At 74.5% G+C, this 112,735-nt stretch carries 98 protein-coding genes, 3 tRNA genes and 2 pseudogenes (2 of these 103 running past the window's edge); 62 read left to right on the forward strand and 41 right to left on the reverse strand.

What is annotated here, in order from left to right:
- Window positions 1-245: the 5' portion of a YihY/virulence factor BrkB family protein gene (locus tag OVA32_RS03980; RefSeq protein ID WP_163720998.1), read on the reverse strand. The gene continues 937 nt to the left of window position 1, outside the view; 245 of the gene's 1,182 nt are visible here — the first part of the coding sequence; its start codon is at window positions 243-245; the stop codon falls past the left edge of the window.
- 146 nt (window positions 246-391) lie between these two features.
- Between OVA32_RS03980 and clpB the strand changes: the two genes are divergently transcribed.
- On the forward strand, window positions 392-2,986 hold the full coding sequence (clpB, locus tag OVA32_RS03985; RefSeq protein ID WP_163720995.1) for an ATP-dependent chaperone ClpB: 2,595 nt from the start codon (window positions 392-394) through the stop codon (window positions 2,984-2,986).
- A 127-nt stretch (window positions 2,987-3,113) separates the two neighbouring features.
- Here clpB and OVA32_RS03990 read toward each other — a convergent pair whose 3' ends face one another.
- Window positions 3,114-4,532 (reverse strand): M20/M25/M40 family metallo-hydrolase, encoded by a 1,419-nt coding sequence (locus OVA32_RS03990; protein WP_267715350.1) that lies wholly within the window; start codon window positions 4,530-4,532, stop codon window positions 3,114-3,116.
- A 294-nt stretch (window positions 4,533-4,826) separates the two neighbouring features.
- Between OVA32_RS03990 and OVA32_RS03995 the strand changes: the two genes are divergently transcribed.
- From OVA32_RS03995 to OVA32_RS04005, 3 genes are all read left to right on the forward strand, one after another.
- Window positions 4,827-5,033, forward strand: coding sequence for a DUF3073 domain-containing protein (locus OVA32_RS03995; RefSeq protein WP_036314242.1), 207 nt, complete (start codon window positions 4,827-4,829; stop codon window positions 5,031-5,033).
- Window positions 5,030-5,974: a Sir2 family NAD-dependent protein deacetylase gene (locus OVA32_RS04000; protein ID WP_044658859.1), complete on the forward strand. Its 945-nt coding sequence runs from the start codon at window positions 5,030-5,032 to the stop codon at window positions 5,972-5,974. The genes OVA32_RS03995 and OVA32_RS04000 overlap by 4 nt, the downstream gene beginning before the upstream one ends.
- 198 nt (window positions 5,975-6,172) lie before the next feature.
- Window positions 6,173-7,162, forward strand: a complete 990-nt coding sequence (locus OVA32_RS04005; RefSeq protein WP_060973675.1) for a type IV toxin-antitoxin system AbiEi family antitoxin domain-containing protein — start codon at window positions 6,173-6,175, stop codon at window positions 7,160-7,162.
- Between the two features lie 131 nt (window positions 7,163-7,293).
- Here OVA32_RS04005 and purM read toward each other — a convergent pair whose 3' ends face one another.
- From purM to OVA32_RS04040, 7 genes are all read right to left on the reverse strand, one after another.
- A complete protein-coding gene (gene purM / locus OVA32_RS04010) occupies window positions 7,294-8,451 on the reverse strand; it encodes a phosphoribosylformylglycinamidine cyclo-ligase (protein ID WP_069941138.1) in 1,158 nt (385 codons plus the stop codon).
- The gene (purF, locus tag OVA32_RS04015) at window positions 8,448-10,061 is read right to left on the reverse strand and encodes an amidophosphoribosyltransferase (protein ID WP_070709097.1); all 1,614 of its coding nucleotides are present in this window, start codon (window positions 10,059-10,061) and stop codon (window positions 8,448-8,450) included. Before purF ends, purM begins: the two co-directional genes overlap by 4 nt.
- Window positions 10,058-10,465: a hypothetical protein gene (locus tag OVA32_RS04020; RefSeq protein ID WP_044658862.1), complete on the reverse strand. Its 408-nt coding sequence runs from the start codon at window positions 10,463-10,465 to the stop codon at window positions 10,058-10,060. The genes purF and OVA32_RS04020 overlap by 4 nt, the downstream gene beginning before the upstream one ends.
- 141 nt (window positions 10,466-10,606) lie before the next feature.
- Window positions 10,607-11,008, reverse strand: coding sequence for a sterol carrier family protein (locus tag OVA32_RS04025; RefSeq protein WP_210079003.1), 402 nt, complete (start codon window positions 11,006-11,008; stop codon window positions 10,607-10,609).
- Entirely contained in the window at window positions 11,005-12,078 is a 1,074-nt protein-coding gene (locus OVA32_RS04030; protein ID WP_049146831.1) for an asparaginase, read from the reverse strand. The genes OVA32_RS04025 and OVA32_RS04030 overlap by 4 nt, the downstream gene beginning before the upstream one ends.
- Window positions 12,079-12,159: 81 nt before the next feature.
- Complete coding sequence (locus OVA32_RS04035; protein WP_267715359.1) at window positions 12,160-12,957, reverse strand: ABC transporter ATP-binding protein; 798 nt, start codon at window positions 12,955-12,957, stop codon at window positions 12,160-12,162.
- A gap of 79 nt (window positions 12,958-13,036) precedes the next feature.
- Window positions 13,037-14,188, reverse strand: coding sequence for an ABC transporter permease (locus tag OVA32_RS04040; protein WP_049146829.1), 1,152 nt, complete (start codon window positions 14,186-14,188; stop codon window positions 13,037-13,039).
- Between the two features lie 670 nt (window positions 14,189-14,858).
- Between OVA32_RS04040 and OVA32_RS11630 the strand changes: the two are divergent.
- A pseudogene (locus OVA32_RS11630) lies at window positions 14,859-15,689 on the forward strand (sensor histidine kinase); the annotation flags it as partial.
- 67 nt (window positions 15,690-15,756) lie between these two features.
- The gene (locus OVA32_RS04050) at window positions 15,757-16,386 is read left to right on the forward strand and encodes a response regulator (protein ID WP_020624423.1); all 630 of its coding nucleotides are present in this window, start codon (window positions 15,757-15,759) and stop codon (window positions 16,384-16,386) included.
- A gap of 42 nt (window positions 16,387-16,428) precedes the next feature.
- On the opposite strand, the gene OVA32_RS04055 is transcribed toward OVA32_RS04050, so the two are convergent.
- The gene (locus OVA32_RS04055) at window positions 16,429-16,698 is read right to left on the reverse strand and encodes a hypothetical protein (RefSeq protein WP_267715363.1); all 270 of its coding nucleotides are present in this window, start codon (window positions 16,696-16,698) and stop codon (window positions 16,429-16,431) included.
- Between the two features lie 62 nt (window positions 16,699-16,760).
- Here OVA32_RS04055 and purD point away from each other — a divergent pair, with 62 nt between their 5' ends.
- Together purD and OVA32_RS04065 are read left to right on the forward strand one after the other, a co-directional pair.
- Window positions 16,761-18,050 (forward strand): phosphoribosylamine--glycine ligase, encoded by a 1,290-nt coding sequence (gene purD / locus OVA32_RS04060; RefSeq protein ID WP_267715365.1) that lies wholly within the window; start codon window positions 16,761-16,763, stop codon window positions 18,048-18,050.
- Window positions 18,047-18,994 (forward strand): phosphoribosylaminoimidazolesuccinocarboxamide synthase, encoded by a 948-nt coding sequence (locus OVA32_RS04065; RefSeq protein ID WP_095353862.1) that lies wholly within the window; start codon window positions 18,047-18,049, stop codon window positions 18,992-18,994. Before purD ends, OVA32_RS04065 begins: the two co-directional genes overlap by 4 nt.
- Before the next feature lie 65 nt (window positions 18,995-19,059).
- On the opposite strand, the gene OVA32_RS04070 is transcribed toward OVA32_RS04065, so the two are convergent.
- From OVA32_RS04070 to OVA32_RS04085, 4 genes are read right to left on the reverse strand one after another with little or no spacing between them, the layout of a single operon-like run.
- Window positions 19,060-20,925: an ABC transporter ATP-binding protein gene (locus OVA32_RS04070; protein WP_036314267.1), complete on the reverse strand. Its 1,866-nt coding sequence runs from the start codon at window positions 20,923-20,925 to the stop codon at window positions 19,060-19,062.
- The gene (locus OVA32_RS04075) at window positions 20,922-22,760 is read right to left on the reverse strand and encodes an ABC transporter ATP-binding protein (RefSeq protein WP_036314269.1); all 1,839 of its coding nucleotides are present in this window, start codon (window positions 22,758-22,760) and stop codon (window positions 20,922-20,924) included. Before OVA32_RS04075 ends, OVA32_RS04070 begins: the two co-directional genes overlap by 4 nt.
- 41 nt (window positions 22,761-22,801) lie before the next feature.
- Window positions 22,802-23,770, reverse strand: a complete 969-nt coding sequence (locus OVA32_RS04080; protein WP_020628327.1) for a metallophosphoesterase — start codon at window positions 23,768-23,770, stop codon at window positions 22,802-22,804.
- Window positions 23,771-23,775: 5 nt separating this feature from the next.
- Window positions 23,776-25,959 carry a transglycosylase domain-containing protein gene (locus tag OVA32_RS04085; RefSeq protein WP_267715370.1) on the reverse strand — a complete coding sequence of 728 codons (2,184 nt, stop codon included), beginning with the start codon at window positions 25,957-25,959 and terminating at the stop codon, window positions 23,776-23,778.
- A gap of 68 nt (window positions 25,960-26,027) precedes the next feature.
- On the opposite strand from OVA32_RS04085, the gene OVA32_RS04090 reads away from it, so the two are divergent.
- Genes OVA32_RS04090 through OVA32_RS04100 form a run of 3 tightly spaced genes read left to right on the forward strand, consistent with a single transcriptional unit; the run spans window position 26,028 to window position 27,584 of the window.
- Complete coding sequence (locus tag OVA32_RS04090; RefSeq protein WP_010080276.1) at window positions 26,028-26,195, forward strand: DUF4177 domain-containing protein; 168 nt, start codon at window positions 26,028-26,030, stop codon at window positions 26,193-26,195.
- The gene (locus OVA32_RS04095) at window positions 26,192-26,692 is read left to right on the forward strand and encodes a RidA family protein (protein ID WP_020628330.1); all 501 of its coding nucleotides are present in this window, start codon (window positions 26,192-26,194) and stop codon (window positions 26,690-26,692) included. The genes OVA32_RS04090 and OVA32_RS04095 overlap by 4 nt, the downstream gene beginning before the upstream one ends.
- On the forward strand, window positions 26,682-27,584 hold the full coding sequence (locus OVA32_RS04100) for a hypothetical protein (RefSeq protein ID WP_061867653.1): 903 nt from the start codon (window positions 26,682-26,684) through the stop codon (window positions 27,582-27,584). The genes OVA32_RS04095 and OVA32_RS04100 overlap by 11 nt, the downstream gene beginning before the upstream one ends.
- Window positions 27,585-27,619: 35 nt before the next feature.
- On the opposite strand, the gene OVA32_RS04105 is transcribed toward OVA32_RS04100, so the two are convergent.
- Window positions 27,620-28,297 carry a Crp/Fnr family transcriptional regulator gene (locus OVA32_RS04105; protein ID WP_002854021.1) on the reverse strand — a complete coding sequence of 226 codons (678 nt, stop codon included), beginning with the start codon at window positions 28,295-28,297 and terminating at the stop codon, window positions 27,620-27,622.
- Window positions 28,298-28,471: 174 nt separating this feature from the next.
- On the opposite strand from OVA32_RS04105, the gene OVA32_RS04110 reads away from it, so the two are divergent.
- The 4 genes from OVA32_RS04110 (at window position 28,472) to OVA32_RS04125 (ending at window position 32,239) form a co-directional block, all read left to right on the forward strand.
- Entirely contained in the window at window positions 28,472-29,845 is a 1,374-nt protein-coding gene (locus OVA32_RS04110; RefSeq protein WP_267715374.1) for a CvpA family protein, read from the forward strand.
- Window positions 29,846-29,964: 119 nt separating this feature from the next.
- The gene (locus OVA32_RS04115; RefSeq protein WP_063189859.1) at window positions 29,965-31,608 is read left to right on the forward strand and encodes a sodium-dependent transporter; all 1,644 of its coding nucleotides are present in this window, start codon (window positions 29,965-29,967) and stop codon (window positions 31,606-31,608) included.
- A gap of 3 nt (window positions 31,609-31,611) precedes the next feature.
- Window positions 31,612-31,797 carry a methionine/alanine import family NSS transporter small subunit gene (locus OVA32_RS04120; protein WP_063189857.1) on the forward strand — a complete coding sequence of 62 codons (186 nt, stop codon included), beginning with the start codon at window positions 31,612-31,614 and terminating at the stop codon, window positions 31,795-31,797.
- Window positions 31,769-32,239 carry a GntR family transcriptional regulator gene (locus tag OVA32_RS04125; RefSeq protein WP_063189855.1) on the forward strand — a complete coding sequence of 157 codons (471 nt, stop codon included), beginning with the start codon at window positions 31,769-31,771 and terminating at the stop codon, window positions 32,237-32,239. Before OVA32_RS04120 ends, OVA32_RS04125 begins: the two co-directional genes overlap by 29 nt.
- 75 nt (window positions 32,240-32,314) lie before the next feature.
- On the opposite strand, the gene acs is transcribed toward OVA32_RS04125, so the two are convergent.
- Window positions 32,315-34,255 (reverse strand): acetate--CoA ligase, encoded by a 1,941-nt coding sequence (acs, locus tag OVA32_RS04130; protein WP_036314287.1) that lies wholly within the window; start codon window positions 34,253-34,255, stop codon window positions 32,315-32,317.
- A 234-nt stretch (window positions 34,256-34,489) separates the two neighbouring features.
- Here acs and nth point away from each other — a divergent pair, with 234 nt between their 5' ends.
- The gene (gene nth / locus OVA32_RS04135) at window positions 34,490-35,296 is read left to right on the forward strand and encodes an endonuclease III (protein WP_095353853.1); all 807 of its coding nucleotides are present in this window, start codon (window positions 34,490-34,492) and stop codon (window positions 35,294-35,296) included.
- A 17-nt stretch (window positions 35,297-35,313) separates the two neighbouring features.
- On the opposite strand, the gene OVA32_RS04140 is transcribed toward nth, so the two are convergent.
- Window positions 35,314-36,519, reverse strand: a complete 1,206-nt coding sequence (locus tag OVA32_RS04140; RefSeq protein WP_095347352.1) for an NAD(P)-binding domain-containing protein — start codon at window positions 36,517-36,519, stop codon at window positions 35,314-35,316.
- Between the two features lie 36 nt (window positions 36,520-36,555).
- On the opposite strand from OVA32_RS04140, the gene OVA32_RS04145 reads away from it, so the two are divergent.
- From OVA32_RS04145 to OVA32_RS04170, 6 genes are all read left to right on the forward strand, one after another.
- Window positions 36,556-37,365 carry an NUDIX hydrolase gene (locus OVA32_RS04145; protein ID WP_036382288.1) on the forward strand — a complete coding sequence of 270 codons (810 nt, stop codon included), beginning with the start codon at window positions 36,556-36,558 and terminating at the stop codon, window positions 37,363-37,365.
- A 158-nt stretch (window positions 37,366-37,523) separates the two neighbouring features.
- Window positions 37,524-38,849, forward strand: a complete 1,326-nt coding sequence (locus tag OVA32_RS04150) for a CpaF family protein (protein WP_144879409.1) — start codon at window positions 37,524-37,526, stop codon at window positions 38,847-38,849.
- 104 nt (window positions 38,850-38,953) lie between these two features.
- Window positions 38,954-39,973, forward strand: a complete 1,020-nt coding sequence (locus OVA32_RS04155) for a type II secretion system F family protein (RefSeq protein WP_144879411.1) — start codon at window positions 38,954-38,956, stop codon at window positions 39,971-39,973.
- 176 nt (window positions 39,974-40,149) lie between these two features.
- Window positions 40,150-40,383, forward strand: coding sequence for a DUF4244 domain-containing protein (locus OVA32_RS04160; protein ID WP_036336908.1), 234 nt, complete (start codon window positions 40,150-40,152; stop codon window positions 40,381-40,383).
- Window positions 40,376-40,828 (forward strand): TadE family type IV pilus minor pilin, encoded by a 453-nt coding sequence (locus OVA32_RS04165; RefSeq protein ID WP_036384896.1) that lies wholly within the window; start codon window positions 40,376-40,378, stop codon window positions 40,826-40,828. The genes OVA32_RS04160 and OVA32_RS04165 overlap by 8 nt, the downstream gene beginning before the upstream one ends.
- Window positions 40,825-41,268, forward strand: a complete 444-nt coding sequence (locus OVA32_RS04170) for an Rv3654c family TadE-like protein (protein ID WP_036336906.1) — start codon at window positions 40,825-40,827, stop codon at window positions 41,266-41,268. The genes OVA32_RS04165 and OVA32_RS04170 overlap by 4 nt, the downstream gene beginning before the upstream one ends.
- Here OVA32_RS04170 and OVA32_RS04175 read toward each other — a convergent pair.
- Together OVA32_RS04175 and OVA32_RS04180 are read right to left on the reverse strand one after the other, a co-directional pair.
- Window positions 41,184-43,784 (reverse strand): DEAD/DEAH box helicase, encoded by a 2,601-nt coding sequence (locus tag OVA32_RS04175; RefSeq protein WP_036384897.1) that lies wholly within the window; start codon window positions 43,782-43,784, stop codon window positions 41,184-41,186. The two genes, OVA32_RS04170 and OVA32_RS04175, sit on opposite strands and share 85 nt — an antisense overlap.
- Entirely contained in the window at window positions 43,781-44,554 is a 774-nt protein-coding gene (locus OVA32_RS04180) for a GNAT family N-acetyltransferase (RefSeq protein WP_036336902.1), read from the reverse strand. The genes OVA32_RS04175 and OVA32_RS04180 overlap by 4 nt, the downstream gene beginning before the upstream one ends.
- A gap of 92 nt (window positions 44,555-44,646) precedes the next feature.
- Here OVA32_RS04180 and OVA32_RS04185 point away from each other — a divergent pair, with 92 nt between their 5' ends.
- The 6 genes from OVA32_RS04185 to proC all read left to right on the forward strand — a co-directional run bounded on the left by OVA32_RS04185 (window position 44,647) and on the right by proC (window position 52,971).
- Window positions 44,647-45,576, forward strand: coding sequence for a rhodanese-related sulfurtransferase (locus tag OVA32_RS04185; protein WP_127445994.1), 930 nt, complete (start codon window positions 44,647-44,649; stop codon window positions 45,574-45,576).
- Window positions 45,573-47,249, forward strand: coding sequence for a DUF7059 domain-containing protein (locus OVA32_RS04190; protein WP_144818502.1), 1,677 nt, complete (start codon window positions 45,573-45,575; stop codon window positions 47,247-47,249). The genes OVA32_RS04185 and OVA32_RS04190 overlap by 4 nt, the downstream gene beginning before the upstream one ends.
- Before the next feature lie 142 nt (window positions 47,250-47,391).
- Window positions 47,392-50,226, forward strand: coding sequence for a type I DNA topoisomerase (topA, locus tag OVA32_RS04195; RefSeq protein ID WP_267715475.1), 2,835 nt, complete (start codon window positions 47,392-47,394; stop codon window positions 50,224-50,226).
- 5 nt (window positions 50,227-50,231) lie between these two features.
- Complete coding sequence (locus OVA32_RS04200; protein ID WP_036341216.1) at window positions 50,232-51,254, forward strand: exopolyphosphatase; 1,023 nt, start codon at window positions 50,232-50,234, stop codon at window positions 51,252-51,254.
- 2 nt (window positions 51,255-51,256) lie between these two features.
- Complete coding sequence (locus tag OVA32_RS04205; protein WP_036341218.1) at window positions 51,257-52,144, forward strand: sugar phosphate isomerase/epimerase family protein; 888 nt, start codon at window positions 51,257-51,259, stop codon at window positions 52,142-52,144.
- A complete protein-coding gene (gene proC / locus OVA32_RS04210; RefSeq protein WP_036317279.1) occupies window positions 52,141-52,971 on the forward strand; it encodes a pyrroline-5-carboxylate reductase in 831 nt (276 codons plus the stop codon). Before OVA32_RS04205 ends, proC begins: the two co-directional genes overlap by 4 nt.
- A gap of 15 nt (window positions 52,972-52,986) precedes the next feature.
- Here proC and OVA32_RS04215 read toward each other — a convergent pair whose 3' ends face one another.
- A complete protein-coding gene (locus tag OVA32_RS04215) occupies window positions 52,987-53,664 on the reverse strand; it encodes a potassium channel family protein (RefSeq protein ID WP_152743364.1) in 678 nt (225 codons plus the stop codon).
- Window positions 53,657-55,132, reverse strand: coding sequence for a TrkH family potassium uptake protein (locus OVA32_RS04220; RefSeq protein ID WP_036317276.1), 1,476 nt, complete (start codon window positions 55,130-55,132; stop codon window positions 53,657-53,659). The genes OVA32_RS04215 and OVA32_RS04220 overlap by 8 nt, the downstream gene beginning before the upstream one ends.
- Window positions 55,133-55,268: 136 nt before the next feature.
- Between OVA32_RS04220 and OVA32_RS04225 the strand changes: the two genes are divergently transcribed.
- From OVA32_RS04225 to OVA32_RS04235, 3 genes are all read left to right on the forward strand, one after another.
- Entirely contained in the window at window positions 55,269-56,522 is a 1,254-nt protein-coding gene (locus tag OVA32_RS04225; protein WP_036317274.1) for an acetoin utilization protein AcuC, read from the forward strand.
- A 163-nt stretch (window positions 56,523-56,685) separates the two neighbouring features.
- On the forward strand, window positions 56,686-56,784 hold the full coding sequence (locus OVA32_RS04230) for a 30S ribosomal protein bS22 (RefSeq protein WP_005504750.1): 99 nt from the start codon (window positions 56,686-56,688) through the stop codon (window positions 56,782-56,784).
- Between the two features lie 95 nt (window positions 56,785-56,879).
- Window positions 56,880-57,149, forward strand: coding sequence for a glutaredoxin family protein (locus OVA32_RS04235; RefSeq protein WP_036384316.1), 270 nt, complete (start codon window positions 56,880-56,882; stop codon window positions 57,147-57,149).
- Window positions 57,150-57,155: 6 nt separating this feature from the next.
- On the opposite strand, the gene OVA32_RS04240 is transcribed toward OVA32_RS04235, so the two are convergent.
- The gene (locus tag OVA32_RS04240; protein WP_036384318.1) at window positions 57,156-57,896 is read right to left on the reverse strand and encodes a hypothetical protein; all 741 of its coding nucleotides are present in this window, start codon (window positions 57,894-57,896) and stop codon (window positions 57,156-57,158) included.
- Between the two features lie 126 nt (window positions 57,897-58,022).
- Here OVA32_RS04240 and OVA32_RS04245 point away from each other — a divergent pair, with 126 nt between their 5' ends.
- The 5 genes from OVA32_RS04245 (at window position 58,023) to ccsB (ending at window position 63,050) form a co-directional block, all read left to right on the forward strand.
- Window positions 58,023-58,697: a histidine phosphatase family protein gene (locus OVA32_RS04245; protein WP_036384321.1), complete on the forward strand. Its 675-nt coding sequence runs from the start codon at window positions 58,023-58,025 to the stop codon at window positions 58,695-58,697.
- Between the two features lie 154 nt (window positions 58,698-58,851).
- The gene (locus OVA32_RS04250) at window positions 58,852-59,469 is read left to right on the forward strand and encodes a TlpA family protein disulfide reductase (protein ID WP_036317264.1); all 618 of its coding nucleotides are present in this window, start codon (window positions 58,852-58,854) and stop codon (window positions 59,467-59,469) included.
- A gap of 16 nt (window positions 59,470-59,485) precedes the next feature.
- Window positions 59,486-60,241 carry a cytochrome c biogenesis CcdA family protein gene (locus OVA32_RS04255; RefSeq protein ID WP_036336893.1) on the forward strand — a complete coding sequence of 252 codons (756 nt, stop codon included), beginning with the start codon at window positions 59,486-59,488 and terminating at the stop codon, window positions 60,239-60,241.
- Window positions 60,238-61,935 (forward strand): cytochrome c biogenesis protein ResB, encoded by a 1,698-nt coding sequence (gene resB / locus OVA32_RS04260; protein ID WP_049147931.1) that lies wholly within the window; start codon window positions 60,238-60,240, stop codon window positions 61,933-61,935. Before OVA32_RS04255 ends, resB begins: the two co-directional genes overlap by 4 nt.
- Window positions 61,936-61,937: 2 nt before the next feature.
- Complete coding sequence (ccsB, locus tag OVA32_RS04265; protein WP_267715489.1) at window positions 61,938-63,050, forward strand: c-type cytochrome biogenesis protein CcsB; 1,113 nt, start codon at window positions 61,938-61,940, stop codon at window positions 63,048-63,050.
- A gap of 15 nt (window positions 63,051-63,065) precedes the next feature.
- Here the strand turns inward: ccsB and OVA32_RS04270 are convergent, their stop codons facing one another.
- Complete coding sequence (locus tag OVA32_RS04270; RefSeq protein ID WP_036336899.1) at window positions 63,066-63,461, reverse strand: PLDc N-terminal domain-containing protein; 396 nt, start codon at window positions 63,459-63,461, stop codon at window positions 63,066-63,068.
- Window positions 63,462-63,526: 65 nt separating this feature from the next.
- Here OVA32_RS04270 and OVA32_RS04275 point away from each other — a divergent pair, with 65 nt between their 5' ends.
- Window positions 63,527-63,802: a DUF4229 domain-containing protein gene (locus tag OVA32_RS04275; RefSeq protein WP_010080315.1), complete on the forward strand. Its 276-nt coding sequence runs from the start codon at window positions 63,527-63,529 to the stop codon at window positions 63,800-63,802.
- A 57-nt stretch (window positions 63,803-63,859) separates the two neighbouring features.
- Here OVA32_RS04275 and OVA32_RS04280 read toward each other — a convergent pair whose 3' ends face one another.
- The 5 genes from OVA32_RS04280 to OVA32_RS04300 form a co-directional block, all read right to left on the reverse strand.
- Window positions 63,860-64,732, reverse strand: coding sequence for a 1,4-dihydroxy-2-naphthoate polyprenyltransferase (locus tag OVA32_RS04280; protein WP_127435633.1), 873 nt, complete (start codon window positions 64,730-64,732; stop codon window positions 63,860-63,862).
- Window positions 64,733-64,859: 127 nt separating this feature from the next.
- Entirely contained in the window at window positions 64,860-66,041 is a 1,182-nt protein-coding gene (locus OVA32_RS04285; protein ID WP_036337146.1) for an AMP-binding protein, read from the reverse strand.
- Between the two features lie 66 nt (window positions 66,042-66,107).
- On the reverse strand, window positions 66,108-67,673 hold the full coding sequence (locus OVA32_RS04290; RefSeq protein WP_041104044.1) for an aspartate:alanine exchanger family transporter: 1,566 nt from the start codon (window positions 67,671-67,673) through the stop codon (window positions 66,108-66,110).
- A 31-nt stretch (window positions 67,674-67,704) separates the two neighbouring features.
- On the reverse strand, window positions 67,705-68,676 hold the full coding sequence (locus OVA32_RS04295; protein WP_036337144.1) for a 1,4-dihydroxy-2-naphthoyl-CoA synthase: 972 nt from the start codon (window positions 68,674-68,676) through the stop codon (window positions 67,705-67,707).
- A gap of 190 nt (window positions 68,677-68,866) precedes the next feature.
- Window positions 68,867-70,267: a glucose-6-phosphate dehydrogenase gene (locus OVA32_RS04300; RefSeq protein WP_010080320.1), complete on the reverse strand. Its 1,401-nt coding sequence runs from the start codon at window positions 70,265-70,267 to the stop codon at window positions 68,867-68,869.
- A 162-nt stretch (window positions 70,268-70,429) separates the two neighbouring features.
- On the opposite strand from OVA32_RS04300, the gene OVA32_RS04305 reads away from it, so the two are divergent.
- Complete coding sequence (locus OVA32_RS04305) at window positions 70,430-72,313, forward strand: glycoside hydrolase family 15 protein (protein WP_095353663.1); 1,884 nt, start codon at window positions 70,430-70,432, stop codon at window positions 72,311-72,313.
- Window positions 72,314-72,325: 12 nt separating this feature from the next.
- Here the strand turns inward: OVA32_RS04305 and OVA32_RS04310 are convergent, their stop codons facing one another.
- Together OVA32_RS04310 and OVA32_RS04315 are read right to left on the reverse strand one after the other, a co-directional pair.
- A complete protein-coding gene (locus OVA32_RS04310; RefSeq protein WP_267715510.1) occupies window positions 72,326-74,572 on the reverse strand; it encodes a S9 family peptidase in 2,247 nt (748 codons plus the stop codon).
- A gap of 102 nt (window positions 74,573-74,674) precedes the next feature.
- On the reverse strand, window positions 74,675-76,165 hold the full coding sequence (locus OVA32_RS04315) for an NCS2 family permease (protein WP_267715512.1): 1,491 nt from the start codon (window positions 76,163-76,165) through the stop codon (window positions 74,675-74,677).
- Between the two features lie 65 nt (window positions 76,166-76,230).
- On the opposite strand from OVA32_RS04315, the gene OVA32_RS04320 reads away from it, so the two are divergent.
- Entirely contained in the window at window positions 76,231-77,529 is a 1,299-nt protein-coding gene (locus tag OVA32_RS04320; RefSeq protein ID WP_095353662.1) for an MFS transporter, read from the forward strand.
- 21 nt (window positions 77,530-77,550) lie between these two features.
- On the opposite strand, the gene OVA32_RS04325 is transcribed toward OVA32_RS04320, so the two are convergent.
- Window positions 77,551-78,024, reverse strand: a complete 474-nt coding sequence (locus OVA32_RS04325) for an Lrp/AsnC family transcriptional regulator (protein ID WP_036316705.1) — start codon at window positions 78,022-78,024, stop codon at window positions 77,551-77,553.
- A 189-nt stretch (window positions 78,025-78,213) separates the two neighbouring features.
- Here OVA32_RS04325 and OVA32_RS04330 point away from each other — a divergent pair, with 189 nt between their 5' ends.
- Genes OVA32_RS04330 through OVA32_RS04340 form a run of 3 tightly spaced genes read left to right on the forward strand, consistent with a single transcriptional unit; the run spans window position 78,214 to window position 81,955 of the window.
- Window positions 78,214-79,416: a thiamine pyrophosphate-dependent enzyme gene (locus tag OVA32_RS04330; RefSeq protein WP_095353661.1), complete on the forward strand. Its 1,203-nt coding sequence runs from the start codon at window positions 78,214-78,216 to the stop codon at window positions 79,414-79,416.
- Window positions 79,417-79,418: 2 nt separating this feature from the next.
- Window positions 79,419-80,468, forward strand: a complete 1,050-nt coding sequence (locus OVA32_RS04335) for an alpha-ketoacid dehydrogenase subunit beta (RefSeq protein WP_095353660.1) — start codon at window positions 79,419-79,421, stop codon at window positions 80,466-80,468.
- Window positions 80,465-81,955: a dihydrolipoamide acetyltransferase family protein gene (locus OVA32_RS04340; protein WP_095353659.1), complete on the forward strand. Its 1,491-nt coding sequence runs from the start codon at window positions 80,465-80,467 to the stop codon at window positions 81,953-81,955. The genes OVA32_RS04335 and OVA32_RS04340 overlap by 4 nt, the downstream gene beginning before the upstream one ends.
- Window positions 81,956-82,081: 126 nt before the next feature.
- Here the strand turns inward: OVA32_RS04340 and OVA32_RS04345 are convergent, their stop codons facing one another.
- The gene (locus OVA32_RS04345; RefSeq protein WP_225348635.1) at window positions 82,082-82,942 is read right to left on the reverse strand and encodes a phosphatase PAP2 family protein; all 861 of its coding nucleotides are present in this window, start codon (window positions 82,940-82,942) and stop codon (window positions 82,082-82,084) included.
- A 110-nt stretch (window positions 82,943-83,052) separates the two neighbouring features.
- Between OVA32_RS04345 and OVA32_RS04350 the strand changes: the two genes are divergently transcribed.
- The 6 genes from OVA32_RS04350 to OVA32_RS04375 all read left to right on the forward strand — a co-directional run bounded on the left by OVA32_RS04350 (window position 83,053) and on the right by OVA32_RS04375 (window position 91,786).
- Window positions 83,053-83,739: a hypothetical protein gene (locus OVA32_RS04350; RefSeq protein WP_135019807.1), complete on the forward strand. Its 687-nt coding sequence runs from the start codon at window positions 83,053-83,055 to the stop codon at window positions 83,737-83,739.
- An 81-nt stretch (window positions 83,740-83,820) separates the two neighbouring features.
- Entirely contained in the window at window positions 83,821-84,894 is a 1,074-nt protein-coding gene (locus tag OVA32_RS04355) for an o-succinylbenzoate synthase (RefSeq protein WP_267715521.1), read from the forward strand.
- 229 nt (window positions 84,895-85,123) lie between these two features.
- The gene (locus OVA32_RS04360; RefSeq protein WP_267715522.1) at window positions 85,124-87,271 is read left to right on the forward strand and encodes a PhoX family protein; all 2,148 of its coding nucleotides are present in this window, start codon (window positions 85,124-85,126) and stop codon (window positions 87,269-87,271) included.
- Window positions 87,272-87,387: 116 nt separating this feature from the next.
- Entirely contained in the window at window positions 87,388-89,328 is a 1,941-nt protein-coding gene (gene menD / locus OVA32_RS04365) for a 2-succinyl-5-enolpyruvyl-6-hydroxy-3-cyclohexene-1-carboxylic-acid synthase (RefSeq protein WP_267715524.1), read from the forward strand.
- Window positions 89,325-90,725, forward strand: a complete 1,401-nt coding sequence (locus tag OVA32_RS04370) for a geranylgeranyl reductase family protein (protein ID WP_206451414.1) — start codon at window positions 89,325-89,327, stop codon at window positions 90,723-90,725. Before menD ends, OVA32_RS04370 begins: the two co-directional genes overlap by 4 nt.
- Entirely contained in the window at window positions 90,722-91,786 is a 1,065-nt protein-coding gene (locus tag OVA32_RS04375) for a polyprenyl synthetase family protein (RefSeq protein ID WP_041104941.1), read from the forward strand. Before OVA32_RS04370 ends, OVA32_RS04375 begins: the two co-directional genes overlap by 4 nt.
- Window positions 91,787-91,829: 43 nt before the next feature.
- Here the strand turns inward: OVA32_RS04375 and OVA32_RS04380 are convergent, their stop codons facing one another.
- Genes OVA32_RS04380 through rarD form a run of 3 tightly spaced genes read right to left on the reverse strand, consistent with a single transcriptional unit; the run spans window position 91,830 to window position 93,847 of the window.
- Window positions 91,830-92,327: an HIT family protein gene (locus OVA32_RS04380; RefSeq protein WP_041104943.1), complete on the reverse strand. Its 498-nt coding sequence runs from the start codon at window positions 92,325-92,327 to the stop codon at window positions 91,830-91,832.
- A complete protein-coding gene (locus OVA32_RS04385; protein ID WP_041104945.1) occupies window positions 92,324-92,818 on the reverse strand; it encodes a hypothetical protein in 495 nt (164 codons plus the stop codon). Before OVA32_RS04385 ends, OVA32_RS04380 begins: the two co-directional genes overlap by 4 nt.
- A 9-nt stretch (window positions 92,819-92,827) precedes the next feature.
- The gene (rarD, locus tag OVA32_RS04390) at window positions 92,828-93,847 is read right to left on the reverse strand and encodes an EamA family transporter RarD (RefSeq protein ID WP_267715819.1); all 1,020 of its coding nucleotides are present in this window, start codon (window positions 93,845-93,847) and stop codon (window positions 92,828-92,830) included.
- Window positions 93,848-93,989: 142 nt separating this feature from the next.
- On the opposite strand from rarD, the gene OVA32_RS04395 reads away from it, so the two are divergent.
- Window positions 93,990-95,408, forward strand: coding sequence for an FAD-dependent oxidoreductase (locus OVA32_RS04395; RefSeq protein WP_267715531.1), 1,419 nt, complete (start codon window positions 93,990-93,992; stop codon window positions 95,406-95,408).
- Window positions 95,409-95,449: 41 nt separating this feature from the next.
- Window positions 95,450-96,743 (forward strand): annotated as a pseudogene (locus OVA32_RS04400) (MFS transporter).
- Window positions 96,744-96,935: 192 nt separating this feature from the next.
- Here the strand turns inward: OVA32_RS04400 and OVA32_RS04405 are convergent.
- Together OVA32_RS04405 and OVA32_RS04410 are read right to left on the reverse strand one after the other, a co-directional pair.
- The gene (locus tag OVA32_RS04405; RefSeq protein WP_144879422.1) at window positions 96,936-97,439 is read right to left on the reverse strand and encodes a hypothetical protein; all 504 of its coding nucleotides are present in this window, start codon (window positions 97,437-97,439) and stop codon (window positions 96,936-96,938) included.
- Window positions 97,440-97,479: 40 nt separating this feature from the next.
- A complete protein-coding gene (locus OVA32_RS04410; RefSeq protein WP_002856881.1) occupies window positions 97,480-97,968 on the reverse strand; it encodes a YajQ family cyclic di-GMP-binding protein in 489 nt (162 codons plus the stop codon).
- Between the two features lie 209 nt (window positions 97,969-98,177).
- On the opposite strand from OVA32_RS04410, the gene OVA32_RS04415 reads away from it, so the two are divergent.
- Together OVA32_RS04415 and OVA32_RS04420 are read left to right on the forward strand one after the other, a co-directional pair.
- Window positions 98,178-98,259: transfer RNA gene (locus OVA32_RS04415), tRNA-Tyr, on the forward strand.
- Between the two features lie 220 nt (window positions 98,260-98,479).
- Entirely contained in the window at window positions 98,480-100,240 is a 1,761-nt protein-coding gene (locus tag OVA32_RS04420; protein WP_061867140.1) for an AMP-binding protein, read from the forward strand.
- Between the two features lie 15 nt (window positions 100,241-100,255).
- On the opposite strand, the gene OVA32_RS04425 is transcribed toward OVA32_RS04420, so the two are convergent.
- Both OVA32_RS04425 and OVA32_RS04430 read right to left on the reverse strand, forming a co-directional pair.
- Window positions 100,256-100,720, reverse strand: a complete 465-nt coding sequence (locus OVA32_RS04425) for a hypothetical protein (protein WP_041103583.1) — start codon at window positions 100,718-100,720, stop codon at window positions 100,256-100,258.
- A gap of 205 nt (window positions 100,721-100,925) precedes the next feature.
- Entirely contained in the window at window positions 100,926-101,954 is a 1,029-nt protein-coding gene (locus tag OVA32_RS04430) for a DNA-3-methyladenine glycosylase family protein (protein ID WP_041103582.1), read from the reverse strand.
- Between the two features lie 162 nt (window positions 101,955-102,116).
- Here OVA32_RS04430 and OVA32_RS04435 point away from each other — a divergent pair, with 162 nt between their 5' ends.
- The 3 genes from OVA32_RS04435 to OVA32_RS04445 all read left to right on the forward strand — a co-directional run bounded on the left by OVA32_RS04435 (window position 102,117) and on the right by OVA32_RS04445 (window position 106,277).
- On the forward strand, window positions 102,117-103,682 hold the full coding sequence (locus OVA32_RS04435) for a pyridoxal-phosphate dependent enzyme (RefSeq protein ID WP_095694884.1): 1,566 nt from the start codon (window positions 102,117-102,119) through the stop codon (window positions 103,680-103,682).
- Window positions 103,683-103,847: 165 nt separating this feature from the next.
- The gene (locus OVA32_RS04440) at window positions 103,848-105,002 is read left to right on the forward strand and encodes a cystathionine gamma-synthase (protein WP_052520053.1); all 1,155 of its coding nucleotides are present in this window, start codon (window positions 103,848-103,850) and stop codon (window positions 105,000-105,002) included.
- A gap of 66 nt (window positions 105,003-105,068) precedes the next feature.
- Entirely contained in the window at window positions 105,069-106,277 is a 1,209-nt protein-coding gene (locus OVA32_RS04445; protein ID WP_098094549.1) for an amidohydrolase, read from the forward strand.
- Between the two features lie 40 nt (window positions 106,278-106,317).
- Here OVA32_RS04445 and OVA32_RS04450 read toward each other — a convergent pair whose 3' ends face one another.
- Entirely contained in the window at window positions 106,318-106,947 is a 630-nt protein-coding gene (locus OVA32_RS04450) for a hypothetical protein (protein WP_060974118.1), read from the reverse strand.
- Window positions 106,948-107,255: 308 nt separating this feature from the next.
- Between OVA32_RS04450 and OVA32_RS04455 the strand changes: the two genes are divergently transcribed.
- The 7 genes from OVA32_RS04455 to OVA32_RS04485 all read left to right on the forward strand — a co-directional run bounded on the left by OVA32_RS04455 (window position 107,256) and on the right by OVA32_RS04485 (window position 112,301).
- Window positions 107,256-109,448 (forward strand): DEAD/DEAH box helicase, encoded by a 2,193-nt coding sequence (locus OVA32_RS04455; protein ID WP_210078971.1) that lies wholly within the window; start codon window positions 107,256-107,258, stop codon window positions 109,446-109,448.
- An 87-nt stretch (window positions 109,449-109,535) separates the two neighbouring features.
- Window positions 109,536-109,607: transfer RNA gene (locus OVA32_RS04460), tRNA-Thr, on the forward strand.
- Window positions 109,608-109,667: 60 nt separating this feature from the next.
- Window positions 109,668-109,741: transfer RNA gene (locus tag OVA32_RS04465), tRNA-Met, on the forward strand.
- Between the two features lie 89 nt (window positions 109,742-109,830).
- Entirely contained in the window at window positions 109,831-110,124 is a 294-nt protein-coding gene (locus OVA32_RS04470; RefSeq protein ID WP_041103577.1) for a hypothetical protein, read from the forward strand.
- A gap of 40 nt (window positions 110,125-110,164) precedes the next feature.
- A complete protein-coding gene (locus OVA32_RS04475; RefSeq protein ID WP_210078970.1) occupies window positions 110,165-110,614 on the forward strand; it encodes an FAS1-like dehydratase domain-containing protein in 450 nt (149 codons plus the stop codon).
- On the forward strand, window positions 110,614-111,105 hold the full coding sequence (locus OVA32_RS04480; RefSeq protein WP_210078969.1) for a MaoC/PaaZ C-terminal domain-containing protein: 492 nt from the start codon (window positions 110,614-110,616) through the stop codon (window positions 111,103-111,105). The genes OVA32_RS04475 and OVA32_RS04480 overlap by 1 nt, the downstream gene beginning before the upstream one ends.
- On the forward strand, window positions 111,102-112,301 hold the full coding sequence (locus tag OVA32_RS04485; protein WP_044659548.1) for a UDP-N-acetylmuramate dehydrogenase: 1,200 nt from the start codon (window positions 111,102-111,104) through the stop codon (window positions 112,299-112,301). The genes OVA32_RS04480 and OVA32_RS04485 overlap by 4 nt, the downstream gene beginning before the upstream one ends.
- Before the next feature lie 204 nt (window positions 112,302-112,505).
- Here OVA32_RS04485 and asd read toward each other — a convergent pair whose 3' ends face one another.
- A protein-coding gene (gene asd / locus OVA32_RS04490; protein ID WP_210078967.1) for an aspartate-semialdehyde dehydrogenase crosses the window boundary here: on the reverse strand, window positions 112,506-112,735 show its 3' portion. It continues 943 nt past the right edge of the window; 230 of the gene's 1,173 nt are visible here — the last part of the coding sequence; its start codon lies off the right edge, out of view — the gene reads right to left on this strand; the stop codon is at window positions 112,506-112,508.

A 112,735-nucleotide genomic window follows, 5' to 3' on the forward strand; every position in this document is an offset into this window, starting at 1 on the left:
TCGGCGGCCAGGTGGGCCGCGGCGTCCACGGTCTCCTCCTCGACGCCCAGCAGCGAGACCACGGAGAGCAGGGCGATGACGGTGGGCAGCAGGGACAGCGCCCCGAAGAAGGTCATGGCGGCGGCCACATCCCAGACCTGCAGCTCGAAGAGCCGGTGCAGGGTGCGGCGCAGGACGTACAGCAGGGACACCCGCGGTCGGGTGTACGTGCGAAGGCGCCGGGGCGCCGCTGTGGAGCCGGCCATGGCACCAACGTACCGGCGCGCCGGGGAATAGCCCTGGTGCGTGGAGGGTTGAGCTATATAGACTCAACTTCGTCTGCGGCGGGAACGGCCCGCGGTCGACGGTTGTCCGACACCCCGGGACACGGGAGAGAAGGAGCCAGTAGTCCATGGATGCCAAGTTCACCACCAAGAGCCAGGAGGCGCTCTCGGCTGCGGCCATGAACGCCTCCACCGCCGGCAACCCCCAGGTCGAGCCGGCCCACCTGCTGAAGGCCCTGATGGACCAGCGGGAGTCCGTCGCCGTGGCCGTCCTGAAGGCCGCCGGGGCCGACCCCGACGCCGTCTCCACGGCGGCCTCCTCGGCCATCCGACGCCTGCCCTCCACCCAGGGCAGCACGGTGGCCCAGCCCCAGTTCTCGCGCGCCGCCCTGCAGGTCGTGCAGAACGCGCGCACCCAGGCCGAGCAGCGCTCGGACGAGTTCGTCTCCACCGAGCACCTGCTGCTCGGCGTGGCAGCGGACTCCGGCGAGGCCGGTGAGGCACTGCGCTCGAACGGGGCGAGCCTCGAGGCGCTCGCCGCCGCCCTGACCCTGGTGCGCGGCGACTCCCGCGTCACCACCCAGGACCCGGAGACCACCTTCCAGTCCCTGGAGAAGTACGGCACGGACCTCACCGAGATCGCCCGCTCCGGCAAGCTCGACCCGGTGATCGGCCGCGACGCCGAGATCCGCCGTGTGGTGCAGGTGCTCTCGCGCCGCACCAAGAACAACCCCGTGCTCATCGGCGAGCCCGGCGTCGGCAAGACCGCCGTCGTCGAGGGCCTGGCCCAGCGGATGGTGGCCGGGGACGTCCCCGAGTCCCTGCGCGGCAAGACGCTGATCAGCCTGGACCTGGGCGCCATGGTCGCCGGCGCCAAGTACCGCGGCGAGTTCGAGGAGCGCCTGAAGGCCGTCCTCGAGGAGATCAAGGCCGCCGAGGGGCAGGTCGTCACGTTCATCGACGAGATCCACACCGTCGTGGGCGCGGGCGCGTCCGAGGGCGCCATGGACGCCGGCAACATGCTCAAGCCCATGCTGGCCCGCGGCGAGCTGCGCCTGATCGGCGCGACCACCTTGGACGAGTACCGCGAGAACATCGAGAAGGACCCCGCCCTGGAGCGCCGCTTCCAGCAGGTCTTCGTGGGCGAGCCCAGCGTGGACGACACGATCGCCATCCTGCGCGGGCTCAAGGAGCGCTACGAGGCCCACCACAAGGTGGCCATCGCCGACTCCGCGCTCGTGGCCGCGGCCACGCTGTCCGACCGGTACATCACCGGCCGCCAGCTGCCGGACAAGGCCATCGACCTCGTGGACGAGGCCGCCTCGCGCCTGCGCATGGAGATCGACTCCGCCCCGGAGGAGATCGACGTCCTGCGCCGCCAGGTGGACCGCCTGACCATGGAGGAGCTCGCCCTCGAGGGCGAGACGGACCCCGCGTCCATCGAGCGGCTCGAGGCCCTGCGTGCCGAGAAGGCGGACCGCGAGGAGGAGCTCACCGCCCTCACCGCCCGCTGGGACGCGGAGAAGGCCACCCTCAACCAGGCCGGCGACCTGCGCGCCAAGGTGGACGAGCTGCGCTCGCTCGCCGAGAAGGCCCAGCGCGACGGCGACCTCGCCGAGGCCTCCCGCCTGCTGTACGGCGAGATCCCCGCGCTGGAGAAGCAGCTCGAGGAGGCGGACCGCACCGCCCGCGAGGCCGACCGCTCGGCCACCGAGCCGATGGTCTCCGAGGAGGTCACGGCGGACGACATCGCCGAGGTGGTCTCCGCCTGGACCGGCATCCCCGCCGGGCGCATGCTCACCGCCGAGTCCGAGAAGCTGCTCACCATGGAGGAGCACCTCGGCGAGCGGCTGATCGGGCAGCGGGACGCCGTCGTCGCCGTCGCGGACGCGGTGCGCCGTTCGCGGGCCGGCATTGCGGACCCGAACCGGCCCACGGGCTCGTTCCTGTTCCTGGGCCCCACGGGCGTGGGCAAGACCGAGCTCGCCAAGGCGCTCGCGGAGTTCCTCTTCGACGACGAGCGCGCCATGGTGCGGATCGACATGTCCGAGTACGCGGAGAAGCACTCCGTCTCCCGCCTGGTCGGCGCCCCTCCGGGCTACGTCGGCTACGACGAGGGCGGCCAGCTCACGGAGGCCGTGCGGCGTCGCCCATACTCGGTGGTGCTGCTGGACGAGGTGGAGAAGGCCCACCCCGAGGTCTTCGACATCCTGCTCCAGGTGCTCGACGACGGCCGCCTCACCGACGGCCAGGGCCGCACCGTGGACTTCCGCAACGTGATCCTGATCCTCACCTCGAACCTGGGCTCGCAGTTCCTCGTGGACCCGACCCTGGACGAGGCCGCCAAGCGCGAGTCCGTGATGTCCGTGGTGCGCGCGGCGTTCAAGCCCGAGTTCCTCAACCGCCTGGACGAGATCGTGCAGTTCGACGCGCTCACCGTGGCCGAGCTGACGCGGATCGTGGACCTGCAGGTCGCCTCCCTGCAGGCGCGCCTGACGGACCGCCGCCTCACCCTCGAGGTGTCCGACGCCGCCAAGGCGTGGCTCGCCGAGACCGGGTTCGACCCGGCCTACGGCGCCCGGCCCCTGCGCCGCCTGGTGCAGCGCGAGATCGGCGACCGCCTGGCCCGCGGCATCCTCGCCGGGGAGATCGCGGACGGGGACACCGTGGTCGTGGACCGCGTCGAGGGCGAGAACGGCCTCACCGTGACCCGGAAGGGCTGACGCCGGGACCGACGGCTCGTGTTCCTCCTCCCTCTGGCGCGTCGGGGGCGGTTTCGGGTGGTATCCGGCCTGGATACCACCCGAAACCGCCCCCGACGGCATCTGCGAGACGGGCGGACGCCTCGGGTCAGCGGGTGCCGAGGGCGTCGGCGTCCTGCTGGAGGGTGCCGATCAGGTTCGCCACCGCGCGGGCCGTGTGGGTCAGCGTGGTGATGGAGACGTTGTCGATGTCGTCCTGGGGCGTGTGGTAGTTGTCGTCGCGGATCGAGAGCAGGCCCGTCGAGGCGATGCCCGCGTCCACGAACGGCGCGTAGTCCGAGCGGCCGTTGCTGCCCTCGGGCTGGTGCGCGTGGCCGTCGCGGTCGAGCTGTGCGCCGAGCAGGGACTCAGCACCGATAGACCAGTCGGCCGTGAGCACGCCGAGCGTGTTCTGGTGGTCCAGCGGGGCCACCATGTCCAGGTTGGTGTAGAGGATGATGTCCTCGCGCTCCGCCGCGGTCAGGGTGTCCACGTAGTGGTGCGAGCCCAGCAGGCCGATCTCCTCGGCGCCCCACAGGGCGAAGCGGACCTTGCTCTCGGCCTTGTTGGCCTTGGCGGCCTGGCGCGCGACCTCGAGGGTCGCCGCGACGCCCGAGGCGTTGTCGTGGATGCCCGGGCCCTCCGGCACGCCGTCCAGGTGGGCGCCGAGCATCACGACGTCGTCGTCGCTGCCCGTGCGCGTCTCCGCCAGCACGTTCCAGGTGGGCCGCTGCTCCACAAGCTGCTCGAGGTCCAGGGTGACGGTGGCGCCGCCGGCGCGGGTCTGGGCCAGCAGATCGGCGCCCAGCTCGCGGGTCACGCCCACGGTCCCGACGACGTCGCCCGGCGCGGCGCCCAGGGTGCCGTTCAGCGCGCCCTCGGCGTTGTTGTAGATGATGACGGCCTCGGCACCGGAGGCGGCCGCGACCTGGGACTTCTGGGCGAAGGTGCAGTCGCCCCGGGAGACCAGGGCGACGCTGCCGGTCAGGTCCGCGTCGGCCCAGTCCGCGTCGGCGCAGCCGGTGGCGGCGCCGGCGGGGGCGGCGAGCGGGGCGTCGGCGACCTGCGCTGACGGCGAGGACGTGAAGACGGTGTGCTCGAGGTCGCGCTGGACGGGTCCGGTTTGCTGAAGCCGGTCCCGCAGGGTCTCGGTGTAGGTGATCTCGAACTCCTGGAGCTCGACGTCGTAGCCGGCCTCCTCGAGCTCGCCCACGGCGTAGTCGAGCGAGGCCTGGAAGCCCGGCGTGCCCGCGGCGCGGTTGCCGTGCTCGTCCGCGATGGCCGCGAACGCCTCGATGTCCTGGCGGAGGTGGTCCGAGGAGATGGATCGGACCAGCTTCTCCGGTGAGTTCGGGTTGCCGCCGGCACGGTTCTGGCCGGGGCCCAGGCCCCGGTCGGCGGTCTGCGCGGTGGCTGCGGTGGCCTTCGCCGGGGCGGCCGGGGAGGACGGGGCGGCGATCGAGACGGGGGCGGCGGCGAGCGTGGCGGCCAGGGTGGCGGCGGCCAGCAGGGTGGGGGTGCGGCGCATGGGCATCCTCATCGTCGGGGCGGATGTGACGTACGCAACCTAGCCGCTCGTCCAGCGTCCGTACAGGGTGCGTGTCACGCCCGTCCAGCCGGATGCCGCGCGTGTCGCGGCCGCCCGCGCCGCACCCGGCGCCACTGCACGCCCCGCCGGACCGGGCCGGTCGTCGTCGTCCACAGGCCGTCCGGCGGGTCATGTATCCTTGTCCGCACGAACCATATTGACCAGTGAAGACCTCGGCGGGCCCCTGTGCGCCACAGATCCGAGGCGGCGAGAGATGCGAAGGGGGTCACGCTCATGGGGCGCGGCCGTCAGAAGGCGAAGGCCACGAAGCAGGCACGGGAGATGAAGTACTTCTCTCCCGGAACAGACCTCTCGGCACTGGAGCGAGAGCTCACGGGCGGACGCACGCGCGGCCCGGAGCAGGACCAGGAGCCCGAGTACGAGGATCCGTACGCGGACCTCTACGCGGAGGACGAGGACGACGACGCGCGGGCGCGATGACGCCCGCACGGCATCCGGCCCTGGACGGGCATCAGGCCGCCCTGCGGTCGATCGCCAGGGTGGTGGATGAGACAGCACCGCTGCAGGACCCCGAGACGGCGTCTCGGGGTCTGCTGCGTCTGATGGAGGAGTCCCGCCCGCTCGTGATCACCGGGGCCGGCGTGTCCACCGACTCCGGCATCCCGGACTACCGGGGGCCGAACGGGTCCCTGCACCGCCACCGGCCGATGACGTACCAGGAGTTCCGGGACGACCCGGCCGCCCGCCACCGCTACTGGGCACGCTCGTTCGTGGGCTGGCGTCGCATGGACCAGGCCCGGCCGAACGAGGCGCACCGCATCCTCGCGCGCTGGGCGGCCGAAGGGCGGATCGCCGGCGTCCTGACCCAGAACGTGGACGGGCTGCACGCCGAGGCCGGACGCGCGGCGGGGATGCCGGAGGACCGGCTGATCGAGCTCCACGGGGACCTGGCGCGCGTGGCCTGCCTGAACTGCGGGGCCACCGAGTCCCGCCGTGACCTGGACCTGCGGCTCGAGGCCGCCAATCCGGGCTACCTCGAGCGCGTGGCGATCGACCCGGACGCCGTGAACCCCGACGGGGACGTCTCCCTCGACCAGCACTGGGTGGAGGAGTTCACGATGGTCGGCTGCCGGGTGTGCGGCTCCGTGAAGCTCAAGCCGGACGTCGTGTACTTCGGCGAGTCCGTGCCCGCGGCGCGGCGCGCGGCCGCGGAGGCGATGGCCGACGACGGCGGCACGGTGCTCGCCGTCGGCACCTCGCTGGCCGTGATGAGCGGCTACCGGTTCGTGCTGCGGGCCGAGCGGGCCGGGCATGAGACGGGGCTGATCAACCTCGGCCCCACCCGCGCCGACGCCAAGGCCCGCTGGCGCTGGCGCGCCCCGGTCGCCGACGCGCTGGCCTGGCTCGACGCCCGCCTCTGACCCCCACCCACGTTTTCGTGCGGGAAACGGCGGACGCCGGGGCGTTTTCGTGCGGGAAACGGCGGGCGCCGGGGGTGTGGACACCGGGTGGCCCGGGGCCACGCACGACTCCTGCACAGGTGGCGCCGCCGGTGTCGTCGTCCACGGTGGGTGCTCCTGAGCGGGCGGGATAGGCCGGGTTGAGCCATCGTCACGGGCATGGCCACGTCTTCCCTGCCCCTGCCGGACATCGTCGAGACCGGCCGGCCGTTCACCCGTGGCGACCTGCGCGCGGCCGGGGTCTCGGAGCGACTGGTCCGCGGCGGTGACGTGCGGCGCGTGACGCATGGGGTCCATCGGCTCCGGACTGACCACCTCGGCTCGTGGGCGGAGCTCGGCTACGCCGAGGCGCCCGCTCCCTTCGCGCCGGAGGAGACGGCCGCGGTCGTGGAGGCGAGCGGGGGAGTGGCCTCCCACCTCACGGCGCTGCTCCTGCACCGCGTGCCGCTGCCGCCGTTCCTGGCGGAGGACGGCACGGTGCACGTGTCCCGGCCACACCCGCGCGGGGCGAGCGTCCGCCCAGAGATCACCTCGCATGCCCGCCTCGTCCCGGCCGCGGATGTGACCGTCCTCCACGGGATCCGCCTGACGAGCCTGGAGCGATCCTGGGCGGATCTGGCCGCACTGCTCCGTCCAGGCATGCTCGTGCCCGTCGTGGCGGCCGGGGACGCTCTCGTCCACCGGCCGTGGTCGCCGGAGGGGCGCCGCTCACCACGGACCACGACGGCGGCCCTGCGGTCCGCGCTCCTGCGTGCCGGGCGGTTCAAGGGAGTGCGCACCGCCCGTGCCGCCCTCCAGCTGGTGCGGGTGGGCGCGGACTCCCCACAGGAGACAGCCCTGCGACTGGCCCTGCTCCACGCCGGCCTGCCCGAGCCGGAGCTCCAGCTGGTGCTGCACCCGGGCCGGGCGCGGTCGCCGGACGCGGATCTGGGGTGGCGGCAGTGGCGCATGGTGGTCCACTACGACGGCGGTCACCACCTCGACCCGGCACAGGTCGCCGTGGACGCGTGGCGAGACGAGGGCTGGGCGCGCGCGGGCTGGACGCAGATCTGGGCCACGGTGGACGACGCACGGGACGACTTCCGGCGCGTCGTCGCCGAGGTGCAGACGCACCGGGCCCGGCTCGGCGGGCGGGTGTTCGCGTCGTGAACCGCCGTTTCCCGAACGAAAACACCCCGGAGGCCGCCGTTTCCCGAACGAAAACGCTCCGGAGGCCGCCGTTTCCCGAACGAAAACACCCCGGAGGCCGCCGTTTCCCGAACGAAAACGCCCCCGGGGGGTCAGGCGGCGTACTGGCCGCGCATCAGCACGGCGCCGCCGTCGACGCCCTTGGCGCCCTGCACGAAGTCCAGGCCTGCGGCCGCCGCGTCGTCGGTGAGGGCGCCGATGGTGCCCATCTCCCACGCGTCGATGCCGGCGTCCACGAGCACGGAGATCGACTTCGCGGCCACCTCCGGGTCCACCACGGCCACCATGCCCACGCCGAGGTTGAGGGTGCGCTCGAGGTCGGACTGCGGAACGCGGCCGAGCTCGCCCACCAGGCGGAACACGGGCGGCAGGGACCAGGTGTCGCGCTCGACGGTCGCCATGAGGCCCTGCGGGAGCACGCGCGCCAGGTTCGCGGCCAGGCCGCCGCCGGTCACGTGGCTGAACGCGCGCACCGGCAGGTCCGAGCCGCCCTCGTGGCCGTTGAGGCGCTGCACCAGGTCGAGGCAGGCGCGGGAGTAGATGCGGGTCGGCACGAGCAGCTCCTCGCCGAGGGTGCAGCCGAGCTCGGTGACCTCGCGGTCGAGGGACCAACCCGCGGCGTTCACCACGCGGCGCACGAGCGAGTAGCCGTTCGAGTGGATGCCGGAGGAGGCCATGCCGATCACGACGTCGCCGGACTGCACCCGCTCCGCGCCCAGGACCATGTCCGCCTCGACCACGCCGGTGGCCGCGCCCGCCACGTCGTACTCGTCCACGGCCAGCAGGCCCGGGTGCTCGGCGGTCTCGCCGCCCACGAGCGCGGTGTCGGCCAGGCGGCAGCCCTCGGCCACGCCGCGCACGATGTCCGCGATGCGCTCGGGCACGACCTTGCCGCACGCGATGTAGTCGGTCATGAACAGGGGCTGGGCGCCGACCACCACGATGTCGTCCACGACCATGCCCACGAGGTCCTGGCCGATGGTGTCGTGCTTGTCCATCGCCTGCGCGATCGCCACCTTGGTGCCGACGCCGTCCGTGGACGTGGTCAGCAGCGGCTTGCGGTACTGCAGCAGCGCGGAGGCGTCCCACATGCCGGCGAAGCCGCCGATGCCGCCCATGACCTCGGGGGTGTGGGTGGCCTTCACGGCGTCCTTCATCAGCTCGACGGCGCGGTCGCCGGCCTCCACGTCGACGCCGGCCGAGGCGTAGGTGATCGGGGCGGCGGAGGAGGGGGTCTGGTTCGGGGTCACAGCGGGGTCCTGTCCGTCTCGGTGAGCAGCTTCTCGTCGTCGGCGTCCGGGCCGGGCTCGCAGCCCGTGGCGGTCACGGTGGTGGTCTCGCCGCCCTCGTCCAGCACCACGGTGGACGCGGGCGACACGGCGACCGGCTCCAGCAGGCCCTTGCCGCGCTCGCCCTCGTCGGCCAGCGGGATCGGGTAGTCGCCGGTGAAGCAGGCGGTGCACAGGCGCTCGCGCGGCTGCCCGGTGGCCTCGATCATGCCGTCCTCGCTGATGTAGGCCAGCGAGTCGGCGCCGATGGACGCGGCGATCTGGTCCACCGCGGCGCCGTTGGCGATGAGCTCGGCGCGGGTGGCGAAGTCGATGCCGTAGAAGCAGGGCCACTTCACGGGCGGGGAGGAGATCTTCACGTGCACCTCGGCGGCGCCGGCCTCCTTGAGCATCCGCACGACGGCGCGCTGGGTGTTGCCCCGCACGATCGAGTCGTCCACCACCACGACGCGCTTGCCGGCCACCACGGTGGACTCGACGTTGAGCTTGAGGCGGATGCCGAGCTGGCGCAGCGTCTGGGACGGCTGGATGAAGGTGCGGCCCACGTACGCGTTCTTCACGAACCCCTGGCGGAACGGCAGGCCCGAGGCGTCCGCGTAGCCCACGGCGGCGGGCGTGCCGGACTCGGGCACGGGGATCACGACGTCGGCCTCGACCGGCTGCTCGAGCGCGAGGCGGCGGCCCATCTCCACGCGGGACTCGTACACGGAGCGCCCGGCGATCGTGGCGTCCGGCCGGGCGAGGTAGACGTACTCGAACACGCAGCCGGCCGGCTTGGACTCGGCGAAGCGGGTGGAGCGGATGCCCTCCTCGTCGATCGCGATCATCTCGCCGGGCTCGACCTCCCGAATGAAGGAGGCGCCGACGGTGGCGAGGGCCGACTGCTCGGAGGCCACCACCCAGCCCCGCTCGAGGCGGCCGAGCACGAGCGGGCGCACGCCCTGCGGGTCGCGGGCGGCGTAGAGGGTGTGCTCGTCCATGAACACGAAGCAGTAGGCGCCGCGGATCTTCGGCAGCAGCTCGAGGGCGGTCTCCTCGAGGCGGTCCCCGGGGGTGCCGTGCAGCAGGGCCGTGACCAGGGCGGTGTCCGTGGTGTTGCCCTGCTTCATCTCACCGTGGGTGTGGCGTCCGTCCGCGGCGTGCACCATGCGCAGCAGCTCGGCGGAGTTCACGAGGTTGCCGTTGTGCGCCAGGGCGACCGTGCCGTCGTCGGCGGTGGCGCCCAGGGTGGGCTGGGCGTTGGCCCACTTGTTCACGCCGGTGGTGGAGTAGCGGCAGTGGCCGACGGCGATGTGGCCGCTCAGTGCGGTCAGGGTGGCCTCGTCGAACACCTGGGAGACCAGGCCGATGTCCTTGTAGACGGCGATGCGCCCGCCGTCCGAGACGGCGATGCCCGCGGACTCCTGGCCGCGGTGCTGGAGGGCGTACAGGCCGTAGTAGGCCAGTTTCGCGACCTCCTCGCCCGGCGCCCACACGCCGAACACGCCGCATTCGTCCTGCGGCCCCTGGTCCTGGGGGTCGAGGGCGGCGGTCAGGCGGCCGTCGCCTCGTCGGGTGCGCGGTGCGATCACTGCTCGGGGGTCCTTTCGGTGGGGGTGGTGCGGGCGGGCGGGGCACCCGCGTCCACACGGTCCAGGCGGACGTCCGCCACGGCCGGGTCGTCGGTGCGCTCGAGGACCACGGTGCGCGCGGTCGACCGGGAGCGGCGGTCCAGCAGCAGCCACACGAGCAGCCCGAGCACGCTCGTGCCGAGCATGCTCAGCAGCGATGCGAAGCCGAACGTCTCCGAGAAGGAGAGCGGGATGCCGGAGTACGGGTCCGCGGGCGGGGTGGGGGAGGCGTGGACCGCGGTGGTGATCACGAGTGCGATCAGCAGGCCGAGCGCGAGCGCCACCGCGAGCACCGCGGTCAGCCGCGGGGCGCGACGGACGGTGTAGGCGCGCTGATCGGGGGTCGGCTCGGGGGCGGAGGTCATGCGCGCCAGTCTATCGAGTCGGCCGCTGGGGCCAGTCGCGCGTGCCCGCGGCGGGATCGGCAGAGCTGCATCCCGCGACGAGGAACGGTGCCGACGTTCGAACGGTCGGTGTCGCCGAGAGGACTGCCGGACACCGCTCGCTCACGGCCGCACGAGCGGCAGATGCGCGCCGAGGTCGGCCCGCACGCCCGAGGCGCGCACGCCGCCGGCCGCCGTCGCCTCTTCCCAGGACGTCAGTCCCGTCGCCAGGGACAGCCATGTCACGGCGTCCATCTCCACGACGTTCGGCGGGGTGCCGCGGGTGTGCCGGGGCCCGGGGAGGCACTGGGCGACGCCGAAGGGCGGCACGCGCACCTCCACCGAGTTCCCGGGCACGCGGGTCGCCAGCTCCTCGAGCGCGAAGCGCACCGCCATGGCCCGCGTGGGGCGCGGCAGCGCGGCGGCCGCCGCGGGGTCCTCCTCGTGGGCGCGTGCCCACGCCAGCAGCGCCGCGTGGCCCTCGACGACAGGCACCCGGCGGCGGGGCACGGAGCCGGTGGTCACGCCCGCGCCTCGAAGGCCGGCAGGACGTCCCCCACGAGGTCCCGCACCGGCGCGGCCAGGCGGATCTCACCGACCGGCTCACCCCGGCCGAGCACCGGGGGCACGACGGCGGCCAGCACGCCCGGCAGCGTCGCCCGGTCCACGTGGTCCGGGGCGAACCGGGCCAGCAGCGCGAGCGCGACCAGGTCGCCGGCCCGCGTGCCGCCGTCGAGCGCCTTGACGGCCACGGCCGTGCCGTCCGGCGCGGCCATGACGAGGACGCCGTCCGCGCCCGCCTTGGCGAGCAGGCCGAGCTCGCGCATCACCACGGTGTTGGAGCTCGTCTCCCCGTGGACGGCCCACGGGTGCTCGAGCATCGCGGTGGCGACGGCGGCCGCGTGCGGGTCCGCGTCGGCGCGGCCGGGTGCCGCGGCGACCCGCCCGATGCCGCGGGCCAGGCCCGCCAGCGAGATGACGGCGGCGGGGGCGCCGCAGCCGTCCACACCGGTGTGGGCCACCGGCTCGCCGCAGTATTCGGCGATCACCGCGTCCACCTCGCGCTGCAGGGGGTGCGCCGGGTCGAGGTACGTGGCGACGTCGTGCCCGGATGCCGCGCAGGCCGCGAGGAAGCCGGCGTGCTTGCCGGAGCAGTTGAAGGCCAGCGGGGTCGCGGCGGCGGCCTCGCCGTCGCGGCGGACCTGGGCCACGACCTCGGAGGTGTCCGCGGGCCAGGCCGGCGGACACCGCAGGGCGGACGCGTCGAGGCCGGCGTCCGCGAGCATGCGCTCGGCCAGCGCCTGGTGCCGGAGCGTGCCCCGGTGCGAGCCGCACGCGATGGACAGGGCCTCACCTGCCAGCGCCGCCCCGTGGCGCAGCGACGCGATGGCCTGGAACGGCTTCAGCGTGGAGCGCGGGTAGATCAGCGCGTCTGCGGGGCCGAGCCCGGCCAGCACCCGCCCGTCGGGGCCGGTCACGACCGCGGCGCCCGCCGTGCGGGACTCGACGAAGCCGTTGCGGACGGTCTCCACGAGCTCGACGGCGTCGGACAGGGCGAAGGTCTCGCCCGCGGGGGCGACGGTGGCGTGGGTCATGCGGTCCAGGGTAGCGAGGGCCCCAGACGCGCCGGGCGTCCGGGGCCGGTGGGCCGGGTCAGGTCCGGCGGCATCACCGGCTCACTCCGCGGAGAGCCGCCCGTCCACCATGGTCAGGGTGCGGTCCGTGGCGGAGAGGAACTCGTGGTCGTGCGTGACCATGAGCGTCGCCACCTGCTCCTCGCGGGTCAGCGTGCCCAGCAGGTCCACGACGGCGGCCGAGCGCTCGCGGTCCAGCGCGGAGGTGGGCTCGTCCACGAGCAGCAGCGTCGGCGAGGCCATCAGCGCGCGCACGATGTTCACGCGCTGCCGCTGACCGCCCGAGAGCTGGTGCGGGCGCTTGCCGGCCTGGTCGGCCAGGTCCACACGCTCGAGCAGCTCCAGGGCCCGCGCCTTGGCGGCCCTGCGGTCGGCGCGGGTGGCGTCACGGTCCAGGTGCACGGTCAGCTCCAGCTGCCCGGCCGCCGTGAGGGACGGGATGAGGTTGGGCTGCTGGAAGATCATGCCGATCTCCTGGCCGCGCAGCGCGGTGCGCTCCTTCCGGGACAGCCCGGCCATCTCGCGGCCGGCCACGGACACGCAGCCGGAGGTGGGCGTCACCAGGCCCGCGGCCACCGCCAGCAGGGAGGACTTGCCCGAGCCGGACGGGCCGACCATCGCGGTGAACGTGCCGGGGAGCAGGTCCAGGCTCACCTCGTCCAGGGCGCGCAGCACGCCGCGCTCGCCGTCCGGGTACTCCAGCACGAGGTCGCGCACGGACAGCGCGGGGGTGGCGTCGGCCGCGGCGGCGGGGCGCTCGCCGGCGACGCGGTGGGCGGCCGCGGCGGCCGGGGTGCGGAGGGCGTCGAGGTCGGCCTGCGGGGCGGTGAGGGTGGTCATGGGGAGGTCCTTTCTCCAGGCGGGGGCGAGGCGGAGCCGAGGGGGACGACGGCGCCGGGCGGCGCCGTCGTCGGGGCGGTCAGTTGCCGCCGAGGGCGACCAGCGGGTCGATCCGGGTGACGCGGTAGACCGCGACGACGGCGGCGAGCATGCCGAGCACGAGGACCCCGGCGGCGGGCACCGCGGTGGTGGCCCACGAGAGCTCGAACGGGACGGCCCGCCCCGCGAACGCGCCGACCACGGCGGCCAGCCCGGTGCCCACGGCCACGCCCCCGACGAGCACGAACGCGGCCTGCGCGAGCGAGTCCTTCAGCACCCAGCCGTTCGAGCCGCCGAGGGCCTTGAGCACCGCGATGTCGCGGGTGCGCTGCACCGTCCAGATGGACAGGAACGCGATCACCACGAGCGCCGAGATGCCGTACAGGAAGCCCTGCATGGTCATCAGGGAGCCGTTCTCGGACCGGTAGCTGGGCAGGGCGGCGTAGGAGCCCTTCACGGTCTCGGCGACGGTGCCCGCGGCGTCGTCACCGGCGGCGGCCACGGCGTCGACGTCGGCGCCGGCGTCGAAGCGCACCAGGCCGGCGGTGCCGAGCACCGCGTCGTCGGCGGTGTGCGAGATGGCGTTCCAGTCCTCGAGCGCCAGCCACGTCACGGGGGAGTGGGAGTAGTACTCGGTCGGCACGACGTCGGCCACGGTGTAGACGAAGCCGGAGACCGCGACGGCGTCACCCTCCTGCGCGTGGAGGGAGTCGGCCACGTCCTGGCTGAGCACGATCTGCCCGGGCTCGACGCCGGCCGGCGCGTCGGAGCCGCCCGGGGTGAGACCGATGAACGCGGTGGTGGCCACGCCGGTGGTGGGCTCGCCGGACACGTCCGCGCGGCCCTGCGGGTCCGTGTCCACGGGGTGCTCGAGGCCGATGGCCCGGCCCTGGCTCACACCGAGCGGCTCGACGGAGGCCACGCCGTCCGTGGCCGCCCACGCGTCGCGCTGGGCCACGGTGAACTCGGACTGGGTGAACGACGCGGTGGGCTCCTGGCCCGCCGCGCCGCCGAAGACCAGACGCTGCACGCCCTGCTCGCCGAGGCGGTCGATCGCGGCGGTGTTCTGCCCGCCCAGGCCGGCCGTGAGGCCGGAGAGCATGACGAGCAGCAGGCTGATGAGGGCCACCACGGAGCCCATGAGGGCGAACCGTCCGGTGGCGAAGCGGAGGTCGCGGAGTGCGAGGAACACGGGGCGCGTCCTTTCCTGGAGAGGTCTGTCCTGAGGTTGCCTCCACGGTCTCGCGCGGGCAGGGGTCGCCACATCGCCCGCGGCGGCTGGACCCGGTCAACCGAATGGTTGATTCCGGCGACGGGGCGGCGCGGCCCCGGGGCGGCGCGGCCCCGGGGCCGCGGGCCGTCGTCGTGTCCGGGGTGCGCCCTAGGGTGGAGCCATGTCCGTCGCACCCCGCGCCGCCGCGCCCACCGAGACCGGCACCACTGCCGTGCTCGCCGGCCTGCGCGTGGCCCTGCACGTCACGTTCGCCGCGCTGCTCACCGTGGGGCTGGCGCGCGCGCTCGCGGACCGGTCCCCGGAGGCGTCCTCCGGTCCGTTCCCGGCCACCACCCTGGTGCTGCTGACCGCCGCGCTGGCGGGCGTCTACCTGGCCGGGACCGTGCTGGAGCGGCGCCGGTGGGCCCGGGGCGACGACGTCGGCCGCGGTCCGGCGGTCGCCTGGCTGGCCCTGGTGCTGCTGCTGTGGGGCCTGCTCGTGGCCCACCACAGCGACTTCGCGTGGGTCGCCTTCCCCCTCTTCTTCGTCGTCCTGCACGTGGTCGACCGGGTGGCCCGGCAGGCCTGGGTGCGCCACGTGGTCGGGCCCGCGCTGGTGGTGGCGATGGCCGTCGTCGTGGTGGCCGGGATGGCGGCGGGCGCCGGCGGCGTGCGGGTGCCGGCCGTCATTGGTCCGCTGGTGGGCGCCGCCGTGGCCGTGGTGCTCTCCGGGGCGTACCGCGCCCTGCACGCCGAGTCCGAGCGCCAGCGTGCCGTGGCCGAGCAGCTGCGCGCCGCGCAGGCCGAGCTCGCGCGCACCGAGCACCGGGCGGGGGTGAGCGCCGAGCGGGAGCGGCTCGCCCGCGAGATCCACGACACCCTCACCCAGGGGCTGGCCTCGATCGTGCTGGTCTCGCGCGCGGCCCAGGACGCGCTCGACGCCGCCGACCCCGCCCTCGCCCGGCAGCGCATGGAGACCGTACGCGCCACGGCCGCCGAGAACCTCGCCGAGTCCCGCCGCTTCGTCCGCGACCTGCGCGGCACCGGGGCACCGTCCCTCATCGAGGCGCTCGAACGCGCGGTCGCCGGGTTCGCCGACCGGCAGGCCGCCGCCGGGACGCCCGTGGCTGCGGACGTCGAGGTCGTGGGGGAGCCGGTCGCGGTCGCCGAGGCCGTGGAGACCGCGGTGCTGCGAGCCGTGCAGGCCTCCCTGGCGAACGTGGGCGCGCACGCGGGCGCTCGGCGCGCCCGGGTCACGCTGGGCTACCTCGGTGATGAGCTGACGGTGGACGTGGCCGACGACGGCGCGGGGTTCGACCCGGCCGTCGTCGCGGCCCGCCCCCGGGCCGGAGCCGCCGGTGCCGACCCGGGGGCGGGGACCGGCGTGGGGCTGGCGAGCGTGCGCGAGCGTCTCGCTGCGGTGGGCGGCGAGGCCACCGTCGAGTCGGCCCCCGGCGAGGGCACCGTGGTGGCGCTGCGGGTGCCGCTGGCCGCCGCCGGGGCCGGCCGGAGCGCTGATCCCGAGCAGACCGAGAGCGAGGGACCGCATGAGCGTGCGCGTGATGCTGGTGGACGACCACCCCGTGGTGCGGGCGGGGGTGCGGGCCGTCGTCGAGGCACACCCGGACCTGAGCGTGGTGGCCGAGGCCGCCGACGGGGCGGAGGCGATCGGCGTCCTGGAGGCGGGCGAGCCCGCGGTGGACGTCGTGCTGATGGACCTGCAGATGGGTGCGGGCATGGACGGCGTGACCGCCACCCGCGCGGTGCGGGAGCGGTGGCCGGGGGTGCAGGTGCTGATCCTGACGACCTTCGACACCGAGGCGGACATCCTGGCGGCCGTGAACGCGGGCGCCGCCGGCTACCTGCTCAAGGACGCCCCGAGCGAGGAGATCGCCTCGGCGGTGCGGCAGGCGGCGGCGGGACGCAAGGCGCTGGCCCCGCAGGTCGCGGCCACGCTGATGGGGCGCATGTCCGGCGGCTCCGAGGTGCTGTCCGAGCGGGAGATCCAGCTGCTCGAGCTGATCGCGCGGGGCGCCACGAACAAGGTGGCCGCGAAGGAGCTGTTCATCTCCGAGGCCACCGTGAAGACGCACCTGGTGCACATCTTCCAGAAGCTCGGCGTGGACAACCGCACCCGCGCCGTCGACGAGGCCCGGCGACGGCGCATCATCCGCTGACGGACAGGCCGGGGCGGCCGACCCTGGAGGGCCCAGCCCCGCTCAGCGGCGCCGCACGTACCGGGTGATCACCGCCGCGGCGACGGCCGCCAGCGCCAGCACGCCGAGCGCGGCGGGCAGGCTGAGGTCGCCGCGCTGGACGCCGAACCCCCGCAGCGTCCATAAGACGATCAGGGCGCACGTGAACATCACGCCGACGAACGTCCAGACCGACCGCAGCCCGGGTCCCAGCCCCGCACCGGGCCGGTGGCGGGGATCACGGGGGTCACCGTCGTCGCCGGGCTGACCGTGGTGGAGGGGAGGCATCGTCATGCGCTCCACCGTAGGGGCCACGGGCCGGGCCGGGCCAGGGCCACCGCGTAGGCTTGAGGCTCGTGAAGACCCTTGTGCTCGGCAACGGCGGCCGCGAACACGCGCTGCTCACCGCCCTCTCCCGTGATCCGCAGGTCGGCGCCCTCCACGCGGCGCCCGGCAACGCCGGCATGGCCGACCTGGCCACCCTCCACGCCGTCGAGGCCACCGACCCGGCCGCCGTCGTGGAGCTCGCGCGCGAGCTGGGGGCCGACCTCGTCGTCGTCGGTCCCGAGGCCCCGCTGGCCGCCGGCGTCTCCGACGCCCTGCGCGAGGCCGGGTTCGCCGTGTTCGGCCCCTCGCAGGCCGCCGCGCAGCTCGAGGCGTCCAAGGCCTTCGCCAAGGAGGTCATGGCCGCCGCGGGCGTGCCCACCGCCGGCTCCCGCGTGTGCACCACCGCCGCGGAGGCCGCCGCCGCCCTCGACGAGTTCGGCGCCCCCCACGTCGTCAAGGACGACGGCCTGGCCGCGGGCAAGGGCGTCGTGGTCACCTCCGACCGCGCCGAGGCCCTCGCCCACGCCGAGGCCTGCTTCGCCGTCGGCGGCACCGTGGTGGTCGAGGACTTCCTGGACGGCCCCGAGGTCTCCCTCTTCGTGATCTGCGACGGCGAGGACGCCGTCGCCCTCACCCCCGCGCAGGACTTCAAGCGCATCCACGACGGCGACGCCGGCCCCAACACCGGCGGCATGGGCGCGTACACGCCGCTGCCGTGGCTGCCCGAGGGCTTCACGGACGAGGTGATGGACCGCGTGGCCCGCCCCGTGCTCGCCGAGATGGCCCGCCGCGGCACCCCGTTCACGGGCGTGCTGTTCTGCGGCCTGGCCGTGACCGCCAAGGGCGTGGAGGTCATCGAGTTCAACGTGCGCTTCGGAGACCCCGAGACCCAGGCCGTGCTCGCCCGCCTCGAGACGCCCCTGGGCGGGCTGCTCGCCGACGCCGCGGCCGGCCGGCTCGGCGCGGACCGCCGGCTCGAGTGGAGCGACGACGTCGCCGTGGACGTGGTCATGGCCTCGGCCGGCTACCCGGCCTCCTCCTCGAGGGGCGACGTGATCACCGGGCTGGCCGACGCGGCCGCCCTCGAGGGCGTGCACGTGATCCACGCCGGCACCGCGGCGCAGGGCGAGGACGTGGTGACGGCGGGCGGCCGGGTGCTGGCCGTCGTCGGGCGCGGGACGGACCTGGCCCAGGCGCGCGAGCGCGCCTACGCGGGCGTCGAGCGGATCCGGTTCGACGGCGCCCAGTGGCGCACGGACATCGGACTCAAGGCCGAGCGCGGCGAGATCACCGTGCCCGGGACGGAGGGAGCGAAGTGAGCGGGGAGCGCGTGGGGTTCACGGGGGCCGAGGCCCTCGAGCTGCCGGGCTGGCGGCACGTCTACTCGGGCAAGGTGCGGGACCTGTACGAGCCCGCCGACGCCGAGCCGGGACGGTCCGCGACGCTGCTCGTGGTGGCCTCCGACCGGATCAGCGCCTACGACCACGTGCTGGAGCCGCCGATCCCGGACAAGGGCGCCATCCTCACCCGGCTGACCCTGTGGTGGTTCGAGAAGCTGGCCGAGGGCTACAACGGGGCCCACGCCGAGCCGGTCGAGCACCACGTGGTGAGCACGGACGTGCCCGCGGCCGTGGCCGGGCGGGCGATGATCGTCAAGCGCCTGGACATGTTCCCCGTGGAGTGCATCGCCCGCGGCTACCTGACCGGCTCCGGCCTGGCCGAGTACCGCGCGTCGGGCACGGTGGCCGGCCTGCCGCTGCCCGCCGGGCTCGTGGACGGCTCGCGGGTCGACCCGCCGATCTTCACGCCGTCCGCGAAGGCCGAGGTCGGCGAGCACGACGAGAACATCACGTTCGAGCAGATGGTCGAGCGCGTAGGCACCGAGGCCGCCGAGCGCCTGCGGTTCCTCACCCTGGACCTGTACGCCCGCGCCGAGGCGATCGCCCGCGAGGCCGGCATCATCCTGGCGGACACGAAGGTCGAGTTCGGTGTGGACCCGGCCACCGGCCAGGTGGTGCTGGGCGACGAGGTCCTCACCCCGGACTCCTCCCGGTTCTGGGACGCCGAGGACTACGAGCCCGGCCGCCCCCAGGCGAGCTTCGACAAGCAGTTCGTCCGCGACTGGCTCACGGGCCCCGACTCCGGCTGGGACAAGACCAGCGGGGAGGCCCCGCCGGAGCTGCCCGCCGACGTCGTGGCCAAGACCCGCGACCGCTACGTGGAGGCGTACGAGCGCCTGACGGGCCGCCCCTTCGACGCCTGACCCGGACTTTCGAACGTGAGATATGTCCTCTGTCACGTTCGAAAGCGCGTCGGGCGCGCCACCCATCAGGCGAGCGAGTCCTCCCAGGCCCGGTGCAGCGCCGCGAACCGCCCGTCGGCCGCCACCAGCTCGGCGGGGCTGCCGTCCTCGACGATCCGGCCGTCGTGCATCACGAGCACCCGGTCGGCGGTCTCGACGGTGCTGAGCCGGTGGGCGATGATCAGTGCCGTCCGGTTCCCCAACAGCCGCTCCAGCCCGGCCTGCACGAGTCGCTCGCTCGGCAGGTCCAGCGACGACGTCGCCTCGTCCAGGATCAGCACGGCGGGGTCCGCGAGGAACGCCCGCGCGAACGACACGAGCTGCCGCTGTCCCGCGCTCAGCCGCCCGCCGCGCTTGGCGACGTCGGTCGCGTAGCCCTCGGGCAGCCCCAGGATGAAGTCGTGCGCCCCCACCGCCCGGGCGGCCGCCTGGATCTCGGCCTCGGTGGCGTCGGGCCGGCCGAGGGCGATGTTCTCCGCGATCGACCCGGAGAACAGGAACGCCTCCTGGGTCACCATCACCACGTTGCGCCGCAGATCCGCCTGGCTGAGCTCGCGCAGCTCCACCCCGTCCAGCGTCAGCGAGCCGGCAGAGACGTCGTAGAACCGGGCGATGAGCTTGGCCAGCGTCGACTTGCCCGCACCCGTCTGGCCCACCACGGCCACGGTCTGCCCGGCCGGGATCACGAGGTCGAACTCCGGCAGCACCACCCGGTCCGGTCCGTAGCTGAACACCGCGTCCCGGAACTCCACCCGCCCGGACGCCACGCCCGTCCCCGGCGCGTCGGCCCCGGGCAGCGGCGTGGGCTCGGCGGCCTCCACCACGGTGGGCTCCTCCTCGAGCAGGCCGGAGACCTTCTCGAGCGCCGCCGTCGCGGACTGCAGCGACGAGTAGAACATCGCCACCATCTCCATGGGCTGGAACACGCGCCGTCCGGCCAGCAGGAGCGCCACGAGCACCCCCACCTCGAGGTCGCCGTCGAGGACGCGCAGGCCCCCGGTCACGAGCAGCGCCGCCACCGTCAGGTTGCCCGTCGCCACGAGCACCGGCTGCAGGATGCCGAACAGGTTGAGCGTGGCCACCATGTCGTCCCGGTAGGCCGTGGCCAAGTCGCGGTACCGCGCGTCGTTGTCCCGTTCCCGCCGGAAGGCCTGGACCGCGCGGATGCCGGTCATGGTCTCCACGAAGTGCACGATCGACCGCGCCGAGGACACCCGCGACCGCCGGTACGCCTCCTCGGACCGCACCTGGTACCAGCGCGTCACGATCGCCACCGGCACGGCCGCACCCAGCAGCACGAGGAACGACGGCGGGTCCAGCAGCAGGATGGACGCCGCGGTGAACGACATGAACATCAGCCCGGACACGAGCGAGGACACGCCCTGGTCCAGCAGCTCCCGCAGCGCCTCCAGGTCCGAGGTCTGCCGCGAGATCACCCGCCCGGACGTGTACCGCTCGTGGAAGCCGAGGCTCAGCCGCTGCGTGTGCCGGAACACGCGCAGCCGCAGGCTCAGCAGCATGGCCTGGCTCGCCCGCGCGGTGAGCCACGTGTACGCCCCCAGGAGGCCGCCGGAGATGAGGGCCGCCGCCACGTACGCCCCGCCCACGGGGACGAGGATGGGCCAGACGGATTCGTCGGCCCGCACGGCCTCGACGACGCGCGGCAGCTCCGCGTCGATCGCCCAGGCGATGATCAGCGGCCCGGCCGCCCGCGCCGCGTTGGACACGAGCACGAAGACCACGGTGAGCAGCAGCGTCCCCCGGACCGGCCGCGCGAGCTCGCCGAGCAGCCGGAAGGACCGGCGCCGGATGTGGCGGCGCTCCGCGCGGGTGTAGTCGAGGTCCTCTTCGGCCCCCACGCCGCGCACGCGGCTCACGTCGGCGGCGCTCATGCCTGCTCCTCCGGTCGGCTCGAGATGATGTGCCGGTACACGGCGCTGCGGGCCAGCAGTTCGGGGTGCGTCCCCACGTCCTCGATCCGCCCGTCCGCCAGCACCGCGACCCGGTCCGCCAGGGCCACGGTGGAGGGACGATGCGCCACGATCAGGGTGGTCGTCCCGTCGAGGACCTCGCGCAGGCGCGCGGTCACGGCCTCCTCGGTGCGCACGTCGAGGGCGGAGAGGGGGTCGTCCAGCACGAGCACGTCCGGGCGCGCCGCGATCGCGCGGGCGAGGGCGATCCGCTGGCGCTGTCCGCCGGAGAGGCTGAGGCCCTCCTCGCCGATCTCGGTCTCGACGCCGTCCGCCAGGTCCGCCACGAAGCCCGCCTGCGCGGTCTCGAGCGCGAGGTCGAGCAGGGCGTCCGCCGCGGGGGAGTGGAGGCCGTCCGCGAGCACGTCCGCCGGGGCGCCGAGCAGCACGTTCTGCCGGATGGTCGCGGAGAACAGCGTGGCGTCCTCGAACGCCACGGACACCCGCCGGCGCAGCTCCTCGAGCGGCATCCGGCGCACGTCCACCCCGTCCACGCAGACGGAGCCCGCCGTGACGTCGAGCAGCCGGGGGACCAGCTGCAGCAGCGTCGACTTGCCGGCGCCGGTCGCGCCGACCAGGGCCATCGTCTCGCCGGGCACCAGCTCGAGGTCGACGCCGTCGAGCAGGTCGCGCTCCCCGCGCCCCGGGTCCGCGTCCGGCCAGCGGAAGCGCACCCCGCGGAACGCGAGCGCGCCGGTGGCCGGGGGCACGACGGCGGCCTCCCCGGTGGGCGAGGCGATGTCCACGGGCGTGGCGAGGACGTCCACGTGGCGGTCGATCGCCGTGCGGGCCGAGAGCGTCATGCCCATCAGCTGGCCCACCGACTCGACCGGCCCGGCCAGCACGGCCGCGGTGGCGAAGTAGGCGGCGAGCGCGCCCACTGTCAGCTCCCCGGTCGCCACGAGCCACAGGCCCAGGGCGAGGCCCAGGCCCAGCACCGTCTCCGGCAGGGCCACGATGAGCGCGATGAACCGGGCCAGCACCGAGGCCTTGTGCACCTCGGTGCCCTGCAGCGTGCGGGCGCGCCCGCGGAAGCCGTCGAGGGCGTGCGCGCCGCGGCCGAACGCCTTGAGGACGCGGATGCCGTGCACCGACTCCTCGACGGACGTGGCGAGGTCCCCGGCCTGGTCCTGGGAGAGCCGGGACGCGGCGCGGAAGTCGTTGCGGAACCCGAACGACGCCCACATGATCGGCACGGCCGCGGCGAGGTAGAGCAGGGCCAGCTGCCAGGACAGCAGGAACAGCAGGACGAGGCCGACGGCGATGGTCACCACGTCCACCACGAGCATGACCGAGCCGAACGCGATCCACCGCCGCAGCAGCGAGAGGTCGCCCTGGGCCCGGGAGAGCAGCTGCCCCGAGGGCCACGCGTCGTGGAACGCCACCGGCAGGCGCTGGAGCCGTTCGAACAGGGCGATGCGCGCCCGGTTCTCCACCCCGGCGGCCGGCGGGAGGATGAAGTACCGGCGCAGGCCGATGAACGCGGCCTCGGCGAGGCCGAGCACGGTGAGCAGGCCGGCGGCCCGCCATACGTCCGCGCGGGAGTCGGGGGAGGAGGGCCCGGCGAGCACAGTCTGCGTGAACACGGTGTCCACGAGCAGGTGGATGACCTGCGGGATGGCCAGGGCCACGAGGCCCGCCGCCGTGGCCGAGGCGAGCCCGAGCACCCAGCGCGCCCGCACGCCCTCGAGGTACGGTGCGATCCCGCCCAGGGCGTCACGCAGGGACGAGGCGGCGGGAGAGGTGGCGCGGGTCACGGGGCTCCACTGTACCCGCGGCCGCGGACGGGACAGGCGGCTCAGCCCCGCGGGACCAGGTCCAGCACCACGGCCTCGGGCCGGCACGCGAACCGCACGGGCGCGGACGGCGCGGTCCCCAGGCCGGCCGACACCTCGAGGGGGACGGTCCGCCCCGCGGCCGTCCACGTCGAGACCCCGGAGGCCTGTCGGCGGGGCAGGTCGCAGTTGGTGACGAGCGCGCCGAGGAACGGCACGCACACCTGCCCGCCGTGGGTGTGGCCGGCGAGCAGCAGGTCGGCGCCGTCGGCGGTCATGGCGTCCAGCACGCGGCGGTACGGGGCGTGGGTGACGCCCAGCCGGAACCGCCCGTCGTCGCCGGGCCGCCCGGCGCCGTCGTCGGGCGCGGAGCCGGGGAAGCCAGCCCAGGCGTCCAGACCGAGGTGCGGGTCGTCGGTGCCGGCGGCGAGGACCTCGAGCGTGGTCCCGGCGCGGGTCGGCACGGCCAGAGCGGCGCCCCGGTTCGTCAGGTCGGCCCAGCCGGCGACGCGGAACGCGCCGAACAGGACGTCGGAGGGAAGCCGGGGCCGGTCCGCGTCCATGCGCGAGGGGCCCGCGAAGTACCGGAGGGGGTTGGCCGCCTTGGGCGCGTAGTAGTCGTTGGAGCCGGGCACGAACACGCCGGGCCGCGCCAGCAGCGGCCCGAGCGCGTCGAGCACGAGCGGCACCGACGCCGCGGCGGACACGTTGTCACCCGTGTTGACCACGAGGTCCGGCTCGAGTGCATCCAATCCGCGCAGCCACGCCCGCTTGGCCCGGTGCCGGGGCAGCAGGTGGATGTCCGAGAGGTGCAGCACCCGCAGCGGCGCCGACCCGGCCGGCAGCACGGCCAGTCGGTGCGTGCGCACCGTCCGGGCCTCGGCCTCGGCGAGGCCCCAGGCCAGGCCGAGGCCCGCCGTCGCGGCCAGCCCGGCGGCGGCAGGCGCTGCGGCGCGGAACATGCGCCGGGCGGGGGAGGCGGCGGGGCGCATCGCGGTCAGAAGCCCGGGACCGCCTGGGGCTGCGGCCCGCCCCGGTCCAGGTCGTCGATGGTGAACTGGCGTCCGTCCGGGTGCTCGCCGGCCTCGCCCGGGTCCTCCGACTGCGGGCCGTCCCACTCGGGCAGTTCACCCGGCGGGAACTTCTCCTTGGCCAACTGGTTGTACTCGAGCCAGGACGGGCCGTTGATGGAGGTCGAGTAGAACGGGTTGCGGACCTCGCCGTTGACGGTCTCGCCCGTCATGGACTTCAGGTTGTTGTAGCGGCCGGTCCACACGGCGGTGGCCAGCTCGCTGGTGAATCCGACGAACCACGTGGAGGACACGTTGTCGTTCGTGCCCGTCTTGCCGCCGAACTCGTAGCCGGCGCCCTCCTCGGCGATGTTGAAGCCGCCGATGTGGCGCAGGACCGGCATCAGCTCCCGGACGTGGTCCGGGTCGATGACCTGATCGCACTGCGGGTCGGCGACGTCGTACTGGTTGCCGGCGGTGTCCGTGACCTCCAGGATGGCGCGCGGCTCGCAGTACAGGCCGTTCGCGGCGATGGCGGCGTACGCGCCGGCCAGGGACAGCGGTGCCACCGAGTCCTTGCCGAGCAGGAAGGACGGGTCGTCCGGCTGCAGCGGGGAGCTGTCCAGGGCGCGGGTGATGCCCAGCTGGGTGGTGAGGCTCGTGATGTCGCACAGGTCCAGCTGGTACGCGGTGGCGACGGTCGGGGTGTTCACGGACCAGAAGAGGCCCTCGTCCACGCGCACCTGCCGCAGCATGTCGGGGATCACGTTCTTGAACTGCCAGGTGCCGCCGATCGTGGTGTAGCCGCCCGGGCGGCACGAGGCCGCGAAGCGCGTGCCCGTGGGGTAGACGTTCCGGGAGGCGTCCACGGAGTCGACCAGGCGGTTGCCGTTGCGCAGCCACGTCAGGGCCACGAAGGGCTTGAGCGTGGAGCCGGCCTGGAAGCCCTGGCCGCCGCCCCACTGCTTGTCCACATTGAAGTTCAGCGAGGTGTGGCCGAGTTCGTCCTGGATGGCGTACTCGGTGTTCTGGGCCATGGTGCGGATGTTGCCGGTGCCGGCCTCCACCGAGGTGAGCGCGTGGCCGGCGCCCAGCGACTCGTTGTTGGGCACGGAGGCGCGCAGGTTCTTCTCGGTCTCCTTCTGGAGCGTCGAGTCGATCGTCGTGCGGATGGTGAGTCCGCCGCGGTCCAGCAGGGCCTGGCGGGACTGGACGTCCGGGCCGAACGTGGGGTCGGCAAGGATCTGCCGCTCCACGTAGTCGCAGAAGTAGGCGCCGAACTTGGCGTAGAGGCAGCCCGAGGGGCGGGACTCCATCACCACCTCCATCGGCTGGGCGACGGCGTGGTCGTACTCCTCCTGGGAGAGGTAGCCGTTGTCCTTCATCGCGTTCAGCACGAGGTTGCGCCGCTCCGTGGCCTCCTCCGGATTGCGGGCCGGGTTGAACCGGGTGGGGGACTGGACCATGCCGGCCAGCGTGGCGGCCTCCCAGCTCTCCAGGTCGGCGGCGGACTTGCCGAACACGTACTGCGAGGCGGCCTCGACCCCGTAGGCGCGGCCGGAGAACAGCACGATGTTGAGGTAGCCCTCGAGGATCTCGTCCTTCGACATCTGCTCCTCGACGGCGACGGCGAGCTTGATCTCCTTGACCTTGTCCGCGATGTTCTTGGAGCCGGAGAGGGTGAGGCGGGAGTCGCCGCGGATCTGCTGCACGTTCACCAGCATGTTGTTCACGAACTGCTGGGTGAGGGTGGAGGCGCCCTGCGTGGAGTCGGAGGTGGCGTTGTTCACGGCAGCGCGGATGAGGCCGCGCGCGTCCACGCCGTCGTGATCGTAGAAGCGCTCGTCCTCGATGGCCACGATCGCGTGCTGCATGTGCTCCGAGATCTCGTCCAGCGGGACCGGGGTGCGGTTCTCCTCGTAGAAGACGGCGATCTCCTCACCGTCCTCCGAGAGGATGCGCGACGGCACGGAGACCGGCTCCGTGGGCAGCTCGTCCGGCAGCTCGTCCAGCATCTCCCGGCCCGACGCGGCGGCGACACCGGCCAGGCCCGCGACGGGCAGCAGGAGGGCCGCCACGAGCAGGCCGGCCACCGCCGAGAGGCCCACGAAGGCGAGGAGGCGGCCGAGGGCGCTCGAGGGCGCGGGGAAGCGGGTCGTGCGGGAGGCCATGGGCGCGAGTGTAGCGCGGGCACCTGGGACCTCTTCCGGGGTCCGCGCCGGTGGCTAGGGTGGGTCCCATGACTCAGCAGACGCAGTGGGAGTACGCCACGATCCCCCTCCTCATCCACGCGACCAAGCAGATCCTCGACCAGTGGGGCGAGGACGGCTGGGAGCTCGTCACGGTGATCCCGGGCCCCGAGGGGAACAACCCCGTGGCCTACCTCAAGCGTCCGAAGGCGGCGTGAACGTGACGGAGCAGTCCTCGGCCCCCACCTGGGGCGACGGCGCCGTCGCGGCCCGCCTCGCGGAGCTCGGCATCGACCGACCCGCCGTCGCGGCGCCGGTCGGCTCCTACGTCCCGGCGCTGCGGGACGGCGACCTCGTGCTGACCTCCGGCCAGCTCCCCTTCGTGGCCGGCGCCCTGCCCGCCACCGGCAAGGTGGGCGCGGAGGTCACCCCCGAACGCGCCCAGGAGCTCGCGCGGGCATGCGCCGTGAACGCGGTGGCCGCGGTGCACGAGCTGGTGGGCGACCTGGACCGGGTCGCCCAGGTCGTCAAGGTCGTCGGCTTCGTGGCCTCCGACCCCGCGTTCACCGGTCAGCCCGGCGTGGTGAACGGCGCCTCGGACGTGCTGGCCGAGATCTTCGGCGAGGCCGGCCGCCACGCGCGCTCCGCCGTCGGCGTGGCCGTGCTGCCCATGGACGCTCCCGTCGAGGTGGAGATCACCGTCCGTGTCCGCTGACCCGGCCGGCCTGCTGCTGCCGGTCCCGGGGCAGGAGGAAGACCTCACCCGCCAGTGGCTGGACCGGCGCTTCCGCCAGGTCCGCCCGTCCCGGCCCGCGTCGTCCGTCGTGCTCGTGCGCGACGGTGACGACGGCCCGGAGGTCTTCCTCCGTCACCGCGCGGGACGCACCCCGCTCGGCCGCGTGGGCCTGCCCGGCGGCGCGCTCCTCGAGTCCGACGCCGACTCCTGCCCGTGGTACGGGCCCGAGCCCTCCCAGTGGGCCCGCACGTTCGGGACCACAGACCGGCGGCGTGCGCGGCAGCACGTGGTGGCCGCCGTCCGCGAGCTCCACGACGAGGCCGGAGTGCTCCTCGCCGGTCGCTCCGACACGGACGTCGTGTCCACGGCGCGCATCGAGACCTGGGGCGGGGGCCGCAGCTCCCTCGAGGAGGGCTCGGAGAGTCTGCCCCATCTGCTGGCCGCGCGTGGCCTCGGGGTGCGCGCCGACCTGCTGCGCCCCGTCATGCGCTGGCGATCCGCGCCCCACGTCCACCGACGCTTCGACACGGCCGTGTTCGCCACGATGACCCCACCGCTGCAGTCCGCGCCGGCATCCGAGGAACCCGGTCCCGAACTTCAGGCGTGGGTGCCCGCGCGTCGCGCGCTCGCCGGCCCGCTGCGGCTGCCCGGACCCGCCGGGGCGGAGGGCACGGCACCCTTCGACCAGGTGGCGACCCCGCTGACGCAGGTGATCGTGCGTCGGGTCGCGGCGCACCGGACGGCCGCCGCCTTCCTGCTCTCCGTCACGCCCTGTGTCCGGCGTGGTCCCGTGCCGGAATACCATCTGGCCACCGAGGCCGGCGACGACGGCACCCCCCGGATGCGCGTGGAGCGGGCCACCCGGGACTGACCGGGGTGGCCCGCTCCACGGCAGGGCGGGGGGCGTCAGCGCGAACGCTGACGCAGACGCTGCAGGTCCAGGATGACCACGGCGCGGTTCTCCAGGCGGATCCAGCCGCGCTGGACGAACTCGGCCAGGGCCTTGTTCACGGTCTCGCGGGACGCGCCCACCAGCTGGGCGAGCTCCTCCTGCGTGAGGTCGTGCGCCACCAGCAGGCCGTCCGCGGCCGGCCGGCCGAAGCGGTCCGCGAGGTCCAGGAGCGCCTTGGCCACGCGGCCCGGCACGTCCGAGAACACCAGGTCCGCCAGGGACTCGTTGGTCTTGGACAGGCGCTGGGCCAGGGCCTGGAGCAGCTGGACCGACACATCCGGCGACGAGGCGATGGCGCGGCGCAGGTTCTCATGGCGCAGACCGGCCAGGCGCGTGGCGGACACCGCGGTGGCGGTGGCGTTGCGCGGGGCGGGGTTGAACAGGGCCATCTCGCCGAAGATCTCGCCGGGGCCGAGCACGGCCACGAGGTTCTCGCGGCCGTCCGAAGCGGTGCGGCCGAGCTTGATCTTGCCGGACATGATCACGTACAGCTGATCGCCCTGGTCGCCCTCGTGGAACGCGGACGCGCCGCGGGAGAGCTCCACCTCGGTCAGCTCCGAGGTGAGGATGGCGAACACCTCGTCGTCCAGGTTGGTGAACAGCGGAGCCTTCCGCAGAACCTCGAGATCCATGTGTGCGTGTCCTCTCTGTGGGCAGTTCCTCACACCGCGGCGGAGGAGCCGCCCGGTTCACTGGCGTCCATTGTGCCCCATACCCCCGTGCGGGCCGATACCCTGGATCCTCCACCGGGCGCGCGGGCGGTCCCCGTGCGTGGCCGGTGCCGTCGCATCCGAAGGAGGTCGCCCATGCCGCTGGGTCTGACGTGGCTGGACGTCCTGCTCATCGTCGCGCTCGCGATGCTCCTGGTCCAGGGCCACCGTCGCGGCCTGTGGGTGGTGCTGGGCAACCTCGTCGGCCTGGTCGGCGGTGCCGCGATCGCGTTCTACGCCCTGCCGGAGGTGGCGGAGTTCGTCACCGCGCCGCAGTGGCGGTGGGCCGCGCTGATCGCCACCCTCGTCCTGCTCGTGGCGGCGGGCCAGTACGTGGGCGCCGCCATCGGCGAGGCGATCCGGCTGCGCGTGAACCTGCCGGCCCTGCGACTCGTCGACCGCCTGCTCGGCGCGCTCGCCGCCGGTCTCGCGGGCGCCCTCGTCCTCTGGCTCGTGGCGTTCTCCATCGCGGCCTCCGGCTCCACCGCGGTCACCCGTGAGGTGAACCGCTCGCAGGTGATCACGGCGCTGGACACCGTGATGCCCGACTCGCTCCTGGCCTGGGCCGCCCGCTCGCGCTCCGCCGTCGCCGACCTGGACGTGCTGCCGGAGCTCGAGCTGCCCGCCCCCGTCCCGGAGACCGACGACGGCGTCCGCGCCGCTCCGGCCCCGGCCGCGACGCCGGGTCTGCCCTCGGCCGCCTCCTCCCCGTCCGCCCCGCCCGCGACGTCCGCCGCGGCGACCCCCGAGGAGCCCGACGACGCCGCCGCGGCCTCGTCGTCCACGTCCGCCGCGCCGTCGGCCACGACGACCGCCCCCGCCTCGTCGACGTCGACGGCCGCCCCCTCGACTCCCGCCGCCTCCTCGGCGTCGGCCGCCGTCGTCCGGCTGACCGGGACGGCCGCGCAGTGCAACCAGGTGCAGAGCGGCTCGGGCGTGGCCGTGGCCCCGGACCGCGTGCTCACGAACGCGCACGTGGTCCTCGGCGTGGACGCCCCCACCGTGACGGACCGCGCCCGCGGCGTGCACGCGGCGCGGATCGTCCACCTGGACACGGCGCACGACCTCGCCGTCCTGGCGGTCGACGACGCGGACCTGCCCGTCATGCCGGTCGGGGCCGAGCTGACGGGCGGCGCGTCGGCCTCCGTCCTGGGGTACCCCGACGGCGGCCCGTTCGCCTCCACCCCCGCGACCGTGCAGGCTGTCGGCGAGGTGCCGCTCGGCGACGTCCTGACCGGGGCCGCGAGCATGGTGGACGTCTACACCCTCGCGGCGGACATCCGCCACGGCTACTCGGGCGGCCCGGTGGTGGACGCCGCCGGGAACCTGGCCGGTCTGGTGTTCGCCCGGGCCCCGGGCTCGGACGCCGTCGGCTACGCCCTGACGGCGGACACCATCGCCCCCGTCGTCGCCGCGGCCCCGGGGATGACGGCCACGGTCCCCTCGGGGGACTGCGTCCCGGGCGGCTGAGCCGGCGCCGCGCCACGCGCCTGACGCCCGCATTCCGGACCGGACTGTCCGGTAACGGCCCGCGTCGACTATTGTGGCATCCGTCACACTCGAGTTTCCCCGACCCTCGGAGGTCCTGCATGTCCAGCACCGTCTCCGCGCCCGCCACGGCGCCGAAGCGCACCCGGGAGGAGTTCACCGGCCGGTGGGCCTTCATCCTGGCGGCCATCGGCTCCGCCGTGGGCCTCGGCAACATCTGGCGCTTCCCCTACGTCGCCTATGAGAACGGCGGTGGCGCGTTCGTCATCCCCTACCTGATCGCGCTGCTCACGGCGGGCATCCCGCTGCTGTTCTTCGACTACGCGATCGGCCACCGCTTCCGCGGCTCCGCGCCTCTGGCGTTCCGGCGCCTGTCCCGGTGGACCGAGACCGTCGGCTGGTGGCAGGTGCTCATCTGCGTCGTCATCGGGATCTACTACGCCGCGATCATCGGCTGGGCGATCATGTACACCTGGTTCTCCGTGGACCAGCGGTGGGGCGAGGACCCGGAGACCTTCCTCATGGGCGACTACCTGCGGGTCGCCGACGACCCGTCCCCGTCCTTCGACTTCGTCTCGGGCGTCTTCTGGCCCATGCTCGCCGTCTGGGTGATCACGCTGCTCATCATGGGCTTCGGCGTGCGCCGGGGCGTGGCCCTGGCCTCGATGGTCGGCATCCCGCTGCTCATCGTGATGTTCCTGATCCTCGTCGGCATCGCCCTCACCCTGCCGGGCGCCGCCCAGGGCCTGGACGCCCTGTTCACGCCGAACTGGGCCGCGCTCGCTGACCCCGGCGTCTGGATCGCCGCCTACGGCCAGATCTTCTTCTCGCTGTCCGTCGGTTTCGGCATCATGATCACCTACGCCTCCTACCTCAACCGCCGGACGAACCTTACCGGCTCCGGCCTGGTCGTCGGCTTCTCCAACTCGGGCTTCGAGATCCTAGCCGGCATCGGCGTGTTCTCCGCCCTGGGCTTCATGGCGCAGGCCTCCGGCGTGTCCGTGTCCGAGGTGGCCGGCAGCGGCATCGGCCTGGCGTTCATCGCCTTCCCCACCCTGATCTCGCAGGCCCCGCTCGGCGCCCTGATCGGCGTGCTGTTCTTCGGCTCGCTCGTGGTCGCCGGCTTCACCTCGCTGATCTCGATCCTCGAGGTCGTCATCTCCGCCGTGAAGGACAAGCTCGGCTGGGGCCGCTGGACGGCCACGATCGTCGTGATCGGCCTGTCCGGGGTGGTCTCCCTCGCCCTGTTCTCCACCACCACGGGCCTGCAGATGCTCGACACCATGGACGCGTTCGCCAACAACTTCGGCATCGTGGGCGCGGCGCTCCTGTCGGTGCTCCTGGTCACCGGCGCACTGGGCTCGGCCCGCCGCATCACGGCGCACCTCAACGCCGTCTCCTCCTTCAAGGTCGGCCGCGGGTACGTGCTGCTGATCGGCGTGCTCATGCCGATCGTGCTCGCCTACATCTGGCTCTCCTGGATCATGAAGGTGATCGCGGAGGGCTATGAGGGCTACCCGGGCGACTTCCTCGGCGTCTTCGGCTGGGGCATCGCGCTCGGCTCCGTCGCCCTGGCCGTCCTGCTCTCCCTGATCCCGTGGTCCCGCAAGTCCAACCTCTACGCGGAGGACCTGGACAGCGAGATCCACGGCGACCTCATCCCGCACAACGCCGTGCCCGAGGGCACCGTCCCCACCGGCGCCCTGCCGGTGGTGCCCGCGGCCACCACCCGGAAGGAGCTCTGACCGATGAGCACCGCAGCGATCGTCATGATGTCCCTGGCCATCCTCCTGGTGTGGGGCGGCCTCGCGGTCTCCGCCATCCACCTGCTCCGCCACCCGGACGACTCCTCGGGCGACCTCGCCATCGAGGACGAGCTGGCCCCCGCCGTGCGGGAGCGCGAGGATGGCCGTCTCGACGCGCGGCACCGGTGAGTCGATGAGGCTCCCCGGTCCGTTCGCGGCGGCCCCGGTCGCCGACGGGGCCGCGGGCGTGGTCTCCGCCTCCCTGCCGGTCGTGGCGGTGGACGCGAGCCTGCCGGCCCCGCCCTACCGGCAGATCGTGGACGCGGTCCTGGCCGGCGTCGCCTCCGGATCCCTGGCCCGCGGGGACCGACTGCCGCCCGTGCGCGTGCTCGCCGCCGAGCTCGGCGTGGCACCGGGCACCGTGGCCCGGGCCTACAAGGAGCTCGAGGCGCACGGCACCATCCGCACCCGGGGTCGCGCGGGCACGTTCGTGGCCGCCTCGGCGGACGCCCGCGCCGACGCCGCGCACCAGGCCGTGCGGCGCTGTCTGGACACCCTGCTCGAGCGCCTCGGGTACACGCCCGACGAGGCCGTGGAGCTGGTCCGCCGGGACGCGGCCGCCCGCGCCTGAGGCGGGCCCGCCCACCGACGACGCCGCCCCGGACCGCACGCAGCGTGCGGTCCGGGGCGGCGTCGTCGTGCCGGCTCAGGCCTTCGGGGCGAGCGTCTCCACGATGCGCTGCATGACCGTGGGGTCGGCCAGCGTGGTGGAGTCGCCCGGGTCGCGGCCCTCGGCCACGTCCTTGAGCAGACGGCGCATGATCTTGCCGGAGCGCGTCTTGGGCAGCTCGGGGACCACGAGCACGCGCTTGGGCTTGGCGATGGGGCCGATGTCCTTGCCCACGTGCTGCCGCAGCTCCTCCTCGACCTCGGCGACGTCGCGGTCGGCCGCGACGGCGACCGCGGTGAGCAGGACGAACGCGACGACCGCCTCACCCGTGGTCTCGTCCTTCGCACCGACCACCGCGGACTCGGCCACGGACGGGTGCGCCACGAGGGAGGACTCGATCTCGGTGGTGGACAGGCGGTGGCCGGAGACGTTCATGACGTCGTCCACGCGGCCCAGCAGCCAGATGTCGCCGTCCTCGTCGTAGCGGGCGCCGTCGCCGGCGAAGTACATGCCGGGGAAGCGGGACCAGTAGGTCTCCTTGAAGCGCTCCCGGTCGCCCCAGATGCCCCGCAGCATGGACGGCCACGGCTCGCGCACCACGAGGAAGCCCGCGCTCGTGTCCGTCATGGGTTCGCCGAGCTCGTCCACGACCTCCAGCACGACGCCGGGCACCGGCCTCTGGGCGGAACCGGGCTTGAGGGTGGTCACGCCGGGCAGCGGGGTGAGCATGTGGGCGCCCGTCTCGGTCTGCCACCAGGTGTCCACGATGGGGCAGCGGCCGGCGCCGATGACCTCGTGGTACCAGCGCCAGGCCTCCGGGTTGATGGCCTCGCCCACGGAGCCGAGCACGCGCAGGCTGGAGAGGTCGTACTCGTCCGGGATGTGCCGGCCCCACTTCATGAACGTGCGGATCGCCGTCGGCGCCGTGTAGAGGATGCTCACGCCGTACTTCTGCACGATCTCCCACCAGCGGCCCTGGTGCGGGGAGTCCGGGGTGCCCTCGTAGATCACCTGGGTGGCGCCGTTGACCAGCGGTGCGTAGGCGACGTAGGAGTGCCCGGTGACCCAGCCGACGTCGGCGGTGCACCAGAAGACGTCCGACTCCGGGTGCAGGTCGAAGGTGTCGTGGTGGGTGACCGCGGCCTGCACGAGGTAGCCGCCGGTGGTGTGCAGGATGCCCTTCGGCTTCCCGGTGGTGCCGGAGGTGTACAGGATGTAGAGCGGGTGCTCGGCGTCGTGCCACACGAGCTCGTGCTCGTCGGACTGGCCGTCCACGACGTCGTGCCACCACAGGTCGCGGCCCTCGGTCATCTCGACCTCGGCCTCGTTGCGGCGGACCACGAGCACGTGCTCGGCGGTGTGGCCGGGCGCGGAGAGGGCCTGGTCCACGGCGGGCTTGAGCATGGAGGGCTTGCCGCGGCGGAAGGAGCCGTCCGCCGTGACGACGAGCTTGGCCTCGGCGTCGTCCACGCGGGAGCGCAGGGCGTCGGAGGAGAAGCCGCCGAACACCACGGAGTGGACCGCGCCGATGCGCGCGCACGCGAGCATCGTGATGACGGCCTCGGGGATCATCGGCAGGTAGACGGCCACGCGGTCGCCCTTGGTCACGCCGAGGGACTCGAACGCGTTGGCGGCGCGCCGGACCTCGGCGGCCAGGTCGGCGTAGGTGTAGGTCCGGGTGTCGCCGGGCTCGCCCTCGAAGTGGATGGCCACGCGGTCGCCGTGGCCGGCCTCGACGTGGCGGTCCAGGGCGTTGTACGCGGCGTTGGTGGTGCCGCCGACGAACCACTTCGCGAAGGGTGCGTCGGACCAGTCCAGGACGTCGGTGAAGTCCTGCTCCCAGTGCAGGACCTCGCGGGCGCGGCGGGCCCAGTAGGCCAGGCGGTCCTCGGCGGCCTCCTCGTACAGGTCGGCTCCGGCCACCGCCTGGGCGGCGAACTCGGCCGGGGGCGGGAACGTGGGGATCTGCTCGTCCATCGACGGGGTCCTTTCGGGGTGGTGCGGTCAGTGCGCAGCGCGGATGTGACGCGCCCCACACTAGTCTCCCGCCTCAGCATGCCGCGCGCGGCGTCGTCGCCACAAATCCTCGGGTCCTGTGTGTCGCATCGTGCCCGGAAGCGGGGGCCGGACGCGGTGCGGACGTCGGCACGCGCCCCGCTCCCTAGGATGGTCGGACCTGAGCGGATCGCACGAGGGCGGGAGGACGCGCGGATGGAGACGGAGTCGACGGGCACGCCGACCGGGGAGACCCGGCTGGCCCTGGTGCGCCGGGCGCGGCGGATCGACCGGATCCTGGCCGAGACGTACCCGTACGCCGTCGGCGAGCTGGACTTCGAGACGCCGTTCGAGCTGCTCGTGGCCACGGTGCTGTCCGCCCAGACCACCGACGTGCGCGTCAACGCGGCCACGCCGGCGCTGTTCGCCCGCTTCCCGGATGCCCACGCGATGGCGGCGGCCACCGAGCCCGAGCTGCAGGAGCTCGTGCGCTCCACGGGGTTCTACCGGAACAAGGCCTCGGCGATCCTGCGGCTGTCCCAGGAGCTCGTGGCCCGGCACGACGGCGAGGTCCCCGCCCGTCTCGAGGACCTCGTGGCGCTGCCCGGGGTGGGGCGCAAGACCGCGTTCGTGGTGCTCGGCAACGCCTTCGGCCAGCCCGGGATCACGGTGGACACGCACGTCGGCCGGCTGGCCCGACGCCTGGGGTTCACGGACGAGACCGACCCGGTGAAGGTCGAGCACGCCGTGGGCGCCCTGTTCCCGCGCCGGGACTGGACGATGCTCTCCCACCGGCTGATCTTCCACGGCCGCCGCGTGTGCCACGCGCGCCGCCCGGCGTGCGGGGCGTGCCCGATCGCCCGCTGGTGCCCGTCCTACGGCGAGGGGGAGACCGACCCCGAGCGGGCGCGCGCCCTGCTGGCCTACGAGCTCAAGCCCGGCCGGGAGGAGCTGCTCGAGCTCCTGCGCGCGGGGCGGACGCGCCGGGAGCTGCGCGCCCTCGGCCACGGGCTGGAGGCCTGAGCGCCCGGCCTGCCCGCTCAGCCTTCGGTGAGACCCGCGAGGATCGCGGCGACCGCCCGGCGCGCGTGAGCCCCCACGCCCGCGAGCGTGGCCGAGGCGGCCCCGCACCAGTCGTCGTAGCCGAGCAGGTGCAGCCCCGGCACGTCCACCGAGGCGGTCGGCAGTGCACGCTCCGTCGCCGGCGCCCCGGAGGGGTGGCGGGTCAGCTCGAGGCCCCGCAGATGGCGCAGGTCCGCCCGGAAGCCCGTGCACCAGACGATGTCGTCCACCGGGTGCTCGGCGCCGCGCACCCGGGCCGCGGCGCGGTTGGCGGCGGGCCAGCCGTGGCTCGCGCCGGCGTCGTGGTCCCAGCGGACGCCGTCCGGCGTGAGCGCGGTGGGCGCGGGGACCGCGTGGAGCCCGGCCCCGTCGCGGGCGCGGATCACCGAGGGCACCATGACGATGTCCCCGAGGTCGCCCACGCGCGCCTCGGAGCGGCCCAGCACGCGCGCCGAGGCCCGATCGAAGAGCACCCGCCCGTCCACGTCGTCCGGCATGAACCGGGGCGGACGCCGGGTGGCCCACGTGGTGGCGACACCCGCCAGCAGCAGGTCCGCCGCGATCTGGGCGCCCGAGTTGCCGCCGCCCACCACGAGGACGTGCCGCCCGGTGAACGCGTCGGGGGAGCGGTACGCGGCGGAGTGCCGCTGCGTGCCGCCGAAGTGGTCGACGCCCGGGAGGGCCGGCAAGAACGGGCGGGTGAACGAGCCGGTGGCGGAGACCACCGCGCGGGCGCTCAGGGCCGTGCCGTCCTCGAGCCGCAGGGTGAACGGAGGGGACGCGGCGGCGTCGTGCGTCACCTCCGCGACACGCACGCCCCGGCGCACCGGCAGCCCGTAGCGGTCCTCGTAGTCGGCCAGGTAGGCGACGACGTGCCCGGCGTCCGGGGTGCCGGGGCCGGGCGACGGCGGCATGGGTCGGCCCGGCAGGGAGGAGTGCTCGGCGGGGGAGAACAGGCGCAGGGAGTCCCAGTGGTGCGGCCACGCGCCGCCGGGCTGGGCGGAGGCGTCGAGCAGGACGAACGACGGCGGCGGGCCCGGCCGGCGCCCGCGGCCGACGTCCCGCGCGGCCCGCGCCAGGAAGTAGCCGGCCGCCAGTCCGGCCTGGCCGACGCCGATCACCGCGACGTCCACCGGATCCGAGGACGCGGTGGCCGCTGGGGGCGAGGTCAGGGGAGCCGTCATGCCCCGAGGCTACGACCGGCGGCTAGCGTGGGGGCCATGCCTGAGACCCCCGCGAGCCCCCGCCCGACCTCCCGCGACGCCGCCGGGACGTCCGAGGCGTCGCTGACGGGTGCGCGGGACCAGCTGGCGGACCTCGTGGCCCGGTGGGGCACGGCCCCTGCGGACGCGTCCGGTCACCACGACCCGGCCTCGCTCACCACAATCCCGCCCGAGGCCGTGCCGATGTGGGGCTTCGACTGGCCCCGGTCCGGCGATCCGCGCCCCTCCGCCGTGCTGATCCTGTTCGGCGCCCTCGACGACGTCCCCGCCCGTCACGACGCCGAGCGCGTGCACCCGCACGTGGACGTGCTGCTGACCCAGCGCGCCGCCACCCTGCGCCAGCACGCCGGGCAGATCGCGTTCCCCGGCGGTCGCGTCGACCCCGAGGACGCCGACGTCGTGGCCACGGCCCTGCGCGAGGCGCAGGAGGAGACCGGCTTGGACCCGGCCGGCGTGGAGGTCCTGGGCGTGCTGCCGGCGGTGCCGGTGGTGGTCTCGGGGCACGTGGTGCACCCGGTGCTCGGGTGGTGGCGGGACCCCAGTCGCGTGGCGGTGGTCGACCAGGCCGAGGCCGCGGCCGTGTTCCGGATGCCGGTCGCGGACCTGGTGGACCCCGCGAACCGGTGCCGCGTGGCCCGGCCCGGCGGCCGCCGCGGCGAGACGCCGGGCTTCCTCGTGGGCGAGCGCCTGGTGTGGGGGTTCACGGCGGCGCTGCTGGACCGTGTGCTGGCACTGCTGGGCTGGGACGTGCCGTGGGACGACTCCCGCGTGCGTGACGCGCGGACCCACCGGATCCTGCGCGGCTGACGGCTGCGCGCCGCCGCCCGCTCCTGCACAGGCGCCGGTGGGCGGGCCCGTGTCCCCAGCGGCGGGGCCGGGGGCGCAGGCGCCCGGGCGGGACGGTGGACTGGACGGGCCGGCGGCCGCGGACCGCGGCCGCCGCCCCGACCCGCAGGAGGCCCGCCATGCGCCCGTTCGTCCCCGCCGCCCCGGCCCGCCCGCCCCGGGGCCGCCGCCGCCGCCCCGCCCCGCCCGAGGGCAGCCGACGGTTCCCGTGGCCCCGCACTGACCCGGCCGAGCCGGAACGCACGCAGGTCGCCGCGCCGCCGCTGGCCGCACCCGCAGCGGGCCCCGGCGGGCTGGACGCCGCCGTCGTGCGCCTGCGCGTGGCCGAGGCCCGTGCGTCGGCCGCAGACGGGGCGGAGCCGCCGCTGGCCCCGCTGATCGCCGAGGCCCTCGACGCGCCGATCGACGACCCGCGCGTGGCGGCGCTGGTCGATGAGCTCGACGGCTTCGGCCCGCTCGCACCCTGGGTGCGCACCCCGGGCGTGACCGACGTGCTCGTGGACGGCGCGGGCGCGGTGTGGACCGACGGGGACGAGGGCCTCGTCCGCCGCCCCGGTCGGCTCGACCCCGAGACCGCCCGGGCGCTCGCGGTGCGGCTGCTGCACCGGGCCGGCCGCCGCCTCGACGCGGCGGTGCCGCTGGCCGACGCCCGCGTGGGCGGCGTGCGCGTCCACGCGGTCCTGCCCCCGGTCAGTGGCGATGGCACCCTGCTGAGCCTGCGGATCCCGGCCGCGACGACGCCGTCGCTGACCGCGCTGGCCGACGGCTGGCCGGACGGCGCCCTCTGGGCCGACGCCCTCGAGGCGCTCGTGCGCGACCGTGCCACCGTCCTGGTCAGCGGCGCGACCGGGGCGGGCAAGACCACGCTGCTCTCCGCGGCCCTCGGCCGGGTGCCGGGGGACGAACGGATCGTCGTCGTGGAGGACACGGCCGAGGCCGCGCCCGATCACCCGCACGTGGTCGCACTGCAGTGCCGCGCCGCCAACGCGGAGGGCGCCGGCGAGGTCGGACTGGCCGAGCTCGTCCGCCACGCGCTGCGGATGCGGCCGGACCGGCTCGTGGTCGGCGAGTGCCGCGGCGCCGAGGTGGCCGACGTCCTCACCGCCCTGAACACGGGACATCAGGGTGCGTGGGGCACCCTGCACGCCAACGCCGCCGCCGAGGTGCCCGCCCGGCTGACGGCCATGGCCTCCCTGGCCGGCTGGCGGCCCGAGACGGTGGCCGCGCAGGCCCGCGCCGGCGTGGACGCCGTGCTGCACATCGCCCGCGACGGCCACGGGCGGCATCCAGTCGAACTCGCCGTCTCGGACCCGCGCGCCGACGGGTTCGCCCTGCTGCCCGCCCTCACGTGGCGGCCCGGAACGGAGGCGGCGGGTGGGCGGACCGTCGAGGGACCCGGCGTGCCCGCGCTCGCGGCCCGGCTGGCGGGGCGGTGCGGCCGGTGAGCACGACGACGGCGGCCGGGCAGGCACGACGGTCGCGCGCTGGGCGTGCCGTGGCGCTGCTGCCCTGGCGGGCGGGGCGGGCGAGGCCGGAGGAGGAGACGGAGGTGCTTGTCGGCGTGCTGCGCCGCTGGGCCGCCCTCGTCGCGGCCGGCCTGACCGAGGAGCAGGCCTGGCGGGAGACCGCGTGCACCCTGCCCGCCTGCGGGTCGGAGCCGGGTGAGGCGGGGGCCGCGTGCTGCGCCCATCACCACGCCCGACGCCGGGCCGAGGCGCTGGCCTGGGATGTGCCGGCGTCGCATGCGGCGACCGGGGAGGCGGCGCGCCGCGGTGGGACCCTGCCCTGGCGGACCCCCGCACGGGACCCGGGCTGGGCGCTGGTCGATGCGGCGCTCGCGGCCGGGGCCCGGGCGGGTGCCGCTCCCGCAGCCGTGGCCCGGCAGCTGGCCCATAGCCTCGAGGCGGACGTGGACGCGGCCCGAGCCCGCCGCTCGGCCGCGGCGGGGCCGGGCGCGACGTCCCGGCTGCTGCAGTGGCTGCCCCTGGGCGGCCTCGGCCTCGCGTGGCTGCTCGGCACCTCCCCGGGGGACCTGGTCCGCTCGCCCTTCGGTGCCGTGGTCGCCGCGGTGGGTCTGCTGTTCTGGCTGGCCGGGCGGTCCTGGACGCGCCTGCTGCTGCGTGCGGCCGCGCGCGAGCCGGCGGCGGTGGGGGCCGCCGTCGTGCTGGACGTGCTGGCGGCGCTGCTCAGCGCCGGCCGATCCCTGCCCGCCGCGCTGGACGACCTCGGCCGGACCCTGCCGGGCGCCCGCGGCCTGCGGGCCACGGCGGCGCTGCTGCTCTGGGGTCGGGACTGGGACGAGGCATGGGTGGGCCTCGATACGGACCCGGTGTGGGCCGAGACCGCCGCCCGACTGCGTCCGCTGCACCGGTCCGGAATGGCCGGCGCCCGCACGCTGGCCGAGACCGCCGCCGCCGTCCGTCAGCAGACCCGGCGGGCGGACGAACGGGCGGCCGAGGAGCTCGCAGTGCGCCTGGTGATGCCGCTGGGGCTGTGCCTGCTGCCCGCCTTCGTGTGCTGGGGCGTGGTGCCCGTCGTCATGGCCCTGCTCGGGGCGGGACCGGGCTGAGGCCGTGGCGACGCCAGGGCGTCCGGTCCTGCACAGGGCCCCGATCGCCCCGGCCCATCCCCGGATCCGCATCGCCCCCGGCGCGCGGGCCCCGGAGCGGGCCAGCCTGGGACCAGCGGCCCGGCCGGGCCGTCACCACCGCCCCGCACCGCGGGGCCCACTCCAGGAGGACCACCATGACCCACCGCTCCCACTCCGCCCAGCCCGCCGTCACCCGCCCGAGCGAGCGCGACCGCCTCGCCCGCGTCGTCGACGCCGCGGGCGAGGAGACCGGCGCGATCACGGCCGAGTACGGCATCCTCACGCTCGCCGCCGTGGGCTTCGCGGGCGTGCTGGCCGTCGTGCTCACCAGCCCGGACGTGCAGTCGCTGCTCGTGGACCTCGTCACCGGGGCGCTCCAGCGTGACTGAGCACCCGACCTCCGCCCCGCCGTCCGCGCGCCGTACGGGCGCCCGGACGGCGGGGCGGCCCCGGGGGCTCCGGGGCGGCGAGACCGGGGCCGTCACGGCCGAGTACGCGGTGCTGCTGCCCGTGATCGCGTTCGTGCTCGTGTCCGTCCTGCTGGCCGGCGCCGCCGCGGTGCAGCAGGTGCGGGGTCAGGACGCGGCGGCGTCGGCCGCCCGCATCCTCGCCCGGGGCGACGACGAGGCGGCGGCCCGCGACGCGGTGGCGCGCATGGCCGGCGACGACGCCTCGCTCTCGCACACCGTCGAGGGCGGCTGGGTGACCGTCGAGGTCGTCCAGCCCGGCCCCGGGCCGCTCGCCTGGGCCGAGGCCCTCACCCTCACCGCGCACGCCGCCGCCCCCGAGCAGCGGCCCGGAACGCCCGCCGCTTCGCCGGAGGACCGGTCATGACCCGCGGGAGGGCGCCCGTGCGGGGCGAACGCGGTTCGGGCACCGTGTCCGTCCTGGGCACGGCCGCCCTGGGGGCGGGGCTGCTGCTGGCCGTCGCGGCGCTGGGGCAGGCCTCGGTCACCGGCGCCCGGGCGGCCGGGGCCGCCGACCTGGCGGCGCTCGCCGCCTCCGACGCCCGGCGCGGGCTCTCCGACCACGAGCCGTGCGTCCTGGCCGGGCGGACCGCCGAACGCAACGGGGCCGCCGTCGTGGCGTGCGAGGTGCGCGAGGACGGGACGGTGCGCGTCGCGGTCGAACTCGCTCGCGCCCCGCTGCCGGCGGCCACGGCCGATGCCGTCGCGGGTCCGCCGCGGTCTCAGGCCCCGGGCGCCGCGTCCGCGGACCCGCCGGAGGCGCCGCCGCCCGAGCCGTCGGTCGAGGCGTCCGCCGGGACGAGGTGATCGGCGTGGTCCATCAGGAACCGCAGGACGGTCAGCGCGCCGGCCTTGTCCAGGGGGCTGTTGCGGTTGCCGCACTTGGGGGACTGCACGCAGGACGGGCAGCCCTCCGCGCACTCGCAGGCCGCGATGGCCCCCGCCGTCGCCTCGACCCAGCGTCGCGCCTGCTCGAAGCCGCGTTCGGCGAAGCCCGCCCCGCCGGGCCGGCCGTCGTAGACGAACACGGCGGGGGAGCCGGTGTCCGGGTGCAGGACCATCGAGACGCCGCCGATGTCCCAGCGGTCGTTCGAGGCGACGAGCGGCATCATGCCGATCATCGCGTGCTCGGCCGCGTGCAGGGCGCCGGGCAGGCGATCCGTGGTCAGTCCCGCGGCGATGAGCTCGTCCGAGGCCGCCTGGAACCACACCGCGGAGGTGAACAGGTCCCGCGCCGGCAGGTCGAGGGGCTCCTCGCCGAGCACCTCCCCGGAGACCAGGGCCTTGCGCTGGAAGGACACCACCTGGGTGCGGACCTGCACGTCCCCGAGGCACCAGCGCAGGGTGCCCTCCCGCGCGTCCAGGCGGCGGTGCACCGCCACGATCTCGATCTCCGTGACGTCCCGGGCCTGCGTGGTGAAGTCCGGCCAGGCGCGCGTGACGACCACCGCGTGCGCGTCCTCGTCCAGCTCCTCCACGAGGTACGTGCGGTCCTGGTGCACGTACACCGCGCCGGGATGCGCCTGGTAGTGGGTCTGGGGCGAGTCCATCGTGCCCAGCAGGGCGCCGGACTCGGCGTCGATGATGTCCATGGGCCCGCCGCCGTCGTCCCGCAGGGAGACCATGCCGGCGGCGTGCTCGGGGTGCGTCCAGAACCAGCCGGCCGGCCGACGGCGCAGCAGCCCCTGCTCGACCAGCACGTCCAGCAGGGCGCGCACCCGCTCCGGCTCCCCGAACCAGCCGAACGCCTCGGGCGTGATCGGCAGCTCGGCGGCGGCCGCGCACAGCTGCGGGCCGAGCAGGTGCGGGTTCTCCGGGTCCACCACGGTGTCCTCCACGCCCAGGTCGAACACGGCCTCCGGGTGGTCCACCACGAACGTGTCCAGGGGGTCGTCCGATGCCACGAAGAACGCGAGCGCGTCCTGGCCGCCGCGCCCGGCGCGGCCGATCTGCTGGAAGAACGACGCGCGGGTGCCCGGCCAGCCGGCCACCACCACGGCGTCCAGCCCCGCGACGTCGATGCCCATCTCCAGCGCCGGCGTCGAGGCCATGCCCAGCAGCCGACCCGAGCGCAGGTCCGCCTCCAGCTCCCGCCGCTCCTCGGGCAGGTAGCCCGAGCGGTAGGCCGCGACCCGGGCGCCGAGCCCCGGCTCGACCTCCTCGAGCTGCCGCTTGGCCGCGCTCGCGATGGCCTCGGCACCGCGCCGAGAGCGGATGAACGCCAGCGTGCGCACCTGCTGCAGGGCCAGGTCCGTGACCAGGTCGGCGGCGGCGGCCATCGCCGAGCGGCGGACGGGCGCGCCGTTCTCGCCCCGGCGGTCCGTCAGCTCCGGCTCCCAGAACGCCACCGTGACCGCCCCGTGCGGGGACGCGTCCTCGGTGACGGCTGTGGCCGGCGCCCCGATCAGTCGGGCGAAGTGCCCGGCCGGATCCGCCGACGTCGCCGACGCCCCGATGAACACGGTCTCCGGACGGTCCCCGCGGTAGTGGGTGGCGATGCGCCGCAGTCGACGCAGCAGGATCCCCACCTGCGAGCCGAAGACGCCCCGGTACGTGTGCGACTCGTCCACCACCACGAACGTCAGATTCCGGAAGAACGCGGCCCACCGCTCGTGGTGCGGCAGGATCCCCACGTGGAGCATGTCCGGGTTGGTCATGAGCACGGTGGCGTGCTCGCGGGCCCAGATCCGATCCTGCGGTGCGGTGTCGCCGTCGTAGGGGGCCGCGCGCAGCCCCGGGGCACCGTCCCGCTCGAGGGCGCGCCAGGAGGTCAGCTGGTCCGCCGCGAGGGCCTTGGTGGGGGCGAGGTAGAGCGCGGTGGCCCGGGGGTCGGCGGCCAGCCGGGTGCCGACCGCCAGCTGGTAGCCCAGCGACTTGCCCGACGCCGTGCCCGTGGCGAGCACGGTGTGCGTCCCCGCGCCGGCCAGGGCCGCCGCCCGTACCTGGTGCAGCCACGGCCGCTCGACGCCGCGCGCCGCGAAGGCCCTGACTAGGCCCTCCGGAGCGTCCGCGGGCCAGTCCGTGTGCCGGGCCTGCCGTGCGGGCAGCTCGGTGACGTGGCGGATCTGCTCGGGCAGCCCGGTCCGGCCCAGCGCCGCACGGAGTCCGGCCCCCGCCGGCGTGTCCGGGCGCAGGTCGCCGGGCGCCGTGACGGACAGCCCGGCCACGACGTCGGCCACCACCGCACCGACGGGCTGCGGCTCCGGTCCGGAGAAGTCCGGGGCGGCGTCGTCGACGGGCGGCGCGGAATCCGCCGTGCCGGGCGGCCCCCAGCCGCCCGCGGGATCCGCCCAGGGATCGTGCTCCGGGAGGTGGCCGGTCACGCCCCCATGGTGCCGGTGTGCTCGGCGGCGGGGTTGTCCTCGGCCAGGCCGCGACCCCAGATGGACACGGGGCCGAGGTCGGTCCAGGCCAGGTGGCGGTACAGCTTCTGGCCGTCCGGGGACGCGACGAGCAGGCCGCGGCTGATCTCACCCTCGCTCATGACCTCGGAGGTGAGGTAGCGCATCACGAGGGAGCCGAGGCCGCGGCGACGGTGGTTCGGGGACGTCCAGATCCGGTCGTAGACGGCGGTGCCGCCCTCCTCGGTGACCCAGCCGAGGGCGGCGAGCTCCTCCTCGCCCTCGGGCACGGTCGAGGCGCCGACGGCCAGGATGCGCAGGCGACGGCTGCCCTCCATCGGTTGGTCCACGCGGGCCTCATAGCCCTCGGGCAGCAGCGGGGGCTCCACGTCCTGCAGCTCGGGGTCCATGTCCATGGTCATGAAGCGCTCCGGCTCGGCCTGGGCCTTCAGACCCATGGCCTTCGGGTCCTCGCCGGCGTCGCCGAACACTGTGAGCAGGATCTGCTCCTGGTCCCGCACCGCCTCGCGCAGGTCCTCCAGCTCCCCGCGGGAGGGGTTCACCACCACGTGCTCCCACGTGGCCGGCACGTCCACCGTGGCGCGACCGGAGCCGCCGGGGATCATGCGGGCGGGGCGAGGGGTGCGCAGGGCCGCGCGTCGCCCCGCCTCCTGGCTCGTACGGTAGCCGCGCGATCGCGACCAGGCCGCGAACCAGATGTCGACCAGTGCCGGATCCAGATGCTCAGTCATGTCTGAAGGGTAAGGCGTGTGGCCGGTGCGGGCCAGGCCCCGCCCGCCCTCACGGCCGTGGCGTCCGGGGTCGCGCACTAGCCTGGACCTTGATGAGCACCGCCCCCCTCTCGCGCATCGCGCTGTACTACCGGTTCACCCCGCTCGCCGACCCCGAGGCGGTGCGGCTGTGGCAGCGCACGCTCGCCGCGTCCCTCGGCCTGACCGGCCGGATCATCGTGTCGCCGCAGGGGATCAACGGGACCGTCGGCGGACCGGTCGACGCCGTCAAGCGCTACATGCGCGGCACGCGGGAGCATCCGGCGTTCCGGGACCTCGAAGTGAAGTGGTCGGACGGCTCGGCGGCGGACTTCCCCCGCCTCTCGGTCAAGGTCAAGCCCGAGCTCGTCGCGTTCGGGGCCCCCGAGCGCGTCACCGTGGACGCGGACGGGATCGTCGGCACGGGGGAGCGGCTCACGCCCGTCCAGGTGGACGCGCTGGTCGCCGAGCGCGCCGGCACCGCGAACCCCGTGCGCTTCCTCGACGGCCGCAACACGGTGGAGGCGGCCATCGGCCGCTTCGACGGGGCCGTGGTCCCGGACGCGCACACCACCCGCGACCTGCTCGCCGCCGTCGACTCCGGGGCCCTGGACCACCTCAAGGACGCGCCGCTGATCACCTACTGCACGGGCGGCGTGCGCTGCGAGGTCCTCTCCGCCCTGCTCAAGGACCGCGGCTTCGCCGAGGTCTACCAGCTCGACGGCGGCATCGTCCGCTACGGCGAGGCCCGCGGCGACGCCGGACTGTGGCGGGGCGAGCTGGCCGTGTTCGACCGACGCCTGTCCACCCGCTTCACCGCCGATGCCGAGACCATCGGCCGGTGCGTCACGTGCGAGGCCCCGACCTCGGCGCTGCGCAACTGCGCCGACCCGGCCTGCACCACGCTCGAGGTCCGCTGCGCGGCCTGCGCCGCCGACGACCCCGAGCACCGCTGCCCCTTCTGCGCCCACCGCCCCCACCCCGCCGAGAGGACCGAGGCATGAGTCCCGTCCCGACACCCCCGTCGCCCCCCGCCCCGCGGCTGACCCCGGCCACGGCCGCGGCCCTCGCCGCGGACCTGGCGGCCCTGCCGTTCACCACCGCCGCCGTCGAGGGGCTGCTCGGAGCCGTGGCCACGCTCGCCCTGGACCGCGAGCACGCCGAGGCCGCCCGCCGCGTCGTCGCCGGTCACCTGGCGGGCCCCGGCCGGCACGACGACGCAGCCGGCCCCGGCGACCGGCACGGCACGCGGGGCCTCGCCGCCGCCGTCGGGGCCTGGCTGCTCGGCGACCCCGTCCCCGCCGCCGACCTCGACGCCGCGCTGCCCAGCCTCGGTCTGGCCGGGGCCGTGGCGGCCGGGCTCGTCGTCGAGGGGCCGGACGGGCGCGTGCGCGGCGCGGTGGACCTCTCGCCGTACGACGCGGACGAGCCGGGCCGGATGTGGATCGCCTCGGACCTGACGGCCCTGCAGCGGCGCGGCCCGCTGCCTCCCGAGCACGTGCTCGGCATCGGTCGGGCCTCCCTCACGCTCGCCGGCGCCACGCAGCGCCGTCCCGTGGCCCGCGCCCTGGACGTGGGGGTGGGCTGCGGGATCCAGACCCTGCACCTGCTCGCCCACGCCGACCACGTGACCGCCACGGACCTCTCCGAGCGCGCCCTCGCCTTCACCCGGTTCAACCTGCTGCTCAACGCGGACGTGCTCGGCCTCGACCGGGAGCGGCTCGAGGACCGGGTCCGGCTGGCGGCCGGCGATCTGCTGGCGCCGGTGGCGGGGGAGCGGTTCGACCTCGTGGTCTCGAACCCGCCGTTCGTGATCACCCCGCGCACGGACCCGGACGCGCCCGTGCTGACCTACCGCGACGGCGGCCGTGAGGGCGACCGGATCGTCGCGGAGCTGATCGCGGCCCTGCCGGACGTGCTCGCCGAGGGCGGCACCGCGCAGCTGCTCGCCAACTGGGAGATCCCGGCGGGGGACACCACCGACGCCGACACCGCACCGTGGAACGCGCGCCCGCGTTCGTGGGTGGCGCCGGGGATGCAGGCCTGGTTGCTCCAGCGCGACCGGCAGGACCCCGCGGGCTACGCGGAGACGTGGCTGCAGGACTCCTCGCTCGAGCTCGACCCGCCCGCCTATGAGGCCGCCTACCGCGGGTACCTGGAGGACTTCGACGCCCGCGGCGTGGCCGGGGTCGGCTTCGGACACGTGTGGCTGCGTCGGCCCGCCGCGGACGGCTCCCAGGGCCGGGGGTGGGTGGTCGTTGAGGAGCTGACCCAGCCCGTGGATGAGGCCCTCGGCGCCGCGTGGGCCGCCGCCGTCGCCCGCCGGGACCGGCTCGCCGCGGGCGCCGGGGCCGGGGACGCCGTCGGGGACCCGGCCCTGGCCGCGCTGCGGGGCCTGCACCTGCGCGTGGCCGCGGACGTCACGGAAGAGCGGCACCAGCGGTTCGGGGCGGAGCACCCCGAGGTGATCCTGGCCCGGCAGGGCTCCGGGTTCCGGCGCGTGGCGCGCCTGGACACCGCGACGGCGGGCGTGCTGTCCGCCAGCGACGGCGAGCTGTCCGTGGGGCAGCTGGTGGGCGCGGTCGCCGCGCTGCTGGAGCTGGACGACGTCGGGCGGGCCGGCCTGCTGGCCGCGCTGCGGGAGCTGTACGAGGACGGGTTCCTGGTGGAGGGCTGACGATCGGGCGGTGGCGGGCGCGGGGACGCCGGGCGTTATCGTGGTCAGCGCGCCCTACGATGTGGGGACGTCCGTCCGCGGCGGACGCGGGTCGGCTCGCGTCGGCCCCGGATCCGCAACAATCCCGTCCCAGGAGGACCCGTTGTCCACTCCCCCCGCTTCCGTGACCGCTCCCGTGCCCTCGGGCAAGAAGCTGGTCATCGTGGAGTCCCCGGCCAAGAGCAAGTCCATCGCGAAGTACCTCAACGCGGTGGGCGAGGGCTGGGTGGTGGACTCCTCCGTGGGGCACATCCGCGACCTGCCCAAGCCCTCGGACCTGCCGGCGGAGATGAAGAAGGGCCCGTTCGGCAAGTTCGCCGTGGACACGGAGCACGGCTTCACCCCGTACTACGTGGTGCACCCGGACAAGAAGAAGAAGGTCACCGAGCTCAAGCGCGAGCTCAAGGACGCCGAGGCCCTCTACCTCGCCACGGATGCGGACCGCGAGGGCGAGGCCATCGCCTGGCACCTGCTGGACACCCTCAAGCCCACGGTGCCGGTGTACCGCATGACCTTCGGCGAGATCACCCAGGAGGGCGTGCGCCGCGGTCTGGAGAACATCCGTGAGCTGGACACGGCCCTCGTGGACGCCCAGGAGACGCGCCGCATCCTCGACCGCCTGTTCGGCTACGAGCTCTCGCCGGTGCTCTGGCGCAAGGTCTCCCGCGGGCTCTCGGCGGGCCGCGTGCAGTCGGTGGCCACCCGCCTCGTCGTCGAGCGCGAGCGGGAGCGCATGGCCTTCGTCTCCGCCCACTACTGGGGCGTGGAGGGCACCTTCACGGTGGCCGAGGGCGCGCAGGCCGCGGACGCCGTGGGCAGCTCGTTCACGGCCCGCCTCAGCACGGTGGACGGCCAGCGCGTGGCCACGGGCCGCGACTTCGACGACGCCGGGCGGCTCAAGGCCTCCGCCGGCAAGAAGGTGACCCACCTGGACGAGGCCGGCGCCCGCTCGCTGGCCGAGGGTCTGCGCGGGGCGGACTTCACGGTCGACTCGGTGGAGGACAAGCCGTACACCCGCCGCCCGGCCGCCCCCTTCACCACCTCCACGCTGCAGCAGGAGGCCGCCCGCAAGCTCCGCATGAGCTCCCGCGTCTCCATGCAGGTGGCCCAGCGCCTGTACGAGAACGGCTACATCACGTACATGCGCACGGACTCGGTGAACCTCTCGCAGGAGGCCGTGCAGGCCGCCCGGCGCCAGGCTACCGAGCTCTACGGGGCGGACGCCGTGCCGGCCCAGCCGCGCGTCTACGCCAAGCGCAACGAGACCGCGCAGGAGGCCCACGAGGCCATCCGGCCCGCGGGGGACTCCTTCCGGACCCCGGCCCAGGTCAAGGCCGAGCTGCGCCCGGACGAGTTCCGCCTGTACGAGCTGATCTGGAAGCGCACCGTGGCCTCGCAGATGGCCGACGCCAAGGGCTACACCGCCACGCTGCGGCTCTCGGCCACCGCGCAGGACGGCCGCCTCGCGCAGTTCAGCGCCTCGGGCACGGTCATCACGTTCAAGGGCTTCCTCGACGCGTACGAGGAGGGCCGGGACGCCGAGGTCGACGGCGAGAACGCGGAGGCCAAGGACCGCCGCCTGCCGCAGGTGGCCCAGGGCGAGCGCCTCACCGGTGACCCGATCGAGGCCACCGGGCACGAGACCTCCCCGCCGGCCCGCTACACCGAGGCGTCGATCGTCGCCGAGCTGGAGCGCCGCGAGATCGGGCGTCCCTCCACGTACGCCCCGACGATCTCCACGATCATGGACCGCGGCTACGTGTCCAAGCGCGGCACCGCGCTCGTCCCGTCGTGGACCGCGTTCGCGGTGATCGGGCTGCTCGAGGACTACTTCGCGAAGTACGTGGACTACGACTTCACGGCCCGCATGGAGGACGACCTCGACCGGATCGCGGCGGGCGAGCTCGGCCGCGAGGCCTGGCTGCAGACCTTCTACTTCGGGGCCCCCGCCGCGGAGACGGAGAAGGGCGTCGAGGGCCTCAAGCACGTGGTGGACAACCTCGGCGAGATCGACGCGCGGGCCGTGAACTCGCTGCCGATCACCGAGGACATCACCCTGCGGGTGGGCCAGTACGGCCCGTACCTGGAGCGGTCGCTGCCGGCCGACGCGGAGGCGGGCGCCACCCCGCCGCGCGCCAACGTCCCCGAGGACCTGGCCCCGGACGAGCTCACCCCGGCCAAGGCCGAGGAGCTGTTCGCCACCGCCCAGCCCTCCGAGCGCGAGCTCGGCACGGACCCGGAGACGGGCCGGACCGTCGTCGCCAGGGACGGGCGCTACGGGCCCTACGTCACCGAGGTCATCCCGGAGATGACCGAGGAGGAGCTGCAGGCCTGGCTCGACGCCCAGCCCACCGAGTACTACAAGAACGGCAAGCCCAAGCCGAAGAAGAAGCCGGCCAAGGAGAAGCCCCGCACCGGCTCCCTCTTCACGAGCATGTCCGTGGACACCGTGACCCTCGAGCAGGCGCTGCAGCTGATGTCCCTGCCGCGCGTCGTGGGCGCGGACGCCGAGGGCGAGGTCATCACCGCCCAGAACGGCCGCTTCGGGCCCTACCTGAAGAAGGGCTCGGACTCGCGCTCGCTCGAGTCCGAGGACCAGATCTTCAGCATCACGCAGGAGCAGGCCCTCGAGATCTACGCCCAGCCGAAGCAGCGTGGCCGCGGGGCCGCCAAGCCGCCGCTGGCCGAGTTCGGCGAGGACCCGGTCTCCGGCAAGAAGGTCACCGTGAAGGAGGGCCGCTTCGGCCCGTACGTCACGGACGGGGTCACCAACATCACCGTCCCGCGCGGCCGTCAGCCCGAGGAGCTCACGGCGGAGGAGGCCTACCAGCTGCTCGCGGACAAGCGTGCCAAGGGCCCGGCCACCCGCGGCGGTGCCAAGAAGCCGGCGGCCCGCAAGGCCCCGGCCAAGAAGACCACCGCGCGGAAGAAGGCCTGAGCGCCATGCGCCTCGGCGTCCTGGACATCGGGTCCAACACCGTCCACCTGCTGCTCGTGGACGCCCACCCGGGGGCCCGCCCCGTCGCCTACGCGGAGCACAAGCGCTCCCTTCCGCTGATCCGCTACCAGGACGCCGACGGGGCGATCACGGAGGAGGGACAGCGGGAGCTCGTGGACTTCGTCCGGGAGGCCGCCGCGTTCGCGGAGGAGCATCGGGCGGAGGACATGATCTCGTTCTGCACCTCGGCGATCCGCGAGTCCGCGAACGGCGCCGCCGTGCTGGCCCGCGTGCAGGCCGAGACCGGTGTGCACCTCTCCGAGCTCACGGGGGACCAGGAGTCGGCCATGACGTACTTCGCCGTGCGCCGCTGGCAGGGCTGGGGCGCCGGCTCCATCCTGAACTTCGACATCGGCGGCGGCTCCTTCGAGATCGCCTACGGCCAGGACGAGCTGCCCTCGCACGCCCTGTCCCTGCCGCTGGGCGCCGGCCGCCTCACCCGCGACTGGGTGCTCGAGGACCCGCCCAGCCCCAAGGCGGTGAAGAAGCTCCGCAAGCACGTGGAGAAGCGACTCGAGGAGGCGTATACGGCCTTCCCGCGCATCGAGTCGCCCGTGGTGGTCACCGCCACCTCGAAGACGTTCCGCTCCCTCGCCCGGATCACCGGGGCGGCGCCGTCGGCGGCGGGCCCCTTCGTGAAGCGGCACCTGCGCGCGGACGACCTGCACCTGTGGGTGAACCGCCTCGCGGCGATGACCGTCGCGGAGCGGGCGGAGCTGCCCGGCGTCTCGGACGTGCGCGCGCACCAGGTGTTCGCGGGGGCGATCGTCGCGCTGACGGCCATGCGCACGTTCGGCATCGCCCAGCTCGAGATCTGCCCGTGGGCGCTGCGCGAGGGCCTGATCCTCAACCGCCTCGACGCGCTCATGCTCGAGGGCCACCTCACCCGGGACGGCCGGCCCGGCGTCGGCCACGTGAACCTCAACCCGGACACCCTCCTGCCGGGACTGAGCCTGGGGGTGCGCTGACCATGCCGGACTCCACCGCGCACCTGGCCCCCGCGGCGCGCTTCGGAGCGGACATCCCCGTGACCCTGTCCTCCTCGTCCGTGTTCCCCCTGGGCACCCAGGACGTGTTCGCCACCGCCGAGGACCTCGGCTACGACGGCGTGGAGGTCATGGTCACGCACAACGCGTGGAGCCAGGACGCGCGGCGGCTGACGCGGCTGTCCGAGCGGCACGGGATGCCCATCGACTCCATCCACGCGCCCACCCTGCTGTTCACGCAGCAGGTCTGGGGCTCCGCGTGGTCCAAGATCCGCCGCTCCGTGGAGCTGGCGCAGGCCGTGGGCGCGGCCACCGTGGTCGCCCACCCGCCGTTCCGCTGGCAGGGCACGTACGCGGTGCGCTTCGCCGAGGGCATCCACGAGCTCATGGCGGAGACCGGCGTCGTGATCGCCGTGGAGAACATGTACCCGTGGCGGGCCTACGGCCGCAAGGCCAAGATGTACCTGCCGCACTGGAACCCGCTGCCCGAGCCGTACGAGCACATCTGCTGGGACTTCTCCCACGCGGCCATCGCGCGGGCGGACTCCCTGGCGGCCGTCCGCGAGCTCGGCCCGCGGCTGCGGCACGTCCACCTCACCGACGGCAACGACTCCGGCAAGGACGACCACCTGGTCCCCGGCGAGGGCACCCAGCCCGTGGCCGAGACCCTGCGCCACCTGGCGACCGCGGGCCTGGCCGGCACGGTGTGCGTGGAGGTGGGCACGCGCGGCGTGGAGTACGCGGGCCAGCGGGAGGAGATGCTCGCCGCCTCGCTCGCGTTCGCCCGCGAGCACCTGGCCGCCGGCGGGACCGACCACCACCACGACGGCGGCGTTCTGCGCCCGACCACGAAGGAGATGGACCGACCATGAAGCTGACCATCCTGGGCCTGGGCACCATGACCGGCGCGATCCTCGCCGGAGCCCTCGAGGCCGGCGCCGTGCGCGCCGAGGACGTCACCGCGACCACCCGCTCCGCCGCCTCCGCCGAGAAGGCCGCCGCGCAGCACGGCGTCACCGTGACCTCCCAGGAGCGGGACGAACGCGCCAACCATGCCGCGGTCGCTGAGGCGGACATCGTCCTGGTGGGCGTGAAGCCGAAGGACATGGTCGCCACCCTCACGGACCTGGCGCCGTCGCTGCGCCCCGAGACCGTGGTGGTGTCCGTGGCAGCCGGCGTCACCGCCGCGACCATGGCCGCCGTGCTGCCGGCGGGGCAGCCGATCGTGCGGACCATGCCGAACACGCCCCTGACGGTGGGCTCCGGCGTCGTGGGCGTGGCCCCCGGGCCGGGCGTCACCGAGGAGCAGACCACCGCCGTGCGCGCTCTCTTCGAGGGCTCCGGCCTGGTGGTGCCGGTGGCCGAGGAGCAGCTCTCCGCCGTGGTGGCGACCGCCGGCTCCGCCCCGGCCTACGTGTTTCTGCTGGCCGAGCTGATCGCCGCCCACGGTGCGGAGATGGGACTGGACGCCGCCTCCGCCGAGGCCATGGCCGCGGCCACCGTCAAGGGAGCCGGCATCATGCTCCAGCAGGAGGGGGCCAGGGCCGAGGCTCTGCGCAAGGCCGTGATGAGCCCGAACGGGACCACCGAGAAGGCCGTGGAGGCGTTCCTGGACGGCGGCATGGGCGACCTCGTGAACCGTGCCATGGACGCGGCCGCGCAGCGCGACAAGGAGATGGCCGAGGAGTTCGGGGCCTGACGGCGCGGGCATGCCTCAGGGCCGGGCCGCGAACCGGTCGATGAGGTCGGTGTGGCCAGAGACGATGAGGGTGTCGCGCGGGCCCACCCGGGTGTCCGGCTGGGCGTAGGTGAAGTCCTCGCCCGGGGTCTTCACGCCCACCACGGTCACGCCGTACTTGGAGCGCACCTTGGACTCGGCGAGCGTGAAGCCCACGCACTCGGCCGGCGGGTACATCTTCACGATCGCGAAGTCGTCGTCGAACTCGATGAAGTCGAGCATGCGCCCGTTCACGAGGTGGGCGGCGCGCACGCCGGCGTCGTGCTCCGGGAAGATCACGTGGTTCGCCCCGATCCGCTTGAGGATCGTGCCGTGCGCCTCGCTGATCGCCTTCACCCAGATGTGGGGGATCTCCAGGTCCACGAGGTTCACGGTGATCAGCACCGATGCCTCGATGGAGGTGCCCACGCCGACCACCGCCGTCGAGAAGTCCTGCGCACCGAGCTGGCGCAGGGCCTCGGAGTCGGTGGCGTCCGCCTCCACCACGTGGGTCAACGAGGGGGCGTAGCGCTGCACGAGGACGGGGTCCCGCTCGACGGCGAGCACCTCGCGGCCCTGTGCGACGAGCTCCTCGGCCGTGGCGGCGCCGAAGCGGCCCAGCCCCACGAGGAGCACGGGGGCGTTGGGATCGGTGCGCTGCGGGGTGTCAGCCAATGACCGGCCTCTCGACGGGGTAGCGGTAGAGCACGCGCCGCTGGCGCAGGGCCAGGGCGGCGGCGAACGTGATCGTACCAACGCGGCCCGCGAACATCATGGCCGTCAGGACGTACTTGCCGGCCGGTGGGCTCTCCGCGGAGACGCCCACGGAGAGCCCGCACGTGCCGAACGCGGAGATCACCTCGAACAGGGGCCGCTGGAGGGACTCGTCGGTGATGTGCACCAGCGCCAGAGTGGCCACGAGCACGAGGGTGGCACCGAGGGCGAGCACCGCGATGGCCACGCGCAGGGACTCGGGGGCGATCGTGCGGCCGTGCGCCGTCACCTCGCGGTCGCCGCGCGCCTCCGCCACGATCGCGAGGAACATGATCGCCAGCGTGGTCACCTTGATGCCGCCCGCGGTGGAGGCGGACCCGCCGCCCACGAACATCAGCGCGTCCATGAGCAGCAGGGACTCGGGCCGGTGCGCGTTCGTGTCGTCGATCGCGAAGCCGCCGGAGCGGGTCATCACGGAACCGAAGAGCGAGTGCCCGACCCGCTGCCAGAAGCCCATCCCGGCCTGGGTCGCCGGGTTGCCCGCCTCGAAGAAGAAGAGGGCGACGGCGCCGAGCACCAGCAGCGCCAGCGTCACCTCGACCGTGAGCTTGGTGTGCAGGTTCCACTGCCGGAACCGCCACCCCTTCTCCAGCAGCACCATGACCACGGGGAAGCCGAGCGCACCGAAGAACACGCCGACGCCGAGCACCGTGATGATCACCGGGTCGTGCATGATCTCCGGCAGGCCGTCCACGTGCAGGCTGAACCCCGCGTTGTTGAAGGCGCTGACCGAGTAGAAGACCCCGTGCCACAGGCCGGTGAGCCACGAACCCGAGATGGCCGCGAACCGCGGCACGAGGAAGAGCGCCAGCGCGGCCTCGGCGGTCAGCACCGTCAGGACGACGACGCGCAGCAGCTGGCCGACCTCGCCGAGACTGCCGGAGGTCATGCCCGCCTGCTGCGTCGCCAGCTTCGATCTCAGGCCCAGATGCCGGGAGACGGCCAGCGTGAGCAGCGAGGCCATCGAGAGGATGCCCAGGCCGCCGATCTGGATGGCCACGAGGATGATCACCTGGCCCGCGGGGGACCAGTGCACGGCCGTGTTGACGGTGGTCAGACCGGTCACGGAGAAGGCGGAGACCGCGGTGAACATGGCGTCGTGCAGGGGGGTGGCGTGACCGTCCGCCGCGGCCCACGGCAGGGCGAGGAGCCCGGTGAACACCAGGGCCATGAGGGCGAAGGCGGAGAGGGCGGCGCGGGCCGGGGAGCCACCCACCACGGAGCTGACGGCGCGGCCCGAGCGCCGCAGCACCGTGCGCAGGTCGGTCGAGGACTCCAGCGTGGAGGCCTGGCCGGGCCGGGGGAGGCCACCGGGCCGGCGCACCCCGCCGTGGCGGCGGGCGTGCGGAGTCGGACGGGGACCTGCCACGGGGCACCTCCTGCACGGGGGACGGGAAACGGACCGGCTCCCAGTATCGCGCGCGCCGTGGCCCGCGCGTCACGCGGGCGAGACATCCGAGGCGATCGTCGCCACCGTGCCGCCCGGAGCCCTAGGCTGGACCGTGATGAGCACCACGTCCACCCCTCCCGCTCCCACCCCCGCTGCTGTGGTGTGGGACTCCAGCCTGCTCCGCTACCGGTTCAGCGCGGAGCACCCGATGGCGCCCCTGCGGCTGGATCTCACGCACCGGCTCGTGGAGGCGTTCGGCCTGCTGGACGCGCCCCACGTGCGGATCGTGGAGCCGCCCGTGGCCACGGACGAGCAGCTCGCCCTCGTCCACGACCCCGAGTACGTCGCCGCCGTCCGCCGGGCCGCGGCGACGTCGTCGGCCGAGGACGGCCGCTTCGGCCTGGGCACCGAGGACTGTCCCGTGTTCCCGGACCTGCACGAGTCCGCCGCCCGGATCGCGGGCGGCTCCCTCGTCGCCGCGGAGGCGATCTGGTCCGGCGAGGTGGACCGCGCCGTGAACTTCGCGGGCGGCATGCACCACGCCGCCCGGTCCTCGGCGTCCGGGTTCTGCATCTACAACGACTGCGCCGTGGCCATCCAGCGCCTGCTGGACCTCGGCGCGGAGCGCGTGGCCTACGTCGACGTGGACGCGCACCACGGCGACGGCACGCAGTCGATCTTCTACGACGACCCCCGCGTGCTCACCATCTCCCTGCACGAGACGGGCATCAGCCTGTTCCCGGGCACGGGCTTCGCCAACGAGATCGGCGGCTCGGCCGCCCAGGGCACGGCGGTGAACGTCGCGCTGCCCCCGCGCACCGGCGACGCCGGCTTCCTGCGCGCCGCCCACGCCGTGGTCCCCCCGCTGCTGCAGGCGTTCGCCCCGGACGTGCTGGTCAGCCAGCACGGCTGCGACGGTCACCGCACGGACCCGCTCGCCGACCTGCGGCTGAGCGTGGACGGCCAGCGCCAGCTCGCATTCGACGTCGGCGACTGGGCCGACCGGTTCGCGCACGGCCGGTGGCTGGCCACCGGGGGCGGCGGCTACAACCCGCTGCGGGTGGTGCCGCGCGCGTGGGCCCACCTGACCGCCGCCGTCCTGCAGACCCCGATCCCGGTGAAGAGCGAGATCCCCGCCGCCTGGATCGAGCACGTCCGGACCCTCACCGCGGACGAGCTGACCGGGGACATGTCCGTGCACGAGGGGGACGACGCCGAGCGGATCCCCACCGTGATGGGCGAGGACGCGGACGTGTGGTGGCGCTCGTGGGAGGTGGGCTACGACCCGGCCGACCCGGTGGACCAGTCGATCATGGCCACGCGCCGCGAGGTGTTCCCGCTGCACGGGCTGGACCCCTGGTTCGACTGAGCCGGCCCGCGTCCCGGTTCGACCGCGGCCCGTGCGGCCGGTATTGTGGCCGAGAACGTTTCCAGGCGTTCCACATCCGGTGGAATGCGGGTCGGCGTGTCCGGCGCCCCGGATGCCTGCGGTCCCACGACCGCCGACCCTCGCCCCGATTCAAGGAGTCCCCATGGGATCTGTGATCAAGAAGCGCCGCAAGCGCATGTCGAAGAAGAAGCACCGCAAGCTGCTTCGCAAGACCCGTCACCAGCGTCGCAACAAGAAGTGACGCCCGCGCCCTCCGGGCGCTGACGAGACGAAGCCGCCGTCCCCTTCCGGGGGGACGGCGGCTTCGTCGTGGACGGCGATCCGTAGAGTGGGGCCATGACCGCCGACCTGCCCGCCGCCACCGCCCGTGTCCAGCTGCTCGTGAAGCCCGGCTGTCACCTGTGCGCCGAGGCCGAGGCCGCGGTGGCGCAGGTGTGCGATGCGCGGGGCGAGGCCTGGGAGGCCGTCGACGGCGCCGCGCACCCGGCCCTGCTCGAGCGGTTCGCGGACGAGGTGCCCGTGCTGTTCGTCGACGGCGTCCAGCGCGACTTCTGGCGCGTGGACCCGGCCCGCCTGGGCCGGCACCTGGACGCCCCGCGGGCCTGAGCGGGCTCAGCGGCGCGCGAAGCGCTGCCAGGCCTTCAGCCGCATGTACTCCGTGGCGTCCGGGCGGTAGGCGAGCACGATGCCGGCGACGCCGAGGCCCACCCACACCAGGTCCAGCGGGCTGAACGCCCCCATCACCGCGTTGGAGACCAGCACCAGCACGGACAGGGACGCCAGCACCGTTCCGACGATGCGCGCGGCGCGCGAGCCGCCGCGGATCGCGAACGCCACCCACAGGTAGACGAGGAACGCGACCACGCCGAACACGGCCGCCGTCGTGGCGAGGGCCGGAAGCATCCCGTCCATCATGGCGCGCATCTGCTCCGCCTGGTCGGCGGGCAGATTCATCTGCTCGACGGACCGGTCCAGCTCCTGCTGGATCGCTGCCTGACCTTCCGGCTGGGTGAGGGCGAAGGCCGCGAGCAGGGTCGTCGCCAGCAGCAGGAGGCCGCCCGAGACGATCAGCCAGAACGCGGCTGTCAGGGAGCGCGGTCGCGGGGGCAGCTCGACCGGGCCGGGAGACTGCCAGCCGGCCGGGCCGCGGGGGGAGGGGGCCGGGGGCATCCCCGCCTGGCCCGGGGCGCCGTACGGAGTCGCCGGCGGTGCGCCGTAGGGGTTCTGGCCGTACGGGCTCGCGCCCGCCGGGTCGGGGGAGCCTGGGGTCGGCCTCTGCGGGGCGGCGCCGTACGGGTCGGCGCCGTACGGGTTCTGGCTGCCGTGGGGATCGGTGGGCGAGGTGCCGGACATGGGGCCTCCTAGCGACGCCGACGCTCGCGGCGCCTCGGTGCGGACGGGGGTTGGCGGCGCGGTCGCGCCGAGCTGTGCCCCACGCTACCGCCGGGGCCGCCGGTCCGCCTCTGCCAGACTGGCCCCATGCAGACGCTCGCCACCGTCCACCTGGTCCGCCACGGAGAAGTCCACAACCCCGATCGTGTCCTCTACGGCCGCCTGCCGGAGTTCAGGCTCTCGGAGCTCGGCCACGAGATGGCCCGGGGCGTGGCCGCGTGGTTCGAGGAGCGTGCCGCGCAGACCGGCCGGGCGCCCGCCGTCGTCGCCGCCTCCCCGCTGACCCGCGCGCAGCAGACCGCCGCGCCCATCGCGGCCGCGTTCGACCTGCCGCTGGTCACCGAGCCGGACCTGATCGAGGCGGAGAACGCCTTCGAGGGCATGTCCCAGGTGGCGGCGTCGCTGAAGCGGAACCCGCGGCTGTGGCCCCGGCTGCGCAATCCCCTGCGCCCGTCCTGGGGCGAGCCGTACCGCGCGCAGGCCGCCCGGATGCTGGCCGTCGTCGACCGGCTCCGCGGCGAGGCCGTGGCCGCCGAGGGGCCCGGCGCCGAGTCCGTGCTCGTCTCGCACCAGCTGCCGATCTGGGTGACGCGCCTGGCCGTCGAGGGCCGTCCGCTGTGGCACGACCCGCGCCGGCGTGAGTGCTCGCTGACCTCCGTGACCTCGCTCGTGTACGAGGAAGGGCGCAGGGTGCCGCGCGTCGAGTACCACGAACCGAACCAGGCCCTGCTCAAGGACGCCTCCTCCCTGCCGGGCGCCTGAGGCCCCGACGGCGGCCGGCGTCGACGACGCCGGCCGCGGCCTCCCACGGGGTGGGGGTGTGACGTCCAGGGTTCAGTCAGAATGCGGGGCGGACAGTAGACTCCCCAGGTCCCCGGAATCCAGCGCCGCGCATCCCCTGGAGGGCAGTCACGCCATGCACACCCCGCCCCGTCCGTCCCGCCGCACCCTGCTGACCGGCCTCGCCCTCGCCAGCCTGGCGCCGGCGCTCGCGGCCTGCTCGGGCGGTGACGACTCGCTCGCGCGGCAGGCGGGCAACGCGGACGGCAAGAACTACATCGCCGGCGACGGCTCCGTCCTGGAGATCGCCCCCGCCGAGCGCGGCGCCCCCGTGGAGTTCGCCGCCGAGCTCTTCGACGGCACCCCCGTGACCGGCGCGAGCCTGCGCGGCACCCCCGCCCTGCTGAACTTCTGGTACGCCGCCTGCGCGCCGTGCCGCGTCGAGGCCCCCCACCTCGTCTCCCTGCACGAGCAGTTCGCCCCGCAGGGGGTGCGGTTCCTCGGCGTGAACGTCCGGGACACCGTCACCACCGCGCAGGCCTTCGAGCGCACCTTCGAGATCCCCTACCCGTCCATCGAGGACGCCCGCGGGGACGTGCTCCTGAACATGACCGACTACGTGCCCCCGCAGGCCGTGCCCTCCACCCTCGTCCTGGACGTCGAGGGCCGCGTGGCCGCCCGCGTGCTCGGCGCCGTGGAGGAGTCCACCCTGCGCGCCCTGCTCACCACCGTGGTGGACGAGGCCGCGGCCTGACCCGGCCGCCGTGTCCATGCAGAGCAACCCCTTCGCCGAGATCGCCCTCGACGGCTCCCTGCTGCTGGCCGCGCCGATCGCCGTGCTGGCCGGCCTGATCTCCTTCCTCTCCCCGTGCGTGCTGCCGCTCGTGCCCGGCTACCTCGGGTACGTCACCGGCCTCGGCGGGGACGTGCTCACCAGCCGCCGCCGCGGGCGCCTCGTGCTCGGCTCCGTGCTGTTCGTGCTCGGGTTCGCCGTGGTGTTCGTGGGCATCACCGTGGTGTTCACCCAGGCCATGGTCTGGCTGCGGCGCGACGGCGCCTGGGTCACCCCCGTGCTCGGCGTGCTCGTGATGCTCATGGGCCTCGTGTTCCTCGGCGGCGGCGGCCGGCTTCAGCAGGAGCGCCGCGTCCACTTCAAGCCCGCCGCCGGCCTGGTCGGCGCGCCCCTGCTGGGCATGACCTTCGGCCTGGGCTGGGCGCCGTGCATCGGCCCCACCATGGCCGCCGTCCTGGCCATGTCCACGGCCAGCTCCGGCTCCGTGGGCCGCGGCGCCCTGCTCGCCTTCCTCTACTGCCTCGGCCTGGGCCTGCCGTTCGTGCTCATGGCCCTCGGCATGGAGCGCGGCATGCGGGCCCTCGGGTTCTTCCGCCGGCACCGCGTGCTGATCATGCGCCTCGGCGGCGCCCTGCTGATCGCGCTGGGCCTGCTCATGGTCACCGGCGTCTGGACCGCCTGGACCACGCAGCTGCAGCTGTGGTTCGCCAACGAATGGGAGATGCCCCTGTGAGCTCCAAGGCCGCCCGGACGCGCTCCGAGCCCGTCACCCTGCCGCGCCTCGGCCTGGCGGGCACCCTGCGCTGGATCTGGACCCAGCTGACCAGCATGAGCACCGCGCTCATGCTGCTGCTCCTGCTCGCCGTCGCCGCCGTGCCCGGCTCCCTCGTGCCCCAGCGCCGTGCCGGCCCCGAGATCGTGGACCAGTGGATCGAGGACAACCCCGTGTGGGGCCCCGTCCTGGACGCCCTGCAGTTCTTCGACGTCTACAACTCCGTCTGGTTCTCGGCCATCTACCTGCTGCTGTTCGTCTCCCTCGTGGGCTGCGTGTGGCCGCGCGCCATCCAGCACGCCAAGGCCCTGCGCCAGCCCCCGGCCCGCACCCCCCGCAACCTGACGCGCCTGCCGGCCTCCGGCGTCGTCGTCCTCGAGGAGGGCGGCCCGAGCCCCGAGGAGGCCGTGGCCAGAGCCCAGGCGTGGCTGCGCAAGCGCCGCTACCGCGTGGAGCACCGCCCCGAGGCCGGCGGCGCGTCCGTGGGCGCCGAGCGCGGATACCTGCGCGAGATCGGCAACATCCTGTTCCACGTCTCGCTGATCGGCGTGCTCGTGTTCATGGCCTACGGCGGCATGACCAAGTACGGCGGGCAGAAGATCATCGTGGAGGGCGAGGGCTTCGCCAACAACCTCGTGGCCTACGACTCCTTCACCCCCGGCACCTACTTCAGCGCGGACGACCTCCAGCCGTTCTCCCTCACCCTCGACTCCTTCGACGCCGTGTTCGACCGCGAGTCCGAGACCCACTACGGCCAGCCGCTGGACTACACCGCCGTCATGGACGTCCGCGAGGGCTCCGGCGGCGAGCTCCAGCGCCAGATCCTCAAGGTCAACCAGCCGCTGGACATCGACGGCGTGCGCGTCTACCTCGTGGGCAACGGCTACGCGCCCGTGGTGACCATCCGCGACGGCGCCGGGGACGTGGCCTTCCAGGGCCCCGTGGTCACCCGCGTGTTCGACCAGAACTACGGCTCGCAGGCCACCATCAAGGTCCCCGACGCGCGGCCGGACCAGCTGGGCTTCGTCGGCTTCTTCCTGCCCTCGGCGGTGGAGGACGAGGAAGGCGCCGCGTTCTCCGCGGACCCCGAGCTGCTCAACCCGGAGCTGCAGCTGAACTCGTACTACGGGGACCTCGGCCTGGACACCGGCCGCCCGCAGAACGTGTACGTGCTGGACACCGCATCCCTCACCGAGCTCAACAGCCGCACCAACGAGAACGGCGGCATCGTGCTCAGCCCGGGCCAGACGTACGAGCTGCCCGAGGGCAAGGGCTCCATCAGCTTCGACGGCGTCCGCCGCTACGTCGGCCTGGACATCCACTACGACCCGGGCAAGTGGGGCGTCGGCGTGTTCGCCGGCACCGCCCTGCTCGGCCTGGCGATCAGTCTGTTCGTCCGCCGCCGCCGCGTGTGGGTGCGCGCCCGCACCGACGACGACGGCCGCACCCGCGTGGAGTACGCGCTGCTCGCCCGCGGCGAGGAGTTCGGCCTCCACGAGGAGCACGTGGCCCTGCGCGCCGCCATGGAGAAGTGGTGGCCCATCGTCGCCGCCACCGAGACGGCCGACGACGCCGCGGCCGGTGCCGCCCCCCAGTCCACCTCCACCACCCCCGAGACCCCCGCCGGCCCCGCCGACGCCCGATCAGGAGACTGACAGTGTTCAACCCCACGGCCCCCGTGAACGAGCAGCTGGCGCTGTACAGCGACCTCTTCATGCTCATCGCCGCGCTCGTGTACGCGGCGGCGTTCATCCTGTTCACCATCGACATGGCCACCGCCTCGGCCACCATCCGCCGCCTCGAGGCCGACCTCGCGGCCCAGCGCGGGCAGGTGCGCACCGCTCCGGCCCACGAGACCGTGGGGGTCGCCGTCGGCGGGTCCACGGCGGTCGGCGCGAGCGACTCCGACACGGCCCGGCCGGCCGCCGCCGCCGAGCCCGCCGCCGAGCCCGGCGTCGACGCGGACGACGACCTCGTGGACGAGGACATGGACTACACGGGCGGCGGCCGCCGCCCGGTCGCCAACGTGGCCGTGGCCGTGCTGGCCGTCGGCTGGGCGCTGCACGCGTTCGCCGTCGTCGCCCGCGGCCTCGCCGCCTCCCGCGTGCCGTGGGGCAACCTGTACGAGTTCATGACCACGGGCGCGCTCGTGATCACGACCGTCTACCTGCTGTTCCTCTTCCGCAAGGACCTGCGCTTCGTGGGCACGTTCGTCACCGGTCTCGTGGTGGCCATGATGTGCGCGGCCACCATGGGCTTCCCGACGCCGGTGGGCCACCTCCAGCCGCCGCTGCAGTCGCCGTGGCTCGTCATCCACGTGTCCATCGCCGTGCTCGCCAGCTCGCTGTTCGCGCTGACCGCGGCGATGTCCGTGCTGCAGCTGCTGCAGGACCGTGCGGAGAAGCGCGCCGCGGCGGGCGAGCGCTCGTGGGCGTTCCTGCGCCTCGTGCCGGCCGCGCAGGGGCTGGAGAACTGGTCCTACCGCCTCAACGCGATCGCCTTCGTGATGTGGACGTTCACCGTGATCGCCGGCGCCATCTGGGCCGAAGCCGCGTGGGGCCGGTACTGGAACTGGGACACCAAGGAGGTCTGGTCCTTCGTCATCTGGGTGGTCTACGCGGCGTACCTGCACGCCCGCGCCACCCGCGGCTGGACCGGCGCCCGCGCGGCCTGGCTGAGCATCGTGGGCTTCCTGTGCATCGTGTTCAACTACACGATCGTGAACACGTACTTCCCGGGCCTGCACTCGTACGCGGGTCTGCCCGGCTGAGTCCGGCGGGGCCCCTCAGGCGCGCGGGCCGTCGCCGTCCGGGTCGGCGTCGTCGTCGCCCTGCTCCCGACGACGGCGCAGCTCCTCCTCGCGGGCGCGCAGCTCGGCCTCGCGGCGGTCCAGGTCCTGCTCGCGGGCGTCCTGGCGGCGCTGCGCGCGCAGGCTGCGCAGGAACGCCTCGTCATCGTCCGGGGCCCCGGTGGGCCGGGGCGCGGCACGGCCGGCCGGGCGGGCGCGGCCGAGCAGCAGCCACAGCAGCGGCCCCACGAGCGGCACGAGCACGATGACCGCCACCCACGCCGCCTTCGGCAGGCTGCGCACCTCGCGGGCGGGGGTCAACAGCGCCTCGAACAGCGCGTAGAGGGTCAGGCCCGCGAGGATGATCGCGGCGGGGATGATGAAGCGGCCCATCCCGCCAGTCTAGGCGCGGGCTGTGGGGTCGGCGGGCGGGGCGTCCGTCCTCGTAGGATGGACCGGTGCGCATCTTCTTCTACGGTCTGGTCCGCGTGGTCGTCTTCGTCGCCCTGTGGGCGCTGTTCTACTACGTGATGGACCTCGGGATGATCTTCGGGGTGATCGCGGCCACGATCCTGACGTTCGCGGTCAGCTACCTCTTCCTCGGCCGCCTGCGCACGGGGGCCACCGAGGACCTGTCCGCCGCGTGGGAGGGCCGCCCGGGCCGCCGGGGCCGCACCGAGACCGCCGACGCGGACGCCGAGGACGCCTACACCGAGGGCCGGTTCCGCGAGTGAACCCCGCGGGGCGACGGGGCGCATGACGCCGCCGACGCCGCCGTCATCCCGTGCTGCTCAGAGCAGCGCGCCGAGGGTGAACGTGATCGCGTAGACGATCCCGATCACGCCGGTCGCGCGCAGCACCGGGATCAGTGTCCGGCGGTCGTCGGCGCGCAGTACCGTGCGGATCGGCCGGATCGCGAGCAGGCTGCCGATCGGCACGAGCAGCAGTCCCGGGTGCTCCGCCACCCAGAACAGCGGCAGCAGCAGGGCGACGGCCAGCATGACGCCGTAGGACGCCCGCGCGGGTCCGTCGCCCAGACGGGCGGCCAGCGTCATCTTCCCGACCTCGCGGTCCGTGGGGATGTCCCGGATGTTGTTGACCATGAGCAGGGCCGTGGAGATCAGCCCGCAGCCGATCGCGCCGGCCCAGGCCAGGCCGCTGACGGCGCCGGCTTGGGTGTACGTGGTGCCGAGGACGGCCACCAGCCCGAAGAACACGAACACGAACACCTCGCCGAGGCCGAGGTACCCGTACGGCCGCTTCCCGCCGGTGTAGAACCACGCGGCCAGCACGCAGGCGACGCCGATCAGCAGGAACCACCAGTGCCCCGAGAGCAGGATGAGCCCCAGGCCGGCCAGCCCGGCGAGGCCGAAGAACGCGAAGGCCGCCTGCTTCACCTGGGCCGCGGGCACGAGCCCGGAGACGGTGAGCCGGAAGGGGCCCACGCGCTCGTCGTCGGTGCCGCGGATGCCGTCCGAGTAGTCGTTGGCGTAGTTCACGCCGATCTGCAGCGCGAGCGACACCACGAGGGCCAGCAGCGCCGCGCCGAGGTGGAAGGAGCCGAGCTCCGCGGCGGCGGCCGAACCGACGATCACGGGGGCGATCGCCATGGGCAGCGTGCGCAGGCGCGCGGCGGCGACCCACTGGGAGAGCGTGGCGGCCATGGGCGGGGGTTCCTCCTGGGGAGCGGGGTGGGCAGCGGCGCGCGGCGGGCCGGGTCGACGGCGGCGCGCGGCCGGGGCCCGACGTCGGCCGGGCCCGGGTCATTCTCCCACGCGGGCGGGGCGGCGCTCAGCCGGCGGTGAACCGGGCGGCCAGGGCCTGCCGGTCGATCTTGCCGGTGGAGAGCAGGGGCAGGGCGTCGAGGACGAGCCACGTCTTGGGCACCGCGGCCGCACCCAGCGCCTCGCGCACGTGGGCGCGCAGGACGGCCTCGTCGGGGGCCGCGGCCGGGTGGGCGGGCACGACGGCGGCGCACAGCCGGGCGCCCCACTCGGGATCCGGCACGCCGGCCACGTGGGCCGCCGCGACGCCCGGGTGCGCCTCGAGCACCGCGGTCACGGCCGCCGCGGACACCTTCACCCCGCCCGTGATGACCACGTCGTCCAGGCGGCCGGTCACGGCCAGCCGCACGCCGCCGTCGTCGGTGGGGGAGAGCACGCCCGTGTCCTCGGTCAGGAAGGCGCGGGCGCCGTCCGCGGCGGTGACGAAGTGGGCGGCGGTGCGGGCGGGGTCGTCGAGGTAGCCGGCCGCCACCATGGGCCCGGCCAGGCGCACGCGCGGCGGGGCGTCGGGATCGTCCGGGGCCACCGCGGCGGTGACGCCGGGCAACGGGACGCCGTCGTAGACGCAGCCGCCGCACGTCTCGGCCATGCCGTAGGTGGCGGTGAGGCGCACCCCCGCCGCCTCGGCCGCGGCCCGCAGCGCGGGATCGAGCCGGGCGCCGCCCACGAGCACGCGGTCGAAGGAACGCAGGGCCGCCCGCCCGGCCGGGTCGGCGTCGGCCGCGAGGAGGCGGGCGAGCTGGGTGGGGACGAGCGAGACGAGCCGGGGGCCGGCATCGTCGGGCAGGGCGGCCGCCCCGGTGGCGAACGCCGCGGGCGTGAACGGGCCCGGGGGCAGGGCCACGGGTGCGGTCCCGGCCGCGATCGAGCGGGAGAGCACGGCGAGCCCGGCCACGTAGTGCACGCCGAGGGCCAGCAGCCACGCCCCCTCGCCGCCGAGCCGCCGGGCCGTGGCCGCGGCCGAGGCGCGCAGGGCCGCGCCGGTCAGGACGATCTGCTTCGGCGTGCCCGTGGACCCGGAGGTGCGCACCACGGCGACGGCGTCCGGGTCGCCGCAGCGGCGCGGGTCGCGGGCCTCGGGTCGGGGGAGCGCGGCGCCGTCGGCGGTCAGCTCGACGGGGGCGCCGCCGTCGAAGGCCGCCGCGAGGGCGTCCGTGGCGCGGGCGAGGGCATCGGCGGTGGCGGGCATGGCCCCGAGTGTAGGAGGCCCGACGGTCGGACGGATCCGCCCGGCGGACCGGACCCGCCCGGCCGGTCAGAGCATGAACGGCACGGTGGCGATCTTGACCACCATGATCAGCGCGAACAGCTGGGCGTACCCCTCGGTCACGCGGGCGTCGGTGGACCGGGAGAGCGCGTAGTCCAGGATCGCCGGCTGGCCCGTGATGCCCGCCAGCGCCCCGTAGGTGCGATCCACGGACTGCCCCAGCAGCCGCGCCGCGGCGATGAGCAGGGCCGCGGTCAGCGCGGTGAGCACGGCGGACATCAGGATGGCCAGCCCGCCGACCCGGGTGAACACCGTCTCGATGAACGCCGGGCCGGCGGCCAGGCCCACCACGCCCAGGAAGAGCATGAGGCCGAACTGCCGCAGCGTCAGCGCGATCTCCGTGGACGGCTCCCACACCGTGGGTCCCGTTCGGCCGATCGCACCGAGGGTGAGGCCGACGAGGATGCACCCGGCCGCCGGGCCGAGGGAGAAGGAGGCCCCGCCCGGAAGCGGGATCGTCACCATGCCCAGCAGGTAGCCCAGCGCCATGCCCGTGCCCAGGGAGATCCAGTCCAGGTTCGAGAGCCCGCGCGTCGAGTTGCCGAAGAAGTCGCGCACCGCCTCCATCCGCGGCGCGGTGGTCACGATGAGCACCCGGTCGCCGACCTTGAGCTCGGTCTGCGGGGTGGCCAGCGACTCGACGTCGTCGCGCCGCAGCCGGGCGACGTCGGTGCCGAAGCGCTCGCGCAGGGACAGCGTGCCCAGGCGGCGATCGGCCAGGGCGCGGGCCGTGACGATGACCATGGAGGTCTGCAGCGGGGTCATCACCCGCGCCGGGTCGGCGTCGGTGCGGCGGCCGAAGGCCTGCACGGCCGCGTCGATGTTCTTCTCCGTGCCGTCCAGGACGACCTCGTCCCCGGGTTCGATCCGGTCGGCGGAGCCGGCGATCCGGGCCACGCCGCCGTGGCGCAGCGCCACCACGCGCACCAGCCCCTCGGAGATCCCGGGGATCTCCCGCACGGCGAGGGCGGAGGTGGCGACCACGGCGGTGAAGCGCAGCTTGCCGTCGGTCACCGGCGCCGGATCGCGCGGGGAACTGCTCCACGGGCGGGCGGCGAGCAGTGTGATCGCGATGATGGTGCCGACCACGCCCACCAGGTAGGACAGCCCGTAGCCCACGGCCGGGGCCTGCCCGCCGGTGAGCTGGTTCGCCAGCGCCATCGCCGGCGTCGCGGTGAGCGAACCCGTCCACACGCCGATCGCCGTCGGCAGGTCCAGGTTGAGCAGCGCGGCCAGCGGGTGCACCGTGAAGGCGGTGAGGATCACCACGACGACGGCGGCCAGCATCAGGGGCAGGTTGCGGCGCAGGTCCCGGAAGAACACCTTGCCGGCGCCGAGCCCGATCAGGTAGGCGAACAGGGCCAGGCCGAAGCTCTGGAACAGGGCCAGCCGGTCGCCGACGTCGGGCAGCACCGCCCCGACGAGCAGGCCCACGAACAGTGCTCCCGAGGCGCCGAGGCGGATCTTGCCCAGGGGGATGGTGCCGACGGCGGCGCCCAGGGCGACGGTGGCCATGAGGACGAGGATGGGCTGGTCGTTGAGCAGTGCGAGCATGGGCGGGTCCCCGTCCTGCCGTGGTGGTCGGTCAGAAGTGGTACGGGAAGGCGGACCAGTCCGGGTCGCGCTTCTGCAGGAACGCGTCCCGGCCCTCCACGGCCTCGTCCGTCATGTAGGCCATGCGCGTGGCCTCGCCGGCGAAGACCTGCTGGCCGGCCATGCCGTCGTCGGGAAGGTTGAACGCGAACTTGAGCATGCGCAGGGCCTGCGGGGACTGACGGTTGATGTCCGCGGCGTACTCGAGGGCGACCTCCTCGAGGCGCTCGTGGTCCACGGCCTCGTTCACCGCGCCCATGGCCACCATCTCCTCGGCCGAGTACTCGCGCGCCGTGAAGAAGATCTCGCGGGCGCGCTTCTGGCCCACCTGCCGGGCGAGCAGGGCCGAGCCGTAGCCGGCGTCGAAGGAGCCCACGGTGGCGTCCGTCTGCTTGAACTTCCCGTGCTCGCGCGAGGCGAGCGTGAGGTCCGCGACCACGTGCAGCGAGTGGCCGCCGCCGGCGGCCCAGCCGTTCACGACGGCGATGATCGCCTTGGGCGAGGTGCGCATCAGCCGCTGGACCTCGAGGATGTGCAGGCGGCCGGCCCGGGCGGGGTCGATGGTCTCCGCCGTGTCCCCCTCGGCGTAGCGGTAGCCGTCGCGGCCGCGGATGCGCTGGTCGCCGCCCGAGCAGAACGCGTGGCCCCCGTCCTTGGGGGAGGGACCGTTGCCGGTGAGCAGCACCGTGCCGACGTCCGGGGTCATCCGGGCGTGGTCCAGCGCGCGGTAGAGCTCGTCCACGGTGCCGGGACGGAACGCGTTGCGCACCTCGGGGCGGTCGAAGGCGATGCGGACCGTGGGCAGGTCGCGCACCCAGCGGCCCTGCGCGTCGCGCTCCACCTGCCGGTGGTAGGTCATGTCCTCGAAGTCGAAGCCCTCCACCACGCGCCAGCGCACGGGGTCGAAGAGGTCGGAGACCTGCTCGGGGAGGCGGTCACGGTCCAGGCGGTGCTGCTCGCTCATGCCCAGAACAGTACCGGCGGCCCGCCACCCCGCGCCTTCGTTCGGGAAACGGGAGCCCCCAGCGGCGCTCTCGTTCGAGGAACGGGAGCTCAGCCGCGCAGCATCCTCGGCACCGGAACGGCCCTTCTCAGGGACTGAAGAGCGCTGAGAAGGGTCATATCGGTGCCACGGCGCCTCTCGGCCCCGCCCCTCACCCCCAGCCCGCCGGCCCCGCCGACCCGGCCGGGTACTCGTCCAGCGGCACCTCCTCGGCCTCCCACGCGGCGAGCACCGGCGCCAGGATCCGCCAGCACTCCTCGGCGGCGTCGCCGCGCACGCTCAGCAGCGTCTGCCCGGTGAGGATGCCGCGCAGCACCTCCCCGTAGGCGTCCACCTGCTCCTCGCCCAGGTCGGCGGCGAGGGTGCGCCGCTCGGCGTCGAACGGGGTGTCGGCCCCGTCCACGGCGAGCTCGATCCGCACCTCGCGCGGGTCCAGGCCCACCACGATCCGGTCCCGGCCCTCCGCGGGCGAGAGGCCCTCCGGCACGTCCTCGGGCGCCCGCAGGGTCAGCGCCACCTCCCACCGCTTCCGGCCCAGCGCCTTGCCGGAGCGCAGCCGGAACGGCACGCCGCGCCACCGCTCGGTGTCCACGGCGAGGGTGACCTCGGCCAGCGTCTCGGTCCGCAGCCCGGGGTCCACGCCCTCCTCCTCCGCGTAGGCGGGGATCCGCTCGCCGTCCACCTCGCCGGCGGTGTAGCGGGCGCGGCGGGAGGCGGCCACGGGGTCGTCCTGCCACACCCGGGTGGCGCGCAGGACCTCGACGACGGCGTCGTGCAGTTCCTGCGGACGCAGCCGCTCCGGCGGCTCGAGCGCCGCCATGGCCAGCACCTGCAGCAGGTGCGACTGGACCATGTCCTTTAGCGCGCCGGTGCCGTCGTAGAACTCGGCGCGCCCCTCGAGCGCGATCGTCTCGTCCACCACCACGTCGACCCGCTCCACGTCACGCCCGCCCCACACGCGCCCCAGCAGCCGGTTCGCGGTGCGCAGCCCGAGCAGCGCGGTGACCATGGACTCGCCCAGGAAGTGGTCCACGCGGAACACGCGGTCCTCCTCGACGACGTCGGCCAGCACCGCGTTGAGCTCGCGGGCGCTCTCCTCGTCCTCGCCGAACGGCTTCTCCAGGGCCAGGCGCAGCCCGTCCGGCAGGTCTTCCAAGCCGGCGAGCGCGCCCACGGCCTCCCGCGTGATGCCGGGGCCGAGGGCGAAGTACAGCACGGGCGCGGCGTCCGGGCCGGCGGCCTCGCGGGCCGTCTCGAACAGGGCGCGCAGGTCGTCGGCGTCCGTGGCGTCGGCGGTGTGCCACGCGGCGCGCGCGACGAGGTCCTCGACCTCGTCCTCGTCCAGGGCGGCGCCCGCGAGGCCCTCGCGCACGATCGAGCGCCACTCGTCCGTGCTGTGCTCGCTGTGGGAGGAGCCCACGAGCGTCACCCGCGGCAGGTCGTGGGCGGCCAGCGCACCGGCCAGGCCGGGCAGCAGCAGGCGCGAGGTGAGGTCACCGGTGGCGCCCAGGATGATCAGGGCGACATCGTCGCGGTCGGCGGGGGAGGTCATGGGTGTCCTTCGGCGTCGGCGGCGGGCGGTCCCGGCCAGTCTCCCGTCGGCCCGCCGATCCAGTCCATGCGTGCCCGTCCATGCGTGCCCGTCCATGCCCGCCGGGCCGGGCGCGGCCTCAGCCCTGGCCCGCCGCGCGTCGCGGATGATGGACTGGAGGGCATGACCACGACGACCCCCCGCCGCCCGCCGCTCATCGAGGACCACGCGTACCTGTCCAACCAGCACTCGGGGGCGCTCGTCACCCGCGAGGGGGACGTGACGTGGCTGTGCCTGCCCCGGTTCGACGCCCCGTCCGTATTCACCTCCCTGCTGGGCGAGCCGGAGCACGGGCAGTGGAGCCTGCGGATCGCCGACGGCGAGGTCGTGGAGCGCGCCTACCTGCCCGGCACGCTCGTGCTGCGCACGCGCTGGCGCGGCCCCGAGGGGGAGGCGGAGGTCCTCGAGTTCATGCCGCTGACCAGCCATCGCGGCTCCGGCGTGGCGGTGGACGACGACGGCGGCGCGCTCGCCTCGACGGGCGAGGGCGAACAGGCCCGGGCGGACCTGGTGCGGCTCGTGCGCTGCACCGCCGGCCGCGTGAGCGTGGAGCAGCGGCTCCACGTCCGGCTGGACTACGGCGAGGTGACCCCGTGGGTGTCCCGGCAGACCGACCCGGCGGGGGAGTCCTTCCTCGCGGTGGTCGCCGGCGGCGACGCCCTGGCCGTGCACGGGCCGGACCTGAGCCCGGACGGGCTGAGCCACCGCGGCAGCACCCCGCTGGAGGAGGGCGGGTCCGCCGCATGGACGCTCGCCTGGTACCCCTCGTGGTTCATGGCGCCGGCCGCCCCGAACGCGGAGCGGGCCCTCGAGGCCACCGTGGCCGGCTGGGTGGAGTGGCTGGGCGAGCTGGAGGCCACCGGCCCGCGCGCCGACCGGGTGGCCCGCTCCGTGCTGGTGCTCAAGGGCCTGACCCACCGGGACACGGGCGGCATCGTGGCCGCCCCCACCGCGAGCCTGCCGGAGGACATCGGGGGCGTGCGCAACTGGGACTACCGCTACGTGTGGCTGCGGGACACCGCCCTCACCCTCGAGGCGCTCATGGCCCACAACCACACGGAGGACGCCAAGGCCTGGCGGGACTGGCTGCTGCGCGCGATCGCCGGCGACCCGCAGGACGTGCAGATCATGTATACGCTCTCCGGCGGGCGCCGCATGCCCGAGCGGGACCTCGAGCACCTGCCCGGCTACGAGGGCTCGCGCCCCGTGCACGTGGGCAACGGGGCCGCGGACCAGTGGCAGGCGGACGTGATCGGCACGGTGATGCTCGCCCTCGGGAAGCTGCGGGACGCGGGCGTGGGGGAGGACCCGTGGTCCTGGACGCTGCAGAAGCGGCTCGTGGAGCGCCTGCTGGCGCACCGGGACACGAAGGAGCACGGCCTGTGGGAGATGCGGGGCGAGCCCGCGTTCTTCACGCACGGCCGCGTGATGATGTGGGCCGCCCTGGACCAGGCCCTGCACGCCGCCCGGGACCACGGGCTGCCGGCCCGCGACGACGAGCTCGAGGCCTGGGAGCGGGCGCGGGAGGAGCTGCGGGAGGAGATCCTCACCGAGGGCGTGGACGAGGACGGCGCCTTCCGGCAGACCTACGGCTCCACGGAGACGGACGCCTCCCTGCTGCAGATCCCCCACACCGGCTTCGTGCCCCACGACGATCCGCACATGCTCGCCACGGTGGCCCGCGTGGAGGAGGACCTCGTCACCCAGACCGGCCTGGTGATGCGGTACCGCGCCACCGGCATGGACGGGCTGCCGGGCGAGGAGGCGCCGTTCATCATGTGCGCCTTCTGGCTCGTGGAGCAGTACGCCCGATCCGGCCGCGTCGAGGACGCGGAGCGCCTCATGGCCCGCCTGGACGACTGTGCCAACGACCTGCTGCTCATGGCCGAGGAGTACGACGACGAGCTGGACCGGATGGCGGGCAACTTCCCGCAGGCGTTCTCCCACCTGGGCCTGATCCGCGCCGTGGACGCCCTGGAGGACGCCCGCGGCGCGGCCGAGGCCTGACCGTCCGCCCCGTCAGTCCAGCCGCTCGACGGCCCCCAGCGCCGTGAGCAGGAACGCGTACTCCCACGCGGTGTCCTCCCAGCCCTGGTACCGGCCGGACGCGCCGCCGTGGCCGCCGTCCATCTCGGTGCGCAGCAGCACGGGCGCGCCGCCGTCGGCCAGCGGCCTCGCCTGGTCCGAGGTGACGGTGCGGCGCAGCTGCGCCACCCACTTGGCGGGCTCCACGTAGAGCACGCGGGTGTCGTGCAGGCTGGTGACCGCGGCGATCGCCGGGTAGTCCACCGCCCGCACGTTCTCGTACGGGGTGTAGGCGCGCATGGCCTCGTACACGGCCGCGTCCTCGATCGGGTTGCCCCACTCCTCCCACTCGAGCGCGGACAGCGGCAGCTCCGGGTCGAGGATGGTGGTGAGCGCGTCCACGAACGGCACCACGGCCAGGCACGCCCGGTACAGCTCCGGCGCGAGGTTCAGCACCGCGCCCATGAGCAGGCCGCCGGCCGAGCCGCCCATGCAGGCCACGCGCGCCGGGTCCGCCCAGCCGAGGTCCACGAGGTGCCGGGTGGCGTCCACGAAGTCCGTGAAGGAGTGCCGCTTGGCCAGCTTCTTGCCGTCCTCGTACCAGCGCCGGCCCAGTTCGCCGCCGCCGCGCACGTGCGCGACCGCGAACACCACGCCCCGGTCCAGCAGGGACAGCCGGGCCACACCCAGCACGGGGTCCATGGACATCTCGTAGGAGCCGTAGCCGTACACCACGCACGGGGCCGTCCCGTCCGGCTTCACGTCGCGGCGCCGGATCACGGTGACGGGGATCCGCACGTCCTCCCCGGTCACCGACGACGGCTCGGACGCCGGCGCCCACACGCGCTCGGCCACGTAGTCGGCCGGGTCGTAGCCGGGCACCTCCGTCTCGCGGCGCAGGTGCACCTCGCCCGTCGCCGCCGAGACGTCCAGCACGCGCGCGGGCGTGATCCAGGACGTGTAGGCCAGCCGCAGGAACGGGGACTCGGCCGCCGTCGCGGACAGATGGCACGCGTAGAGCTCCTCGTCGAACGCGGGCTCGCGCCAGTGCGCGGCCTGCCCGGCCAGCACGGCGTCCAGCTCGGTGACGACGACGCGCGGGGTGGTCTCCCGGCGCACGGCCAGGGCGGCGTGGGTCAGGGTGACCATGACGCCGTCGACCTTCACGTCCTCGCGGTGCGGGACGACCGTGCGCCAGGCGTCGCGGTCGGCGACGTCCGCCTCGGCGACCACCGAGAGCATCCCGTTGGGCGCGGCGACGGGGGCGCCGTCGTCGTCCAGGGCGCGGTCGTGGACCACGAGCAGCCGGCGGACGCCTTCGGCGTCCGTGACGGGCTCGACGTCGGCGAGCATCCGCCACGCGCGGGGGATCAGCACGCGCGGGGCGGGCAGGGGTGCGGCGGGGTCCTCCGGCAGGTCGACCACGAGGGTCTCGGAGACCTCCGAGTTGCCGACGCCGATCAGCAGCTGGGTGCGGTCGGCGACGCCCTCGAAGCCGGTCCACATGCCCGGGTCGGCCTCCTCGTGCAGGAGCACGTCCTCGGCCGGGTCGGTGCCGAGCACGTGCGCCTTGACCTGGTACGGCCGCCACGAGTCGTCCCAGACGGTGTAGAACACGCGGGTGCCCGAGCGGTCGAAGCGGACGCCGTGGGCCACGTTCTCGACCGCGTCCGGCAGGTCCTCGCCCGTGGCGATCTCGCGCACGCGCAGGGTGAAGCGCTCGTCGCCGGTGTGGTCCACGGCGTAGGCCACCCGGGTGGCGTCCGGGCTGATGTGCAGGCCGCCGAGCGCGAAGAACGGGTGGCCCTCGGCCTCGGCGTTGCCGTCCAGGATCACCTGCTCGCCCGGCAGGGCGGCGTCCGGGGTGATGACGGGCGGGGTCCAGTCGGCCTCGAGGTCACCGGTCTCGCGTGCGGGCACGCGGCAGTGGATCGGGTACTCGGCGCCCTCGCGGGTGCGCACGAAGTACCACCACCCGTCCCGGCGGGCGGGCACGGAGCGGTCCGTCTCCACCGTGCGGGCCTTGATCTCGCCGACGATCGCCTCGCGCAGCGGCGCCTGGTCCGCGGTCACGGCCTCGGTGTACGCGTTCTCGGCGGCCAGGTGCTCGAGCACGCGGGGCTCCGCCTTGCCGCGCAGCCACTCGAAGTCGTCCTGGAACGTGTGGCCGTGGTGGCGGCGGGTCACGGGCTCGGCGGCAACGGACGGCGGGACGGGGGCGTGCGTAGTGGTCTGGGGCATGCGGCCCATCCCATCACGCCGCGCGGGGCGGGGCCGACACCCCGCGCCGCACACGACGACGGCGGCGCACCGGCCCGGTGCGCCGCCGTCGGGGGTGGCGGGTCAGTTCAGGCCGAGCGCCGCCCGGACCACGCCGAGCCCGAAGTACGCGACGAACGCGAGCGCCACGAACCACAGCAGCGGGTGCACCTCGCGGCCGCGGCCCTGGCCCGTGCGGATCACCGCGTAGGCCACCACGCCGGCGCCGATGCCGTTGACGATCGAGTAGGTGAACGGCATGAGGATGAACGTGAGGAACGCGGGGAAGGCCGCGCCCGGGTCGGACCAGTCGATCTGCACCACGTGCTGGCACATCATGAACCCGACCACCACGAGCGCGGGGGCCACGGCCTCGAACGGCACGAGGTGGATGAGCGGGGAGAGGAACACGGCCGCGAGGAAGAACAGGCCGGTGAACACGGAGGCCAGGCCGGTCCGGGCGCCCTCGCCGATGCCGGTGCCGGACTCCACGAAGATCTGGTGCGCCGAGCCGGAGGCGCCACCGCCCACCGTGACCGCGAGCGCGTCCGCGGCGAGCACCCGGTTCAGGTCGGGGATGGAGCCGTCCGGGTTCACGGTGCCGGCCTCGCGGGCCAGGCCCACGGAGACGCCCATCGCGTCGAAGAACACGGAGAGCAGGATCGCGAACACGAGCAGGGAGGCCATCAGCCCGCCCACGGAGGTGAAGGCGCCGAACAGGTCCACGCTGCCGAGCAGGTGCAGGTCCGGGGCGGTCCACTCGGGCAGGGAGGGGGCGATCAGGGACCAGCCGGTGGGCACGGCGTTCCCGTCGGCGTCCACGGAGGGGCCGATGTGGAACACGGCCTCCAGCACGTTGGCGAGGATCGTCGCCACGACGATGCCGATCAGGACGGCGCCGCGCACCTTGCGGATCACGAGGACCGCGGTCAGCAGCAGCCCGACGACGAAGACCAGCACGGGCCAGCCCTCGAGCTCGCCGCCCGTGCCCAGGCCCACCGGGACCGTGGTGTCGGCGGCGTCCGGCAGTCGCCGCACGAACCCGGCGTTGACGAGGCCGATCAGTGCGATGAACAGGCCGATGCCCACCACGATGCCGGACTTCAGCGCCTCCGGGACCGCGTCGAACACGGCGCGGCGGAAGCCGGTCACCACGAGCACCAGCATCACGAGACCGGCGAGGGTGACGAGGCCCATCAGCTGGGGCCAGGTGAGTCCCGGCGTCGTGGCGATGGTGATGGAGACGAACGCGGAGACGCCCAGGCCCGCGGCCACCGCGAACGGGTGCCGCGCCCACACACCCATGACGATGGTCATGACGCCCGCCACGAGCGCGGTCACGGCGGCCACGGCGGGGATGCCCAGGGTGTTCCCGGCCGAGTCGGGCCCGGACAGGATCAGCGGGTTCAGCACCACGATGTAGCTCATCGCCAGGAACGTGGCGAGGCCGCCGCGGAACTCCTGGCCCACCGACGAGCCGCGCTCGGTGATGCGGAAGTACCGGTCCAGGGCGCCGCGGGGAGCGGCGGTGGACGGGGCGGGCGAGGGCGGTGGAGAGGCGGTGCGGGAGGCCATGGCACCAGCGTAGTGACCCGGTCCCACGACGATGGCGCGCGTGCCGTCCCGCTACGCTCGCGGGCATGCGTCCCCGCTCCGCCTCCGCCGCCCGCACCCGGGAGGCGCTGCGCGACGCCGTGCAGATCTACGCCCCCTCCACCGTCTACGCCGTCGGCCTGGGCGCCATGACGCCCGCGCTCGCGGTGGCGGCGCTGGCCCTCGGCCTGGACGCGGCGCGGGCGGCCGCCGTCGTGCTGCTGGTGGGGCTCGGCTCGCTCGTGGCCAACGGGCCGGCCTCGGCGCTCGCGGCCCGGGCGGGGGAGCGGGTCACCATGGTCGTCTCCGCCGGGCTCGGCACGGTCGGCGCGGGTCTGGCCTGGGCGACGACGGCCGGGGTGTCCTCCGGGCCCTCGGCGGCGGGGGTGGCCGAACCGGGGCGGTTGGCGCTGTTCCTGGCCGCGGTGCTCGCCGTGGGCATGGCCGGGGCCGGGTTCAACCTGGCCCGCCAGGCGTACCTGGCGGTGGCGGTGCCGGCCACGCACCGGGCCCGCGCGATGTCCACGCTCGGCGGGACCGTGCGGATCGGGACGTTCCTGGGCCCGTTCCTGGGTGCCGCCGCGCAGGCCCCGCTCGGGCTGGACGGCGCGTTCGCCGCGGCCGCCGCGGCCATGGCCGTCGGCGCCCTGCTGTGCCTGCGGATCCGGGATCTGCCGGTGCCGGCGTCCGATCCGGCGGCGGGGGAGGAGCCCGGACCGGCCGGTCGACCCCGGCTGCGGGACGTGGCGCGCGCCCGGCGCGGGGCGTTGCTCACGGCCGGCTTCGGTGTCGTGGCCGTCTCCGCCGCCCGCGCGGCGCGCAACGCCGTCATCCCGCTGTGGGCCACGCACCTGGGCCTGGACGCGGCGACGGCGTCGCTCGTCTTCGGCCTGGCCGGCGCGGCGGACCTGCTGCTCTTCTACCCCTCGGGCCGGCTCATGGACCGCTTCGGCCGGCGCGCCGTGGCGGTGCCGTGCCTGACCCTGCTGGGGGCGGGGTTCCTGGCGATCAGCCTCACCCGGGAGCCGACGGCGTTCGCGGCGGCGGCGGTGCTGCTGGGCATCGGCAACGGCTTCGGCGCGGGGATCGTGATGACCCTCGGGGCGGACCACTCGCCGCCGAACGCGCGCGCCCCGTTCCTCGGTCTGTGGCGCTCGATGTCCGACGCGGGGATGCTCGCCGGGCCGCTGCTGCTCTCCGGGGCGACCGCCGCGGCCGGGCTGGCCGTCGGCGTCGGCTCCCTCGCGGTCGTCTGCGGTCTCGGAGCGGTCGTGTTCGCCGCGGTGCTGCCGCGCGGGCCGGGGGCCGTGGCGGACCCGCCGCCCGTCGTCGTGCGCTCGCGCTGACCGGGGCGTCGGGCCGTCGGCTCAGTCGGCGGTCTCGTCCGGGGGGATGGTCTGCCCGGAGGCCTGGTCGTCGAAGACCATGTACGTCTGCGTGTCGACGACGCTCGGCAGGGTCTGCAGTTCGTCGAAGATCACGCGGCGCAGGTCGGCGGTGTCCCGCGCGCGGACCAGCAGGATCACGTCCATGTTCCCGCCCACGAGGGAGACGTGGGAGACCTCGGGGATGGCCAGGAGCGTGGCGCGCAGCTCTCGCCAGTCGTGCTGACGCAGCTTCATGGTCACGTGGGCGGAGGCCCCGAAGCCGACCTTGACGGGGTCGACCCGCACGGTGAAGCCTGTGATCACGCCCGCGTCCTGCAGGCGGTTCAGACGCGAGTAGCAGTGCGCGCGGGAGATGTGCACGCGCTCGGCCAGGGCCGCGACGGACATCCGCCCGTCCTGCGTCAGTTCGCGGACGATCGCGCGGTCCACGCGGTCCAGCGGCTCGGCGGCCATGGCTCCTCCTGGGGCGGGGCGGACGGGGTCGGCCACGCGGCGGCGGACCGTCTACGTGGCACGAGTCACCATAGCAGTTCGTCCGATGGAGTGCCTGGTTTGCACCCGATTGTCTCGTGATCACGGGCGAGCGCGCGACACATTGATCCTCTTGGGCACACTGAAGGCCACAGATCGAGAGGACCCGCCATGAGTGACCCCACCCCCGCCGTGCCCGGGGCCGTCCGGACCGACGAGGCCGAGACCCGCCCGAACGCCGGCGCCGCCTTCGGCATCTCCCTCGAGGAGTACCTGCTCCCCGCCGCCCGCCGCATCCAGCTGATCGGCGAGGACGGCACTCTGCTGGCCCCGGAGGAGCAGGGCACCGAGCCCGGCCACGAGTATCCCCTGCCCTCCGACGAGGAGCTGCTGGCCGCCTACCGCCACCTCGTCATCGGCCGCCGCGTCAACGACCAGGCCTACGCCCTGGTGCGCCAGGGTCGCATGGCCGTCTATCCGTCCTCGCATGGCCAGGAGGCCTCCGAGGTCGCCGCCGCCGTCTGCCTGGGCGAGCACGACTGGCTGTTCCCGACCTACCGCGACACCGTGGCCGTGATCGCCCGCGGCGTCCCGCCGCTCGAGGTGATGGTGGCCTACCAGGGCACCTGGCATCAGGGTTACGACCCCCAGAAGCACCACGTCTCCATCCAGTCCACGCCCCTGACCACCCAGATGCTGCACGCCGTCGGGATGGCCAAGGCCGCCCGCCTGCGCGGCGAGGAGGTCGTGTGCCTGGCCATGGTCGGCGACGGCGGCACCTCCGAGGGCGACTTCCACGAGGCGCTGAACTTCGCGGCCGTGTTCAAGCTGCCGGTGATCTTCTTCGTGCAGAACAACAAGTTCGCCATCTCCGTGCCGTTCGCCAAGCAGTCGGCCGCCCCGTCCCTGGCCCACAAGGCCGTGGGCTACGGCCTGGCCGGCGAGCGCGTGGACGGCAACGACCTCGGCGCCCTGCTGGCCGTGCTGGGCCGCGCCGTGGAGCTGTGCCGGCAGGGACAGGGCCCCTTCCTCGTGGAGGCGGACACCTACCGCATGCAGGCGCACACCAACACGGACGACCCCTCGCGCTACCGCGACGACGCCGAGGTGAAGGAGTGGGAGGCGCGCGACCCGCTGCGCCGCATGACCGCCTACCTCGAGTCCACCGGCGCCCTCACCGAGGAGGTCTCGGCCCAGATCACCCGCGACGCGGAGGACGTCGCGCAGCAGCTGCGCGACGCCATGAACGCCGAGACGGAGCTCGATCCGCTCGAGCTGTTCGACCACGTCTACTCCGTGCAGACCCCGCAGCTCGCCGCCCAGCGCGCGCAGCTGGCCGAGGAGCTGTCCCGTTCCGAGAACCAGGAGGCCTGAGCATGGCGACCCTGACCTTCGCCGCCGCGCTCAACGCGGCGCTGGCCGACGAGATGGCCGCCGACGACATGGTGGTGGTGTTCGGCGAGGACGTCGGCACCCTCGGCGGCGTCTTCCGCATCACGGACGGGCTGACCGCGCGCTTCGGCGAGGAGCGCTGCTTCGACACCCCGCTGGCCGAGTCCGGCATCGCGGGCATGGCCGTGGGCATGGCCCTCGGCGGCGCCCGCCCCGTGATCGAGATGCAGTTCGACGCGTTCGCGTACCCGGCCTTCGAGCAGATCGCCTCGCACGTGGCCAAGATGCGCAACCGCACCAAGGGCGCCACGCCCATGCCGATCACCCTCCGCATCCCCTACGGCGGCGGCATCGGCGGCGTGGAGCACCACTGCGACTCGTCCGAGTCCTACTACGCGCACACCCCGGGCCTGAAGGTGTACACCCCGGCCTCGGTGAAGGACGCGTACATGATGCTGCGCTCGGCCATCCGCCTGGACGACCCGGTGGTCTTCATGGAGCCCAAGAAGATGTACTGGACCAAGGCCGAGCTCGACCTCGACCAGCTGCGCGCCGAGTTCGAGGAGGGCTGGGCCCGCGTCGAGGACAAGAAGGAGCACGGCGAGGCCTGGGCGCGCGCCGCCGTCGTCCGCGAGGGCACGGACGTCACCCTCGTCTCCTACGGCCCCTCCGTGCCCACCTGCCTCGCCGCCGCCCACGCGGCCGCGGAGGAGGGGCTCTCGGTGGAGGTCGTGGACCTGCGCACCGTGAACCCGCTGGACGAGGACACGATGGCCGCCTCGGTCGCCAAGACCGGCCGCGCCGTCGTCGTCGCCGAGCCGCAGGGCTTCGCGTCCGTGGCCTCCGAGCTGGTGGCCCGGATCCAGCAGCGCTGCTTCCACTCGCTGGCGGCGCCCGTGGGCCGCGTGACCGGCTTCGACATCCCGTTCCCCGCGCCGAAGCTCGAGGAGCACCACCTGCCGAACATCGACCGCATCCTGGACGCGATCGACGACCTGAACTGGGACCTGGACGCCGAGGAGGCCCGCGCATGAGCAACACCTTCCTGCTGCCCGACCTGGGCGAAGGCCTGACCGAGGCCGACATCGTCCGCTGGCTCGTCGCCGAGGGCGACACCGTGGCCGTCGACCAGCCCATGGTCGAGGTCGAGACCGCCAAGGCCCTCGTCGAGGTGCCGAGCCCGTACGCCGGCACCGTGCTGACCCTGCACGGCGCCGAGGGCGAGACCATGGACGTCGGCAGCCCGCTGATCACCATCGGCGCGGCCGGCGAGTCCGGTGAGGGCTCCGCGCCCGCCGCCGGCACCGAGGCCCTGGCCGTCCCGCCGGCCACCGGTGCGGCCGCTGCCGAGGCCGCCCGCCCCGGCGCGCTGAGCTACCGCGAGGAGGAGATGGCCGGCGTCCAGCCGAAGCCGGACAAGGCCCGCGGCGGCGACGGCGACGTCGCCGGCTCCGACGACGAGGCCTCCGGCGCCGTGCTCATCGGCTACGGCACCTCCGGCCACAGGGCCACCTCCCGCAGCCGTCCGTCCAAGCGCGGCCGCGGCGCCGCCCGCCCGACACCGGCCCCCACGGCCGGGGCCGGCGCCCCGCGCGTGACCTCCCCGATCGTCCGCAAGCTCGCCCGCGAGAAGGGCGTGGACGTGGCCGCGCTGACCGGCACGGGCCCGGACGGCCTGATCACCCGCGCCGACGTGCTCGCCGCGGCCGAGGGCTCCGCCCCGCAGGCCGCCCCGGCCCAGGCCCCGTTGGTCGCAGCCGTCCCGGCGGCCGAGGCCGCCGCGCAGCCGGGCGCCGTGGACGGGCGGACCGGCCTGGCCGTCGTCGCCCGCACCCCGATCTCGGGGGTGCGCAAGGTGATCGCGGACCAGCTCTCCCGCTCGCGCCGCGAGGTCCCGGAGGTCACGGCGTGGCTGGACGTCGACGTCACCGCCCTGCTCGAGCTGCGGGCCGCGCTCAAGGCGAAGGACCCGGAGAACGCGCCCTCGCTGCTCGGCCTGATCGCCCGCTTCACCCTGGCCGGCCTGCGCCGGTACCCGGTGATGAACGCGCGCATCGAGGCGGGGGCGGACGGCCAGGACGAGATCGTGGAGGTCGACGGCGTCCACCTCGGCCTGGCCGTGCAGACCGACCGCGGCCTCATGGTGCCCTCCGTCGAGCACGCGGAGAAGCTGTCCGCGGACGAGCTCACCGCCGCCATCAACGACACCGTCAGCCGCGCCCGCGCGGGCCGGGCCGCCCCGGCCGAGCTCACCCGCGGCACGTTCACGCTGAACAACTACGGCCCGCTGGGCACGGACGGCGCCACGCCGATCATCAACGTGCCCGAGGTCGGGATGCTCGGCATCGGCCGGATCATCGACCGCCCGTGGGTCGTGGACGGGGAGATCGTGGTCCGCAAGGTCACCGAGATGACCGTGACCTTCGACCACCGCGTCACCGACGGCGCCACCGCGAGCGCGTTCCTCACGTTCGTGGCGGACTGCCTCCACGACCCGACGGCGGCCCTCGCCCGGATCTGATCCGGACGATCCCCGCCCGCCCCGACCCCGGACGAGCCCTGCGATGTGGCGGCCATACCTCGCGGATGGCCGCCACATCGCAGGGCTCGTCGCGTGGTGGGGGTGCGGTGAGCGTGCGGGGAGGGGTCAGTCCGCGCGGCCGCGGCGAAAGGCCGTGCCGAGCGCGCCCCACAGCAGGACCGCGGGGGAGGCGCTGAGCAGGATCCCGGCCGGCTCGGCCGCCGGGTGGGGGCCTGCGCCGCTGGTCGCGGGGGTGTCGAGGGTGAGGGCCAGCAGCGTCAGCCCGGCCGCCAGGCCCGCGACGCCCAGGGACCAGAGCGTGGCCTCCACGCCGCGGGCGCCGCGCGGTGCGGGCCGCGGTGCGCCGTCGTACCGGGCGAACGGCACGGCGAGCAGGCCCCAGGCGGCGGACACGAGCGCCGCGGCGGCCATGTCCGACGGCCGGTGCCAGGCCTCCGTGTAGGCGACGGCGCCGGTGCAGGAGCTCACCACGGCGCCGAGGACGGTGGTGAGAGGTCGCCACCGGGCGGGCACGAGCAGCAGCGCGGCCACCGCGGCGCCCGTCGCGAGCGTCATGTGGCCCGAGGGCAGTGAGTTGCCGCCGGACCACGGGACCCCGTCGGCGTGCTCGGGCCGCGGAAGCGCCGCCTTGAGCAGCTGCGTGGTGAGGTTGGACCCGACCAGCACGAGGAGGGCGAGCAGCCCCCGCCGCCGCCACCGGGCCACGGCGAGCGCGCCGAGCGAGGCCAGCGCCATGCCGACCGCCAACGCGAGCGGCAGGATCCGCACCACCTGGGAGGCCACGTCCGGCACGGTGTCCGCGTAGCGCTCCTCGACGGCACGGAACACCTGGTACTCGAGCACCTGGCCGGCGGAGGACCACACCAGGGCGGCGTAGACCAGCACGACGCCGGCCACGCACGCGGCCAGCGCCAGCCACCACGTCCACGAGGGGAGGCGGCGCGGGGCGCGGGCGGTGGGGGGCATGGGTTCCATTGTGTCGGACGCGCAGCCGTCATGCAGGCTTCATCGGACGGTCACGCCCCCGTCGCCGCCCCGTCCTCCGCGCCTCTGAGCCGCATGCCTAGCCTGGGGCCATGACCCGCGTGCCCCCCGCCCACGGACATCGCCCGGCCCTCCGCGACTCCACCGGCTCGGCCCCCGGCCCGGGTGCCGAGCCGGGCGCCCGGCCCCGTCTCTCGGCCGAGGACCTGCTGGCCGCCCGGGACGCCCTGGCCCCGTTCGGCCGGCTGAGCCGGCAGGAGCCCATCGAGTGGGCCGCCGAGGAGCCCCTCGCCCCGGACCTGGCCGACTTCTACCGCTACGTGGGACCGGAGTGGCTGGAGATCGACACCCTCGGCCTGCCCGTGATGTTCTTCCCGCTGGACCGCCTGTGGGACGAGCAGGCCGGCTACCGGTGGAACCACCGAACCGGTGCGCTGCTGGTGGACTGGAACGACGACTGGACCGTGGTGGCCAAGCAGGGCGCCGACCCGTTCATCCACGCGGCCTCCACCGGCCAGGTGCTCATGGCCCCGGGAGACGAGGGCTGGGAGGACCGCCTGGACGAGCCGCGACCGGTCTTCCGGGACCTCACCGAGATGACCCGCGCGCTCGCGGCCGTGGGCACGGCGTGGGCGCGCTTCGACGACCCGTTCACAGCCGACTGGCATCTCACCGAGGAGGTGACGGCCGCCGTCGTCGCCGGCCTGGAGGGGGTGCTCGGCGCCCACGACCGCGCCGTGGACCTGGCCCGAGCCCTCGGCTACCTCCGCGCCGTCTGAGCGTCGGCGCCGACACAGACAGTCCCACCCCGCCGGCGCCCCGTCGGAACGGGAGCCGAGCGCCCTTCCTAGACTGACCGCATGAGCACCGCCCCCGCCCTGCCCCCGCTGCCCGGCGCGCCGGGCGGTCCCGCCCTGCCGAGCGTCGAGGAGCTGCTGGCCGACGCCGTCGCGGTCGCCCTGCCGATGCGCGTGAGGTTCCGCGGCACGGACCTGCGCCACGCCCTGCTGCTGCGCGGCCCGGCGGGCTGGGCCGAGTTCTCCCCGTTCCCGGAGTACGGTCCGCACGAGTGCGCCGCGTGGCTGGCCGCCGCGATCGAGACCGGCTGGCAGGGCTGGCCCGCCCCGGTCCGCGAGACGGTCCCCGTCAACGCCACCGTGCCCGCGGTGGCCGCGGACGACGTCGAGGCCGTCCTGGCCCGCTACGGCGACGGCATCACCGCGGTCAAGGTCAAGGTGGCCGAGCACGGACCCGAGGGCGGTCTCGTCCCCGGCGGCCGCGAGGCCGACCTGGCCCGCGTGCGGCGGGTGCGCGCGCTGCTGCCCCACGCGCAGGTCCGCGTCGACGCCAACGCCGGCTGGACGCCCACCGAGGCCGTCGACGTGCTCACCGCGCTGGCTGACGTCGGCCTCGAGTACGCGGAGCAGCCCGTGCCCGGCATCACCGACCTCGCGGAGGTCCGCGCGGAGCTGCGCGCCCGGGGCGTCCCCACCCCGATCGCCGCGGACGAGGCGGTCCGCAAGGCCGAGGACCCGCTCGCCGTCGCGGCCGCCGGGGCCGCGGACCTGATCGTGGTGAAGGTCCAGCCGCTCGGGGGCGTGCGCCGCGCCGCGGCGATCGTGGCGGCCGCGGGGCTGCCCGCGGTGGTCTCCTCCGCGCTGGACACCTCCGTGGGCATCGCCGGCGGCGCCGCGCTGGCCGCCTGCCTGCCGTCCCTGCCGCACGCGTGCGGGCTCGGCACCGCGGCCCTCTTCGAGCACGACGTCGTCGCCCCGGCCTGGCGCCCGCGCGCGGGGGCCCTCCCGGCACCGGGGGAGCGGGCCCCCGCCCCCGACCCGGAGCTGCTCGACCGCGTCCGGGCGGACGGGACGCGGCAGGCGTGGTGGGCCGACCGCCTGCGCGCGGCCCACGCGGTGCTGGCCGCGCAGGGCTGACGGGCCCGCCCGGTCCCCGTCGACGCGGGGAATGTGAGCCGGATTACAGCACGTCGACGGGACGAAATCCGGCGGCCGGGAAGAGTTCAACTCGCGGCCACCTGGGCGTGGCTCGCCGCTCGGAGCGAGGGGCCAAGGTGATGGCGGCCCCGGCCGGCCTCACCCCCCGGGGTCGCCTCCGGCCCGGCACCGGACCCCGAACCATCCCCACGACGCGAAGGACCCCGTCATGCTGAAGCGCCTCCTCCCCATGGCCGGCCACACCCGTGGCAACCGCTCCGCCGTCACGTGCGAGCTCAAGTGCGGCAACGCGTGCGCCCACCCGGTGCCCAACACCTCGGCGAACCCGACCTTCCAGCAGATCGCGGAGACCGCCATCTCGCGCCGCTCCGCCCTGGTCGGCGGCACCGGCCTCGCCGCCGCCGTCGTCATCGGCTCCCAGGTGGCCCAGGCCCCCGAGGCGCTCGCGGACAACGGCCGGCGCCCGACCGGCGGCGGCAAGCTCCCCTTCGAGCCCATCGCCCCGGTGACCCGCACCGTGGACACCATGACCGTGCCGGAGGGCTACGACTGGGGCACCGTGATCCGCTGGGGCGACCCGCTGTTCGCCGACTCCCCGGAGTTCGACATCGAGCACCAGACCGGTGCGTCGCAGGCCGCCCAGTTCGGCTACAACAACGACTACCTGAACATCATCACCGACGGCGGCAACGACCGCTCCGGCTACCTCGTCTCCAACCACGAGTACACCAACGAGAACATCATGTTCTCCCCGGAGTACATCGCCTCGAACTTCGAGGACGTCGTCAACGTCGGTCTCCAGGCCCACGGCCTGTCCATCGTGGACCTCAAGCGCGCCAAGCGCGGCGCCCAGTGGGAGTACGTCCGCGGCGGCCGCCGCAACCGCCGCATCACCGGCACCACCGAGTTCGAGGTCCGCGGCCCGGCCGCCGGCCACGCGCTGCTCAAGACCGTCGAGGACCCGACCGGCACCCGCGTGCTGGGCACCCTGAACAACTGCGCCGGCGGCACCACCCCGTGGGGCACCGTGCTCTCCGGCGAGGAGAACTTCAACCAGTACTTCAAGGGTCGCGGCACCGCCGAGGAGAAGCGCTACGGCATCTCCGCCGCCGCCACCAGCCGCGGCTGGGAGAAGGTCCACGACCGCTTCGACCTGACCAAGCCCGGCTACGAGAACGAGGCCAACCGCTTCGGCTGGGTCGTCGAGATCGACCCCGAGGACCCGACCTCCACGCCCGTGAAGCACACCCTCCTGGGCCGCTTCAAGCACGAGGCCGGCACCGCCGTGATCTCCCCGTCCGGCCACGCCGTGGTCTACTCCGGCGACGACGAGCGCCACGACTACCTGTACAAGTTCGTCTCCGCCGAGAAGGTCCGCGAGGGCGACAAGAAGCACAACATGCGCCTGATGGACAAGGGCACCCTCTACGTGGCCAAGTTCTCCGGCGACTCCCCGGCCGCCCAGATCGACGGCAGGGGCACCCTGCCCTCGGACGGCGCCTTCGACGGCTCCGGCGAGTGGATCGCCCTGGCCGACGAGAAGACGTCCTTCGTCCCGGGCATGTCCCTGGCCGAGGTCCTCGTCTACACCCGCCTCGCGGCAGACAAGATGGGCGCCACCAAGATGGACCGCCCGGAGGACGTCGAGACCAACCCGGTCACCGGCAAGGTCTACGCGGCCCTGACCAACAACACCAAGCGCACCGCCGTGGACGAGGCCAACCCGGTCATCGGCAACCGCGACGGCCACGTCATCGAGATCACCGAGCGGGGCGGGGATCACACCTCCACCGCCTTCACCTGGGTCATCCTGCTGCTCGCCGGCGACCCGGCGGTCTCCTCCTCGGCCTACTTCGCCGGCTACCCGAAGGAGAAGGTCTCCCCGATCTCCTGCCCGGACAACCTGGCGTTCGACTCCGAGGGCAACCTCTGGATCTCCACCGACGGCCAGCCCGGCACCATCGGCTACGCCGACGCGCTGCACAAGGTCACCCTCGACGGCGCCGAGCGCGGCCGCGTCCAGCAGTTCCTCGCCGTCCCCCGCGACGCCGAGACCTGCGGCCCCGTGATCCACGACCGCGACAACTCCGTGTTCGTCAACGTCCAGCACCCGGGCGAGGACGGCACCTGGGGCGCGCACACCTCCTCCTTCCCGGACTTCCTGAGCCCGACCGGCCCGGTCCAGGTGGGCGACAAGGTCGCGGCCCCGCGTCCGTGCGTCGTCCAGGTGTTCAACGCCACCGGGAACAACGGCATCGGCAAGGGCGCCGGCAAGGAGAAGGGCAACAAGGGCAACGGCAAGGGCAACAACGGCAAGGGCAACGGCAAGGGCAACGGCAAGGGCCCGAAGGGCTGACCCCCGCCTCCGCGAGGACCCTCGACCAGGCCGTCACGGCCGGCGCCACCGCGTCACCGTGGCGGCCTCGCCGCGTCCGGGGCCCGTCCGCGCCCGGGCCTAGACTGGTGGCCACCATGACCTCCGTCGACTCCCTCTCCGTGGCGCGCGCCGTCGCCACCGCCCTGATCGACGCCGGCATGCGGGACGCGGTGGTCTGCCCCGGCTCCCGCTCCGCCCCGCTGGCCTACGCGCTCGCGGCCCTCGAGCGCGCCGGCGAGGTCCGCCTGCACGTGCGGGTGGACGAGCGCTCGGCCGGCTTCCTCGCCCACGGGCTCTCGCTGGCCTCGGGGCGCCCGGTGGGCGTGCTGACCACCTCGGGCACCGCCGTCGGGAACCTGCTGCCCGCCCTGATGGAGTCCTTCCACGCCGGCACGCGCGTGATCGCGCTGACCGCGGATCGTCCGCCCGAACTGCACGGCACCGGCGCGAACCAGACCACGGACCAGAGGGGCGTGTTCGGCACGCACGTCCGCCATGCCGCCTCCCTCGGCTGCGACGCCGCCGACGGCGTGGACGCCGAGCAGCATCTGCGCCACGTGCGGGCCACCGTGCGCCGGGCCCTGCTGGCGGCCGACGGGGTCGTCGCCGAGGCCGGTTCCGACGACGGCGCGCCCGGTCCGGTGACGATGGCAGAGGCCCCGGCCGGGCCCGTCCACCTGAACCTGCACTTCCGCGACCCGCTCGTGCCGAGTCCTGAGGAGGCGGCCGCCATGGGCGCCGCCGCCGCGGCGCCGCACGCCCCTGTTCCGGCCGCCGCCCCGGCCGGCGCGAGCCCGGCCCCCGCCGCGTCGACCTACCGGGCGCCCGGGGCGGTGCTCTCGGGCCTGCCCGAGCTGGACGTCGCCCGCCTGGACCAGCGGCGCACCGTCGTGCTGGCCTGCCACGGTGCCGGCCCCGCGGCCGCGGCCTTCGCGCTGTCCCTGGGCCTGCCCCTGCTGGCCGAGCCGTCCTCGAACGCGCGGTTCTCCGCCAACGCCATCGCCGCGTACCCGCTCCTGCTGGGCGCGGCCGGCGGGCGCGACGCGGACGCACACCCCCTGGCCGCCCGCATCGAACGGGTCGTGCTGTTCGGCCGGCCCACGCTCACCCGGACGGTCAACGCCCTGCTGGCCCGCCCCGACGTCGCCACGGCCCTGCACGCCCCCGAGCCCGCCCCGTGGTTCGAGCCGGGCCGGCGCCGGGAGACGCCCGTGGAGACCCTCGAGGAGCTCGCCGCCTTCGCCGGGCAGGGCGAGCCCGGCTGGCTCGCCGCGTGGCAGCATGCCTCGATGCGCGCCCAGGCCGCCGTGGAGGACGCGCTCGTCACCACCGACGCCGGCGACCGGCTCAGCCCGCAGACGGTGGCGCACGTGAGCGCCGCCATGGTCCGGGGTCCGCTCGTGCTGGGCTCGTCCTCGGTGATCCGGGACGTGGACCTGACCTGGCGGCCCCCCTCGGCGCCGGACGCGGAGGTGTACGCCAACCGCGGGCTCGCCGGGATCGACGGGACCGTCTCCACGGCCGCGGGCGTCGCACTGGCGCGCGGACGGCGGACCGTGGCCCTGCTCGGCGACCTCACCGCCCTGCACGAGGCGGGCGGCTTGCTCGTGGGCCCCACCGAGACCGAGCCGGACCTCGACCTCGTGGTCGTCAACGACGACGGCGGGGCGATCTTCGCGAGCCTCGAACACGGGGCCGTGGCCGAGGCGCCCGGCATGGCGGACCCCGTCGAACGGCTCTTCGGCACCCCGCACGGCGTGGACCTGGCCGCCCTGGCCGCCGCGTACGGCCTCCCGTACACGCGGGTCACCGACCGCGTCGACCTCGTCCGGGCCCTGTCCGACCCGGTGCGCGGCCGGCGTCTGCTCGAGGTCCGCTGCGACCGCGCCGACCGCCCGCGCGTCGCCGCCGCCCTGGCCGCGGCGGTGCGCGCCACGTTCCCGCCCGCGTGCCCCGTCCCGGACCCCGCGCCGGACGCCGGCCCGGCCCCCGCCCCGCCCACCGCCGAGCTCGCCGCCGAGGAGGCCCCCCAGTGACCGACACGCCGACGTCGCCCGCGCCCGACTCGACCCCCGCCGTCGTGCGCCGTGCCGACGTGCTGATCTCCGGCTGCGGCCCCGCCGGCGCCACCGCCGCCGCCCACCTCGCCGCGGCGGGGCTGGACGTGGTGGTGCTCGAGAAGACCGCGCACCCGCGTGAGAAGGTCTGCGGCGACGGCCTGACCCCGCAGGCGGTCCGGGAGCTGCAACTGCTCGGCGTGCCCCACCGGGGCGAGCCCGGCGACGACGGCGGCTGGCGCGTCATCCGCGGCCTGCGGCTGCGCGCGGGCGAGCGCAGCGTGGACGTGCCGTGGGCGCCCACCCAGACGTGGCCGGACTACGCGCTCACGCGCACCCGACGCGATTTCGACGCCCTCCTGGCGGACCTGGCGCGCACCCGCGGCGCCGAGGTCCGCGAGCGGCACGCCGTCACCGGCGTCGTGCGGGACGAGGCCGGACGCGTGGTCGGGCTGGACGCGGAGCTGATCGCGCCGAACGGCCGCAAGACCGGGGAGACCGCCCGCTTCACCGCACCGATCGTGCTCGCGTGCGACGGCGTCTCCGCCCGCGCCGCCGTCTCCGCGGGCCTGCACCGCCGCGAGGACCGGCCCATGGGCGTGGCCGTGCGGGCCTACTACACCGCCGGCGCCGCCGTCGACGGGGCGATCCCCGCCCCGCCCGGCGACCGGGGGGAGTGGATGGAGTCCTGGCTGCGCCTGCCGGATGCCGAGGGCAACCCGCTGCCCGGCTACGGCTGGCTGTTCCCGCTCGCGGACGGCACCGTGAACGTGGGCCTGGGCATCCTGGACACCTCCCCGCAGTTCGGGAAGCTGGACTACCGCGGGCTGCTGAAGTCCTGGACCGGGGCGCTCACCGCGGACTGGGGGATCGCCGAGCAGACGCGCACCTCGCGGATCCTCGGCGCGGCCCTGCCGATGGCGTTCAACCGCACCCCGCAGCACGTGCCGGGCATGCTCCTGGTGGGCGACGCGGCCGGCATGGTGTCCCCGTTCAACGGCGAGGGCATCGGGTTCGCGATGGAGGCGGCCCGCCTCGCCGCGGAGCTGGCGGTGCAGGCGCACGCGGCCGGGACCGACGGCGCCGCGGACGCGATCCTGTCCCGTTACCCGGTGATCACCCAGCACCTGTGGGGCCGCCACTTCGCCCTCGGCGCCCGGTTCGCCCGCCTGATCGGCGATCCGCGCGTGATGAAGGCGGCGCTGGGCGCCGGGATGGCCGCACCCCCGCTGCTGCGGGCCGCGGTGAAGGTCATGGGCAACACGGTGGACGCGCGGGGCGGCGACGCCGTCGACCGGGCCGTCCGCGTGCTCGAGGCGCTCACCCCCGCGCTGACGACCGCGGGCGGCGCGCCGTTGGGTAGGCTTGCCCGGTGACCACCGCAGACCCCGGCTTCGCCCTGCCCTCCGGCTTCGAACCCCTCGCCGAGCATGGCCGTGTCCTGGAGGTCGTGCTGACCGCGCTCGAGCAGGTCGAGGAGCAGCTGGACAGCGCCCTCGGCTTCGACGACCTCTTCTCCGACACCGCCGCCCACCACCTGCTGGCCGCCGGCGGCAAGCGGGTCCGTCCGGTCCTGACGGTGCTCGCCTCCCTCCTGGGCGACCCCGCCCTGGCCTCCGGCGAGGTCGCCGACGTGGACGCGCCCGCCCGCCAGGCCGCCGTCGTGATGGAGCTGACGCACCTGGCCACGCTGTACCACGACGACGTGATGGACGAGGCCCCCGTGCGCCGCGGCGCCCCCGCCGCCCACCGACTGTGGGGAAACTCGGCGGCGATCCTGGCCGGCGACCTGATCTTCGCCCGCGCCTCCCAGCTCATGGCCGAGCTCGGCCCGCGGCCCGTGCAGATCCAGGCGGACACCTTCGAACGCCTCGTGCAGGGCCAGCTGTGGGAGACTCGCGGCCCGGCCGAGGGCGCGGATCCGATCGAGCACTACTACGCGGTGCTCTCCGGCAAGACCGGCTCGCTGATCGCCGCGGCCGGCATGCTCGGCGCGCTGCTGGGCGGGGCCGACGAGGCCGCCGTCCAGGTGATGCGCGCATACGGCGAGAAGGTGGGCCTGGCCTTCCAGCTCGCCGACGACCTGATCGACCTCACCGGCAACGCCGAGCGGATCGGCAAGGTCCCCGGCACGGACCTGCGCGAGCGCGTGCCCACCCTGACCACGCTGCTGCTGGCCCGCGCCGCGCAGGGCGAAGGGCCGGAGGCCGAGGACGCCCGCCGGGTGCGCGCGCTCGTGGACGGGCCGCTCGACACCGACGAGCAGCTGGCCGCCGCCGTCGCCGCGCTCACGGGCCACCCCGCCATCGACGAGGCGTGGGCGATCACCCGCGGCTGGGCGGAGCAGGCCAAGCAGGCGCTCGACCCGTTGCCGGACTCCGCCGTGAAGGCGGCGCTCGAGGCGTTCGCCGACTACGTGGTCGGGCGCTCGGCCTGACGCCGCGGTCGGCGGCGTCGCCGCCTCGATCCGGGGAGGCCGCTCAGTCCAGGCGGGTCGGGGCGGGGTCCAGCGCGGCCGCGAGCTCCCGCGCCTTGCCGGCGCGGACCTCCGGGGCCACCGGGTGGCGCAGCTGCCGGTAGAGCATGTCCCCCTCGAAGCGGGGGAACACGTGCAGGTGGTAGTGCCACACGTGCTGGTTGCCGGCGGGCTCGTTGTGCTGGCGCGTGGAGACCCCGTCCGGGGCCCACGCGCGCTTCATGGCCAGCGCCACCTGCTGGGCCATCAGGGCGATGCGCTGCAGCACGCGCGGGGGCAGGTCGTAGAGGTTCTCGTAGTGCTCGGCCGGGCAGACCATGGCGTGGCCCTCGTGGTCGCCGAACCCGTCCACGGCGATCAGCACGATCAGGTCCTCGTCCTGGTAGACGGTGTCCCCGAGCTCGCAGCGGTTGCCCGGGTCGGAGACGTCGCCGGCCACGAGCCCGCAGAACGGGCAGACGTAGCCGTCCGGGGCGTGGGAGACCGGGGCGGGCGCGGTCACCGGTCCGGCCCCTCGTCGTCGTCCTCGGGGTCCTCGAAGGTCCACGCGAGCAGGTCCGTCAGGAACTCGCTGAAGGTGCCGCCCTCGTCCTGCCACTCGCCCTCGGGCGCGTCGGCACCGGCGGAGCGCCGCCACACCAGCGGGTCCGGCAACGCCAGGTTGTCCACCGGCAGGCCCCACACGACCGTCTCGTCCGCATCCTCCAGGAACATGAGGAAGCCGTCCCGCACCTCGAGGTCCTCGGGGTCCCACACGTAGTGGTCCGTCTCCATGAGGTCGCCGCAGTTGCCCAGGGCGAGGTAGAACTCGCGGAGAGCAGCCGGGATCATGAGCCCGGCGCCGAGCTGCTCCGCCGCGGGGGACTGGGCCAGCCGGGCGTCGACGTCGGCGGGGGCGAGGCCGTCGTCCTCGGCCCAGGCGTCGCCCAGCAGGTCCGGGACGAGCCGCTGGAAGGCCGGGAGGTACACGGGGGCGGGGGGCTTGGCGGGCATGCCGCCAGTCTAGGCGTGCGCGCCCTGCCCGGCCCGGACCGCCCGACGCTGCAGGCGGGAGGCGTTCAGCTGGTCGAGGGTGAAGACCGCCAGCGAGAGCCAGATGAGCCCGAAGCCCGCCCAGCGGGCCGCGGGCATCTGCTCGCCGAGGACCGTGACCGCCACGAGGAACTGCAGGATGGGCGCCGTGTACTGCAGCATCCCGAGCGTGGTCAGCGTCAGGGAGCGGGCCGCCGCCGAGAACAGGATGAGCGGAACGGCGGTGAGCACGCCGAGCCCGGCCATGAGCCAGAAGTGGCCGGGTCCCTCGGTGACGGTGGTGAGCAGCCCGGCCTGCGCCAGCAGCACGCTGCCCACCACGAACACGGGGATCAGCACCACGGTCTCGGCGGTCATCGCGGTCACCGCGTGCACGGGGGAGGGGAAGCGCTTCTTCACGAAGCCGTAGAGCCCGAACGAGGTGGCCAGCCCGAGCGCGATCCACGGCACCTGCCCCATCGCCGCGGACATCACGACGACGGCGGCCACCGCGATCCCGACGGCCACCCACTGGCCCCGCCGCAGCCGCTCCCCGAGGAAGAGCACGCCGAGCAGGACGTTCACCAGCGGGTTCATGAAGTAGCCCAGCGAGGCCTGGAGCACGTTGCCCGTGGTGACCGAGACCGCGTACAGCAGCCAGTTCACCGCGATGATCCCGGCGGCCAGACCCGTGGTGCCCCAGCGGCCGGGCGTGGCCAGCGCCGTCCCCAGCTCGCGCAGGCGGCGCATCACGGTCAGCAGCAGCAGGCAGAAGATCAGGGCGAAGCCGATGCGCACCACCACGATCTCCAGGGCCCCGGCGGGCGCGAGCACCGCCATGTAGAGCGGCAGCAGGCCCCACACGAAGTAGGCGGTGAAGCCGAGGGCCAGCCCACGCGGGTCATCGGCCGGGGCGGGGGAGACGGTGGGCAGGGCACCGGTGTCGGGGGCGGCGCCGTCGGGGGTCGCGCCGGGCCGGGCAGAGGGGGAGGAGGGGCTCACGCGGACCACTGTACGGTCCGGGTGAGCACTCTCACCCAGGTTCCTCCCGGTCACGGCGGTAGACTGGGGGGTCGATCCCGCGCGCCGGTGCCGGGCCTCGCCCCGCGCTCCGCCGGCGTGCCCCGCCGTCGTCGAAAAGGACCCACCCGCCGTGACCGTTCGCCCTGATCGCCCGTTGCGCATCGCCATCATCGGTGCCGGACCCGCCGGGGTGTACACGGCGGACATCCTGACCAAGGAGGAGCGGGACTTCCGTGTCAGCATCGACCTGTTCGACCGGTACCCGGCCCCGTTCGGTCTGATCCGTTACGGGGTGGCCCCGGACCATCCGCGCATCAAGGGCATCGTCACCGCGCTGCACAAGGTCATGGACCGCGGGGACATCCGTTTCCTGGGGAATGTGGACTACGGCACGGACCTGAGCCTGGCGGATCTGCGTCGGCATTACGACGCGATCGTGTTCTCCACCGGTGCGGTGCGGGACGCGGCCCTGGACGTGCCCGGGGTGGAGTTGGCCGGCTCGTTCGGTGGCGCGGACTTCGCGTCCTGGTATGACGGGCACCCGGATGTGCCGCGGCATTGGCCGTTGGAGGCCACGCAGGTGGCGGTGATCGGCAACGGGAACGTGGCCCTGGATGTGGCCCGGATCCTGTCCAAGCATGCCGAGGACCTGTTGCCCACCGAGATCCCGGACAACGTGTACCGGGACCTGGCCGCTTCCCCGGTCACGGATGTGCACGTGTTCGGCCGGCGTGGGCCGGCGCAGGTGAAGTTCACCCCGTTGGAGCTGCGGGAGCTGGCGCATTCCCGGGATGTGGACATCGTGTTGTACGAGGAGGACTTCGACTTCGATGCGGCCTCGGAGAAGGCGATCGAGGAGAACAACCAGGTCCGCACCATGGTCGGGACGCTGACGAACTGGCTCATGGAGCAGGAGGACCGTCAGCAGAGCGCCTCGCGTCGGCTGCACCTGCATTTCCTGCAGGCTCCGGAGGAGTTCCTGGACGAGGACGGCGACGGCCGGGTGGACGGTCTGCGGATGCGCCGAATGGAGCTGGACGGTTCCGGTGGGGTCCGCCCGACGGGGGAGACGGTGGACTACCCGGTGCAGGCGATCTACCGGGCGGTGGGCTATTTCGGGTCCCCGGTGGAGGGGGTGGAGTTCGATGAGGTGCGCGGGGTGATCCCGAACGCGGAGGGCCGGGTGCTGGACGCGGACGGTGCCCCGGTGCCGGGTCTGTATGCCTCGGGGTGGATCAAGCGGGGCCCGGTGGGGTTGATCGGGCACACCAAGGGTGACTCTCTGGAGACGATCACGCATCTGATCGAGGACGAGCCGGGGCTGTGGAGGGCCCAGGAGCCGTCGGAGGAGTCCGTGATCGAGCTGCTCGAGTCCCGTGAGGTCCCGTACACCACGTGGGCTGGGTGGCATGCTCTGGATGAGCATGAGAAGTCCTTGGGTGCGCAGGCGACGGAGGCCGGTCCGGTGGCGCGGGAGCGGGTGAAGGTCGTGGACCGGGAGGAGATGACCCGCATCTCCCGCGACGGGGCCTCCGTCCCGACCGTCTGATCCGGGGCGGGCCCTGGCCGCCCCGGCGCTAGGCTTCCGGGGTGGCCCGCCTCCTCGTCGACATCACCCCGCTGCGGGTCTCACCCGCCTACCGGCGGCTGTGGCTCGGCAACACGCTCTCGTACGTGGGCACGCAGCTCACGCTCGTGGCGGTGTCCCTCGAGGTGTTCGCCCTGACCGGCTCCTCGTTCGCGGTGGGCCTGCTCGGCCTCGCCGCGCTCGTGCCCCTCGTGGTCGCGGGCCTGTACGGCGGCGCGATCGCGGACCGGCACGACCGCCGCCGTGTCGCGCTGACCTCGTCGGCCGTCATGTGGCTGACCACGGTCGGCATCGCCGCGCAGGCCTGGGCCGGACTCGAGTCGGTGCCGGTGCTGTACGCCCTCGTGGCCCTGCACTCCGGCGCGTCCGGCATCAACCAGCCCACCCGCGGCGCGATCATCCCCGCGCTCGTGGGCCTGCCGCTCGTGCCGGCGGCGAACGCGCTGAACATGATGACGTTCTCCGTGGCCCTGATGGTCGGCCCCATGCTGGGCGGGGTGCTCGTGGGGGCGGTCGGCTACGCATGGACCTACTCGATCGACGTCGTCACCTTCCTGGCCGCCCTGTACGCCGTGTGGCGGCTGCCGTCCCTGCCGCCGCAGCGGGCCGAGGCCGCGCCCGCCTCGGGGGCGCGGCGGCCTGGCCTCGGTGGTCGAGGGCCTGCGCTTCCTCGGCTCGCGACCGAACCTGCGGATGACCTTCCTCGCGGACATCGTGGCCATGACGACGGCGTTCCCGCGCGCCCTGCTGCCCGCCGTCGGCGCCGTGGTGCTCGGCGGGGGCGAGGCCGCCGTCGGGGTGCTGCTGGCCGCGATGGCGGCGGGCGCGTTCCTCGCGGGACTGTTCTCCGCGCCGTTCACACGCCTGCACGCGCAGGGCTGGGGCGTGTACGTCTCGATCCTCGTATGGGGCGCGGCGGTGGCCGCGTTCGGCGGCGTGGTGTGGTGGGCACAGTCCCTGCCCGACGGCGATCCCCGCCTCACGCTCGCGTTCGCCCTCGCCGCGCTGTGCATGGCGGTGGGCGGGGCCGCGGACTCGCTCTCCGGCGTCTTCCGCGGCTCGATCCTGCAGTCCGCGACCCCGGACCACCTGCGCGGCCGGCTGCAGGGCGTGTTCGTCGTCGTGGTGGCGGGCGGGCCGCGCCTGGGCGAGCTGATCACCGGCGGTGCGTCCGTGGGCCTGGGGGAGGGGCCGACCCTGCTGGCCGGCGGTGTGCTGTGCATGCTCGGCGTGAGCGCGCTGATGCGGTGGCAGCCCGGCTTCCTGCGCTACGACGCACGGAACCCCACGCCCTGAGCGGGCGCGGGGTTCCATGGCGAGGCGGGTCGCTGCGAGCCAGCGAGCGCCGAGGAGCGCCGAGCCAGACGTTTCTGCCCGTGAGCCAGATGATTCTGCTGCAGATCGGGCCGCGAAACCGCCGAAACGTCTGGCTCGCGGCAGCCTGAGCCGCCGTCCACGGGAGCCACCACGACGACGGCGGCCGGCGGGTCAGCGGTCGCGGTCGGCCTGGAGCGTGGCCGGCACCGCGCCGCCCAGGCGCGTCCAGTGGCGGACGAGGTCCTCGTCCGGGGCCGCCTGGAGCGTCTCGCGGGCCGCCTCCTCCGCCTTCGTGATGCGGCGCTCCAGATCCTGGTCCGCGCCCTCGTAGGCGGCCGCGTGCCGGTGGGAGCGCAGCGATCCGACGTCCTCCGTGCGACGCTCCACCACCGCGAGCTGCTCGGCGATCGCGTCCTGGTTGGCGCGCTGGGCCTTCAGGTTCGCGGGGGCGAGCACCTGGGCCACGAACCCGTGGTCGAGGAGGAGGCCGCGCGGGGCGGCGATGCCGTGACGCAGCGCGAGGTCCACATGGTCCTCGAAGGTCAGGAGCATGGCGGCCTTGGTGAACTTCAGGTCGTCGACCGGGCGGCCGTCCACGCGGGCCCGGGCCCGCGCCTGGCCGATCGTGGTGTCGGCGGACCACACGGCCCCGCGAGGGTCGATCAGGTACAGCATGGGGACTCCTGGTGGGCTCGGAGGGGAGACGGCGTGCGGATCAGCGGAAGTTCACGAACTGCAGGTCCGCGTCCTCGAAGTCCTTGAGCATCGCGATGACCGACTGCAGGTCGTCGCGGGACTTGGAGGACACGCGCAGCTCGTCCCCCTGGATCTGGGCCTTGACGGACTTGGGGCCCTCGTCGCGGATCAGCTTGGTGATCTTCTTCGCGGTGGGCTGGTCGATGCCCTCCTTCATGGTCGCCTCGATGCGGTACTCCTTGCCGGAGGCGAACGGGGCGCCGGCGTCGAGGGACTTGAGGGAGATGCCGCGCTTGACGAGCTTGGACTCGAACACGTCCTTGACGGCCTTGACGCGCTCCTCGGAGGAGGCCTTCATGAGGATCTTCTCGCCGGAGAAGTCGATCTCGGCGCCGACGCCCTTGAAGTCGTAGCGCTGGGCGATCTCCTTCTGCGCCTGGTTCAGGGCGTTGGACACCTCCTGGCTGTCCACCTTGCTGACGACGTCGAACGTGGAATCGCTGGCCACGGGTGCTCTCCTTCAGGGTCTGCGGACGGGGCGCGCCCGTCGTCGACGGCCACTGCGGGGCCGCGCGGAGCGCTCTGCGGGCCAGCCTACCGGGGACGACGGACGCGGTCCCGGGCCGATTGGCGGCGTGGCGCGGAGATGCTGTACAGTGGACTCTCGCCCGACCGGTGCGGTCGTCCTCGAGACGTCCGGCAGCCGCCGGGTGGCACGGCAGATTTCCCGAGCGGCCAAAGGGGGCTGACTGTAAATCAGCTGGCACTGCCTTCACTGGTTCGAATCCAGTATCTGCCACCGGAACGAAGACCCCGGGACCGTACGGTCCCGGGGTCTTCTGCCGTCCGGGGCCGTGGCACACCCCGCGTCCCCGCCCCGGGAGGTGGCGGCCTCCCGCCAGGCGACGTAGCCTGCCTGTGGTCCGTGTCACACCCGATGCCCTCCGCGGTCCGGCGGCGGCACGGCCGTGCATCGTGACGCCGTGCGGCGTCGCCCGACCGTCCGCGAGGAGCGCCCGATGACCGAGTCCACCGCCCCCGAGTCCTTCACCCAGGGACCGACCGACGTCGAGCTGCTCGAGCAGACCCTGGCCCAGAACCTCGACGACACCGCCCGCCGGTTCGCCGACCGCGCCGCCCTCCTGGAGTGTGGACCGGACGGGGACCCTGCCACCGGACGCACCTGGACCTACGGGCAGCTGCGGGAGGAGTCCGTGACGGTGGCCAAGGCGCTCATGGCTGCGGGCTACGAGGCGGGGGACCGGATCGGGATGTGGAGCCCCAACGTCGCCGAGTGGGTCTCGCTGCTCTACGGCGCGGCACGCGCCGGCGTCATCCTCGTGAACCTCAACCCGGCGTACCGCGCCCACGAGCTGACGTACGTGGTCGAGCAGTGCGACATGCGCGGGCTGGTGGTGGCCTGCGCGGACGCACGCATGGACCCGCCCGCCACCGCGCGGGCCGTGGCCCGTGAGTCGGCGCCGCACCTGCGGCAGCTGATCATGCTGCCGGCCGGGAGCGGCGAGGACGCCTACGCCCACGTGCAGGACGGTGACGTGGCCGGCCGGCACGCCGCCGATCCCGTGGCCGAGGGCACGTGGGCCGCCTTCCTGGCCGGGGCCGCGCGGGTCTCGGACGAGGACCTGGCCGCGCGCGAGGCCGCCACCCGGCCGGCGGACCCCGTGAACCTGCAGTACACCTCGGGCACCACCGGCTTCCCCAAGGGCGTCACGCTGACGCATCGCAACGTGCTGAACAACGGCTTCCACATCGGCGAGCTGCTGGGCTACACGGAGGAGGACACCGTGGTGATCCCGGTGCCGTTCTTCCACTGCTTCGGCATGGTGATCGGCGTGATCGCCACCGTCTCCCATGGCTCGCTCGCCGTCATCCCGGCGCGCAGCTTCGAGCCGGTCTCGGCGCTGCGGGCCGTGGCCGCCACCGGCGCGACGAGCCTGTACGGCGTGCCGGCGATGTTCATCGCCATGCTCGCCCGGCCCGAGGCGGACGAGCTGGACCTGACGACGCTGCGCACCGGCGTGATGGCCGGCTCCACGTGCCCCGTCGAGGTGATGAAGAAGGTCATCGACCGGTTCCACATGTCCGAGGTCGCCATCTGCTACGGCATGACGGAGACCGCGCCCGTGTCCACCATGACCCGCCGCGACGACTCCCTGGAGGTGCGCACCCAGACCGTCGGCCGCACCATGCCCCACGTGGAGACGAAGATCGTGGACCCCGCCACCGGTGAGGTCGTCCCGCGCGGGGCCACGGGCGAGCTGTGCACCCGCGGCTACTCCGTGATGCTCGGCTACTGGGACGCCCCCGAGAAGACCGCCGAGGTGCTGGACGCCGACGGCTGGATGCACTCCGGCGACCTCGCCTCCATGGACGAGGACGGCTCCGTGCGCATCGAGGGCCGCATCAAGGACCTCGTGATCCGCGGCGGCGAGAACATCTCCCCGCGCGAGGTGGAGGAGTTCCTCTACACCCACCCGGACATCCAGGACGTCCAGGTGGTGGGCGTGCCGGACGAGAAGTACGGCGAGCAGCTCATGGCCTGCGTGATCATGAAGGACGGCGTCGAGCCGCTCACCGTGGACGCCGTCCGCGAGTTCGCCACGGGCCGGATCGCGCACTTCAAGATCCCGGCCTACGTCCGCGTGCTCGACGCCTTCCCCATGACCGTCTCCGGCAAGGTCCGCAAGGTCGAGCTGCGCGAAGAGGGCGCGAAGGTCGTCCAGGCCCAGGCCCAGGCCCACGCCCAGGGTGCGGGCTGACGACGACCGTCACCCTCAGGCGGCGGGCAGCGGGAACACGTCCCAGATGGTGCAGACCGCCTCGGGGGCGGCGCCCAGGATCGTGGCACGGTACGTGGTCGACCACGCCCGCGGGTCGGCGTCGCGCAGGCGCCACGTGCCGTCCGCGAGCACCGCGTCCACGAACGCGGAGGTGTCGGCGGGGCTGCCGTCCTCGTGGACCAGGGGGCCGCGACGCAGGGCTTCACCCAGGTCGCCCGCTCGGCCGACGGCGTAGAGCGCGGTCTCGTCCGTGTCCAGCACGAGGCCGCAGTCCTCCTCGAAGGCGGTGATCCAGGCCATCGCGTGCCGCATGGCCTCGTCCGGGTCGGGGTGGCGGGTCACGATGAGCACGGAGCCGCGCTCGCCCGGACGCAGGGAGCCGGGCGTGCCGGGGCCGTGCGGGTCGGGTTCGCGCGGGGCGGCGGCGGTGTGCGGGCGGGGCTCGAAGGCGGTGGTCATGGCGGTCTCCTCCCGGGTGGGGACTCATCAGGGTCCCGGCGGCGCCGCACCGGTCGGAGCGGCATCGCCCACGCTAGGAACCCGGGGCGGGCGGCCGGCCGGACCCGGCCGGGGCTGGGGAGGACACGCCGGGAGCAGCGGCCTGTGCAGGAGCGGAGGGGTCGCGCGGACGCGCCGGCACGGCCTCGGCCGGCCCGGCGTCGCGTCAGTGGGCGCGGTGGTCGGCCGGGGCGAGCTTGGGCCCGAACGCCTGCTTGCGCTCTCCGGAGAGCCCGATCATCCGCACCACCCGCTGCCGGTGCCCGGCCCATGGCGCGAGCAGGCGGAGCATCCCGGCGTCGTCGGTCCGGCGTCCCGTGAGGACCTGCCCCACGTACTGCGCCAGGTGGTAGTCGCCCACGGAGACGAGGTCCGCCGCCCCGTGGCTGCGCTGCAGCGCCTCGGCCGTGGTCCACGGCCCGATCCCGGGCACCGACTCCAGGCGCCGGGCCAGCGCGGCCACCCCGGCCGTGTCCCCGGGGGCGACCGCGTCGCCGAGCCGGTCGATGCTCGCGGCCCGCCGGGCGACCTCCAGCATGGTCCGCGACTGGGAGGGCTGCACCCAGGCCCGCGCATGCCAGTCCCACGAGGGGATCCGCAGGACGGCGGCCGGGGTCGGCGGCGGCAGCATCCCCGGCGGCACCGGGCCGGGGGCGGGCCCGTCGTCGTCGATCCGGGCGGCCAGCCGCACGAGGGTGCGCCAGCCGTGCCGCGCCTGGTCGTGGGTGACCTTCTGCTCGAGCACGGCGGTGAGCAGCTGCCGGGACAGCGCGCCCGCCGCCGGCAGCCGCAGCCCGGCCCGCGTCCGCCGCGCCTCGCGCACGTGCCGCGGCAGCGCGGGCGCGCCGGAGTCCGGCCGCAGCAGGGCGTCGAAGGCGGCCCAGCCGTCGTCGTGCAGGCCGAGCAGACGCTCCACGCCGGCGACGGCGGCGCTCGCGCCCGCGCCCCACGCGCGGGCCGTCACGGCGGTGCCACCCCCTGCGGCCTCCCGGACGCCGGAGACCAGCAACGACGTCGGCCGGCCCGGCCCGCCCGACGCCGCGTCCGGGGCGGGGGAGCGCAGAGTGAGCCAGACGCCCTGCGGTGTGGCGCGGACCGTGGGGTCGGCCGCACCGCGCTGCAGGGGGCGCAGGGTGAGCGCGACGTCCACGGGGACGGGCACGCGTACGCGGCGCTCGGCGTCCGGGGCGGTCATGCCCGCACCGTACACCCGGGCCCGGACATGACGACGTCGGCCGTGACGGCGCGCACGCCGGGCGTTGCCCCGCGTGTCCGGAGCCCTCCTTCGGCGTCCGGCCCCTGGCGTAGCGTGGGGTGCGTGACTGAACAGACCCCCGCGCCCACCCCTGCGCAGCCCATGCAGTACGCCGAGAACGTCCTCGAGCTGATCGGGCACACCCCGCTCGTGAAGCTGCACTCCGTGACGGAGGGCATCGAGGCCACCGTGCTGGTGAAGGTCGAGTACCTGAACCCCGGTGGCTCCGTGAAGGACCGCATCGCGCTGAAGATGATCGAGGAGGCCGAGCGCGAGGGCCTGCTCGGCCCGGGCGGCACCGTCGTGGAGCCCACCTCGGGCAACACGGGCGTAGGGCTGGCCCTGGTCTCGCAGCTCAAGGGCTACCGCACCGTGTTCGTCACCCCGGACAAGGTGGGTCAGGAGAAGCGGGACGTGCTCAGCGCGTACGGCGCCGAGCTCGTCGTCACGCCCACCGCCGTGGACCCGACGTCCGAGGAGTCCTACTACGGGGTCGCCGACCGCCTCGTGCGGGAGATCCCCGGGGCCTATCAGCCCAACCAGTTCTTCAACCCCGCCGCCCCGGCCTCCCACTACGAGACCACCGGCCCCGAGATCTGGGAGGACACGGCCGGCCGCGTCACCCACGTCGTGATGGGCGCCGGCACGGGCGGCACCATCACGGGCACCGGCCGCTATCTCAAGGAGGTCTCGGCGGACCGCCCGTCCGGGCCCGTCCGCGTGATCGGTGCGGACCCCAGCGGCTCGGTGTACTCCGGCGGCGCCGGCCGGCCCTACTTCGTCGAGGGCGTCGGCGAGGACATGTGGGTGGACAACTACGACCCCGCGGTCCCGGACGAGGTCATCGCCGTCGAGGACGCCGAGGCCCTGGCCATGACCCGCCGCCTCGCCGCCGAGGAGGGCCTGCTCGTGGGCGGCTCCTCCGGTCTGGCCGTCGTCGCCGGCCTGCGCGCCGCCCGCGAGCTCGGCCCGGAGGACGTCATGGTGATCGTGCTGCCCGACTCGGGCCGCGGCTACCTCGCCAAGATCTTCAACGACCCGTGGATGGACGAGCGCGGCTTCGACTACGACGTCCGCGAGACCGTGCTGCCGGCGTGGGCGCGCGGGCGCACCCGCTCGGCGGTCCCGCAGACGGACGACGACGGCGCCACGGGGGCCGCCGGCGGGGCCGGCACGCCCGTCGAGGTGCTCGAGCACGCCGACGCCGAGCCGGCGACCCGCGCGGGCGCCCCCGCCGAGACCGACCGCTGGTCCGCGACGGCGGGGGAGCTGCTGACCGAGAAGGCCGACCTGTTCCCGGGATCCGTGCCCACCCTCGTCACCGCGGCCCCGACCACCTCGGTGGCGGACGCCGTCGCGACCATGAACCGGTACGGCGTCGACGCCCTGCCCGTGATCCTCGAGCCCCGGCACGACCTGCGGATCGGCGAGGTCCGCGGCACCGTCTCCACCGCCGCGCTCGCGGACGCCCTCGCTGAGGGGCGGGCCACCGCGCAGACCCCCGTGGCCGACGTCATGGGCCCCGTGCTGCCCTGCCTGGGGGCGCGCACCCCGCTGCGCGCCGTCGCCCGCCGCCTCGCCCAGGACCCCGTGCTGCTGGTGCTCGAGGCCGGCCGCGTCCAGGGCGTCGTCACCCTGCACGACGTCCTCGCCCACGTCACCGCCTGAGGCCGGCCGCGCCGGCCGTGCCCGCCCCACCCGACCCGATCTCTCCGAGGAGACTCCTGAGATGACCGAGCAGAACGTCCACGAGGACCCGCACGCCACCACCCCCGACACCGGCGCCGAAGACGCCGCCGCCCACCCCCGGGGGGAGGCTTCGGCACGCGCGCCGTGCACGCGGGCCAGCACCTGGATGAGGTGTTCGGCGCCGTCGTCCCGCCGATCCACCTCTCGAGCACGTACGCGCCCACGGCCGTCGGCGAGCTGCGGCGCGGCTACGACTACGGCCGCGGCACCAACCCCACCCGGGACGCGCTGCAGGAGCAGCTGGCCGCGCTCGAGGCCGGCGTCGACGAGTCCGGCGCGCCCCGGGCCACCGGCCTCACGTTCGCCTCCGGCCTGGCCGCGGAGACCGCGCTGATCATGGGCGCGGGCCGGCCGGGCATGACGATCGTGCTCGGCAACGACGTGTACGGCGGCTCCTACCGCCTCATCTCCCGCGTGCTCGCCCCCTGGGGCGTGGAGCACGTCGTCGTGGACATGGGGGACGCCGAGCAGGTCGCCGCCGCCGTCGAGCGCGCCGCCGCCACGGGGCCGGTCATGGTGTGGCTGGAGACCCCGTCCAACCCGATGATGAAGATCTCCGACGTCGCCGCGGTCGCCGAGGTGGCCCACGCGCACGGCGCCCTGCTCGTGGTGGACAACACCTTCGCGACGCCGTACCTGCAGTCCCCGATCGCCCTCGGCGCGGACGTGGTGGTGCACTCCACCACGAAGTACATCGGCGGCCATTCGGACGTGATCGGCGGGGCGCTCGTGATCCCGGATGCCGCACTCGCCGAGCAGGTGACGTTCCAGCAGTTCGCGGCGGGGGCCGTGAACGGGCCCATGGACGCGTACCTGACCACGCGCGGCCTCAAGACGCTCGGGGTGCGCATGGACCGCCACCAGGCCAACGCCCAGGCCGTCGCCGAGTGGCTCACCGGCCGCGCCGAGGTCTCCCAGGTGCTGTACCCGGGGCTGCCGGGCCACCCCGGCCATGAGCTCGCGCAGCGCCAGATGCGCGGTTTCGGCGGCATGGTCTCACTGCGCCTGGCCGGCGGCGCCGCGGCGGCCCGCCGCGTGGCTGAGTCGACCCGCCTGTTCCAGCTCGCCGAGTCCCTGGGCGGCATCGAGTCGCTGATGAACTACCCGGCGGAGATGACCCACGCCTCCGTGGCCGGCACGGAATTGGCCGTCCCGGACGACCTGCTGCGCCTGTCGGTGGGCATCGAGGACGTCGAGGACCTCGTGGCGGACCTGGAGCGGGCTCTGGACAGCCTCTGACCCGCTGACGTCCGCCAGAGGTCTAGCGCACGGGTGGGGAGCACCCGGCGGCGTAGTGTGACGGGCATGACCCTCACCGCCTTCGTCAACGCCCATGTCGTCCCCGTCGCCGCCGAGCCGTTCGACGGCGCCCTGCTCGTCGAGGACGGCCGGATCACCGCGCTCGGCCCCGACGTCGAGGCGCCCGACGGCGCCGAGGTGGTGGACTGCGAGGGACGCTGGCTGCTGCCCGGCTTCGTGGACGCGCACGTCCACCTCGGCATGCACGCCGAGGGCGAGGTCGGTGCGACCGCGGACGTCAACGAGATGACGGACCCGGTGATGGCCGGGGTGCGGGCGATCGACGCCGTCGACCCGAACGAGCCGGGCTGGAAGGACGCCCTGGCCGGCGGGGTGACCACCGTGAACGTCAACCCCGGCTCGGGCAACCCGATCGGCGGCCAGGCGGTGGCGCTGCACACCCACGGACGCACCGTGGACGAGATGGTGCTGCGCAGCCCCTCGGGCGTGAAGTCCGCCCTCGGCGAGAACCCGAAGAACGTCTACAAGGAGAAGGGCCGCACCCCGTCCACGCGGCTGGGCACCGCCCTCGTGATCCGCGAGGCGTTCCTGCGGGCGCAGGGCTACATGGCCCGCCGCGCGGAGGCCGAGCGCGAGGGCAAGCCCTTCACCCGCGACCCCCACCTCGACGCCCTCGCCCTCGTCCTGGAGCGCACGATCCCCTGGCGCCAGCACTGCCACCGCACCGACGACGTCGCCACCGCCCTGCGCCTGGCCGACGAGTTCGGCTACGACCTCGTCCTGGACCACGGCACCGAGGCGCACCCGCTGGCCGACCAGCTTGCGGCCCGCGGCGTGCCGGTGCTGATCGGCCCGCTGTTCACCACCAAGTCCAAGCCGGAGCTGCGGGGCCGCTCGATGCGCAATCCGGGGCGTCTGGCGCGGGCCGGCGTCGAGATCAGCATCATCACCGACCACCCGGTGGTGCCCATCGACTTCCTCGTCTACCAGGCGGCGCTGTCGGTGAAGGAGGGCCTGGACCGGGAGACCGCCCTGCGCGCCATCACCCTGCATCCCGCGCGCGTGCTGGGGCTGGACGACCGCATCGGCTCCCTCGAGGTGGGCAAGGATGCCGACCTGGTGCTCTGGTCCGGCGACCCGCTCGATGTCATGCAGCGGGCCCTGCGCGTGTGGATCGGCGGCCGTCAGGTCATGGAGTACGACCTCGCCACGGCCCGGCCCGTCGTCGCCTCCGCCCGTCCCGTGGAGGACTGAGCGGCGCCGCCGCCCGGCGGCGGGGGCGGGACGCGCGGGCTCAGCGCCGCACGCGCGAGCGCACGGGCGGCAGCCAGACGAGCGCGGCGCCCAGGAGCATCACGACGGCGAGGATGATCAGCAGGCCGTTGGCCCGCAGGAACGCGGGGGCGGCCAGCAGGACGGCGATGAACGTCAGGGTCCCGATCGCCGAACGACGGCGGCGCAGCAGACCGATCCAGCCCCACAGGGACGCCGCGGCCAGCAGGGCGACGGCGGTGCCCATCGTGAACTGCCCCGTCGCGCCGCCCAGCACGCCCACCGACTCCATGCCGGTGAGCGGATCGATGACGGGCTCGCCGCTGTCCTGTGCGCGGGCCCCGTTCCAGAGGAACGCGCCCGCGATGCCGATCAGCACCACGGTGACCGCGAGCCAGTAGAGGCGCGCGACCTTCAGGAGCGGGTGGACGAGGCCGGCGTCGGACTCGGCCGCGTCCCGCGCGACCAGGTCGCGCTCGCGGTCCGCGCGGCGCCGTTCCAGGCGCTCCTCGTCCTCGGCGGTGAGGCGGGCGCGCTCGGCGCGCAGCCGTGCGTCGTCGGCCCGCTGATTCTCCCGGAAGGACTGGGCGGCGCGGCCGGCGGCCCGGCCGAGCCCGCGGGCGAGGGGGCGGTCTTCGCTGTTCTGGGGCACGTGCCGAGCCTATCGTCCCGGCCGGTGAGCGACCGGGGTGTCCGAGGGCACAGCCCACCCCGCAGCCCGGTGGCGTAGACTGATCAGACCGGATCCGGTCTTTCCCCTGTGATGAGTGAGCGTGGACGCGTGTGCCACGCCGGACTGCAGATGTCTGTGCAGATGTGTGTGCGGGCCACGAACGTCGTGGCCCTCGGGGGCTGCCGGGTGGACGGAATCATCTGACCCAGCTGGCCCCTGCGCCCCACGACGTCGACCCGCGACCGACGTCCTCCGGCGTGCGCCCGCGCATCCCCCCAGGAGGACCCATGTCCGACATCCTCGATCCCCAGACCACCGCCGAGGCCCCGACCGCCGCGCCCGTGGAGACCGCCCCCGAGGCGGAGACCGTCGCCCCCGAGCTCGCCGAGGCTGAGCTGGAGGCCACCGGGACCGTCCCGCAGGTCGACGCCGCCGAGCCCGCCGCCCCCGAGGCCCCGGCCGAGCCCGACGCCCCCGAGGCTCCCGCCGAGCCCGCCGGCCCCACCTTCCTGGACCTCGGCCTGGATGCCCGCGTCCTGGCAGCCGTCGAGGACCTGGGCTACACCGCGCCCTCGCCCATCCAGGAGGCGACCATCCCCCTGCTGCTCGCGGGCCGCGACGTCGTGGGCCTGGCCCAGACCGGCACCGGCAAGACCGGCGCGTTCGCGCTGCCGGCCCTGTCCCGCCTCGCCGAGACCACGGACGTGACCGGGCGCGCGGACACCCCGCAGGTGCTCGCGCTCGCCCCGACCCGCGAGCTCGCCCTCCAGGTGGCCGACGCCTTCGACAGCTACGCCAAGCACCTCGACGACGTCTCCGTGCTCGCCGTGTACGGCGGCTCCCCCTACGGACCGCAGCTGGCCGGACTGCGCCGGGGCGCGCAGGTCGTCGTCGGCACGCCGGGCCGCGTGATCGACCACCTCGAGCGCGGCTCGCTGGACCTGTCCGACCTGCAGACCCTCGTGCTGGACGAGGCGGACGAGATGCTGCGCATGGGCTTCGCGGAGGAGGTGGACCGCATCCTCGCCTCCACCCCGGACACGAAGCAGACCGCGCTGTTCTCCGCCACCATGCCCCCGGCCATCCGCCGCATCTCCGCCCAGTACCTGAACGCGCCGGAGGAGGTGGCCGTCGCCCGTCAGTCGACGACGTCGGCCACCATCCGCCAGCGCTACCTGCAGGTGGGCCACCAGTGGAAGTTCGAGGCCCTGAGCCGGATCCTCGAGACCGAGGAGCACGACGGCGTCATCGCCTTCGTGCGCACCCGTGCCGGCACCGAGGAGCTCGCCCAGAAGCTCACGCGCGCCGGGTTCAAGGCCGTGGCCATCTCCGGCGACGTCGCCCAGAAGCAGCGCGAGAAGACCGTGGAGGACCTGAAGGCCGGCCGCGTGGACATCCTCGTAGCCACCGACGTCGCCGCCCGCGGCCTCGACGTCGAGCGCATCTCGCTCGTGGTCAACTACGACATTCCGCAGGACGCGGAGTCCTACGTGCACCGCATCGGCCGCACCGGCCGCGCCGGCCGGCAGGGCGACGCCGTGCTCTTCATGACCCCGCGCGAGCGCTTCCTGCTCAAGCAGATCGAGCGGACCACCCGCCAGCAGGTCGAGGAGATGGCCGTGCCCTCCGTCGCCGACGTCAACGCGGCCCGCAAGCGCCGCTTCGCCGACGGCATCACCCGCACCCTCGAGCGCGCCTCGGAGGAGGAGCTGGCGGTGTTCGGTGAGATCGTCGCCGCGTACGTCGACGAGCACGAGGTCGAGCCGGCGCGTGTGGCCGCCGCGCTGGGCATGATGGCCCAGGGCGGCCGCCCGCTGCTGGCCCGCGAGCAGGAGATCCCGTTCGGCGGCGCCCGCGGCCGCAAGGACCGCGACGGCGGCCGCGAGGGTGGGCGCGACGGCGGCCGTGAGCGCGGCACGAGTGACGGCCGCGGCTCGCGTGGCCCGGCCCGGGAGCCCGCGGCCGGCAACGCGACGTACTGGATCGCCGTCGGCCACCAGGACCGCGTGCGGCCGGGCAACATCGTGGGCGCGCTGGCGAACGAGGTGGGCCTGCCCGCCTCGGCCATCGGCGCGATCGACCTGCGCGGCAGCCACTCGCTCGTCGAGTTGCCGGCGGACCTGACCGCGGCCCAGCTCGAGGCCGCGGCCAACGCGGAGATCAACGGCCGTCGCCTCGGCCTGCGCAAGGACACCGGTCGCCCGACCCGCGCCGAGCGCGACGGCGAGGACCGCGGTGAGCGCCGCGGCGGCTTCCGCAAGGACCGCGGCGAGCGCGGCGGCTTCCGCGGGGACCGCGACGGCGGCCAGCGCGGCGGGTACCGCAAGGACCGGGACGACCGCGGCTCCCGCGAGGATCGTGGCGGCTTCCGCAAGGACCGGGACGACCGCAGCTTCCGCGGCGACCGCGGGGGACGCCCCGGCGGCCGCAAGCCCCGCTGGGGCGCCCAGGAGCGCTCGGATCGGGGCGCCCGCCGCTGATCCGGCCGGGGTGCGGACCCCGCCGGAGGCCGTGACCGGGGCCGATTTTGCATCGGCCCCGGGGCCCTGGTAGAGTCTCACCTCGTTGCCCCGATAGCTCAGTGGTAGAGCGCCATCTTGGTAAGATGGAGGTCCCGGGATCGATTCCCGGTCGGGGCTCTGACATGAGAGCCCGCCCTCGCGGCGTGAAAACCGTGAGTGCGGGCGTTCTCGTGTCGTGGCGGCGTAGCTCAGCTGGTTAGAGCGCACGACTCATAATCGTGAGGTCGGGGGATCGAGTCCCCCCGCCGCTACGGAATCGGACGGACCCGGTCACCTCCTCGGAGGGGCCGGGTCCTTTCGCGTTCCGGGGCCCGTCCGTCGCCCCGGTAGCCTGGCGGGCATGTCCACGCGTCGCCCCGCCCACCAGCCCACCCGCGGCACCGCCGCGCCCCGCGGCTTCGTCTCCCCGTGGGAGCACGGCTCCCGGCTGTACCGGACCCTCGTGCTGACCGGCTCCGCGCTGTTCCTCGTGGGGATCGTGCTGGCGGTCGTCGGCGGGACCACCGGACGCCTCGCCGTCTCCGGGACCGCCCTGGGCGTGCTCGGCGCGGGCGTCGCCGTGCACCTGTCCGCCCAGCTCGTGCGCTTCCGCCAGGCCGCCCGCCGGCAGGGGGAGCGGCGCCCCGGCCGTTAGGCTGGACGGCAGTCGAGAACCGTCCCGCAGGAGGCCCGAGTTGAGCGTGAACCCCGACGTCGCCGGGCGGAGCTATCCGCCCGCGCCCCCCTTCCAGGTCGGTCGTGAGGCGGTCCGCGGCTTCGCCGAGGCCGTGCAGGCCCAGCACCCCGCGCACCACGACGTCGCGGCCGCCCGGGCCCTGGGACACGCCGACCTGGTCGCCCCGCCGACCTTCGCCGTCGTCATCGCCCAGCGCGCCGAGGCCGCCGTCGTCGCCGATTCCGAGCTGGGGATCGACTTCTCGCGCGTGGTCCACGCGGACGAGCGCTTCGTCCACCACCGCCCGCTGGTGGCCGGGGACGAGGTCGTGGCGACCGTGCGGGTCGAGGCCGTGAAGTCCCTCGGCGGCAACCGCATGGTCACCACCGTCACCGAGATCGCGGATCTGGACGGCGCGCCCGTCTCCACCGTCACGTCCACCCTGCTGGTCCGGGGAGAGGAGTCCTGATGAGCACCGCCCCCCGCCTGTCCGACCTCGCCCGGGGCGAGGTGGTCGGCACGCGCACCGTCACGTTCACCCGCGCCGACCTCGTCGCCTACGCGGGTGCCTCCGGCGACCGCAACCCGATCCACTGGTCCCCGTCGTTCGCCGAGCACGTCGGCCTGCCCGGCGTCATCGCCCACGGGATGCTCACCATGGGCGCGGCCGTGCAGCTCGTCTCGGACTGGGCGGGCGACCCGGGCGCCGTCGTCGACTACCAGACCCGCTTCACCGGCATGGTGCCCGTCGCGGACACCACGGGGCGCACGGACGACGACGGCGCGCCCGTCCCCGGCGCCACGCTCGAGGTCGTCGGTACGGTCGGCGCCGTGGACGAGGCCGCCGGGACCGTGCGGATCGACCTGAACGTCACCAACCCGGGCGCGGCGAAGCCGCGCGTGCTGACCAAGGCGCAGGCCGTGGTGCGCCTGGCCGACCCCGCGGGGGAGAGCGCGTGAGCGAGCGGCTGGCGGACCACACCACCACCCGCGTCGGCGGGCCCGCGCGCGCGTGGGTCACCGCGCGCACCGAGGCTGAGGCGATCGAGGCCGTGCGCGCCGCCGACGCGGCGGGCGAGCCCCTGTTCGTCCTCGGCGGCGGTTCCAACACCCTCATGGCGGACTCCGGCTTCCCCGGCACCGTCGTGCGGCTGGCCTTCGAGGGCATCGGGGTACTGGACGGGCCGGTGCCCGGCGAGGGTGAGGCGCCGCCCGTCGGCGACGGGGCCCGGCTCGCGGACCACGAGGGGGAGGCCGTCGTCGTGCGGGTCGCGGCGGGCCATCCGTGGGACGACGCCGTCGCATGGACCGTGGCGCACGGGCTCGGCGGGATCGAGGCGCTCTCGGGCATCCCGGGCTCGGCCGGCGCGACGCCCGTGCAGAACGTCGGCGCGTACGGTGCGGACGTCTCGCAGGTGCTCGTCGCCCTGCGCGCGTGGGACCGGGAGGCGGGCGACGTCGTCGAGCTGACGCCCGCGGACCTGCGCTTCGGCTACCGCGACTCCGTGATCAAGCGCTCCATGCTGGAGACCGGCGCGCCGAGTCCCCGGTGGATCGTGCTCTCGATCGACCTGCGGCTGCGCCGTGCCTCCTCCGACGCCGAGCCGACGGCGCCGGTCCGCTACGGGCAGCTGGCGGCCGCGCTCGACGTCGAGGAGGGCGCCCATGCCCCGCTCGCGGTGGTCCGCCGCGAGGTGCTGGCCCTGCGGGCCGCCAAGGGGATGGTGTCCGATCCGGCGGACCCGGACACGTGGTCCACGGGCAGCTACTTCACAAACCCGATCGTGCCCGCGTCCGTGCGGGCCTCCCTGCCCGACGGCGCCCCGGCGTTCGCCGCCGGCCAGGCCGAGGACGGGACGCCGCTCGTGAAGCTCTCGGCGGCCTGGCTGATCGATCGCGCGGGCTTCGCGAAGGGCTTCGGGCTGCCCGAGGTCGCCCCCCGCGAGGGCGGGCCGGACGGCCGCGGAGCCGACGGCACCGGCCTGGCCGGGGGCCGCGCGTCGGTGTCCACGAAGCACACCCTCGCCATGACCAACCGCGGCGACGCGACCACCGAGGACGTCCTGACGGTCGCGCGCACCGTGCGCGACGGCGTGCGCGAACGCTTCGGCGTCGAGCTGCACCCCGAGCCGATGATCATCGGCACCAGCCTCTGACCCCTCACTTTCGTTCGGGAAACGGCGCCCCCAGGAGTGCTTTCGTTCGGGAAACGGCGCCCCTTGGCGGGGCGGGCGCCGTTTCCCGAACGACAACGACCGAACACCCGCCGTTTCCCGAACGAAAACGGGGGCCGGGGGCGGGGGGCCGGGTACGGGGGCCGGGGCTGGGCCGGGTGCGCGCCGCCGCGCCGGCGTCGCGGCTCAGAGGTTGCCGGTGGCGATCATCAGCATGCGACGCACGGGCTCGGCCGCACCCCACAGCAGCTGGTCGCCGACGGTGAACGCCGAGAGGTACTCGGGACCCATGTTGAGCTTGCGCAGCCGGCCGACGGGGATCTGCAGGGTGCCGGTCGCGGCGATCGGGGTCAGGTCGGTGACCGTGGCCTCCTTGGTGTTCGGCACCACCTGCACCCACTCGTTGTCCGCGGCGA

Origin of the sequence: Micrococcus sp. SL257 (assembly GCF_026625585.1) — a bacterium.
Taxonomy (GTDB): Bacteria; Actinomycetota; Actinomycetes; order Actinomycetales; family Micrococcaceae; genus Micrococcus; species Micrococcus luteus.

What these genes read in the sequence shown, in the direction of transcription:
- clpB (WP_163720995.1), top strand. Translation starts at nt 392, where the DNA reads ATGGATGCCAAGTTCACCACCAAGAGCCAGGAGGCGCTCTCGGCTGCG.
- OVA32_RS03990 (WP_267715350.1), bottom strand. Translation starts at nt 4,532, where the DNA reads ATGCGCCGCACCCCCACCCTGCTGGCCGCCGCCACCCTGGCCGCCACG.
- OVA32_RS03995 (WP_036314242.1), top strand. Translation starts at nt 4,827, where the DNA reads ATGGGGCGCGGCCGTCAGAAGGCGAAGGCCACGAAGCAGGCACGGGAG.
- OVA32_RS04000 (WP_044658859.1), top strand. Translation starts at nt 5,030, where the DNA reads ATGACGCCCGCACGGCATCCGGCCCTGGACGGGCATCAGGCCGCCCTG.
- OVA32_RS04005 (WP_060973675.1), top strand. Translation starts at nt 6,173, where the DNA reads ATGGCCACGTCTTCCCTGCCCCTGCCGGACATCGTCGAGACCGGCCGG.
- OVA32_RS04020 (WP_044658862.1), bottom strand. Translation starts at nt 10,465, where the DNA reads ATGACCTCCGCCCCCGAGCCGACCCCCGATCAGCGCGCCTACACCGTC.
- OVA32_RS04030 (WP_049146831.1), bottom strand. Translation starts at nt 12,078, where the DNA reads ATGACCCACGCCACCGTCGCCCCCGCGGGCGAGACCTTCGCCCTGTCC.
- OVA32_RS04035 (WP_267715359.1), bottom strand. Translation starts at nt 12,957, where the DNA reads ATGACCACCCTCACCGCCCCGCAGGCCGACCTCGACGCCCTCCGCACC.
- OVA32_RS04050 (WP_020624423.1), top strand. Translation starts at nt 15,757, where the DNA reads ATGAGCGTGCGCGTGATGCTGGTGGACGACCACCCCGTGGTGCGGGCG.
- OVA32_RS04055 (WP_267715363.1), bottom strand. Translation starts at nt 16,698, where the DNA reads ATGACGATGCCTCCCCTCCACCACGGTCAGCCCGGCGACGACGGTGAC.
- OVA32_RS04070 (WP_036314267.1), bottom strand. Translation starts at nt 20,925, where the DNA reads ATGAGCGCCGCCGACGTGAGCCGCGTGCGCGGCGTGGGGGCCGAAGAG.
- OVA32_RS04080 (WP_020628327.1), bottom strand. Translation starts at nt 23,770, where the DNA reads ATGCGCCCCGCCGCCTCCCCCGCCCGGCGCATGTTCCGCGCCGCAGCG.
- OVA32_RS04085 (WP_267715370.1), bottom strand. Translation starts at nt 25,959, where the DNA reads ATGGCCTCCCGCACGACCCGCTTCCCCGCGCCCTCGAGCGCCCTCGGC.
- OVA32_RS04090 (WP_010080276.1), top strand. Translation starts at nt 26,028, where the DNA reads ATGACTCAGCAGACGCAGTGGGAGTACGCCACGATCCCCCTCCTCATC.
- OVA32_RS04105 (WP_002854021.1), bottom strand. Translation starts at nt 28,297, where the DNA reads ATGGATCTCGAGGTTCTGCGGAAGGCTCCGCTGTTCACCAACCTGGAC.
- OVA32_RS04110 (WP_267715374.1), top strand. Translation starts at nt 28,472, where the DNA reads ATGCCGCTGGGTCTGACGTGGCTGGACGTCCTGCTCATCGTCGCGCTC.
- OVA32_RS04115 (WP_063189859.1), top strand. Translation starts at nt 29,965, where the DNA reads ATGTCCAGCACCGTCTCCGCGCCCGCCACGGCGCCGAAGCGCACCCGG.
- OVA32_RS04120 (WP_063189857.1), top strand. Translation starts at nt 31,612, where the DNA reads ATGAGCACCGCAGCGATCGTCATGATGTCCCTGGCCATCCTCCTGGTG.
- OVA32_RS04125 (WP_063189855.1), top strand. Translation starts at nt 31,769, where the DNA reads ATGGCCGTCTCGACGCGCGGCACCGGTGAGTCGATGAGGCTCCCCGGT.
- acs (WP_036314287.1), bottom strand. Translation starts at nt 34,255, where the DNA reads ATGGACGAGCAGATCCCCACGTTCCCGCCCCCGGCCGAGTTCGCCGCC.
- nth (WP_095353853.1), top strand. Translation starts at nt 34,490, where the DNA reads ATGGAGACGGAGTCGACGGGCACGCCGACCGGGGAGACCCGGCTGGCC.
- OVA32_RS04140 (WP_095347352.1), bottom strand. Translation starts at nt 36,519, where the DNA reads ATGACGGCTCCCCTGACCTCGCCCCCAGCGGCCACCGCGTCCTCGGAT.
- OVA32_RS04145 (WP_036382288.1), top strand. Translation starts at nt 36,556, where the DNA reads ATGCCTGAGACCCCCGCGAGCCCCCGCCCGACCTCCCGCGACGCCGCC.
- OVA32_RS04150 (WP_144879409.1), top strand. Translation starts at nt 37,524, where the DNA reads ATGCGCCCGTTCGTCCCCGCCGCCCCGGCCCGCCCGCCCCGGGGCCGC.
- OVA32_RS04160 (WP_036336908.1), top strand. Translation starts at nt 40,150, where the DNA reads ATGACCCACCGCTCCCACTCCGCCCAGCCCGCCGTCACCCGCCCGAGC.
- OVA32_RS04170 (WP_036336906.1), top strand. Translation starts at nt 40,825, where the DNA reads ATGACCCGCGGGAGGGCGCCCGTGCGGGGCGAACGCGGTTCGGGCACC.
- OVA32_RS04180 (WP_036336902.1), bottom strand. Translation starts at nt 44,554, where the DNA reads ATGACTGAGCATCTGGATCCGGCACTGGTCGACATCTGGTTCGCGGCC.
- OVA32_RS04185 (WP_127445994.1), top strand. Translation starts at nt 44,647, where the DNA reads ATGAGCACCGCCCCCCTCTCGCGCATCGCGCTGTACTACCGGTTCACC.
- OVA32_RS04190 (WP_144818502.1), top strand. Translation starts at nt 45,573, where the DNA reads ATGAGTCCCGTCCCGACACCCCCGTCGCCCCCCGCCCCGCGGCTGACC.
- OVA32_RS04200 (WP_036341216.1), top strand. Translation starts at nt 50,232, where the DNA reads ATGCGCCTCGGCGTCCTGGACATCGGGTCCAACACCGTCCACCTGCTG.
- OVA32_RS04205 (WP_036341218.1), top strand. Translation starts at nt 51,257, where the DNA reads ATGCCGGACTCCACCGCGCACCTGGCCCCCGCGGCGCGCTTCGGAGCG.
- proC (WP_036317279.1), top strand. Translation starts at nt 52,141, where the DNA reads ATGAAGCTGACCATCCTGGGCCTGGGCACCATGACCGGCGCGATCCTC.
- OVA32_RS04225 (WP_036317274.1), top strand. Translation starts at nt 55,269, where the DNA reads ATGAGCACCACGTCCACCCCTCCCGCTCCCACCCCCGCTGCTGTGGTG.
- OVA32_RS04230 (WP_005504750.1), top strand. Translation starts at nt 56,686, where the DNA reads ATGGGATCTGTGATCAAGAAGCGCCGCAAGCGCATGTCGAAGAAGAAG.
- OVA32_RS04235 (WP_036384316.1), top strand. Translation starts at nt 56,880, where the DNA reads ATGACCGCCGACCTGCCCGCCGCCACCGCCCGTGTCCAGCTGCTCGTG.
- OVA32_RS04240 (WP_036384318.1), bottom strand. Translation starts at nt 57,896, where the DNA reads ATGTCCGGCACCTCGCCCACCGATCCCCACGGCAGCCAGAACCCGTAC.
- OVA32_RS04245 (WP_036384321.1), top strand. Translation starts at nt 58,023, where the DNA reads ATGCAGACGCTCGCCACCGTCCACCTGGTCCGCCACGGAGAAGTCCAC.
- OVA32_RS04250 (WP_036317264.1), top strand. Translation starts at nt 58,852, where the DNA reads ATGCACACCCCGCCCCGTCCGTCCCGCCGCACCCTGCTGACCGGCCTC.
- OVA32_RS04255 (WP_036336893.1), top strand. Translation starts at nt 59,486, where the DNA reads ATGCAGAGCAACCCCTTCGCCGAGATCGCCCTCGACGGCTCCCTGCTG.
- OVA32_RS04270 (WP_036336899.1), bottom strand. Translation starts at nt 63,461, where the DNA reads ATGGGCCGCTTCATCATCCCCGCCGCGATCATCCTCGCGGGCCTGACC.
- OVA32_RS04280 (WP_127435633.1), bottom strand. Translation starts at nt 64,732, where the DNA reads ATGGCCGCCACGCTCTCCCAGTGGGTCGCCGCCGCGCGCCTGCGCACG.
- OVA32_RS04285 (WP_036337146.1), bottom strand. Translation starts at nt 66,041, where the DNA reads ATGCCCGCCACCGCCGATGCCCTCGCCCGCGCCACGGACGCCCTCGCG.
- OVA32_RS04290 (WP_041104044.1), bottom strand. Translation starts at nt 67,673, where the DNA reads ATGCTCGCACTGCTCAACGACCAGCCCATCCTCGTCCTCATGGCCACC.
- OVA32_RS04295 (WP_036337144.1), bottom strand. Translation starts at nt 68,676, where the DNA reads ATGAGCGAGCAGCACCGCCTGGACCGTGACCGCCTCCCCGAGCAGGTC.
- OVA32_RS04300 (WP_010080320.1), bottom strand. Translation starts at nt 70,267, where the DNA reads ATGACCTCCCCCGCCGACCGCGACGATGTCGCCCTGATCATCCTGGGC.
- OVA32_RS04305 (WP_095353663.1), top strand. Translation starts at nt 70,430, where the DNA reads ATGACCACGACGACCCCCCGCCGCCCGCCGCTCATCGAGGACCACGCG.
- OVA32_RS04310 (WP_267715510.1), bottom strand. Translation starts at nt 74,572, where the DNA reads ATGCCCCAGACCACTACGCACGCCCCCGTCCCGCCGTCCGTTGCCGCC.
- OVA32_RS04315 (WP_267715512.1), bottom strand. Translation starts at nt 76,165, where the DNA reads ATGGCCTCCCGCACCGCCTCTCCACCGCCCTCGCCCGCCCCGTCCACC.
- OVA32_RS04320 (WP_095353662.1), top strand. Translation starts at nt 76,231, where the DNA reads ATGCGTCCCCGCTCCGCCTCCGCCGCCCGCACCCGGGAGGCGCTGCGC.
- OVA32_RS04325 (WP_036316705.1), bottom strand. Translation starts at nt 78,024, where the DNA reads ATGGCCGCCGAGCCGCTGGACCGCGTGGACCGCGCGATCGTCCGCGAA.
- OVA32_RS04330 (WP_095353661.1), top strand. Translation starts at nt 78,214, where the DNA reads ATGAGTGACCCCACCCCCGCCGTGCCCGGGGCCGTCCGGACCGACGAG.
- OVA32_RS04335 (WP_095353660.1), top strand. Translation starts at nt 79,419, where the DNA reads ATGGCGACCCTGACCTTCGCCGCCGCGCTCAACGCGGCGCTGGCCGAC.
- OVA32_RS04340 (WP_095353659.1), top strand. Translation starts at nt 80,465, where the DNA reads ATGAGCAACACCTTCCTGCTGCCCGACCTGGGCGAAGGCCTGACCGAG.
- OVA32_RS04345 (WP_225348635.1), bottom strand. Translation starts at nt 82,942, where the DNA reads ATGCCCCCCACCGCCCGCGCCCCGCGCCGCCTCCCCTCGTGGACGTGG.
- OVA32_RS04350 (WP_135019807.1), top strand. Translation starts at nt 83,053, where the DNA reads ATGACCCGCGTGCCCCCCGCCCACGGACATCGCCCGGCCCTCCGCGAC.
- OVA32_RS04355 (WP_267715521.1), top strand. Translation starts at nt 83,821, where the DNA reads ATGAGCACCGCCCCCGCCCTGCCCCCGCTGCCCGGCGCGCCGGGCGGT.
- OVA32_RS04360 (WP_267715522.1), top strand. Translation starts at nt 85,124, where the DNA reads ATGCTGAAGCGCCTCCTCCCCATGGCCGGCCACACCCGTGGCAACCGC.
- menD (WP_267715524.1), top strand. Translation starts at nt 87,388, where the DNA reads ATGACCTCCGTCGACTCCCTCTCCGTGGCGCGCGCCGTCGCCACCGCC.
- OVA32_RS04385 (WP_041104945.1), bottom strand. Translation starts at nt 92,818, where the DNA reads ATGCCCGCCAAGCCCCCCGCCCCCGTGTACCTCCCGGCCTTCCAGCGG.
- OVA32_RS04405 (WP_144879422.1), bottom strand. Translation starts at nt 97,439, where the DNA reads ATGCTGTACCTGATCGACCCTCGCGGGGCCGTGTGGTCCGCCGACACC.
- OVA32_RS04420 (WP_061867140.1), top strand. Translation starts at nt 98,480, where the DNA reads ATGACCGAGTCCACCGCCCCCGAGTCCTTCACCCAGGGACCGACCGAC.
- OVA32_RS04425 (WP_041103583.1), bottom strand. Translation starts at nt 100,720, where the DNA reads ATGACCACCGCCTTCGAGCCCCGCCCGCACACCGCCGCCGCCCCGCGC.
- OVA32_RS04430 (WP_041103582.1), bottom strand. Translation starts at nt 101,954, where the DNA reads ATGACCGCCCCGGACGCCGAGCGCCGCGTACGCGTGCCCGTCCCCGTG.
- OVA32_RS04435 (WP_095694884.1), top strand. Translation starts at nt 102,117, where the DNA reads ATGCAGTACGCCGAGAACGTCCTCGAGCTGATCGGGCACACCCCGCTC.
- OVA32_RS04445 (WP_098094549.1), top strand. Translation starts at nt 105,069, where the DNA reads ATGACCCTCACCGCCTTCGTCAACGCCCATGTCGTCCCCGTCGCCGCC.
- OVA32_RS04455 (WP_210078971.1), top strand. Translation starts at nt 107,256, where the DNA reads ATGTCCGACATCCTCGATCCCCAGACCACCGCCGAGGCCCCGACCGCC.
- OVA32_RS04470 (WP_041103577.1), top strand. Translation starts at nt 109,831, where the DNA reads ATGTCCACGCGTCGCCCCGCCCACCAGCCCACCCGCGGCACCGCCGCG.
- OVA32_RS04480 (WP_210078969.1), top strand. Translation starts at nt 110,614, where the DNA reads ATGAGCACCGCCCCCCGCCTGTCCGACCTCGCCCGGGGCGAGGTGGTC.